78 protein-coding genes and 1 pseudogene are annotated in these 115343 nt (G+C 46.2%); 35 read left to right on the plus strand and 44 right to left on the minus strand.

Annotated elements, in window-relative coordinates; all coding sequences use genetic code 11:
* Both B9A32_RS11035 and dsrP read left to right on the plus strand, forming a co-directional pair.
* On the plus strand, positions 1–560 hold a 560-nt coding region (locus tag B9A32_RS11035; protein WP_232367020.1), incomplete at its 5' end, for a transposase.
* 18 nt (positions 561–578) lie between these two features.
* Positions 579–1658: pseudogene (dsrP, locus tag B9A32_RS11040) on the plus strand (sulfate reduction electron transfer complex DsrMKJOP subunit DsrP); the annotation flags it as partial.
* Positions 1659–1805: 147 nt separating this feature from the next.
* Here the strand turns inward: dsrP and B9A32_RS11045 are convergent.
* The 4 genes from B9A32_RS11045 to B9A32_RS11060 all read right to left on the minus strand — a co-directional run bounded on the left by B9A32_RS11045 (position 1806) and on the right by B9A32_RS11060 (position 6116).
* Entirely contained in the window at positions 1806–3677 is a 1872-nt protein-coding gene (locus B9A32_RS11045) for a RiPP maturation radical SAM C-methyltransferase (protein ID WP_084069399.1), read from the minus strand.
* A gap of 127 nt (positions 3678–3804) precedes the next feature.
* Entirely contained in the window at positions 3805–4158 is a 354-nt protein-coding gene (locus tag B9A32_RS11050; protein WP_084069400.1) for a twin-arginine translocation signal domain-containing protein, read from the minus strand.
* A 73-nt stretch (positions 4159–4231) separates the two neighbouring features.
* A complete protein-coding gene (locus B9A32_RS11055) occupies positions 4232–4633 on the minus strand; it encodes a twin-arginine translocation signal domain-containing protein (protein ID WP_084069402.1) in 402 nt (133 codons plus the stop codon).
* 1 nt (position 4634) lies between these two features.
* Positions 4635–6116: a radical SAM/SPASM domain-containing protein gene (locus B9A32_RS11060; protein WP_084069404.1), complete on the minus strand. Its 1482-nt coding sequence runs from the start codon at positions 6114–6116 to the stop codon at positions 4635–4637.
* A 111-nt stretch (positions 6117–6227) separates the two neighbouring features.
* Between B9A32_RS11060 and B9A32_RS11065 the strand changes: the two genes are divergently transcribed.
* The 4 genes from B9A32_RS11065 (at position 6228) to B9A32_RS11080 (ending at position 16257) form a co-directional block, all read left to right on the plus strand.
* On the plus strand, positions 6228–6545 hold the full coding sequence (locus tag B9A32_RS11065; RefSeq protein ID WP_212637897.1) for a hypothetical protein: 318 nt from the start codon (positions 6228–6230) through the stop codon (positions 6543–6545).
* A 531-nt stretch (positions 6546–7076) separates the two neighbouring features.
* Positions 7077–8930 (plus strand): hypothetical protein, encoded by a 1854-nt coding sequence (locus tag B9A32_RS11070; RefSeq protein ID WP_139795799.1) that lies wholly within the window; start codon positions 7077–7079, stop codon positions 8928–8930.
* An 11-nt stretch (positions 8931–8941) separates the two neighbouring features.
* On the plus strand, positions 8942–10603 hold the full coding sequence (locus tag B9A32_RS11075) for a putative Ig domain-containing protein (RefSeq protein ID WP_084069410.1): 1662 nt from the start codon (positions 8942–8944) through the stop codon (positions 10601–10603).
* A gap of 125 nt (positions 10604–10728) precedes the next feature.
* A complete protein-coding gene (locus B9A32_RS11080) occupies positions 10729–16257 on the plus strand; it encodes a RecQ family ATP-dependent DNA helicase (protein ID WP_084069412.1) in 5529 nt (1842 codons plus the stop codon).
* Here the strand turns inward: B9A32_RS11080 and B9A32_RS11085 are convergent.
* Positions 16235–16798, minus strand: coding sequence for a manganese efflux pump MntP (locus tag B9A32_RS11085; RefSeq protein WP_084069591.1), 564 nt, complete (start codon positions 16796–16798; stop codon positions 16235–16237). The two genes, B9A32_RS11080 and B9A32_RS11085, sit on opposite strands and share 23 nt — an antisense overlap.
* Before the next feature lie 78 nt (positions 16799–16876).
* On the opposite strand from B9A32_RS11085, the gene B9A32_RS11090 reads away from it, so the two are divergent.
* The 4 genes from B9A32_RS11090 to B9A32_RS11105 all read left to right on the plus strand — a co-directional run bounded on the left by B9A32_RS11090 (position 16877) and on the right by B9A32_RS11105 (position 20764).
* Complete coding sequence (locus B9A32_RS11090; RefSeq protein WP_084069414.1) at positions 16877–17560, plus strand: alpha/beta hydrolase family protein; 684 nt, start codon at positions 16877–16879, stop codon at positions 17558–17560.
* A gap of 370 nt (positions 17561–17930) precedes the next feature.
* Positions 17931–19190, plus strand: coding sequence for a peptidoglycan DD-metalloendopeptidase family protein (locus B9A32_RS11095; RefSeq protein WP_212637898.1), 1260 nt, complete (start codon positions 17931–17933; stop codon positions 19188–19190).
* Between the two features lie 164 nt (positions 19191–19354).
* Positions 19355–19831, plus strand: a complete 477-nt coding sequence (locus tag B9A32_RS11100) for a CBS domain-containing protein (RefSeq protein WP_084069417.1) — start codon at positions 19355–19357, stop codon at positions 19829–19831.
* Positions 19832–19996: 165 nt separating this feature from the next.
* Positions 19997–20764: a DnaJ domain-containing protein gene (locus B9A32_RS11105; RefSeq protein WP_084069419.1), complete on the plus strand. Its 768-nt coding sequence runs from the start codon at positions 19997–19999 to the stop codon at positions 20762–20764.
* A 153-nt stretch (positions 20765–20917) separates the two neighbouring features.
* Here B9A32_RS11105 and B9A32_RS11110 read toward each other — a convergent pair whose 3' ends face one another.
* From B9A32_RS11110 to B9A32_RS11120, 3 genes are all read right to left on the minus strand, one after another.
* The gene (locus B9A32_RS11110) at positions 20918–21799 is read right to left on the minus strand and encodes an SdiA-regulated/phytase-like domain-containing protein (protein ID WP_084069421.1); all 882 of its coding nucleotides are present in this window, start codon (positions 21797–21799) and stop codon (positions 20918–20920) included.
* Between the two features lie 117 nt (positions 21800–21916).
* Complete coding sequence (locus tag B9A32_RS11115) at positions 21917–24721, minus strand: DUF1638 domain-containing protein (RefSeq protein ID WP_170923796.1); 2805 nt, start codon at positions 24719–24721, stop codon at positions 21917–21919.
* Positions 24722–24813: 92 nt separating this feature from the next.
* Positions 24814–25320, minus strand: coding sequence for a shikimate kinase (locus tag B9A32_RS11120; RefSeq protein ID WP_084069425.1), 507 nt, complete (start codon positions 25318–25320; stop codon positions 24814–24816).
* A 973-nt stretch (positions 25321–26293) separates the two neighbouring features.
* Here B9A32_RS11120 and pncB point away from each other — a divergent pair.
* A complete protein-coding gene (gene pncB, locus B9A32_RS11125; RefSeq protein WP_084069426.1) occupies positions 26294–27463 on the plus strand; it encodes a nicotinate phosphoribosyltransferase in 1170 nt (389 codons plus the stop codon).
* A gap of 1 nt (position 27464) precedes the next feature.
* On the opposite strand, the gene B9A32_RS11130 is transcribed toward pncB, so the two are convergent.
* The 4 genes from B9A32_RS11130 to B9A32_RS11145 all read right to left on the minus strand — a co-directional run bounded on the left by B9A32_RS11130 (position 27465) and on the right by B9A32_RS11145 (position 31712).
* Complete coding sequence (locus B9A32_RS11130) at positions 27465–28121, minus strand: endonuclease III domain-containing protein (protein ID WP_084069427.1); 657 nt, start codon at positions 28119–28121, stop codon at positions 27465–27467.
* A 329-nt stretch (positions 28122–28450) separates the two neighbouring features.
* Positions 28451–29647 (minus strand): cobalt-precorrin-5B (C(1))-methyltransferase CbiD, encoded by a 1197-nt coding sequence (cbiD, locus tag B9A32_RS11135; RefSeq protein WP_084069430.1) that lies wholly within the window; start codon positions 29645–29647, stop codon positions 28451–28453.
* Positions 29644–31089, minus strand: coding sequence for a cobyrinic acid a,c-diamide synthase CobB (locus B9A32_RS11140; RefSeq protein ID WP_084069432.1), 1446 nt, complete (start codon positions 31087–31089; stop codon positions 29644–29646). The genes cbiD and B9A32_RS11140 overlap by 4 nt, the downstream gene beginning before the upstream one ends.
* A gap of 8 nt (positions 31090–31097) precedes the next feature.
* Positions 31098–31712, minus strand: a complete 615-nt coding sequence (locus tag B9A32_RS11145) for a precorrin-8X methylmutase (protein WP_084069433.1) — start codon at positions 31710–31712, stop codon at positions 31098–31100.
* A 24-nt stretch (positions 31713–31736) separates the two neighbouring features.
* On the opposite strand from B9A32_RS11145, the gene B9A32_RS21700 reads away from it, so the two are divergent.
* The 3 genes from B9A32_RS21700 to B9A32_RS11155 all read left to right on the plus strand — a co-directional run bounded on the left by B9A32_RS21700 (position 31737) and on the right by B9A32_RS11155 (position 34023).
* The gene (locus tag B9A32_RS21700; RefSeq protein ID WP_212637899.1) at positions 31737–31889 is read left to right on the plus strand and encodes a hypothetical protein; all 153 of its coding nucleotides are present in this window, start codon (positions 31737–31739) and stop codon (positions 31887–31889) included.
* Between the two features lie 271 nt (positions 31890–32160).
* Positions 32161–33375 (plus strand): aminotransferase class I/II-fold pyridoxal phosphate-dependent enzyme, encoded by a 1215-nt coding sequence (locus tag B9A32_RS11150; RefSeq protein WP_084069435.1) that lies wholly within the window; start codon positions 32161–32163, stop codon positions 33373–33375.
* 75 nt (positions 33376–33450) lie between these two features.
* Complete coding sequence (locus B9A32_RS11155; RefSeq protein ID WP_084069437.1) at positions 33451–34023, plus strand: 1-acyl-sn-glycerol-3-phosphate acyltransferase; 573 nt, start codon at positions 33451–33453, stop codon at positions 34021–34023.
* A gap of 180 nt (positions 34024–34203) precedes the next feature.
* Here the strand turns inward: B9A32_RS11155 and B9A32_RS21705 are convergent, their stop codons facing one another.
* The 5 genes from B9A32_RS21705 to rdgC all read right to left on the minus strand — a co-directional run bounded on the left by B9A32_RS21705 (position 34204) and on the right by rdgC (position 39830).
* Positions 34204–34380, minus strand: coding sequence for a hypothetical protein (locus B9A32_RS21705; RefSeq protein WP_212637900.1), 177 nt, complete (start codon positions 34378–34380; stop codon positions 34204–34206).
* A gap of 75 nt (positions 34381–34455) precedes the next feature.
* Positions 34456–36879 (minus strand): DNA topoisomerase (ATP-hydrolyzing) subunit B, encoded by a 2424-nt coding sequence (gyrB, locus tag B9A32_RS11160; protein WP_456297763.1) that lies wholly within the window; start codon positions 36877–36879, stop codon positions 34456–34458.
* Between the two features lie 75 nt (positions 36880–36954).
* Complete coding sequence (dnaN, locus tag B9A32_RS11165) at positions 36955–38070, minus strand: DNA polymerase III subunit beta (RefSeq protein ID WP_084069439.1); 1116 nt, start codon at positions 38068–38070, stop codon at positions 36955–36957.
* Between the two features lie 606 nt (positions 38071–38676).
* On the minus strand, positions 38677–39210 hold the full coding sequence (locus B9A32_RS11175; RefSeq protein ID WP_084069442.1) for a hypothetical protein: 534 nt from the start codon (positions 39208–39210) through the stop codon (positions 38677–38679).
* A gap of 5 nt (positions 39211–39215) precedes the next feature.
* On the minus strand, positions 39216–39830 hold the full coding sequence (rdgC, locus tag B9A32_RS11180) for a recombination-associated protein RdgC (protein ID WP_084069444.1): 615 nt from the start codon (positions 39828–39830) through the stop codon (positions 39216–39218).
* 1215 nt (positions 39831–41045) lie between these two features.
* Between rdgC and nifJ the strand changes: the two genes are divergently transcribed.
* Positions 41046–44549, plus strand: coding sequence for a pyruvate:ferredoxin (flavodoxin) oxidoreductase (gene nifJ, locus B9A32_RS11185; protein WP_084069446.1), 3504 nt, complete (start codon positions 41046–41048; stop codon positions 44547–44549).
* Between the two features lie 188 nt (positions 44550–44737).
* Here nifJ and B9A32_RS11190 read toward each other — a convergent pair whose 3' ends face one another.
* The 3 genes from B9A32_RS11190 to B9A32_RS11200 are packed head-to-tail and all read right to left on the minus strand — an operon-like array spanning position 44738 to position 51093.
* Positions 44738–46399, minus strand: a complete 1662-nt coding sequence (locus B9A32_RS11190) for a response regulator (RefSeq protein ID WP_084069448.1) — start codon at positions 46397–46399, stop codon at positions 44738–44740.
* A 42-nt stretch (positions 46400–46441) separates the two neighbouring features.
* The gene (locus tag B9A32_RS11195; RefSeq protein ID WP_084069450.1) at positions 46442–50287 is read right to left on the minus strand and encodes a response regulator; all 3846 of its coding nucleotides are present in this window, start codon (positions 50285–50287) and stop codon (positions 46442–46444) included.
* On the minus strand, positions 50260–51093 hold the full coding sequence (locus B9A32_RS11200) for a CheR family methyltransferase (RefSeq protein ID WP_084069452.1): 834 nt from the start codon (positions 51091–51093) through the stop codon (positions 50260–50262). Before B9A32_RS11200 ends, B9A32_RS11195 begins: the two co-directional genes overlap by 28 nt.
* Before the next feature lie 532 nt (positions 51094–51625).
* Here B9A32_RS11200 and B9A32_RS11205 point away from each other — a divergent pair.
* From B9A32_RS11205 to B9A32_RS11235, 7 genes are all read left to right on the plus strand, one after another.
* Positions 51626–52858, plus strand: a complete 1233-nt coding sequence (locus B9A32_RS11205) for an MFS transporter (RefSeq protein ID WP_170923797.1) — start codon at positions 51626–51628, stop codon at positions 52856–52858.
* 378 nt (positions 52859–53236) lie between these two features.
* Complete coding sequence (locus B9A32_RS11210) at positions 53237–53680, plus strand: Hsp20/alpha crystallin family protein (protein ID WP_084069456.1); 444 nt, start codon at positions 53237–53239, stop codon at positions 53678–53680.
* Positions 53681–53697: 17 nt separating this feature from the next.
* Positions 53698–56055 carry an endopeptidase La gene (gene lon / locus B9A32_RS11215; RefSeq protein ID WP_084069458.1) on the plus strand — a complete coding sequence of 786 codons (2358 nt, stop codon included), beginning with the start codon at positions 53698–53700 and terminating at the stop codon, positions 56053–56055.
* The gene (locus B9A32_RS11220) at positions 56048–56836 is read left to right on the plus strand and encodes a septal ring lytic transglycosylase RlpA family protein (protein ID WP_084069459.1); all 789 of its coding nucleotides are present in this window, start codon (positions 56048–56050) and stop codon (positions 56834–56836) included. The genes lon and B9A32_RS11220 overlap by 8 nt, the downstream gene beginning before the upstream one ends.
* A gap of 297 nt (positions 56837–57133) precedes the next feature.
* Positions 57134–57691 carry a D-glycero-beta-D-manno-heptose 1,7-bisphosphate 7-phosphatase gene (gene gmhB, locus B9A32_RS11225; RefSeq protein WP_084069593.1) on the plus strand — a complete coding sequence of 186 codons (558 nt, stop codon included), beginning with the start codon at positions 57134–57136 and terminating at the stop codon, positions 57689–57691.
* Positions 57692–57703: 12 nt separating this feature from the next.
* Positions 57704–59887 carry an SF1B family DNA helicase RecD2 gene (gene recD2, locus B9A32_RS11230; RefSeq protein ID WP_084069461.1) on the plus strand — a complete coding sequence of 728 codons (2184 nt, stop codon included), beginning with the start codon at positions 57704–57706 and terminating at the stop codon, positions 59885–59887.
* Between the two features lie 95 nt (positions 59888–59982).
* Complete coding sequence (locus B9A32_RS11235; protein ID WP_084069463.1) at positions 59983–60309, plus strand: transcriptional regulator; 327 nt, start codon at positions 59983–59985, stop codon at positions 60307–60309.
* A gap of 374 nt (positions 60310–60683) precedes the next feature.
* Here B9A32_RS11235 and B9A32_RS11240 read toward each other — a convergent pair whose 3' ends face one another.
* On the minus strand, positions 60684–61889 hold the full coding sequence (locus tag B9A32_RS11240) for an NAD(P)/FAD-dependent oxidoreductase (RefSeq protein ID WP_084069465.1): 1206 nt from the start codon (positions 61887–61889) through the stop codon (positions 60684–60686).
* 776 nt (positions 61890–62665) lie between these two features.
* Here B9A32_RS11240 and B9A32_RS11245 point away from each other — a divergent pair.
* The 3 genes from B9A32_RS11245 to ftcD all read left to right on the plus strand — a co-directional run bounded on the left by B9A32_RS11245 (position 62666) and on the right by ftcD (position 66586).
* Entirely contained in the window at positions 62666–64105 is a 1440-nt protein-coding gene (locus B9A32_RS11245; RefSeq protein ID WP_084069466.1) for a trimethylamine methyltransferase family protein, read from the plus strand.
* Between the two features lie 82 nt (positions 64106–64187).
* A complete protein-coding gene (hutC, locus tag B9A32_RS11250) occupies positions 64188–64973 on the plus strand; it encodes a histidine utilization repressor (protein WP_084069468.1) in 786 nt (261 codons plus the stop codon).
* Complete coding sequence (gene ftcD, locus B9A32_RS11255) at positions 64970–66586, plus strand: glutamate formimidoyltransferase (protein WP_084069470.1); 1617 nt, start codon at positions 64970–64972, stop codon at positions 66584–66586. The genes hutC (B9A32_RS11250) and ftcD overlap by 4 nt, the downstream gene beginning before the upstream one ends.
* Before the next feature lie 108 nt (positions 66587–66694).
* Here ftcD and hutC (B9A32_RS11260) read toward each other — a convergent pair whose 3' ends face one another.
* From hutC (B9A32_RS11260) to hutH, 3 genes are all read right to left on the minus strand, one after another.
* Positions 66695–67438, minus strand: coding sequence for a histidine utilization repressor (gene hutC, locus B9A32_RS11260; protein WP_084069472.1), 744 nt, complete (start codon positions 67436–67438; stop codon positions 66695–66697).
* Between the two features lie 103 nt (positions 67439–67541).
* Positions 67542–67718 carry a hypothetical protein gene (locus tag B9A32_RS21710; protein WP_212637901.1) on the minus strand — a complete coding sequence of 59 codons (177 nt, stop codon included), beginning with the start codon at positions 67716–67718 and terminating at the stop codon, positions 67542–67544.
* 9 nt (positions 67719–67727) lie between these two features.
* Positions 67728–69260, minus strand: a complete 1533-nt coding sequence (gene hutH / locus B9A32_RS11265; RefSeq protein ID WP_084069474.1) for a histidine ammonia-lyase — start codon at positions 69258–69260, stop codon at positions 67728–67730.
* Between the two features lie 256 nt (positions 69261–69516).
* Here hutH and B9A32_RS11270 point away from each other — a divergent pair, with 256 nt between their 5' ends.
* Entirely contained in the window at positions 69517–70002 is a 486-nt protein-coding gene (locus tag B9A32_RS11270) for a methylated-DNA--[protein]-cysteine S-methyltransferase (RefSeq protein ID WP_084069476.1), read from the plus strand.
* Between the two features lie 423 nt (positions 70003–70425).
* Entirely contained in the window at positions 70426–72012 is a 1587-nt protein-coding gene (locus B9A32_RS11275) for an HD domain-containing phosphohydrolase (protein WP_084069478.1), read from the plus strand.
* Here the strand turns inward: B9A32_RS11275 and gcvT are convergent.
* On the minus strand, positions 72009–74711 hold the full coding sequence (gene gcvT / locus B9A32_RS11280; protein WP_232367128.1) for a glycine cleavage system aminomethyltransferase GcvT: 2703 nt from the start codon (positions 74709–74711) through the stop codon (positions 72009–72011). The two genes, B9A32_RS11275 and gcvT, sit on opposite strands and share 4 nt — an antisense overlap.
* Positions 74712–75007: 296 nt before the next feature.
* Positions 75008–75400: a universal stress protein gene (locus B9A32_RS11285; RefSeq protein ID WP_139795801.1), complete on the minus strand. Its 393-nt coding sequence runs from the start codon at positions 75398–75400 to the stop codon at positions 75008–75010.
* 120 nt (positions 75401–75520) lie between these two features.
* Between B9A32_RS11285 and B9A32_RS21715 the strand changes: the two genes are divergently transcribed.
* Complete coding sequence (locus B9A32_RS21715; RefSeq protein ID WP_212637902.1) at positions 75521–75730, plus strand: hypothetical protein; 210 nt, start codon at positions 75521–75523, stop codon at positions 75728–75730.
* A 63-nt stretch (positions 75731–75793) separates the two neighbouring features.
* Here B9A32_RS21715 and B9A32_RS11290 read toward each other — a convergent pair whose 3' ends face one another.
* The 9 genes from B9A32_RS11290 to B9A32_RS11330 all read right to left on the minus strand — a co-directional run bounded on the left by B9A32_RS11290 (position 75794) and on the right by B9A32_RS11330 (position 88166).
* A complete protein-coding gene (locus B9A32_RS11290) occupies positions 75794–77800 on the minus strand; it encodes a (Fe-S)-binding protein (RefSeq protein WP_084069484.1) in 2007 nt (668 codons plus the stop codon).
* A gap of 196 nt (positions 77801–77996) precedes the next feature.
* Entirely contained in the window at positions 77997–78947 is a 951-nt protein-coding gene (locus B9A32_RS11295) for an electron transfer flavoprotein subunit alpha/FixB family protein (RefSeq protein WP_084069486.1), read from the minus strand.
* Between the two features lie 168 nt (positions 78948–79115).
* Positions 79116–79886 carry an electron transfer flavoprotein subunit beta/FixA family protein gene (locus B9A32_RS11300; protein WP_084069487.1) on the minus strand — a complete coding sequence of 257 codons (771 nt, stop codon included), beginning with the start codon at positions 79884–79886 and terminating at the stop codon, positions 79116–79118.
* A gap of 292 nt (positions 79887–80178) precedes the next feature.
* A complete protein-coding gene (locus B9A32_RS11305; protein WP_084069489.1) occupies positions 80179–82599 on the minus strand; it encodes a GcvT family protein in 2421 nt (806 codons plus the stop codon).
* Positions 82600–82852: 253 nt separating this feature from the next.
* Complete coding sequence (locus tag B9A32_RS11310; RefSeq protein ID WP_084069490.1) at positions 82853–83875, minus strand: branched-chain amino acid ABC transporter permease; 1023 nt, start codon at positions 83873–83875, stop codon at positions 82853–82855.
* Between the two features lie 9 nt (positions 83876–83884).
* Entirely contained in the window at positions 83885–84910 is a 1026-nt protein-coding gene (locus B9A32_RS11315) for a branched-chain amino acid ABC transporter permease (RefSeq protein WP_084069492.1), read from the minus strand.
* A 26-nt stretch (positions 84911–84936) separates the two neighbouring features.
* Positions 84937–85683, minus strand: coding sequence for an ABC transporter ATP-binding protein (locus B9A32_RS11320; protein ID WP_232367129.1), 747 nt, complete (start codon positions 85681–85683; stop codon positions 84937–84939).
* A gap of 143 nt (positions 85684–85826) precedes the next feature.
* The gene (locus tag B9A32_RS11325) at positions 85827–86549 is read right to left on the minus strand and encodes an ABC transporter ATP-binding protein (RefSeq protein ID WP_084069494.1); all 723 of its coding nucleotides are present in this window, start codon (positions 86547–86549) and stop codon (positions 85827–85829) included.
* 351 nt (positions 86550–86900) lie between these two features.
* The gene (locus B9A32_RS11330) at positions 86901–88166 is read right to left on the minus strand and encodes an ABC transporter substrate-binding protein (RefSeq protein WP_084069496.1); all 1266 of its coding nucleotides are present in this window, start codon (positions 88164–88166) and stop codon (positions 86901–86903) included.
* A gap of 109 nt (positions 88167–88275) precedes the next feature.
* On the opposite strand from B9A32_RS11330, the gene B9A32_RS21720 reads away from it, so the two are divergent.
* Positions 88276–88443, plus strand: coding sequence for a hypothetical protein (locus tag B9A32_RS21720; RefSeq protein WP_212637903.1), 168 nt, complete (start codon positions 88276–88278; stop codon positions 88441–88443).
* A gap of 143 nt (positions 88444–88586) precedes the next feature.
* Here the strand turns inward: B9A32_RS21720 and B9A32_RS11335 are convergent, their stop codons facing one another.
* From B9A32_RS11335 to glnE, 9 genes are all read right to left on the minus strand, one after another.
* Positions 88587–90038 carry a sigma-54 interaction domain-containing protein gene (locus B9A32_RS11335; RefSeq protein WP_232367130.1) on the minus strand — a complete coding sequence of 484 codons (1452 nt, stop codon included), beginning with the start codon at positions 90036–90038 and terminating at the stop codon, positions 88587–88589.
* A 36-nt stretch (positions 90039–90074) separates the two neighbouring features.
* Positions 90075–91034: an electron transfer flavoprotein subunit alpha/FixB family protein gene (locus tag B9A32_RS11340; RefSeq protein ID WP_084069498.1), complete on the minus strand. Its 960-nt coding sequence runs from the start codon at positions 91032–91034 to the stop codon at positions 90075–90077.
* Between the two features lie 22 nt (positions 91035–91056).
* Positions 91057–91833 carry an electron transfer flavoprotein subunit beta/FixA family protein gene (locus B9A32_RS11345; RefSeq protein WP_232367131.1) on the minus strand — a complete coding sequence of 259 codons (777 nt, stop codon included), beginning with the start codon at positions 91831–91833 and terminating at the stop codon, positions 91057–91059.
* Between the two features lie 268 nt (positions 91834–92101).
* Complete coding sequence (locus B9A32_RS11350) at positions 92102–93439, minus strand: NAD(P)/FAD-dependent oxidoreductase (RefSeq protein ID WP_084069500.1); 1338 nt, start codon at positions 93437–93439, stop codon at positions 92102–92104.
* A 784-nt stretch (positions 93440–94223) separates the two neighbouring features.
* Complete coding sequence (locus B9A32_RS11355) at positions 94224–95147, minus strand: glycyl-radical enzyme activating protein (protein ID WP_170923798.1); 924 nt, start codon at positions 95145–95147, stop codon at positions 94224–94226.
* 55 nt (positions 95148–95202) lie between these two features.
* Positions 95203–97605 (minus strand): glycyl radical protein, encoded by a 2403-nt coding sequence (locus B9A32_RS11360; protein WP_084069504.1) that lies wholly within the window; start codon positions 97603–97605, stop codon positions 95203–95205.
* Positions 97606–98228: 623 nt separating this feature from the next.
* Positions 98229–98885 (minus strand): GntR family transcriptional regulator, encoded by a 657-nt coding sequence (locus B9A32_RS11370; RefSeq protein ID WP_084069508.1) that lies wholly within the window; start codon positions 98883–98885, stop codon positions 98229–98231.
* A gap of 147 nt (positions 98886–99032) precedes the next feature.
* Positions 99033–100748, minus strand: coding sequence for a long-chain-fatty-acid--CoA ligase (locus tag B9A32_RS11375; RefSeq protein ID WP_084069509.1), 1716 nt, complete (start codon positions 100746–100748; stop codon positions 99033–99035).
* Positions 100749–100845: 97 nt separating this feature from the next.
* Entirely contained in the window at positions 100846–103704 is a 2859-nt protein-coding gene (glnE, locus tag B9A32_RS11380; RefSeq protein ID WP_139795802.1) for a bifunctional [glutamate--ammonia ligase]-adenylyl-L-tyrosine phosphorylase/[glutamate--ammonia-ligase] adenylyltransferase, read from the minus strand.
* A 132-nt stretch (positions 103705–103836) separates the two neighbouring features.
* On the opposite strand from glnE, the gene B9A32_RS11385 reads away from it, so the two are divergent.
* The 6 genes from B9A32_RS11385 (at position 103837) to purF (ending at position 115292) form a co-directional block, all read left to right on the plus strand.
* Entirely contained in the window at positions 103837–104967 is a 1131-nt protein-coding gene (locus B9A32_RS11385; protein ID WP_084069511.1) for a class II glutamine amidotransferase domain-containing protein, read from the plus strand.
* On the plus strand, positions 104931–106565 hold the full coding sequence (locus B9A32_RS11390) for a glutamate synthase-related protein (protein ID WP_084069512.1): 1635 nt from the start codon (positions 104931–104933) through the stop codon (positions 106563–106565). Before B9A32_RS11385 ends, B9A32_RS11390 begins: the two co-directional genes overlap by 37 nt.
* 11 nt (positions 106566–106576) lie before the next feature.
* The gene (locus tag B9A32_RS11395; RefSeq protein ID WP_084069514.1) at positions 106577–108910 is read left to right on the plus strand and encodes an FAD-dependent oxidoreductase; all 2334 of its coding nucleotides are present in this window, start codon (positions 106577–106579) and stop codon (positions 108908–108910) included.
* A gap of 597 nt (positions 108911–109507) precedes the next feature.
* Positions 109508–110641, plus strand: a complete 1134-nt coding sequence (gene carA, locus B9A32_RS11400; protein ID WP_084069516.1) for a glutamine-hydrolyzing carbamoyl-phosphate synthase small subunit — start codon at positions 109508–109510, stop codon at positions 110639–110641.
* A gap of 2 nt (positions 110642–110643) precedes the next feature.
* The gene (gene carB, locus B9A32_RS11405) at positions 110644–113874 is read left to right on the plus strand and encodes a carbamoyl-phosphate synthase large subunit (protein WP_084069518.1); all 3231 of its coding nucleotides are present in this window, start codon (positions 110644–110646) and stop codon (positions 113872–113874) included.
* Positions 113875–113876: 2 nt separating this feature from the next.
* Positions 113877–115292, plus strand: coding sequence for an amidophosphoribosyltransferase (gene purF, locus B9A32_RS11410; protein WP_084069601.1), 1416 nt, complete (start codon positions 113877–113879; stop codon positions 115290–115292).
* Positions 115293–115343 lie beyond the last annotated feature (51 nt).

Here is a 115343-nt window from a genome sequence, read left to right on the forward strand (position 1 = left end):
AATCCCATAAAGATTTTGATTTGCTACAGGCTGAGGGAAAACATTTTGTATGCCGAATCAAAATCAAAACTACGCGAACTATCATCAAACAGAACTTTGTGCCGGAGGACACTCATATTTTTTATGATGCAGAAGTCCTACTTGGAACTCCAGGGGTAAATCAATCAGAGACACCAGTCCGAGTCGTTGGATATAAAATTGCAGGCTCAACATTTTACGTGGCAACTGATCGACATGATCTGACTGCCGAGCAAGTGGCAAAAATCTACAAGCTCAGGTGGGACATTGAGTCTTTTTTCAAATGGTGGAAAAAACATCTCAAAGTGTATCACTTAATTGCTCGCAGTGAGTATGGAGTCATGGTACAAATCCTTGGTGGGCTTATTTCATATCTACTCATGGCCATATATTGTCATGATAAATTCAATGAAAAAGTTTCCATCAAAAGAATCCGCCAACTGAGAAATGATATACAAAATGAGCTCAGATACCCTTTATCAGGCGATAGGGCTGTCAAAAAAAGGACCAAAAAAAAGAAAAAGAAGTCTGCAAAAACCTAACCGGACATCACTGATTCGGAGCAGCTAAAATACGGATTAATGCTTACAGGACAGAGCAGAGACGTATCCTGGGGATTTTATACGGCACAGATGACTTATCTTGTGGGGGTAGCTGCAGGTGGGGTTATGCTTGTATTACCTTATTATCTGCACAATTATAAAGCATTTGGAAAAATTACAATTTTGGGAGAATTTCTGGCCGTGGCATCCATCGTCATGTGTCTTTTATACCTTCTGGTTCATCTGGGGCAGCCCATGCGGGCTTTAAACGTATTTTTACATCCAACTCCGTGGTCCATGCTTTTTTGGGATGGCAATGTTTTGTTCGGATACCTTGTTTTAAACATTATTATTGGATGGAATGTACTTGACGCAGAACGCAACGATATTTCTCCACCCCCATGGATCAAACCGTTAATTTATCTGTCCATTCCCATGGCGTTTTCCATTCATACCGTTACAGCCTTTATCTATTGCGGGCTTCCGGGTAGAGGATTTTGGCTGACGGCTGTTCTGGCCCCAAGATTTCTGGCATCTGCTTTTGCAGCTGGCCCTGCCATTTTAATTTTGTTATGCATGTTCATTAAGAAAATGACGACATTTGATCCCGGCAAAGAAGCTATCCAAACCCTTGCCGTTATTGTAGGATATAGCCTGTTGGCCAATGTTTTTTTTCTTATGTGTGAGGTGTTTGTGGTCTTTTATTCGGGGATTCCATCTCATATGGATCACCTTAAATACCTTTATACGGGATTGCATGGCCATGGCCCTCTGGTGCCCTGGATGTGGACATCCATTTTGTGTATGCTTATTGCCATCGTTCTTCTGGTTATACCATCCACAAGAAAAAACAGTCGAGTTTTGTTTCTTTCCTGTATTCTTGTTTTTGCGGGAACCTGGATTGATAAAGGCCTTGGTATGATTGTGGGCGGTTTTGTACCCTCCTCACTGCATCATATCACAGCGTATGTCCCCAGCATACATGAATTAATTATCTCAGGAGGTGTGACAGCCATTGGGCTTTTAATTTTAACAATTTTGTTTAAAATTGCCATTAGCATCAAGGTGTACAATAAGCCGTCGAATGTACAAAAATAGGATCAGATTATCTTAATGGGTGTATATACAGATAAAATTTCAATAGCAAATTGTTATATATTCGGAACGCTGAATGGGTGCCAAATATAAATATGTTTATCCACTTATGAGTATAAAACCAATTAAAAATTGGTAGTTTGAAATATATTAAGCCATTATCAAGGTTCTTGTTGGTAGAGAAAGGTATTGATCATTTTCAATTATTATAAGACCATTTTTTTTTAAAGTTTCAAATTCATTATAGATTTGAAGCGTGTTTAGTTCAGGGCATTTGAGTTTGAAAAGATCATAAATTGTTGATATTTTACAAATCGAATCGCCGTAAAGAATAATTTCTTTTTGGATTTGGTTGAGAAAGTATTTCAAATTTTCACCACAGCGATTATCGTGGATCAATAGAAAATCTTTACCAAGTTTCATTTCAAGGACAGGCTTTGTTTCAATGTTATGGTGAAGCTCTGCCCACAAATTTATCGCATCATGTAAATCCTTGGTGTATTCCATGGCATCTTTTGTGCTTGAAGCGTAAAAGTTAAAATAGTAAAACAGGTCGGGTTCCAGCATGTCAAGGGGATAAACATATTGATAATTTTCACGGATATAGGTTTCTGTTATTCCGAATTTATCCGGTTCTGTGAACATGGGACTAAAGCGATGCAGCTCAATGAATTGCATTCTGAGCGGTGGGTCCAGATGGACTATGAATGGTACAAGAGCTGCCATTTTGGAATAATCGAGAGGTGTTTCCCCAGGCATGCCCCACAGAATCATATAACTCACCTTTATTCCCGCTTCACGACACCATTTTAAAAGTTGTATGTTTTTCAGATATTTAACTCCCTTTTGCATCAGTTTCAGTATATTGTCTGAAAAACTCTCTATTCCGGCATGGACGTAGACTACTTTGCCTCTTTTCAGTGCCATGACGTTTTTTTTGCTGATATCAGGTCTAATTTGATACCAAAGAGAATAATCCACATTCGTTTGGGCAATGGTTGGAAATAATATATCAAAATGTGAGTTGTTTATGTTGTTGTCACATGCTGAAAAATCGAGATTAACATAGGCCGTTGACAACGATTCCAATTCCGCAGTAACGCGAAGGGGGGATTTAAGTCTGTATTGCCTGGCCAGACCGTTGAATCCACAAAAAGAACAATTTTTTTTTTCCGCCCACCAACAGCCACGAGAACTCTCATAGGGCAGCGGCCGCATGGTTGGTAAATGGACACCCTCTCCATTCATGGCATTGCGTTGTTCAAAAAAATCACTGAAATCCGGCGTTGGGAGATCGTCTAATCTCTGGGTTACCGGAACGCGGTCCGGGCCTTTAACAAGGCCATTTTTGTATTGAGTCAATCCCGGTATTTTCATATCTGTTTTATTCTGGAGGATTCCATCCACTATATCTGCAATAATTTCATCTGCTTCGCCAATGAATATATGGTCTATGATATCCGGGTATTTTTGATGATGTGCGATGCCCATCTTTCCTGCCAGGCTCGGTCCGCCAAAAATGGTTTTGATTTCAGGTTGTATTTTTTTGATTCCTTTTGCCAGGGCCATACTTGCCAATACTTGATTATAGGTGCATGAAAAACCAATGGCAGGAATCTCTTTTTCCGTTATCAGGAGGGCCAGAGCGTTAATGAATTCAGGTATGTCAACATCTCGAATCCGGGAAAGGAATTCAACATAGTTTTTCCCCAGTTTGTGTTCAATGTGCTGCTGCCCAAGGGCTTGCAGGAAGTGATCAGATTTAATGCGCTCTTTGCCGTGGATATAGCATGAAAACAAGTGGTCAGATAGCTCAAAAAGGGAATGATCGTTTGAGAGGGAGTAGTATAATACAGGATCGACAGCATGATAAAATTGAAAATTCGGATAAATAATTTGTGAGCGATATCCAGAATTTTTCAGGATGCTTTGCAATAAAGAGGGGCCCAGAACGGGCGTATCCGGATATGCCCACGGCATTACTGCAAAAATGAAGTCTCCATTTTTTATTGACAGATTCATTGGATCTCCCTGTTTTTAAAGGTTGGAGCTGGGTCTGATGATATCTGCTGTTTTTGAATCCAAAAATTTGTCCAATGAAATGGTTATTACCGATGAAATTTGTAAAATTGTTTGCAGAAATGATTTTCTACTTTACTCTGGGGGCTGAAATGAGTTCTTTGCCTTGAAATTTAAATCCCCGTTTTATAAGCTTCTGACGCGTATTCAGATCCAACGCGGAGGCATTAGAACCACACCCTCCGCCACAGATGGCCAGCCAGGCATCCGGAGGCGTTTGTGGGTTCAATCCCAATTGTTTCATGAGTTCTGCTCGTGTCCTTAATTTACCATTCGGCATTACAATTGTGGCTTGTCGATTTATTCGCCTGATTTTTGTCTGCGCCAAACTTTCAATTGAAAAGCCAACTCCTCCTGCAACGCCTCCCATTGCAACCACGGCAGTTTTTTTTATAAAATTTCGGCGATCCTTTTTTTGTGACATATTCACCTCCCATAAAAAATGGTGAAAATCTGGTTCGGGGTGTGGAGTCCTCTGCCTCCACACGTTAAAGCCATTATTTCATGGGAACGCCAATAAGCTCGTTACCTTGAAATTTAAACCCCCTTTTCATAAGCCTTTCACGAGCCCTCATATCCAGGCCCGAGGCGTTGGAGCCACATCCGCCACCGCACCCTGCCAACCATGCATCCGGCGGTGTATTGGGATTAAATCCAAGTTGCCTCAGGATTTGTTTTCGAGTTTTTAAAGAACCATCTGGCATAACCATCCTGCGCTCTCCCCCCCTTTTTAGCATTTTGACATTTTTCATATCAACAGATTTAGCGTTTGCATTGATGGTTTTTATTGTTGTTCCTGCCAAAGCTTTGGATGAGATAAGCCCAATTCCTCCAATGACGCCCACAGTTGTAGCTGCGGTGGTTTTAATGAATTCCCGGCGATTTTTCTTTTCTGTCATTTTAATTCCCTCCCTGTTGGATTAATGTGTTGGATTGATAATCAATCCCCGCATTTTGCAGATAATCCCAACGTCTTGCCACTTCATCTGCCAATGCCAGCTCAAAAGTCCTCTGGAAATCATTACAGTAGGGTTTATTGGATGAAGATGTATTGTATTTTGCATATTGAGCACACCCTCCACCACAAATCAAAGCAAATTCGCACTCCAGGCACTCTTCGATATCTGAAACACTCCGGTTGAACCATTTTTTTACCACCGTTTGATTGAAAATTGGACCATCTTTCGACCGATAATGACCGATTTTGGAGTTTTCTTTACCGATGGATTCCCAGCAGACATAAATGTTCTGATCTGGAGCGAAAATATAATGCCCAAAATTAGCACCGCAATACGCTCCTTTCAGTGAAAATCGCTCCCCTTTTTCAAAAACAGCCGCGATGTCCTGGGCGATGTGAACAGCAGGAGCGCTTGTAAATACATTGTTGTAATTGTCGACCATCTGATCCAAATATGTTGAAATATCAGATGTTTGAAGATCTACACAAACCTTTCCACCATCATTTTTTCTGTAAAGCGTGTTGGCGTAAATGATCACTGCCTCATTATTGGTCCACCCCTCTTTTTCGAACAGACCAAGGACCGTTTTAAATTGATTAATATTCTGGGGGGATACATGGACTCTGATATCCACTTTTCCCCCCACTGCCAAGACTTTATGAATATTCTCAAAAATACGATCAAAAGAAGATGTCCCTCCGCGATGAATTCTTGTTTTATCATGAATGTGTCGGGGACCGTCAATGGTTACCTGAACCTTCCTGAGGGTGTTCATTTTTATTACCGGTAAAAAAGAATCCAAATGATGTCCGTTGGTTATGGCAACAAACCAATATCCCTTATCTGCTCCTAACTTAAAAATAGTATCTAAAAGTCTTTTGTTTTTAAAATCAAGAGGTTCTCCACCGTAAAGATTAATCATACCTCCTTGACTGGCTCCTGCATTTTTTTGTATGTTTTCAATGCATGAAAAAATGCGCGGAACCATTTCTGACGTCATTACCACGTTATTTTTATAATAATTAATGTTGCTTGATTTGTTATTGAGGTTTTTTTGAAGATGACGCTCAAAGCAATAGGTGCACCGGTAGTTGCAATCCATATTGGGGACAATCATGAAGTATGGGCGTTTTTTTTCCATTTCATGAAGTCCATGTCCAATTTCACTCACAAGCATTTTTTCTTCGTCATGAGTGCTTGTGGTGAGATGGCCTCTTTCAAGTAAAATTGAAAAGGTTTCATGGGGGAGTATCTTTTTTTCAAAAAAAGCCTGGCCACGAGGTGAGTTTTTAATCATTTCTTTAAAAAAAACAGCCAGTTCTGGTTGAATAATATCCAATGCCCCTGAGTAGCCATTCATAAGAACGATGTTTTGATCTGGCAGCGGATGAGAAAGAATGGTGAAGCTACTAAGTCGAATCATTTGTTAAATACCTCCTTCTCATTATTAGAGGGCTTTTTTAAAAAGCGTTCCTCGTATTTTTTATAAAAGAGATAAATGAAGCAATCATCCATTGAAATTGCAAATAATTTCATGAGTGTTGGCAAACGTGATCTAAAGGTGATGGCGGTGGAAAACAAAAAACTGCTGTCGAAGAAAAAAGAAGGTTTGATCCGCAGGGATATTCAAAATAGAATGAAAGAATCATATCGTTATTCTTCATGGGAGTCAATAAAAAATTACCTCCAGACCGATACCGTGTTGGACAGTAGCTGGCTTGGTGTATGGCGTTATTCCGCGGTTTTCCCAGCTTGCATGGATTTGGTTAATAACGTCTGTAAGGCAATTCTTACCTCGTTTTTCCCTGCATCATGGGCAGGCATCGTTATGCTCAACTTTTATATCGTTTGATTGTTTGAATTATTTTTATTTTTTTGTTAATATATTAAATTAATATTGATTCTTAGCCCTCTACTCTACATCGCTAATACCAGCAGATATACATCCATGTCTGACCATCAGACTCTTCATTGAAAAAAATTGAATCATTGAATCATGAATGTTTTTCATTTTGTATGTATAAGATTACATACAATTAAATTGTAAAATGGAAATGCGCATAACATTACCCATTGTTCCATCAAGGATATTTGCTTCCATCAAGGCTTGCCCGCTAATGATCAATGATTCTCTGATACCCTTTAATTAATCCCTGTCAGGGGAGGAAGTCCTTGCAAATGGCATCGTTACAACCGCAGACGGGAATTTCTGGGTTGTAAGTTATTATTCTCATTTTTTACATCATAAATCAGGGGGGCGAAATTCATGGAATTGAACCTCAGAATCAAATTTAAAAAAGCTGGGATTTTTACTGGGATTGCGGTTTTACTTTTAATCCTCATTGTTTTCCTTCCAAGGGATGTCAGGAGTGAAAACAACCAGATGATAAAGATGATAAAAATGATTATCCCGGAACCAGGCACAGAGGTCATTGCCAAAAAGCCAATAATAAAATGCCGTGTCGCACAAGCCGTTGATCGTGATACCCTGGTTGTGATACTTGATAACATGGACGTTACTGCAATAGTGATATTTACAGAGAAGGGGTTCCATGTAAAACCTGTTGCCATCCTTCCTTCCGGAGCCCACACCCTTATGATCAGTGGCGTTTCCACGGCTGGTGAGCGCTTTGAAGTATCTTTTGATTTTTCAAGTCGCCATTCAACTCTTTTTGATGAAGCATATTCAAACAACGAAGTGACGGCCTTATACGATAGGGTAATGGCTAAAAGCGACAACTTGGAGGGAGAACCTGATGGCAAAGTGGAAGCCAATCTTACAACGGACAATATATTGCAGACCAGCAAGTGGAGATTCCTATTGAATTCCAATATTCGATATTTTGACCAGAGCACCTCTGCCTTTCCTCCTCCATCCAAAGGTGTGGAGATTATCAATTACCTTCTCACCGCAAAATACCGGGGTAACGAACTTGATTTTACAGCAGCAACCGGCGATCTGCAGTTAAATGAAAGTGAAAACACCGTGGCTTATCTTTCACGAAGGGGAGGGCAACTTCTGCTGAAACACAAGAATTTTAATCTGAACAGCTTTGTTGTAAAGAGCGACCAGATATTTGGGTTTGACGGTGATTTAGGCCTTGAAGGAGACCTTGACGATCACATCATAGGGGTGTCAGGAGCGGTTAATCTTTTTTCCGACAAACTGCAACTTAAAACCGTATATGCAACGGGCAGCGAGCCGGGTGATGATTTTGGTTCCTGGTCAACAAGCGGTGATAAAAAAGGTAACGTCATCGGATTTATTATGGGATCTCATCTGCTGGATGACAGGGTGATACTTGATGCCGAACTTGATTTTTCCAGATATGATGCAGATACCCTGGATGAATTTGGTTCAGAATCGGATAAGGCTTACAGAATAGGGGGCGAGGCAAATATCGGAAATTATAGTTTGCGGGCCATATACAAATATACCGGCCCGGAATATCAGGTTGTGGGGAATCCGTCCATTCAAAAGGATTTACAGGGGATTTCAATCCAGGGAGGTACAACCCGTGAAAACCACGCCGTTACCTTCTCGTTTTCCCAATATCATGACAATGTCAAAAGCAATCCCCTCTATTCCAGAATCAAAACAATGGCGTTTGGAGGTGATTATAATTTCACGGGGTTCCAGGCATTTCCCATGGGAATCTCCTTTGAAAGAACAAGCTTAACAAGCTCCAGGGAACCTGAATTTACAGATCCCATTAGAACGTATACTGACACCCTTACAGGTCATATCGCCTATATTAGAGACAGGTTGAGCCTGGGGTTCCAGGCAGGATATGGATTCCAGGAAGACCGGATTTCAGACTTTAACGATACAACCAATATCAACCTGTCCCTTTCACCCTCCTACTCGTGGGATAGGCTTTCCATCTATCCAAGTTTCAGTTTTAACAGGTCCAGGGCTCATTTTACCCATGTGAATACAGACACCTATACGACGAATCTGTCCTTTAACGGCAACCTTATCCCGGAAAAAATGGCATGTGAATTCTCAGGTACCTACAATAAAACCACAGCGGATGACAACTCAACAGATATGGACACCATTAATGCAAGCACGAGAATAACCTATTTCTTTACCAACAAGTTCTGGATCATGACAAATCCTGCGGTTGCTCTGATGGCCCAATACAACCAAAGCAGGGATCGACTCTTTGACCAGGAAGAGGAAGAGTTCAGAATCCTTTTGTCATTCACAAACAACATCTCATTTTCATTTTAAGGGGGAGTGACATGAATATCAGACCACATCTGTATGTTTACGTTTCTGTCATTGCGCTGCTGCTTTTTATCTGTGCAAACCCGCTTTATGCCATTACCATCTCTTCAAGTCCTGTAAGACCAACCGTAAATCAACCGGTGACACTGACAATAACATCCACCTATACGGCAACCCCAAGCTGTGACATTCTTGTTGATTTTGGTGACGATTCAGGCCAGGTATCAGCCGGGACATGCTTTGTTACGCCATGCGTTCAGGTTTTGACCCACACCTATACAGTGCCTGGCCAGTACACCATTATTGCCGGAGAAAATGCAAATTTTTGCAGAGTCTCACCAGGAGGACCGAACCCGGCAACACTCCAGATAAATGTCCAGGCAGTCTGTGCCCCCATGTCAATAACAACGTCTTCCCCCCTTCCCCCGGGATCCGCGGGCCAGCCCTACACCGCCCAGATTAACATCTCGGGTGGATATCCCCCGGTATCCCTTTTCCAAATCTCCGGGGATCTCCCGCCGGGATTAAGCATGAATACCTCCGGCCGGATATCGGGTACCCCTTTAAGCGGCGGTACTTTTTCATTCACAATCATGGCCGAGGATGCCTGTCCCAACGGAAAGCAGTCTGCGCAGAGGACATTCAGTCTCTATATTGACCAGGCCGTCACCATGGGTGTTACCGTACTCCCGTCCTCATTCACCATTGGCCGGGGCGCACCAACCACAAAGTCCATCACCTTTACGATCTCTTCCTCTTCCCTTGGAAACGTGGAGTTAACCTCTTCCATAGGACTCTTTATGGCCGGTGAAAACGTGGTTGGAGAAATCCATTCACCACTTAATATTTCAATAACCAACGGGTCTGGAAGGATTACAGAAAGCATTTATATTCCCATTGCCGTGATAAAACGAACCGAAAATCTGGGGGTGGCAAAAATCGCTTATCAAAGAATATTTTCCGGCCAATCTCTTTCAGCAACCGCACGCAGTAACATCACCATCACAACGGATGCCGGTGCAGAATTCAGAATCTCGAGCACAAGACTCTTTTTTGAAAATAACCGTCCGGAAATAACCATTTCAAGTAACCAGCCTCTCCCGGAGTTGTACGCTGAGATCAGGCATACCGGTACAGGCCTGCTCAAAGGGTACTGGGAGGTGGACGGAAAAATATTTTCCAATGTATTCAAACATATTCCCAACGTTGACCGCACAATAATCACATCTCCATCCATGCCGTCTTTTCCAACCTTTGATCCTGGAACCCATGTGGTAAGATTCATCATAACCTCACCCCGGGAAAATATTGATTTTCCCAAAGTCATATACTTCGTAAAACCGGTGGCCCATACAAAACGGCTCCCCATCAAACTGGTCCTGCCGCAGGATAACTCAAGCCTTAAATTCACATCTGGTGAGTTTAAATGGGAGGAGACTAATGCTATTAAATCAACCACATACTTGATTGAATTCAGAAATATGATAAAGGAAAAAGCCATATTTTCTGCATACACTACAAAAAAGAGTTACCGGGTGTCAGATGATTTGTTAGAGAAATATTTCAAACCAAATCAAAACTATCTATGGAGTGTCATTGGTTTTGATTCTGACGATGAAATCCATGGCGTAAGCAACCCATTCAAGTTCTTTTTTATGCCTCGTAACAGCAAATAAGCCAGCATGTAAAATATTTTTGATTATAACATTATATTTCCCTATCAATAAAATTAATCAGTAATATTTATGAATACTAAGTAAATACTTGATCAAACAGAGGCCTTACTGGTAAATCATTATCCATGAATTACGATGCCCATGGTGACAAAAAGGAAAATGTCTCTGTCAGTATACAAAACACGCTATTTCTTGATCTGGAAATTATCCCCCAGGGGGACATTATCCAAATGGGGGCCATACGAGGGGATCATGTTTTTGAAAAAATAGGACGGTTTAATACACTCAATGCCCTTAAAGAATTGGATGCCTTTGCCCATGGGACATCCTATATTGCTGGCCATAATATTCTTTTTCATGATTTGCCTCTCATGGCTCAAAAGAATGCAAATTTGAACCTTTTTACAAAACTTGTCATGGATACCTTGTGGCTTTCTCCCCTTGCTTTTCCCCGGAATCCCTACCATGGACTGATAAAAGACTATAAACTGGTAAAGGAAAGTATTAATAATCCTGTTTCCGATGCCCGGCTTGCCGCCACCCTGCTCCGGGACCAGATGGATGCCTTTGCCGCCATGGACAGGGAGGTGTTATTGTTTTACCGGGTCTGTTTTCAGCATATGATTTTACCCGAATCCACCGGTTTTTTTCCAGCATTTACAACCCATTTGTTTTCCCGGCCGGGCAGGGGGCTTGGTGCATGTTTTGAACGATGCGGGGCAAAGGCCCTGATCACCCGGGATCGGGCCATGGATATTTTTCAGGATAAGACCCGGAATAAAGTGTGCCAAAGTACCTGGAAACATGTTTTTAAAGCCTTTTGGAAAAAATCGGATCAACGCTTCATTCTTGCCTACGCCTTGGCCTGGCTCCAGGTGGCCGGGGGAAATTCTGTGCTGCCTCCCTGGGTGAGAAAACAGTTTCCCTCCATTGTTTCTTTGCTGTCAAAACTTCGGGATGAGCCTTGTACAGACAAAAATTGTACCCATTGCCGGAACACTCATGATCCGGTGAAACACCTTACCCGATTTTTCGGATATCCAGGCTATCGAAAACTCCCCGACGGCACCCCCCTCCAGGAACAGATTGTGACCCATGGTCTGGCCGCAAAACCCTTGCTTGCCATTCTTCCCACCGGGGGCGGAAAATCCATCTGCTTTCAGATCCCGGCCCTGGCAGGTTATTTTAACACCGGCAGTCTCACCGTTGTGATCTCCCCTCTCCAGGCGCTCATGAAAGACCAGGTGGACAATTTAAATAAAAGCACCGGCGGCACGGCCGGGGCCACCATCAGCGGTTTGTTAACACCGCCGGAACGGGGCATGGTCATGGATCAGGTGGCCCTGGGGAACATTGGTATTCTTTATATATCTCCTGAACAGCTGCGTAACGGGTCGGTGAGAAAAATTTTAACCACCCGTCAGATTCGCTGCTGGGTGTTTGACGAAGCCCATTGTCTATCAAAATGGGGCCATGATTTCAGGCCTGATTATCTCTATGCTTCCCGGTTCATTCGGGAGTTTTCAATAAAGGAAAAATTGACCCCCACAGTGGCCTGTTTCACGGCCACGGCCCGGCAGGATGTGGTGGAAGAGATCATCAGCCACTTTAAGGATGAGCTCAACCTTGATTTGACGCTTTTCCAGGGTGGGGTGGAGCGTTCCAATCTTGATTTTGAAATCCACGCGGTGTCCTCCCACGAAAAACTTGACAGTGTTCACAATATATTAATAGAACGCCTGTCCCATGAAAGTGACGGCGCTGCCATTGTCTATTGTGCCACCCGGAAAAATACCCAGGCTGTTTCAGAATATCTTAACCAAAAAGGGTGGCACTCCGGATTTTTCCACGGGGCCATGACTCCGCCGGAAAAAAGAGAAATCCAGGAGGGCTTTATTTCCGGGGAATTGCCGGTGATTGCGGCCACCAACGCCTTTGGCATGGGCATTGATAAGGACAATGTTCGTCTGGTGATCCACTATGACATTCCCGGGTCCATGGAAAATTACATCCAGGAGGCAGGACGGGCCGGACGGGACAATAAAGATGCCCGATGTGTTCTTTTATATGATGAAAACGACATTGAAGCCCAGTTTCGTCTCAGCAGTGCCACCCGTCTCACCACAAGGGATATTGCCCAGATTTTAAAGGGAATTCAAAGGGCCCGGCGTAACCGGGAGGGCAATATTGTGGTCACGGCCGGGGAAATTTTGCGGGATAACCGTGTGGACACGGGATTTGATCTGTCAGACCACGACTATGAAACCCGGGTAAAAACAGCCGTGTCATGGCTGGAGCGGGGGGGATTTTTATCCCGGGAGGAAAATCGCACCTCGGTATTCCAGGGTAAGCCTAAATTTCATGACATGGATGAGGCGCTACAGCGCATCAATGCCTTGAATCTCTCTTCTTTGAATAGAAATATCTGGTCCTGCATTCTTTCTGCCCTGGTCAATGCACCTAATGATATGGGACTTAATGCCGATGAGATCTGTGAATCCCTGGGGCAAATTCCCCATTTGCCGGAAGAATTTAAAAATACCCGTAAAATTATTGCTGTGATGAACGACATGGCAGAGGCAGGGCTTATTGAGCGCAGCCTGATGCTGTCGGCCTGGGTGAAACAGACGGGTAAAGGCAATGCCACGGCTGTGCTTGGCCGGGTGTGTGCCGTGGAAAAGGCCATGCTGGAAGTGATGGCACAATCCCATCCCCATGCTGAAGTGAATGAAACCGTACACCTCACCTTCCGGGGCATGAATCAGCAAATCCTGGACATGGGGGTGGACGGTACCAGTGTGGAGCTCATTAAACAGCTCTTAAAAACCATGGCCAACGACGGTAAAGGATTTGGCCATTCCATTTCCAGTCTGGAACTTTCCTATGAAAATCGGGAAATGTGTCGTCTTCGGCTGCGCCGGGAATGGAACACCATGGCAAAGATCACCCAAAGACGTCATGATCTTGCCTGCCTCATCCTCCAGGCCATCAGGGATGCAGCCCCGGGTGGCGAAAAAAAACAAAAGGAGATATTGGTGCGATTTTCCTACGATTATATATCCCAGTATCTTTCCGGCAGTATTGCCACCATTGATATAAAACCCGGTAAAATGATGGCGGCCCTGGAGGCAGGGCTTTTGTTTCTCCATGATAACAAGGTGATCAGCCTGCAGCACGGCATGGCTGTGTTCCGCCAGGCCATGACCTTGAAAATGGGGAAAAATGATAAGGCCAAGCGTTATACCCGGTCCGATTTTGAACCGTTATCCCTGCATTATACCCAGCGCATCTTTCAGATTCATATCATGAATGCCTTTGCCCGCATGGGTACGGAAAAGCTCACCCAGGCATTGAATATGATTCTGGGTTATTTTTCCATGAACACCGAGGCCTTTATTAAAAAATTTTTTCCCGGTAAAAAAGGGATGCTCAAGATGGCCACCGGTGAAGCGTCTTTTAAAAACATCGTCTCCAGTTTAAAACATCCGGATCAGGAACGCATTGTCACAGCCGGTGCCCGGCGAAACCTTTTGGTGCTGGCAGGACCCGGTTCTGGAAAGACCCGCACCGTGGTTCACCGCTGTGCCTGGCTTTTACGGGTTAAACGGGTGAATCCCGGATCTGTACTGGTATTGTGCTATAATCACAGCGCTGCTGTCTTGGTGAAAAAAAGATTACTGGCCCTCATAGATCAGGATGCCCGGGGGGTATCGGTGATGACTTTTCATTCCCTTGCCATGCAGATCACCGGTAAAACACCGGGAATTACCATGGAGGGAGGCACTCGTATTTTCCCCGGGGGAAATTATGCCGGGGTCACGCAGCCGGAACAGTCCCTTGCCCGGTGGTTTGATACGGTTATCACCGAGGCAACGGATATACTGGCCGGGAAAAAAGAATTACCCGGCCTCGGTATGGATGAAATAAGGGAACGTATTCTGGCAGGATACGAATATATTCTGGTGGATGAGTACCAGGACATTGATCAGACCCAGTATGATCTTATTTCTGCTGTGGCAGGCAGAGGACTTGTAACGGATAAAAAACAAGGGGGGCTGGGTAAGCTTAACATCATGGCTGTGGGGGATGATGATCAGTCCATTTATGGATTTAGAAATGCCAGTGTTAAATTTATCCGCAAGTTTAAAGAAGATTATGCAGCTGAGGTATTCCATCTTACGGAAAATTTTCGTTCTGCTCCCTGCATCATGGCATTGGGTAACACCCTTATTGCCCATAACAGAGACCGCATGAAAACCGATCATCCCATGAAAATAAGTCCCCATCACCTGGCCCGGCGATCCAGGGGAAACGTGGTCTTTTTTGGGGTTTCCGATGTGATGGACCAGGCCCGGCAGCTGACAACGGCTTTAAAGATAATCATGGAAAGCAACCCCGGTCTGCCCCTGGAACAGATGGCTGTTTTGTCCAGAAACGGCATGAATCACTCCATGCTTCTATCGGTTCGCCGGGTGCTGGAAGAAGAAAATATTCCCATGAGTATTCCCCTTACCGGGGCCAGTCGGTTTTCTTTGTTCCGGGTCCGGGAGATCGAAAATTTCATGGCAGATCTTAATCAACATCCTGATATTTTTGCCCGCTCCTCTCAATTGCTGGGATGTTATTATGCCCGCTTGAGTATTAAACAGGTTTTCAAGCCTGAAAGGTCAAGTTCCATATCAACGGAAAAAGACTTTCTTTCATCCATGGCTGATAAATTTACCTGTGAAAATAAAAACCCCTGGCATCAGTTTATCGTGGATGGATTAACAGCCCTGGCCGCGGAAACCGGAGATGCTGAAATCAGCCTGTTCCAGGTTCACCATTTTTTTTCCCGGCTGATTCTGGAGCAGAAGCGGGAGCAGCGACTGGGGCGGGGCATTTTTCTTGGTACGGTTCACAGTGCCAAGGGCATGGAATTCTCCCATGTTTTTATTCTGGACGGAGGATGGGGCACCCCAAAAATCATGGCTGAAATGGAGGAAGAGCGACGGCTCTATTATGTGGCCATGACCCGGGCAAAGGAATGGCTGGGTCTTTTTTCCCTGAAGGGCAGCGGTAATCCCCATATAAATATCTTAAAGCGTGAAAATTGTTTTGATAATTGCCAGTTTGAGGCGATCCCCTCGCATCAAGGGATTGCCTCTGGTGTTTCCCACCACCCCGGTGCAGATCCTTTATATGAAATATCCCGCAAATCCGGGGCGTATTTCAAGTTTTGTGGTGGGCAGACCGGGGCCGGAATAAGGTCCGCCCGTGGCGGTGATAAAAAAATAATGCCGGAAAATATTCGGTATGACATTTTATCGCTGGGGGATATCTATCTGGACTATGCGGGAAGAAAATCATTGAATCATCCCATCCACAGGGCATTACAAGAACTCGTCCCCGGTGATGAACTTAAATTGCGGCACACCCCTGCCATGACTTTTTTGTGCACATTAAAAGGCGTGCCTGTGGCTGCCATGTCCCGGGAGGCCCGGCATCAATGGGCTCAAAAGCAGGATGAGGTCAAAGAAATAAAAATTATAGCCATGGTTCAACGGAAAAAAAACGATTGCCAGCCTGATTTTATTTCTAAGATTGCATGTGAAAAATGGGAAATTCCCATTGTGGAAATTCGTCTGAGCATTAAAATATTTCCAGGTGGGTAAATAGAATACGCCCGCCGATGAGAATCAGGAGTACGCCTCCGGCAACGGTCATGTGTTTACCAAACAATTTACCCAGACGGATCCCGAGTTTGGTGGACAGGAACGACATTGCCACTGTGACAACTCCAATCATAGCAGCGGGATACCAGATATTGATGTCAAGCATGGAAAGGCTTAGTCCCACTGCAAGGGCATCAATGCTGGTGGCCACACTGAGCATGACCATGGTCATACCCCGGGAGGGATCACCGACAGGATCATCTGTGCTATGGTCACTTCCTTCCTGAATCATTCTAATACCCACAATGCCAAGAAGGGCCATTGCAATCCAATGATCCACCGCCTTGAAGTGCGATGCAAAACCAATGCCCATGAACCAGCCCATGACAGGCATTAAAAATTGAAACAGTCCAAAATGAAATGACAATCTGAAAACTGCCCGTGCATCATTGGCAAACCCGGCTGCTGCCGCTGCAAGGGAAACCGCCGCTGCATCCATGGCAAGACCCACGGAAATGAGGATAATTTCAAAAAAAGTCATGGTCAATTCATTTTCCTTTATTTTGACAAAATTCAGGCAATGACATAACATAATAACCAAAAAACAACAGGGAAAAATATGAAAAACGAAATCATTACCATCACTGTTCCCGACCAGGGAAGTATATCCGGTATCCTTTCCGGGCCAGCTCATCTTAATGAAAACAGTTCCACAGGTATTGTTTTTGCCCATGGCATGTCCAATGACATGCATCATCCCTCACTCCAGGGGGTGGCCCAAGGCTTGTCAGGTCTGGGCTATATCACACTTCGGTTTAATTTCCTTTATAAAGAAAGGGGGCGAAAATCCGCTGATCCGGATCACCGCCTCATTGTCTGCTGGCAGGCTGCCCTGGATTATCTTGTCCACCACAGCGGGCATGATGTTGACAAGGTTGTGGCTGCAGGAAAATCCCTTGGGGCCCGCATTGCCTCGGTGGCAGCATCCACCGGGAAGATAACCCCCCATGGCATCATATATCTGGGATATCCCCTCCACGCACCCGGTCGTAAAGATAAACTCAGAGACGCGCATCTTTCTGACATCACAGCTCCCATGCTTTTTTTTGAAGGCACCAGAGACCCTTTTTGCGATCTTGATCTTTTATCCGGTGTCATTGACCGGTTGACCATGCCTGTGGCGCTGGAGATCATCCAGGGAGGTGATCATGGCTTTGAGCTGCCTGCATCCGATCCCCGTGATCCCAGCGAGGTTTACAACCAGATTGTGGAAAAATGCCACCAATGGCTGAACCGGGAATAAGGCCTTGGGACATCAATTTTTTGGGGGCGTATTTCAAGCTTCGTTGTGGGCAAAATCGGATGAGAATACAGTTCGCCCGTGGCAGTTACACAGTGAAACATCATTGCTGGTTCTGTTTTTATCTCTCTTTTTCCTTAATGTAAGGTAGATATGAAAGATAATCATTGAAGCAAACGTCTTTTAATTGTATGTTCCCTGAATTTGTGGTGATTTGCAATTATCCATTGTGGATCATGTCATTATTACAATACACTGATAAAATCTTTTATAAAAAGAGGTTTCTTTGAATTTATTCCACCGGCTTTTTTTCTTATTCCTATCAGCACTTATTTTTGTTTCACTGACCGGTATGGCCCCTCAAAAGACAGAGTTGTCTGTTGAAAAACAGACCTCGCTTCAATCAACGGATGTGCCGGATAATGGCTCACAACCATTAACGAGCCTTGCATCCACGCCGCCCCGGAAGAAACAATATTGCGGCATTTCCATGGAGGGCTTAAGTTTTAAAACCGGGGTGGTTCAGTCCGGTCAAACCCTTGCCCATTTGCTAAACCCCCATGGCATTTCCAACGCCGCCATTTTCCAGGCCGCCAAAACATCAAAGCCTGTTTTTGACGTTCGACGCATTAAAGCCGGTAACACCTATAGCTTGATTTCTTCCCCGGAAGAAGAGGGACGGGTGAAATATTTCATATATAATCAAAGTGCCATAAACTATGTGGTCTTTGATTTTGGTAATCCCATTCAGGTATATAAAGGAAAAAAACAGGTAGAGATAAAAACCAGAACCCTTTCTGGGACCATTACAAGTAGTTTGTGGAATGCAGCAAGGGATTCCGGAATGAGTCAAGAATTACTTTATGCCCTGGGGGATATTTTCGCCAGCACCATGGATTTTCGTCATCTGCACAAGGGCGATGAATTTATGATCACCTTTGAAGAAAAATTTGTTTCCAATAAATGTGTGGCCACCGGAAGGATAAAAGCGGCCCGCCTTACCTGTTGCAATAAAATTTTCCAGGCCTTTGGTTACGAAGTCAACGACAGAATCAATTATTATGATGAACAGGGAAACAGCCTGGAAAAATCATTTTTAAAATCCCCCTTAAAATACAGCCGGATCAGTTCAAAATTCAGTAAAAGACGACTTCATCCCATTAAACAAAAGTACATGCCCCACCCCGGCATTGATTATGCTGCTCCCCGGGGCACACCTGTGAGAAGTGTGGGGGACGGCATCGTTATTTTTAAGGGATACAGTAAAGGTGCCGGTAATTATATTAAAATTAATCATGCCGGTGTGGGGGTGAGTGAATACATGCATTTATCAAAATTCCATGTCCGTATTAGAAAAAATCAAAAGGTTGAAAAAGGCCAGATCATCGGATATGTGGGTAGCACCGGTTATGCCACCGGTCCCCATCTGGATCTGCGGTTTAAAAAGAACGGAAAGTATGTGGATTATACAAAAATGAACCTGCCCAGCGGTAAATCCCTGGCAAATCCCCATAAAGAAATTTTTCTGAAGCAGGTGGCAGGTATAAAGCAGCAATGGGAGGATACTCCGCGTCTTTCCCTGAATCATGGAACAAAAACACTGGATGTCACATCAAAGGGCGAAAAGAGGTAAAAAATCAATGAATCTTCCTTGATTTTAATATGTTTTTTATTTACCATGCCCCAGTCACTACGTGAAAATAAAGCAATATATGAATAAAAAAAATCGTGGGTTGAATTCACGGTATTTTTTTGTATTGCTTTTTCATCTCCACCATTCAAGAAAAGGAGTTCATTATGACACTTAAGGCAAAGGATATCATGGTAAAGTCGTTTGATATGATTCATAAAGATGCCTCCATTGCGCAGGCCATTGAAAAAATCACCCATGGGCGGGTGAGGGACACCGGACATAAAACCACAAGCCTCATGGTCATTGATGAATACAACCACCTGGCCGGTATCATCACCATGTTTGATATCCTTTATCATCTAAGGCCGTCTTTTCTTAATTATTATGGTATCAATGGTGATGAACTGGTGTGGAACGATCCCCAGATATCAAAATTAATTAATGACCTTAAGGCTAAAAAAGTGGGGCAAATCATGAGTGATAACGTCACGGGTGCCTCCCCGGACGATGATGTCATCGTGATACTGGATCGCATGATTAAAAATAACTATCATCGCCTGCCGGTGCTGGAAAAAAATCTTCCCATTGGCGTGGTGTATGTGGCAGATATCTATTGCAGCCTGTTCGCCCAGGGCACGTGATAAAATCAGAGAGCTGGATTTTATTTACTGTTTATCAACCCCGGCAGCCTTTTTTTGCCTGTTTATTTGTTGAAAACAGTGGACTGAAAAAATCTGGTTTTTCAATGCCTGCCATGATCCGTTTAATGATATGGGCCAGAGCACCAGAGAAAAGAATAAAATATTATGACAACACTCGATTATTACAAAACATTAAATATTTCCAGGCAGGCAGATTCCACACAGATAAAGCAGGCTTATAAAAAATTGGCCATTCGATTTCATCCGGATAGAAACCCGGACGATGAAAGTGCCGCAGATAAAATGGCCCGGTTAAATGAAGCCTATGCCGTGCTCTCAAATCCCGAAAAAAGAGCGCATTATGATCAACTCTGCAAACAATTCGGGGATGGAGCCACTGGTCAGTTTCGGCAAAATAATAATTACAATGATATTTTGCAGGAATCTGATATTGAGAAGATATTTCAGGAAATTGCAGATAATTTTGGTATTCGGGGATTTAACGAAATATTTAAATCCGGTTCAACCCACGGCGGGGGATTTTTCATGTTTGGTACTTTTGGCCATAACCGTGGGAATCATCCACGCGGTTCCGGCAGAAATATCCTCCAGGGTGTTGGTAAAACGCTTTTAAAAAATGTGTTCTCCCAGGCCTTAAAAGCACCTGATCTGGATAAAAGTCTTAATTGTTATGACACCATTGCCCTGTCTCAATCCCATGCAGAAAAAGGGGGACCCTATGCCTATTATCATAAGGCGCAGGACAGAAAGCTCATTGTAAAAGTTCCTGAAAATATCCAGGAAGGCCGTAAAATAAGGTTAAAGGGCCTGGGTAAGGAAGACCCTGTTTCCGGAGAAAAGGGAGATCTTTATCTCACCGTTTCCATCAACAACAATTTAATCTCAAAGGTAAAAAAGTTTTTGTTCAGATAATCTTCTTTGGAGGTTGACCATAAGTTGGGCCGCGATACGTGAAATTAAATTTTATTAATCGCAACATGTTGTAATTACAGACATTGGTTTTTATCGCTAAGGTTTTATGACAAAACGGTCCACGTTATGATCAAGCCCCCTTTTTTGAATCTATCATCCAGAAGGGGAGGATGGTTCTAACATCATTTCCAGGCGATATAACGGTGCCGGAAGCTTTTCCGAGGTAATATAGAGCCATCGTTCATCCAGACTCAGGCACATGGCTTCCCGTTGAAGAAGTAAACCAAAACCCACCGGGGGAAGGTGGATTATATCAGGATTATCCGCCAGACACGACATCCATGTCCGGTGGTTTTTTTTTGAATAGAGATAGGCGTGTTTATAAGTTAAAATTATGAGATATTCACCATCCTGTGTTATTTCCAGTGCTGTGGGCTGGGACCTATTTTGGCCATAGGGCTGGATCATATCATCTGCATCCGGCTGGGGGATGGTGGATACCCGGGCTATTTTCTTTGCCGTTACAATGCCTTGCCCCGGTGGAGGAAACAGCGGTAGTGTATAAAGTTGCGGTGGATTATCCCGTTTGCTCAAAACAAGGCATTGTTCTGATGATATATCCACGGTAACAGCTTCACAATCCCGGGGGCCGTCTTCATACTGAAATTTAATTTGCCACCGTACCCGGGCTGTTTTTGGGAAAATACCATTGGGCGTGACCACGGGCTCTTCAATGATATAAAGTGTTCTGTTTTTTCGTTTGCCTTTGTTATCTCCGGTGTCTGCTATTAATAAATACGGTGTGTTTTTCCATTTAAAGGAGGCCATATCTTCCCAGTCAATGTTTTTGACACCGGTCAGGGCGACCTTTCCCCTTTCTTCTCCTTTGTTTGACAAGGCATAAATAACGGCATCATTGCCACTGTCATTGAGCACCCATAACAGATTGTTTCGGCGGTGGGATATTGCCATGCCCGATGCTTCATCAATATTCTTATTGGCAATATTTCCCACAAACTCTGCTTCACCAAACACGGCTTTGGGGGAAGACAGATGATTTTTCCCGGCACCTGCCGGGGAAATTATGCAAATAAGAAAGAGAATCCAATAAAAGGATTTCAGGAAGATGACGTGCCTCCTAAATCGTGAAAATTAATCATTAACGGCCCGAAGCACCATATCCGGACTGCCCGAAAGGGTGGCCACAATGGTTCTGCCCAGAAAAAGGGGAATACCGCCCCCACTGTTGACCACTTTGTCTTCAATGTCCATGGCAACGGTTTTACGACTGGTACCGGCACAGCGTGCAAGCTCCCGGACATGATCTTTAAGATATTCAACAGCCCAGGCTTCAGCCTGACCAATGCTTTTAAACTGTTGATTTCCCGGTACCCCTTCCACAACAAACCGACCAAAACTATTTGTTTTTATAGATATTTTTCTTTTTATCATAATGTGACTGGTGATGGCGCCCACAGCGTTGGCAACATCTGCATCCTCCGGGATAATCACCCGGGCATTGAGACGTTTTCCAGCCTGGGGTAGAAAATAGTGCACCGGTGCACCAATGCCGATGACCGGATGATTAAATTGGGCAGTGATGGCATAGCGACTGTTTTCCGGGTTTACAATTTGTTTCATTAATTGTTGAAATACCGGCGTATTTTCCATTTCATCCATGGCAAAATCCCGGGCCATCTGTTTTTTCAACAACTCAAGGGCAAGATCTATTTCCATCTGATTTAATAGGGTAGCTATCAAATCTTTTTTAGATTGCTTTGAAAAAATAGACATGATGCCCACCATGAAATGGGCTGGATCGGCATCCCATTTGGTAAATTCGCCTGTGACATGCAAAAGATCTGTGGGGGTCAGTCCGCATCGCTGTACCAAACCGCTTTCTTCAAGACGTTCCAGGGGAAGAAATTGCACTGCCAGCATATTAAGATGGGGCAAAAGTTCTTCCGGGGTATGGGGACGTTTCCTGAGCAGATCATAAACTTTTTGTTCATTGGGTGTGGGATTAAAGGAAAACTCACCTTCCATGGCCACAAGAAGGGTCTGGGAAATCATGGAAAGTTGATGGCTTTCCATGTACTGCAAGGCACGTTTAACCCCCTGGGGATGCGCCGCATTTGCCCACACAATGGGACCCACCCGGCGGGGACCAATGGCAAATTCATCCCGATTCCATCGAATGAGGCTGTCCCCCCCCAGTCCCACTGTGCGCATATCCAGAGCTTTTACATGGGTGACAAAGCCTCCCACATTGGCACCGCTTTCGCACACATCCACAAGCCCTTCACAGATATCTGCCGTATCTGTGGTGGTGCCGCCCATATCCACCACCATGGCTTCTTCCAGGCCGGTGAGAAGTTTGGCACCGGCCACACTGGCCGCAGGCCCTGACAACACAGTTTCCACAGGGCGTTCTTCGGCCATGGCCGCAGACATCAAAGTCCCGTCGCCCTTCACCACCATCACCGGAGCATGGATGCCTCGTTTTTTTAATACATCCCCCAATTCCCGGAAAAATTTAATCATCCGGGGAATAATGCGGGCATTGAGCACTGCTGTCTGGGCCCGGACCACAAAATTAAGCAGGTCAGAAAGCTCATGACCACAACAGGCCACCATGCCTGTTTCTTCATGAATAATGCGTTTCACCACAAGCTCATGGGCAGGATTCACAGCACCGGCAAACCCTGACACAGCAAAGGCGGTGACCCCGTCTTTTTCCACCATATGACGAACGGCATCCCGGATTTCATTTTCATCCACAGGCTCAACTTCACCACCGCTGATGTTGATCTGTCCTTTTACGTTACATCTTGGGGTATGGGAAATGAGTTCATCTGCCACATGGCCGCCATTGACCATGAGAATCAGCCCTGTTTTTTGCCCTTCCCCTTCCACAATGGCATTGGTGGCAAGGGTGGTGGACACCGACACCAGCTCCACCCTGGAAAGCACATGGGCATCAATACCGGCCAGCACCTCATCAATACCGATGGAAAAATCCCATTTTGTGGTCAATGCCTTGTTTTTATCAATTATTTTTTTATCATCAAAGTTGTATACAGAGGCATCGGTGTAGGTTCCTCCGGCATCTATACCCAGGCCGTAATGAATGGAAAGTCCGGCATTGTCTTCATCATCATACACCAGGTGACGCGGCTCTCCACGTCCGGGAACGGCACTGTCACTGTCCGGTGCAGAATCAAGACCATTGGCCAGGGCGGAATAAATGGTGACATGTCCCGGAGGAATGATGACAATTTCAGTGTCAGACGTTTCCTGGGTGAGCAACCGGGTCATTAATGATATATCCCCGGAAATCCGTTCATACTTCCAATTATATTTTTTTGCCATTTTTCGGGCATGTTCTGCACTTTTTTCCTTTGTGCCGATACCGGTGTCAATAAATGCCGCCCGCTGGTAATTGTGATGCCAGGAGCTGAAAAAATCAATGATTTTGCCCCCGCCCTTTTCACCGTATTGGTCTTTTAGATCTTGACATCCCATGGATTGGGTGCCCACCCATATTTTTTCAGGCTCTTTTTCTTTGGGGATTTCCTTTTCCTGATACCATCCGGCAGAAATATAGAAAGTCCCCGGGTATTTTTCAAATTCACGCCTGTATGCTTCGTCACTGCCCATGAAAAGAGCAATGCAGTCATGTACCCTGGCAAAGACCAGGGGAACCCGGGGGGCACGGATGCCGATGGTGCCTTTGCCACAAAGTCCATATCCCACAACGATGCGACTGCACAGGGGATCTGCAGCAGATTTTTCAATGGCCTCCTGCAGTCGTTGGCGAAGCTCATCGGGCGAACTGTGTAATCCGCCGGGGAGAAAATTCATTTTTACGTTAAGGCCTTGTTCCTGAACAATGTGCCTTATGTCCGGCGCCAATACGCCGCACCCAATGAAGTGAATTATTTTTTTATCTTGCATATGACTCTCCTTGACAGATATTTCATGGCCACCCATGAATAAAAACGTTTAACGAAGTTGTATAACGACGCTTCTTTTACCCGTCAAGTTTTTTATTGATTTAAATTTAATTTTTTCTGAATGCTTTCAGCTATTTCATCCTGGTTCAAGGCATCACATTCAATGGTGATTTCAGCATATTTTTCATAGAGTTTCTGGCGCTCTTCAAAAAGTTCCATAAAAGTCTGGCCGGGCGCTTTTGCAATACCCCGGGTTTCATAATTATGTATTCTCCGCTTGAGTTCCTCAATGCTGACCTTTAAAAATACTATTTGTGAAATGTCATGGAGCAGGGCCATTGCCTTTTGACTATACGGAACGCTGCCGCCTGTGGCAATGACTTGCTTTTGAATATTTAATTTTAAAATTTCTTTTTCTTCAATATGTCTTAAATTCCAGTGATCACTTTCATCAATGATCTGCTGCAGGGATTTTTGCTGGTTAATCTGGATCAATATATCTGTGTCAATGTAGCCAAAGGTCATATTTTTGGCCAGAATAATACCCACGGTACTTTTCCCGGCCCCGGGCATACCGATCAGTGTGATATTGGATTTCATTTTTATTCCTTGATTTTTATATGAAATACTCAGTAAATCAGGGGTGTATTTCAAGTTTTTGTTGTGGGCGGAGCGAGGTCAGAATGCGGTCCGCCCGTGGCGGTTATAATGATGTAAATAAGGTCTTTGTTGAAAATTTATAAAGATTAAAACAATATAGTATTTTAATGTATTTTGCTAATTATTAATAAAAAAATTAAGTTTTAATATTTTTTTCTTTTAAAAAATTACAATTTGTTCGATTTTAGTGTTGGTGTGGAGGCGGATATTGATAACTCAACTTTCGGTGTTCGCATTTCGTGGTGGGGTCAGGCTTTCGTTATTGACATTATCGAGGTTTTTTTCGTTGACAAAGGCCTTGGTCGATAACATCAATAACAAAAGCCTGACCCCGTCGGCACACTGAGCCCATCGGTACATTTAACAATGCCGGCTTTGAAATGAAGCCCGAAAGTTGAGTTGATAAATAAGCGCCTTCTCCTGGCCAGAAAAAACATGGTTGTGATGAAAGGGTAAATATTGGGATGGGATGCAAAAATAAAAAAAATAATCCGGTGCCCCTGAAGTCGTCCGGGAAGAGCGAGCCATTGACTTAAAAATTGAAAAAAAGGTGTAATTGTTATATAGATTATCCCATACTTAGAGCCTGTTATCGGTTGCAATCCCATGGGAAGGGGCCCAATTTCCCAAAATTTCGATCAATAGTCCGCCTATTAACAGAAAATTTGAAAAAATTGGTTCTCTCTCACATGAGATGACACTTCGATTCCCTGATTTTTAAACAGGCTTCTACGGAAAACCATTGTGATAATAAAGGGTAAATATTCGGCCGGCACCCCAGTTTGATTATTGGGGCCTGCTCACATAGCAATAGTATGCTACCCTACGAAGTCCCAATTAAGTGAATATGGGACATTGGCCAAATATTTACATTACCAACCCGAATGTGTACGAATAAGGGAATGTAAAATAAATGATTCAGAGTATTCTTGACAACGATCTGTACAAATTCACCATGCAACAGGCCGTGCATATGCTATATCCCCGGGTGGATGTGGAATATATTTTTATCAATCGTTCAGACACCCCTTTTCCCGATGGATTTGCTGAAAAATTACAATGTGAAGTAGATCGTATGGCAACGTTCAAACTGAGTCTGGAAGAGAAAAATTTTCTTATTGACACATGCTACTTCATGACCCCGGTGTACCTTGATTTTCTGGAACATTATACCTTTGACCCCAAAGAGGTCACCCTGCAGCAAAACGGGGGAAAGCTCAATCTCACCATAAAAGGTCCATGGTATCGAACCATTTTATGGGAAGTACCATTGATGGCCATCATCAGTGAACTGTACTTTGTTATGACAAATGCCGAACCCCTTTCCCATGAAAAACAGACTGCAATTAATCTTAATAAAGCCCGGGTATTAAGTGATAACGGCATTAAATTTGCTGATTTCGGTACCCGGCGGCGTTTTTCCTCCCTGGCCCATAAGGGGCTGATTAAAGATATTCTGGGGGTTAAAGGAAATACCCTTATTGGAACCAGTAATGTGTTTTTGGCCCGGCATTTCAACATTAAACCCATTGGCACCCTGGCCCATGAATGGTTTATGTTCCATGCTGTTTTAAACGGTTATCGAATGGCCAATCCCACCGGGGTGGATGCCTGGACGGCGGCGTTCCATGGTGATCTTGGCATTGCACTCACAGATACCTTTACCACGGATGTCTTTTTATCCACCTTTGATACCATGCATGCCAAACTTTTTGACGGTGTCCGGCATGATTCAGGGGACCCCTTTGAATACATTGAAAAGGTGATCCGTCATTATGAAAAACTTCACATAGATCCCAGCACCAAAACAATTGTATTTTCAGATGGACTGGATATCACAAAGGCTGTTCATATACATGAAAAATGCAGGGGCAGAATCAACGATTCCTACGGTATCGGCACCAATCTTACCAATGATGTGGGGGTAACGCCTTTAAATATTGTCATTAAACTGGCCAAATGCAGAACCGCACCGGACAAGGCATGGCACAAAGCCATTAAATTATCCGATAATATTGCAAAACACACCGGAGACCGGGAAGAGCTGGATCATTGCATCAATGTGCTGCAAAGGGGGATTTAAATTATTTTTGTTTTCTTGGTTTTACCCCTTTTTGGGGGCATTGTGTCTGGAGGACACATTGATCACAGTGGGGGGAGACAGGCCTGCAGGTTCCCTGGCCAAAGGCAACAAGAACGGAATTGACCTCTTTCCAATGACGTCTGGGTAATTTTTTTCGAAGGGCCATTTCTGTTTCCAGGGGGGTTTTTGTTTTAACATAGCCCCAGATATTCATCATGCGGTGCACATGGGTATCCACACAAATGGCATCTTTATCAAAGGCTGCACTCATAACCAGGTTGGCTGTTTTCCGTCCCACCCCGGGCAGGGTGATCAGCTCATCAATGGTTTCAGGTATTTTTCCACCAAATTTTTCCAGAGAACCGGGAAGTTTTTCCAGATAAACTGCTTTGGATTTATAAAACCCCACGGGGTAAATTCGTTTTTGAATTTCATCCCTGGACAATGCTGCAAGGTGTTTTTTGTCAGGAGCTGCTTCAAATAATCTTTGGGCAGCTTTGGCCGTTGTTTCATCCTTGGTGCGGGCCGATAGAATGGTGGCCACCAGTATTTTAAAAGGATCTTTGGTCTGAACGGCAATGAGATCCACCACCGGTACGGTATAGTGGCGGACCTCTTTTTTGAGTGTCTCAATGAAACTGGAAATGTTTATTGCCATTTTATGACTCCATCATGCCGTTTTCGGTTTTTTTTATATGAAAAGATAGTGTTCAACTACCCTCAGCAGAGCCGCGCCCCCGATGGGCAATAGGAACCGGACAATTGAGCTGTCTACAGTTCCGGTCCGGGCCCATTGCCCATCGGGGGGGCGGCGGCATAATACCATTTGGCTCCGCGTCTACGACCCTATATTCGTTGTGGCTGAAGATTACAGCCATGTGGGTTATATGAAAAGGTAGCCTCCAAGTTTAACACCGCAGAGCCCCCCGGGGGGGGCAATGGGATCCGGCCAGTTGAGCGGCCTACGGTTCCGGGCCGCATCTTTTGCTATGACATTGAATCAAAAACCCGATTTCCCTCAAAATCAAAAATCACCGCATCTATTGTCAGTTTCTTTTGAGAAAATTTTTCAGCAGATTTAATGATCATTTTTCCCACATGGGATATTAATTCCGGAAAATCGGGATGGATATAGGTAAAGGCATGGCGGGCAGTGTTGGCATGGGCAATTTTCCGGGACAGATCATCATTGCCGGTGATCTCCTTTGCCCATAGGGCCAGTTTTTTCATGGTCAGTTCCGATTTTGCCGCATGGGTGTGGGGAAATCCCATGGCCATTTTCACGGCCTTGCCAAAAAAAACAGTGATAATCACCCGTCGTATGTTTAATGATCCCGAGGCTGCATCCAGCGAGGCCTTAAAAAAATCACCCGTCTGGATAAATGCCTCATCCCGCAGATGGGGAAATAGATCCATGGCAAAGCGTTCACTGCGTCTGCCCGTGGTAAAAACAAGGGTGTCGTCGCCCATGGCTTCTGCCACGGAAATACCCGAATTTATGGTGGCAATATAGGCATCATGGGACATGGGCTTTACAATCCCTGTGGTGCCCAGAATGGAAATACCACCCATGATTCCCAATCTGGAATTGAGGGTTTTTTCTGCCAGTTTTTCTCCCTCTGGAACAAACACCTCCACAATAATTTTTTCCGGCAATGGGGTTTCATGTCCAAAGGCTTCTTTTTTTCCGGCCTCATCTGCTGCGCCATTGCCATGGGTACAACATCTTTCTTCAAAAAGTGTCATCACCCGGTTCACTGCCTGGTGGATCATTTTAACCGGACCGGAATTAATGGCAGGGTTGCCCGGTAACACCTCAAGCCCCGGCTTGGTCACCGTCCCCACCCCTTTTCCACCACGAATTTCAATGGAAATATCCTTATACGACATGGGGGCCGTTGTTTCCCGGGTATTGGTGCACCACTGTACCCGGGCACCAATATGAGCTTTATGGGTTACATCGGGATCATCTCCGGCATCTTTGATCACCACACAGGAGACCTCATTGTTCCCCAGCACCTCCATACCATGAACAGCCACGGAAATGGGATCATGGGTAAGACTTTGAATGTTGACAGGGTTCAAAGTTTCTTTGAACAACAGATGGTGCAGGGCCGCTTTGGTGGCTGCTGCGGCACAGGCCCCCGTGGTAACCCCCTTTTTTAATTTTTTCTTTTGTGTCATTGTGCTGTGTCTTTCCCTGTTTTGCGAAAATTGTGACATGATATCACAAAGGTCCGGGCCGCCCCCGGGTGGCTGCCAAAATGGATATGCATGTAACTTCCCAGGGTGTTGCTCCTGCAATAACCCTCCAGGGAGACGTTTCTTCCTGCCCGGGCAGATGCCTTGTAAATGCGTTGCATGCCGTCGTATCCAAGGGTATCATCTTCCAGAGATGAATAATGGAACTCATGCCCCCTTAATATATCCCCTTTCTTTCCCACAAGACAATCCTGTTCAAGTAAAATTTCTCTATAGCCGAGGGAGCGCATTTTTTTTGACATGACCGCAGTAAAGGGAAAGCATCCCGTCATGGGATATTGGGTTGCCCCGTCCATGCCGATGATGTGGGAACAAAGATACATGAACCCGCCACATTCCCCATAAACGGGCATGCCTTGATCGCTTTTTTCTTTTATCTGCTGTTTCATGGCAATATTTTTTGACAAGGTCTCGGCAAACAGTTCCGGATATCCTCCTCCCAGATAAATACCATGGATATTTCCGGGTAAATATTTATCTTTCATGGGGGAAAAAAACACCGGCTCAGCACCGGCTGATTCCAGAAATTCCAGATTTTCCGGATAATAAAAACAAAACGCCTTATCCCTGGCAACAGCAATTCTTATTTTATTTTCTTTTTTTTCACACAGGGCAGGGGAGAACGCCGGGGTCGTATTGCCTTTATCAAAATCGGGCAACTTGGTTTCTATTTCTGTTTTTATTTCCGGAAGCGTGGTGACCATTTTTTTTAGATCTGTATGGTCGTTGATCATGGAAACCAGGGTATTTACCATGGTGGATGAAACAAGATGTTCATCAGAGGTCACCAACCCCAGGTGGCGTTCGGGCATCACCAGATTTTCATTGCGGGGCAAATGGCCCAGACATTTCATCCGGCATTTATCTTCCACTGCTTCTTTAAGATATTCATAGTGACGGTCACTGCCGGTTTTACTGAAGATAACCCCGGCAAACTTAATATCCGGGTCAAATTCTTCAAATCCCTTGACAATGGCCGCAGCACTTCGGGCCATGCTTCTGGCATCCACCAGCAGCAGCACGGGAAGGCCCAGCCATTTGGCCATCTGGGCCGTGGAACCGGCTTCGGAAACACCGCTGTAGCCGTCAAAAAGTCCCATGACGCCTTCCACCACTGCCACATCTTTATCTTTGCAGCCCCGGGCAAAAATATTTTGATTCACCTCTTGGGTGAGCATCCAGGAATCAAGGTTTCTGCTCGGGGTACCGGTCAAGGCGGTGTGATGCCCGGGATCAATGAAATCCGGCCCCACTTTAAAGGGGGCCACCCGGTATCCCATTTTTGCCAGCCAGGCCATGATGCCAAGGGACGCTGTTGTTTTTCCACTGCCGCTGCCGGTTCCTGCAATGACAAATCCTTTCATGGTTGATCCTATTGTTTTGCAGCCATGATGGCCATGGCATTTATAATACTGGCGGCCACATTGGACCCGCCTTTTCGTCCTTTATTGGAAATATAAGGAAAATCCAGGGTCATCAGTTCGTCTTTGGATTCTGCCGCATTGACAAACCCCACAGGAAATCCCACAATCAGGGCCGGTTTGATTTTATTTTCCCGGATCAATTCAATGAGACGCAAAAGGGCGGTGGGGGCATTGCCCACCACATAAATGCCGCCGTCCATTTCCCCGGATGCCTTGTCCACCGCAGCCAGGGCACGGGTCACTCCTGTGGTTCTGGCTTTTTCTGCCACATCTTTATCGGTGATCATGCATTTAACTTCACCGCCAAAGCTTGAAATTTCTCCTTTTCTGATACCCACCCGGGCCATGTTGGTATCTGTAAAAATAGAGCAGCCCCGCTGAATGGCCTTAACACCTGAGGAGAGGGCATTTTCATAAAATCTGACACTTTTGATGTATTCAAAATCAGCAGAGGTGTGTATCATTCTTCTGACCACCTGCCAGTGTGCATCATCAAATCCGTGATCACCGGCTTCCTTGTCAATTATTTTAAAACTTAGATCTTCTATTTCCTGGGGTTTCACTATTATCTCCTGTAAATTTTTTATATGAAATACTCCGCAAACCGGGGGTGTATTTCAAACTTTGTTGTGACCGGGTCAAGGTCAGAGTGGAACCAGCCGGCGGCGGTTATATATTGTTCATGGTATATTTCCGTCGTCAAAACCGCAAAAGATTATCATTTTTTCATGAACCGATAAAGAATAAAGTCATCCTTGAAAAACAATGTCATCCGTGACAGAATTATTTGTTCTGCCGGATTCTTATCCGGCAATAACCTCTGAGCTGAATTTCTGACTGACAGGTTTATATGAAATACTCCGCAATCCCGGGGAGTGTTTCGTGGGCGGAACCGAATCAGAATACGGTCCGCCCGTGGCGGTTATAAACTAATACATTGAAAAGTGAATAAGGGTGTGCTAATGAATTTGCTTCAATATTTTATTTATCTGAATTTACAGGAGAATTCCCATGGGAAAAGATAAGATTATACGATTTGCCAGTCGAATGGAGCAGTTGCCCCCCTATCTCTTTGGTATGATCAACAGCATGAAAATGGAAAAAAGGCGCCAGGGAGACGACGTCATTGATCTTGGCATGGGAAATCCTGTGGACCCCACACCGGACAATGTCATTGAAAAACTCATAGAAGTGGCCCAGGACCCCAAAACCCATAGATATCCCACGGCCTCTTCCGGTATGAAAAATCTGAAACGGGAAATATCACTTTATTATAAACGCCACTATGATATTGATCTTTCTGCTGACACGGAAACCCTTACCACCATTGGTTCCAAAGAAGGACTTTCCCATCTTTGTTTGACGCTTTTGGGACCGGGGGATTCCGTGGTGGTACCGGCCCCTGCATTTCCCGTTCATATCTATGCTGCAGTAATTGCCGGGGCCAATGTGGTCCGGGTGCCCCTTTCCCCTGCCGACTCCTTTATTAAACGCATTGTCAATATTTGTGAATCCTTTTATCCCGGCCCCAAAGTGGTGATGCTCAACTATCCCCACAATCCCACGGCCACTTTGGGGGATCTGGATCTGTTTAAAGAAATCGTGGCCCTGGCCAAGCGGTTTAAATTCATGGTTGTTCATGATTTTGCCTATTCCCAGATAACCTTTGACGGATACAAAGCCCCAAGTTTTCTGGAAGTTCCGGGTGCAAAGGATGTGGGGGTGGAGTTCGGCTCTTTTTCCAAATCCTATAATATGGCTGGATGGCGCCTGGGGTATTGTGTGGGAAATGCCGAAATTATCAAAGGATTAAGCAATATTAAAGGCTATTTTGATTACGGCATTTTTTCCGCCATCCAGATTGCCGGTATTATAGCCCTGCGGGACTGCGATGACACCATTCCTGAACAGGTGGCCCTGTATCAGGGTAGAAGGGATACCCTTTGCAATGGTTTGGAGCGTATGGGGTGGGATATAAAGAAACCGGGTGCCGGTATGTTTGCCTGGGTGAAAATCCCCGAACCCTACATAAAAATGGGTTCCATGCAGTTTGCCGTGGAAATGATGAACCGTGCCAATGTGGCTGTGGCCCCCGGCATCGGATTCAGTGAAGAGGGCGAAGGATATCTTCGACTGGCCCTGGTGGAAAATGAAGAAAGACTGCGCCAGGCCATCCGCCAGATGAGAAAAGCCATGCAGGAAATTGACATGAATCAATACGAATAAGATAACAATACAACCACCACGGGCAGAGCGTATTTTGATCCGGTTCTGCCGCAACAAAAAAAGGATGATAATATTATGGGTTCATTTTTGAGTTTTTGTGGTAAATCCCTTTATCGTTTCATGGGATGGACCTATGATGATCTCCCTGATTACTGGGTGAAAAAATCCGTGGTCATCGGTTTTCCCCACACATCCAATATGGATACGGTAAGGGCGCTGACCTATATGCAGATTGGACAGATCAATGCAAAGCTGTTGGTGAAATCCGATTGGTTTTTCTGGCCCATGTCTGTATTGCTCAGGCGTTTAGGGGCCATACCCGTCAATCGGGATAAACCCCGGGGATTTGTGGGGCAGATTGCCAAAGAATTTAACACCCGGGATGAATTTATCCTTGCTCTGGTACCTGAAGGTACCCGGAAAAATACCTGTCGCATTCGCACGGGTTTCTGGAGTATTGCAAAGACAGCCAATGTCCCCATCATTTGCTGGCTCCTTGATAATTCATGTAAAAGAACCCGCTGGTTGGGGAAAATCATGCCCGGGGAAAATTTGGAAACAGATCTTTTAAAAATAAAAGAGATTTATCAGTCCCGCGGTTATGCCATTCCCCTGGGAAACATGGATCAATATTCAAAAGTAAAATAACCCACATGTCCTGTGGAACACAACAAATATAGGGTCGTAGACGCGGAGTCAAATAGTATTATGCCGCCGCCCCCCCCCCGATGGGGGCCCGGACCGGAACTGTAGACAGCTAAATTGTCCGGTTCCTATTACCCACCGGGGGGGGGCGGCTCTGCTGAGGTTGGCTTGGAGGCTGTCTTTTCATATAACCGCCACGGGCGGACCGTATTCTGACCTCGTTCCGCCCACAACAAAGGTAGAAATATTCCCCGGGTTTACGGGGTGTTTCATATAAACTGCCACGGGCAGACCGTATTCCGGCCTCGGCCTGCCCACAACAAAGCTTGAAATACACCCCTGATTTGCGGAGTATTTCATATAAAAAAAGGGATTCCAGAATTAATATTCCAGAATCCCCTTGGCATTCAATTAAATTGTGAAATTGTGCAGGTGCTAATAGTCCAGTGAAGAAACCTCCAGGGCATTGGTCTGGATAAAATTACGGCGGGGTTCCACCTCTTCTCCCATGAGCAAAGAAAAAATTTCATCTGCCTTTTCAGCATCATCCACAGAGACCTGGAGCATTACCCGCTGTTCCGGGTCCATGGTGGTTTCCCATAACTGATCAGGATTCATTTCCCCAAGACCTTTGTATCTTTGTATATTGATTCCCTTTTTGGCCTCGGACATCATGTGAATGAAAAATTGAAGTTTGTCGGAAAATTCTTTTCCATTTTCTGTGGAGCCCTTGGTGAAAACTTTAAAGGGAGGTGCATCAAACTCAGTTATGCTTGCCTGCTGTTTTAACATTATTTTATAATCAATGGTGGAAATTAAATTTTTACCCACCCTGATGGGGGTAAATTTTGAAATATTCTGGGTGTAATCTTCTTCTCCATTGCTTTTTTTACCGGTGATATCCATTTCATAGATATTAAAGGCTTCACTGAATTCAATTTCTCCGGTATTGTATTCAAAGCTTTCCAATATTTCTTTTAAACGATTCATTTTTTCTCTGTTTTCCAGGAAAAATTTATCACTGACCCCTTCTTTTATGAGAATCTTTAAAAGATCAATATCAAATTCTCTTCTTTCCAGACGTTCCACAGCGCTGTGATATTCAGCCAGCTTTCTTAAAAAATCATAGAGAATATCCTCGGCCAGGGGAAAGTCCTGCCCATTGATGTAAGCATCTTTGTTGCCACAAATTCGTTTTACAAGATAATCTCTGTACTCCGGTTCATCTTTGAGATATATACCGCTTTTACCCTTGCCCACCCGGAACAGGGGTGGTTGAGCAATATAAAGATAACCGTTGGTGACAAGTTCAGGCATTTGTCGGTAGAAAAAAGTGAGTAAAAGGGTTCTGATGTGGGAGCCGTCAACGTCGGCATCGGTCATGATAACCACTTTATGGTACCGGAGCTTTTCAATGTCATATTCTTCCTTTCCCGCACCTGTACCAAGAACCGTGAAGACATTTTTAATTTCTTCACTCCTCAAAATTTTATCAAAGCGTGCTTTTTCTACATTTAAAATTTTACCCTTTAAAGGTAAAATTGCCTGGAATCGACGATCCCGGCCCTGTTTGGCGCTGCCGCCGGCAGAGTCACCCTCCACCAGAAAAAGCTCCCGTTCTTTGGGATCGGCAAACTGGCATTCAGCCAATTTGCCCGGCAGGGTGGAGTCCAGAAGCGTTCCCTTTTTTCTGGCAAGCTCCCGGGCCCTTTTGGCCGCATCCCTTGCCCTGGAGGCATCCACCGCCTTCATGAGAATCTTTTTGGCGACCCCTGGATTTTCTTCAAGGAAAATGGCCAGTTTTTCATTGACCAGGGATTCCACAATGCCTTTAACATCACTGTTACCAAGCTTTGTTTTTGTCTGCCCTTCAAATTGAGGGTCCATTATTTTCACGCTGATAACTGAGGTTAATCCCTCCCGTACATCATCTCCGCCGATTTTGATATTTTTCATGTTTTTTGGCAGATTTGCAGATGTGGCATAGTTGTTCATGGTCCGGGTCAGGGCACCTTTGAATCCGGAAAGATGGAATCCTCCTTCAATGGTATTGATATTATTGGCAAAGGAGTAAATCTTTTCTTTAAAGGTCTCATTGTATTGGATGGATACATCCACCTGGACATCATTTTTTTCCCCTTCAATGTGGATGGGGGGGTGTAAGGGGGTATTGTTTCTGTTTAAATACTCAACAAAGGAGACAAGCCCGCCCTCATAGCAGAAATCATCTTTATCTGCTGAGCGTTCATCTTCAATGATAATGCGAATGCCTTTATTTAAAAAAGCAAGTTCCCGGAGTCTGCGCGAGAGTTTTTCATATTGGAATTCATTTTCGTTCATCACGGAAAAATCAGGAAAAAAGGTGATTTTGGTTCCCCTTTTATCTGTTTTTCCAATAACGGAAAGTTCGCATTGTTTGATTCCCCTTGAGTACTCTTGAAAATAGACATCTCCGTCTTTGTATACTTCCATTTCAAGTTTTTCTGACAATGCATTGACAACGGAAATACCCACTCCGTGGAGCCCACCGGAAACTTTATATGAGTCTTTATCAAATTTTCCTCCGGCATGGAGTTTTGTCATAACCACTTCTGCTGCCGGAATATGCTCCTGTTCATGCATGCCAACGGGAATGCCGCGACCATTGTCCTCCACACTGACCCGCATGTCCGGATGAATACGCACGGTAACGGTGTCACAATGGCCTGCCATGGCCTCATCAATACTGTTGTCCACCACCTCATACACCAGGTGATGTAATCCTTCCTTTCCCACATTGCCAATGTACATGGAGGGTCTTTTGCGAACCGCTTCAAGCCCTTCAAGAATCTTTATATTATCGGCACCATAATCTTGCATTATTTCATTATTTTCCATGATCATCCCATTTATCGGAGTTGGTTTTTACGTTGGTTGGTTTGGGGAAGGGGGGCATCAAACAGACATCGCCATAATGGCACAGATCAGTTGGGTGTTATCGCTTCCCTGGACAACACAGGGATTTCTACTGTCTTTGACATGAAGGGTTATTGTGTCATTTTTTATGACGTTGATGGCATCCATGAAAAATTTAGGATTGAACGCACTTTCAAAGGGTTCCCCGGTGTATGAGATGGAAAATTCTTCTTTGGATTCCCCGATTTCCGGGTTGGTGATGGTCACCACCAGTTCATTTTTCTTAAAATTAAAAATAACGCTTTTGTAGTCTTCAGATACCAGGATGGACATACGTTTCATCATTAGAAAAAACATGGTCCTGTTTATTTCAATGGGGGTAAAGGATTCTGTATTTAAGACACGTCGATAATCAGGATAATCTCCGGAAAGCAGTTTTATCATCACCATTTCATTTTCTTTTTTGGCAATAAAATGGTTCTCTTTTACCCCGATCTGCATGGTTCCCTGGCTGTCAATGAACTTTGATAACTCAGAAAGACCTTTTTTGGGAATAATAATGGTTTCTTCGGGGGGATCAAAATCACCGGAATAGGGGATATCAATGCAGTTTAATCGTCTTGAATCCGTGGAAACCATTCTGAGGAGATCTCCATTTTCTTCGGTCACTTTTTCAAGGAGTGCACCCAGGACATAGATTCTTTTTTCATCTGGAGAAAATCCAATAACAGATGCCACATCAACCATTTTTTTAAATTGAATGGAATCCACCTCAATAAAGGTAATGTTCTCAATGATCGGAGTTTCTGGGAAATTTTCACAATCAGAAGAAACAATATGGTATTGAATATTACCTTCTCCGATTTCCACCCATCTGTTTTCAATTTCATTGACTGGAAGCTGCGTGTCAGGATATTCTTTTATAATTTCAAAAATCTTTTTTGAATTAATTGAAATCATGCCGTCTGATTCCACATCCGCATCATAGGTTCCGCAAAAAACCGTTTCAAGATCATTGGCTGTGATGACCAGTTCTGATCCTGTTGCCTTAATCAGAACATCGGACGTGATACTGAGATTGGTTTTACGACTTGTAATTCCCTGGACCTGATTAAGTGCCCCACTCAGTTTTTTTCTATCTGCTGAAAATTTCATTTTTATACCCGAAGTAAAAGTTTCAAACAAAATTCAATGTATTTATTCAAATGGAATATCATATCATCTTGTTGAAATTTTTCAATATATTTTTTGTTAAAGGAATTGAACTCGTGGGAAGATAGTGTGCGGATTATTTGTTTGAAATGTTGTTTTTATTTTTCATGGTGCCTGGAAATTTTTTTATAAAGAAAAGCAGGTACTGGGTACAGGGTGCTGGATACTTTTTTATTACTCAACGTTCAGGCTTCATTTCAAAGCCGGCATTTTTAAATGTACCATGGGGTCAGTGTGCCGACGGGGTCAGGCTTTTGTTATTGATGTTATCGACCAAGGCCTTTGTCAACGAAAAAAGCCTCGATAATGTCAATAACGAAAGCCTGACCCCACCACGAAATGCGAACACCGAAAGTTGAGTTTATTAGAAAATAAAACTTCCGGGCAAGCTAAGGCAGAGCCGCCCCCCCCCCGATGGGCAATAGGAACCGGACAATTGAGCTGTCTACAGTTCCGGTCCGGCACATTGCCCATCGGGGGGGGGGGTATAATACCATTTGGCTCCGCGTCTACGACCCTATATTCGATGTGTTTGCCGGGACATGTGGTTTATAAAGAAATCCATTCCCGCATGGCCGGTATCTCAATATCTCTCCACCGGTCTGACACTCTTTTTTTAATAAAATATTCAAAAAGGGTGTCAATGGCCTGCAGGGGGATGGTGTACAGTTCTATCTTTTCCAGAACAGCTCCTTCAATATCATCTTGACTTTCAATGTTTCCAGTGGCCGGGGTTTTCAGGCCGGTGATGTTCATGCTTTCTCCTTTTATGGAGAATCGCCATTCATTTTCATCAACGGTGAAGATCAGGTTCATTTCTGTGACAACAGCCCCTTTTCTTAAAGCGGTTGTCCCTTCTTCCAGGCCGGCATCATCTCCTTTAATGGTTATTTTTTCACTGGACTCGTCCCCAAGGGAGTTTTCCAATACAATGGTGTTGCCCAGTTTTAGAGAAACTGTGTTGCACTCCATGGCAAGCATGGGTTTGATGTTGATTTCATTTTCCACGACATACCAGACCCAGGTGAGAAATTCGTCGCCTAAAAATTTATATTTATTATATGATACCGCGATATCAAGCATCTTTTTTACCTCAATAATTTAGTGGAAGCCAGGTTTGCAGCCAGATCTTTTTCTTCATCTTTTAATGTTAATGAGTTCTCGATCATCGTAAAGGGAAAAAGCCGGATAAGTTTCAGTTGAAATGATTTTTTAAACAGGGTTTCAAGCTCTTCATTGGCTGCTTTCTGGGTGGAAAAAAATAGAACTGTGGCGTTTTCGTAATCCCACATCACATCGTATGTATTGGGTGTAGATGGCATCTGGCGCATTAATTTTTCTGTGATCAAGTCTTTTATATCTTTTTTCTCATTTTTAGAAAGAAAGTCCCGATGGGTTTCTTTTAGTTTTTTGATCACTTCCAGTGCCACATGTTTTTTAATAATTTTAGACGGTACACTTTTTTTATCAATTCTGAGGGAAAAAACAAAATAAGTGCCAAAGGAAAAGGAAAATTTTTCAAAGTCAGGATCAAATTCACTTTCCAGAGGGGTCCAGCCCACGGATATTTCAGCATATTCGTCCTCAATTTGACTGATAATGTTTTTTGTCAGTCCATTTCTGACAGATTCAAGTATGGATGATTCAAATTTTCCCTCAACTCTATACCTGGCTATTGATACGCTTGATGATAATAAGCCCATATATACTCCATATAACTGCCACGGACAGATCTTGATCTCGATTCATCCACAACAAAGCTTTAAAAAATCAGTGGTTTGAATAATTTTTTATATAACTGCCACGGGCAGAACTTATTCTGACCTCGATCTGCCCACAACAACGCTTGAAATACGCCTCAGCTTTGCGGAGTATTTCATATAAAACCCACATGGGAGGACCGTATTCTGACCCGGCTCTGCCTTGGGTAAACTTGAAGATTACCTTTTCATATCAAAAAATGCAACGGGATAAGATCTATTTCATTTCCCATTGCTTGTCAAATAAGAGTCGCAGTGATTGAGAATTCACAACAGCGCTTGACGATCTATATGACTCTGGGGATATTCGTCGGCGGAAAACAACCGTTATATGGCGGAAAACGGCCTTTGAGATTGTAAAAACAATGATTAATGCTGATGGTCTGCCTTGGAAATGTGTGCGGCATTATTATGAGCACCATATATAGTGGTAGAACAAAAGAACATGACAGATCATCTTGGGCGTTTGGTATATAGTTTGCTTGTTTAAGAGAAAAGGGGATAAATTTTGCTGATGGAAAAGTTAATAGAGGAGAAATTCATCAAGAATACATCTAAAGGTAATACCAATTTTTGAATATGCGAAAAAAATAAGGCAGTTGTTCTTTTTAATGGGTATTATGTTGTTATGCTTGTGTTTTGTTTAAATATTGAATGTCAAAGATATGGTTTTTTATTTGTATTTTTAAGTTCAATTCCCCTTTTTTGGTTTTATAATAAATAATTGGTATTTTTAAGCAACCATTATTCTTGTTTACTTTTGCATTGATTCATTGTAAATAGAACCGGGTTATAAATAACATTTTAATAGGGATGGCATGAATGCCGTGGGATATGGCGCTGTTTTTTGCTATTTACATGGTTGTTGAATCTGCTGATAATTCATGGACACATTTTTGATGTTACAAATTAAATGCAATTGGCTTTTTCCCTGCTAAGGCAATTTCCAATGCAAACCCCACTAAAACAGATCGGATGTTCTGAGCTGTGAAAGATTGATTATGACACAATTTCCTGGAAGGATGTGATTCTGGCTGATAAAATAGAACAGATAGCATCATAATTCTTCTGGATATCAGACAAATGATATTATAATTCAATTTAAGAAGTTTGATGGCTGGGCAATAGATTCTAAATTTTTCAAAAGAAGGTGGTTACATGAAAAACAAGATGCAGACGATTGATGGTAATACCGCAGCAACCCATGTGGCATATGCAATGAGCGATGTTGCAGCTATTTACCCGATTACTCCCTCCAGTCCCCTGGGCGAAATAGCAGACAGCTGGGCTTCGGCCGGTAGAAAAAATATTTTTGGTCAGGTACTCAGCATAAAACAAATGCAGTCTGAAGCCGGGGCTGCCGGAACCGTTCACGGATCCTTGTCCGCCGGTGCATTGACCACATCTTTCACCGCTTCCCAGGGTCTTTTACTGAAAATACCCAATATGTACAAAATTGCCGGTGAGTTGCTCCCCTGTGTGTTTCATGTTACTGCCAGAGCTCTTTCAGCCCACGCCCTTTCCATTTTTGGTGATCATTCAGATGTGATGTCCGCACGTCAGGCAGGATTTGCCATGCTGGCATCCAGCTCTGTGCAGGAAGCCATGGACCTTGCACTGGTGGCCCATCTTTCAACGGTGGAGGGAAGTGTTCCCTTTATGCATTTTTATGACGGTTTCAGAACCTCCCATGAGATTCAGAAAATTGAAGTCATTGATTATGAAGACATGGCATCCCTTTTTAACTGGGATGCCTACAAAGCTTTTAAAGCCCGGGCCATGAATCCGGAAAAACCGGATACACGCGGAACAGCCCAGAATCCTGATATCTATTTCCAGGGCAGGGAAGCTGCCAATAGTTTCTATGATAAGATTCCCCATGTGGTTCAATCTTATATGGACAAGGTCGGACAGCTCACCGGTCGCAACTATAAATTGTTTGATTATGCGGGTGATCCTGAAGCAGACAGGGTGATCGTTGCCATGGGTTCCGGGTGCGAAGCCATTGAGGAGGCTGTTGACAAGCTGAATCAAAGTGGAGAACGGGTGGGTGTGGTTAAAGTTCGTCTCTATCGCCCCTTTAATGTGGAAGCCTTTATGGCAGCTGTACCTGCCACAGCCGAAACCGTCACTGTTCTTGACAGAACCAAAGAACCCGGTGCCCTTGGTGATCCTTTATATGTGGATGTCTGCACCGCATTCATGGAAAAAGGCGAAGGTCCGCGTGTTGTGGGTGGACGATATGGATTGGGCTCCAAAGAATTTAACCCGGCCATGATCAAAGCTGTTTTTGATAATATGAAAGCCGTTGGCCCCAAAAATCATTTCACAGTGGGTATTAAGGATGATGTCACCCATTCTTCCCTGGAACCGGTGGCTGATTTTGATCCTGCACCCAAAGGAACTGTGAGTGCAAAATTCTGGGGCCTTGGATCTGACGGTACCGTGGGAGCAAACCAGAGTGCCATTAAAATCATCGGAGATAACACAGATAAATATGCCCAGGGCTATTTTGCCTATGATTCAAAAAAATCCGGTGGTATTACCATTTCCCATTTGAGATTCGGTGATGTGCCCATTAAATCCACCTACCTTATTACTGATCCTGATTTTGTTGCCGTTCATAAGTCCAATTATGTGGAAATTTATGATGTGCTCCAGGGCATCAAAGAGGGCGGCACCTTTCTGCTGAACTCTCCATGGTCCGTGGAAGAGATGGAAGCGCATATTCCCGGTGATGTCAAAAAAACCATTGCAGATAAAAAGATTAAATTTTTCAATGTGGATGCCGTTAAAATCGGTGAAGCCGTTGGTCTGGGTACCCGCATTAACATGATCATGCAGACCTGCTTTTTTAAGCTGGCCAATGTACTTCCCTTTGAAAAAGCCATTGAGCTGTTAAAGGCCGACATTAAAAAGACCTACGGCAAAAAAGGTGATCATATTGTAAATATGAACATTGAAGCCGTGGATCAAACCCTGGACAACCTTGTTGAAATTGAGGTGCCTGAATCGTGGAAAACCGCTGACGGCTGGCCGGAATCCCACACCCGGGGTACAGAGTATGTTGAAAATGTTATGAAACCCATCCTGGCACAGAAGGGCGATGAACTTCCGGTGAGTGCCTTTACCCCTGACGGCTTTTTCCCCAACAGCACCAGCATGTATGAGAAACGCGGTGTTGCCATCAATATTCCGGAATGGCTTCCTGAGAATTGCATTCAGTGTAATCAATGCGCCTTTGTCTGTCCCCATGCCGCCATTATTCCGGTTGTGGCCACAGATCAAGAGCTTGCCGGTGCCCCTGAAACCTTTACCACCGTTGAGGGTAAAGGAAAGGGGTTAAAAGAATTTAAATTCAGAATGCAGGTAAATCCTCTGGATTGTCAGGGGTGTGGTAATTGTGTTGACATCTGTCCTGCCAAGGAAACAGCCCTGGTAATGAAACCCCTTGCCACCCAGACGGATGTGGAAATTCCCAATTATGACTTTTCCCTCACCGTTCCTTTTAAAGAAGGGCTGGCAAAAAGAGAATCTGTTAAAGGAAGCCAGTTTGTCAAACCGTTGTTTGAGTTCTCCGGTGCCTGTGCAGGATGTGGTGAAACCCCCTATGTGAAAGTATTGACCCAGCTTTTTGGTGAAAGAATGACCATTGCCAATGCCACGGGATGTTCTTCCATCTGGGGTGGTTCTGCTCCTTCTGCGCCCTATTGTGTTAATGAAGACGGCCATGGTCCTGCCTGGGCAAGCTCTTTGTTTGAAGATGCTGCAGAATATGGATACGGCATGATGCTGGCCACCAATAACAGACGGGCCACCCTGGCTGATAAAATGAAAAAAGCCCTTGATCTGGATATCTCTTCTGATATTAAAGATGCCATGTCAGGATGGATTGCCGGTATGAATGATGCGGCAACTTCCATGGAATATGGTAATCAGCTGAAAGGCTTGCTCACGGGGAACAGCGGCATTGATATTCTGGATGACATTGCTGACGACAAAAATCTGTTCACCAAAAAATCCCACTGGATATTTGGTGGCGACGGATGGGCCTATGACATTGGATTTGGCGGTGTGGACCATGTGCTGGCATCTGGAGATGATATCAATATTCTGGTAATGGATACAGAAGTTTACTCCAATACCGGGGGGCAATCCTCCAAGGCAACTCCCACCGGAGCCATTGCCAAGTATGCAGCATCCGGTAAAAAAATCGGTAAAAAAGATATGGGAGCCATGGCCATGAGTTATGGCTATGTCTATGTGGCATCCATTGCCATGGGAGCTTCTAAACAGCAGGTGATGAAGGCGTTTATTGAGGCGGAAAGCTACAATGGCCCGTCACTGATTATCTGTTACGCACCTTGTATCAACCAGGGTATTCGAAAGGGCATGGGTAAAACCCAGCTGGAAACCAAATTGGCTGTGGAATCAGGTTTCTGGCCCATGTACCGATACAATCCGCTTCTCAAACTGGAAGGAAAAAATCCCTTTACTCTCGATTCCAAAGAACCCGATGGAACCATCCAGGAATTCCTGGCCGGTGAAAACCGTTTTGCCGCTTTGGAACGATCTTTTCCCGAAGAGTCCAAACGTTTGAGGGCCAAAATTGAAGAGGAAGTCAATGAAAGATATGCTCAGCTGAAAAAGCTGGCAGAATAATTTCATAAGGGAGTCAGCAGTTTTCAATTTACCGTTTATCCAATGTGCCACCCATAAAATATGGCGGTCTGAGTTTTGAAAATGGTAAATCAATAGGATCTGACTCCATAATGTGATTGCAATTAAGCAATTATCAGATTCCAGAGCTTAATAAAAAATCTCCACGGTTTCACACCGTGGAGATTTTTTTATTTGTTATCCAGCACGCTTCGGAGGCTGCTTGCCAGTGTTTCCATACTCACAGGTTTCATCAACAGTGCTTTTATGCCAAGTTTTTTTGCTTTTTCCCGGGTCATGGATTCACTGAAGCCTGTGTTGAGAATCACACGGATATCTTTCTGGATCTTCATCAACTCCACGGCCAGTTTGTCACCGGTCATGTCAGGCATGGTGAGGTCTGTGATCACCAGATCAAATGCCTCAGGGTGCTCTGAGAAGTGCTTTAAAGCCTCACCAGGATCTGTGTATGCACTTATGGCATATCCCAGATGCTCAAGCATCTGTTTTTCCACATTGATGGTGCTCTCTTGATCATCCACAAGCAGAATCTGTTCATTGCCCCTTTGTAACTTAAGCTTTTTCTTTTCACAATTGCCGGCCGGATCCTTTATGGTGGGGAGATAAATTTTAAATTCTGCCCCCTGACCGGGCCGGCTGAACAACTCTATATACCCTCCGTGGCTTTGCACAATTCCATTAACAATGGAGAGCCCCAGCCCTGTGCCCCTTCCCTTTTTTTTAGTGGTGAAATAGGGATCAAAGATGCGTTCCTGCATGCTTTTATCCATACCGGGACCTGAATCCTTCACCGTCAGGCAAATATATTCCCCCGGTGCCATGGAGGGAATGTTTAATTCATTATCTGTCAGTTTAATGGGCTTTAAGGTAACAAAAAGTTCCCCACCGGTTTCTCCCATGGCCTGGAAAGCATTGGTAATAAGGTTCATGGTAATCTGATGCACCTGGGTGGGATCTGCCATGATCATACCGCAGCTTGTATTAATATCCTGGCATATCTTAATGGTGGATGGCAAAGAAGCGTGCATCAGGTTCAACACTTCCTTGATGACCAGGTGGGGTTTCAGGGGGCGGGTGGTCTGTTCCTGCTGGCGGCTGACAGTGAGGATTTGTTGAACCAGGTCCCTTGCGCGCTCGGCCCCTGCCATGATCTGGTTCAGTCCATGGCGTAAATCTCCCTGAAGGGGCGCATCTTCCAGCAGCATCTGGGTGTATCCAAAAATAGGAAAAAGAATATTATTAAAATCATGGGCGATGCCCCCGGCCAGGGTGCCGATGGCTTCCATTTTCTGGGATTGGCGAAGTTGTGATTCCAGGGCCTTGTTTTTTTCCTTTTCGCGCTGATGTTCACTGATTTCTTTACGCAGCTGCCGGTTGCTCTGCAGAAGTTCGGCAGTTCGTTCCTGAACAATTTTTTCCAGGTCTTGCTTCTGGCTGCGCAAAATGTCTTCAGCGGCTTTTACCCTGAGAGCCGTTTTTACCTGGGCTGTGAGTACATATTCATCAATGGGTTTAGCCAGATAGGCATCTGCGCCGGTTTCAAGTCCTTTGGCCAGATCTTTGGAATCCGTTCGGATGGCAGAAATCATGATGATGGGGATATGTTTTGTCCGGTCATTTTTTTTCAATTGTCTGCATACTTCATACCCATCCATATCCGGCATTTTGATATCAAGTAAAATGGTGTCCGGCAATAGTGTTTCAGCCTTGAAAATACCTTCCGGACCCGAAGTGGCCGTTATAACCTCACAATTGGAAAGCATTATTTTTAAAAGCGCTGAAATGCTGATGAGATTATCCGGTTTATCATCAATGGCCAATATCTTAGACATACTTAGTTCCTTTATTCAAATTTGACCCCCCTTACAAGGGTACTATTTTTGCAGCCAGTTACGGATTGCTATTTTAATTTGTTCTGGATTAATGGGTTTGGAGAGGTAATCGTCACACCCGGCATCAATGATTTTTATTTTGTCACCCTTCATGGCATGGGCGGTGAGGGCAATGACAGGGATATGTGCCGTTTCTTTATTTTGTTTAACCCTTTTAACCACAGAAAAACCGTCCATTTCCGGAAGGGAGATATCAAGAAGGATGAGGTCCGGCTGCCTTGTCAATGCCATATGCAATCCTTTTTTACCGTCTGTGGCCTCCAGTATGGTGTATTTATTTTGTAAAATCGCTTTTATGGTGATCATATTGTCAGGATTGTCTTCCACAACAAGGAGGGTTGATTTGTGCAGGCTTTTTTTTGGGGGGGCGAAAATTTCAATGTTTGGGTTTTTGGTTTGAGTTTCCGTGATTTCAGTTGTTAGTTCCCCGGGAACGGGGAGAGTCTGTTTTTCTTTTTGGTCATGAATTTTATTGTCCGGGGTTTCCATTTTCATGGATTCCCCAAGCATTGATTGAACTTTGGTCAATAGACCATGGGGATCAATATCACCTTTTTGAATAAGCTGCTGGACATTATTGGCACTTAAATGGCTTAAATCCTCTGGGGTTAAATCCCTTGCTGTGAGTATTAAAACAGGGATTTCAGAGGTGTTTTTGGTGCTTCTCATTTTTTCAAGAACCTGAAACCCATCAATTTTCGGCATCATTAAGTCTAAAATAATACCGTCGGGAATTGTTTGTGCCATGTATTCCAATGCTTCTTGTCCCCCCCGGGCAATATCCACAATATACCCTTCGGTTTCGAGAAACATTTTTACCTGGAGGATGGCAGCTTCATTATCTTCCACCATTAAAATTTTTCCATGTCCATTAATGTCTTTTAATTCAATTTCATTGTCGTCGGCAATTAAAATTGAATGGGCCCATGGCCCACAAAGTCTGTTTATCTCTGAAATAAGCAGATCCTTATTGACAGGTTTGCTTATGTATCCCACAGCCCCCAGGGCCATGCCTGTTTCTTTATCATCGGATATGGAAACCATGATCACCGGGATATCTCTGGTTTCAGGGGATTGTTTGAGATTTTGAAGGACTTCAAATCCATCCATCTCCGGCATGATGACATCCAGGGTTATGGCAAAGGGATGATGGCTTTTGGCAAGTTGGATGGCCTCGTACCCTGATGTGGAAGTGATGACGTTGTACCCTTCCTTGGAAAGATAGTTGGAAATCATGGCAAGGGAATCCGGTTCATCGTCAACCACCAGAATGGTTTTTCCCGTTGGCCCGGGTTCCGGTGCTGCTTGCCGTTGAATTGGTTGGGGAAGGGGAGGGCACATTGATTCTTGATACTGTAAAGGCAGTGTTAAAGTGAAGGTGCTGCCTTGGTCCGGGGCGCTTTGAACGGTGATGTCACCGCCTAACATTCTGGCGGCTTTAAATGCAATGGCAAGCCCGAGCCCCGTTCCTTCATAGGATCTTGACGATGTGCCGTCAACCTGGCGGAATTCTTTAAAGATGTGGGGCAGATCTTTTTTATCTATGCCAATCCCTGTGTCAGACACTGCGACATGGATTTTTTCTCCATTTTGTTCTATTGAAACAGATACATACCCCTGCTTGGTAAATTTCACAGCATTGCTGATAAGATTTTGGAGAATTTGATGTATTCGGTTTTCATCGCTGTTAATTCGGGGTATTTTGGGGGGAACTTTTACACGCAGCTCAATGTTTTTTTCCCGGGCAATGGGGGTCAGTCTTTCCACAATGGTGTCAATGGTTGAGGTGATCTGGAATGATTGTGATGTAATATCCATTCTGCCTGCTTCAATTTTGGACAGATCAAGGATATCGTTGATCAAAGCAAGAAGGTTTTTACCGTTCCGTTCAATTATTTCAAGGTAACTTATCTCTTCCCGGGAAAGTTTTTCTCCGGCCTGCATGGCAAGGACCCGGGAAAGTGCCATCACCGAGTTTAATGGGGTTCTCAGTTCATGGCTCATGTTGGACAAGAATTCACTTTTCAGGCGATTTGCTTCCTCCACCTGGCGTCTCTGGGTTTCCAGCTCAATATTTTGTTCCTGGAGCTCTTCAGCGGTGTTTTTCAGTTCCTGGGATTGTACCTGTAACTCTTCTTTCTGGGCTTCCAGTGTTTTATTGGAGGTTTTTAAGTCCTTTGCCAATGTTTTTGTCTTGATGCCCGCAGATAGATGGGCATGGGAGGCATTGATCAAGTTCCAGGACTGGTTCACCACTTCAAGACTTTCCCTGGTATATGTGTTTAGATTCACAAGGGATATAATGGCCGTAACCTCTTGTTCCATGGTAATGGGAATGGTGAGAATTTCCCTGGGAACGGCATCTCCGGCCACGGTTTTGAATTTAAAAACAGTATCCCCCGGGATATTTTTGATGTGATGAATTTGTCCTGTTACAGCGGCACGTCCCAACTCTCCGGGTGGGTTTTTGCCATCAAAGGATTTTAATATGTTTTCATTGAATCCCATGGAGGCTGTATGTTCAAATGCCTCTTTTTTTTTATTGAATGTGTAGAATACCCCCATGTTGGAATGGGTGTTTTCCATTAATGCGCTGAGTAATTTTGAGGCAAATATTTCCATGGAGGAGAGAGCTGTCATGGTTTCTGAAATATTTAAAACATTTTGTTGCACCGCCATTCGAAATGCAATGCTGTCTGCCATTTCGTTGATAAATCGGGCCAGAGAGCCCAGCTCGTCCCGGGAATGAATTTGATTCCTCACTGAATAATCACCCTCAATGATTTTCCGGGTGCTCATGCCCATTTCAACAATGGGCCTTGAGATGAGTTTGCTCAGCCAGAGTGCAATCATTAAAATCGCCAGGGTGGAAAAAACACAAAGTGCCATATAATAGCCAAGCAATTTGCGGATGGGTGCCTTTAATTCATGTACATCCTGTTTGCAGATAAACCCCCAGTTTGTCTGGGGGATGTGGGTATAGGCGGCCAGAACATTTTCACCACGATAATCCATGCTTTCGATCATGCCTGTTTTTCCCCGGGCCGCATTAATGGCAGGTGCTGCCTTAATTTGAAGATTGAGCGGGGCATTGGGGTACCAGCGAAGTTCATTTAACGCTTTGACCTCTTTATTTACAATGAGGGTTTCTCCGGTGTTTCCAAGTCCGGTTTTGTCCTGCAGCAGGGTATAAAGAGAATTTTTCAAATCCATGCGTGCCACCATGATGCCGATAGTGTGCTTTCTGTTGTGGGTTGAGCAGAATATGGGAATGGAAAAGGTCATGATCATTTTTCCAAAAAATTTTGAATAATAAATATCTTTGATAAATATTTTTTTACTCTTCATGGGCCGGGTGAAATAGGGATCATTGGATTTATCCATGCCCTGGGCACTTTGATTTGTTGATACTTCCACAATGCCCGTCCGGGGATTAAGGATGAACAATTCCTCATAGGCATCATAATTATCAAGATAACGGGTCATCAGTCGGCGAATACTTTTATAAATATTCATATCCCGGGGGCTCTTTTGCTTCCTTGGCATTATCTGTTCAAGTTCCAGCAATTCATTAGCTGTTGAGACAGTTTTTAAATCAGCCATTCTTTCATAAAGCCATTTTTCAAGGCGTTGAGCCTTGAGATCCCGGATGGCCACAAGTTTTTGGAACGTCTCTTTTTCCATGGACGCAACCTGTAACCGGTATGTGGTGATAATGCCGATGAGCAGGGGGGTCAGCCCCAGTATGAAAAACCAGAAAACAAGTCTGTTTTGTATGCGTTTGAATGTAAAAGGCTTCATCATCGCTTTTGATATATGTGACACCATTCATTCACCTTTTTGAAATGATTTTGATGGGTTGTCGGAGGCGTTTCCGCTTCTCCCAATATCAGATAACCGTTTGTGTTCAATGATCGGTATAGTTTATTGAATATTTTGTCTTGACATTCTGTATTAAAATAGATGAGTACATTGCGGCACAACACCATGTCAAAGCTGCCAAAAATGCTTTCCGGCGGCGCATAGCTCTTTTGGTCAAGGATGTCATAAACAGAAAATGACACCCGTTGTTTTAAGAACGGAAGCAATTGAAATGCATCACCCCGGCAAAGAAAATATTTTTCCACCAAACCGTATTTAATATTTTTGATGCTCTCTTTTAAATACATTGCTTTTTTTGCTTTTTTTATGGCATTGGCATCAAGATCCGTGGCAAATATATCGATGTTTATATCGGGTAGCTGTTTTTCTTTTTCCATACATTCATTGATGAGCATGGCCATGGAATAGGCTTCTTCCCCCATGGCACAACCACAGGACCAGATTCTTAAAGACGGGTGTGGCTGGAATTTTTTTTGCTGTAACAGGGTGGGCAGAAGCAACTTCTGGAGATACTCAAAAACAAATGTGTTCCGGAAAAAATGGCTGACGTTTATGGTCAGTGTGTCTATGAGAGTGTCAATTTCATGGGGCGTTTTTTTTAAATAGGACAAATATTCGTTTGTATCGCTGCAATGGGTGAAATGCACTCTTTGGTCAATACGGCTCTGGATCATGGCTGTGCGATAACCGGAGAAATCAATGCCCCGGTTTTTATTTAAAAAGGACAAAATATGTTGTAAATAGATGTTCAAGATTAAAAGGTATTCCTTTCAAGGTGTAAGTGATTTAAAAAAAACAATATCCCGCTGGAGGTCTAAAATCAAACGATATTTATAAGTAATGATTATTTTATGAACAGTTGTTTTTTAAATTTTATATGAAATATTCCTCAAATCAGGAGCGTATTTCAAGCTTTGTTGTGGGCGGAACGGGATCAGAATACGGTCCGCCCGTGGTGGTTATATAAAATGTAGAATAGTTCACGCTTCGTTGGGCAGGGAGCAGATGCCCGTGGCAGCTATTAAGTACTCAACTTTCGGTGTTCGCATTTCGTGGTGGGGTCAGGCTTTCGTTATTGACATTATCGAGGCTTTTTTCGTTGGCAAAGGCCTTGGTCGATAACATCAATAACAAAAGCCTGCCCCCGTCGGCACACTGAGTCCATCGGTACATTTAAAAATGCCGGCTTTGAAATGAAGCCCGAAAGTTGAGTAAATAAACAGGTCTCTTTGATGCATATGGAGATAGGCATCATTATAAATGTGAATTGAAAAGAGAAAATCCGTGACAACAGATAAACATAAAAATGGGATATTGGGAACTTTGCTTGCAGCTTTTGCGACAAGGTCTATCATCAACACCACCAACCGATTTATTTATCCCTTTGCACCTGTTATCAGCCGGGGGCTTGGTGTGCCGCTGACAGCGGTAACCTCGGTGATTGCCCTGAATCAGGCCACTGCCCTGATCGGTATTTTTACCTCCAGTATCGGTGATCACACCGGGTATAAGCGCATGATGCTGGCAGGCCTTGTTATTCTTATTTTTGGAATGGTGCTGGTGGGCTTTCTGCCCCTGTATTTAAGCTTTGTGGTTGCCATGTTTCTTTGCGGGCTTGGTAAGAATTTTTTTGATCCCGCCATCCAGGCCTATGTGGGAACCCGGGTGAGTTATAAAAGACGGGGGCTTGTGGTGGGGATTCTTGAAATCAGCTGGGCCGCTGCCACCCTGGCCGGTATTCCCCTGGCCGGATGGATCATATCTAAGATGGGTTGGCAGGCCCCTTTTCTGGTTCTGGCAGCCTCCGGTCTTATTTGTCTCTGGCTGGTTGCAGTCTATATAGAGGATGATTCCCGGATGGAAGCGGTGTCCGGGGGCATGAAATTTTCAATCAAACTCAACAGATTGATGACATCCATGGCCCCCCTTTTTAAAAATCCCCGGGCCCTGGGAGCCATGGGTTTTGCTTTTTTTGTCAGTTTTGCCAATGATAATCTCTTTGTCATCTATGGGGCCTGGCTGGAAAATTTGTTTGACTTTTCTGTGGTGGATCTTGGGCTTGGTACGGCCGTTATCGGTGTGGGGGAGCTTTGTGGCTCCATGGGCACAGCCCTGCTGGCGGATCGGTTCGGTTTGAAGCGTTCGGTGTGTTGCGGGCTTTTATTGAGCGGCTTGTCTTATCTGTTCATACCGGTGTCCGAGTTTTCCATGTGGGCCGCATTGGGCGCACTCTTTTTAATATTTTTTTCCTTTGAATTCACCATTGTTTCTTTTATTTCCATGTGTACCGAGTTGATTCCCGGTGCCCGTGCCACCATGATGTCTCTTTTTTTTGGTGCAGCAGGTCTTGGAAGGGTTGCCGGTGCCTTTTTCGGGGGGATTGTCTGGCACGCAATGGGTATCAATGTGGTGTGTTACAGTTCTTTTATTTTCAGCCTTGCAGGCCTTGCCTGCCTCTTCTGGGGAACAAAAAAATGGCATCCCCAACAGCAATCGCTTGACCATGGGAAAAAATAATTATAAAGCTTTTTATGTGAAATACTTCGCAAAGCAGGGGCGTATTTCACGCTTTGTTGAGGGCAGACCGAGGTCAAAAGGTGCTCCACCTGTGGCGGTTATGAAAACATGGCTTTGAAAAATTGGCATCCATCATATGAGCCAAAAGTAGTTTACACTTTTTTGAAAATTTGTCCTCAAAATGGGGACATTGTTCTTAAAAGTATAAACCATAAATGAAGCATGCCGAAAAATTCAGGTGTAAATATTCGGTTTGAGTTCCATGTTTTATTCCTTCTTTACAAGCTTAAAACCCAATGGTATTCTTAACAGTATTAACTGCCTGTTTGTATATTGCAGTGTTCATTTAAATCAACACAGCTTCAGGAGTTTTCTGCAATGGAATATTTAGAAGTTATTTTTGGTGAAGATTTTGAGCGATCTTCAAGGGGAGAGAGAGAGGGACAGGATATGTTTCAATCCATTAATCCCATGTTTTGCCTTTCAAAGCGAATCTGGAAACCCCAGATGGATATTTTAGAATCCAGGCATCATATTACCATTCAAGCTGAAATATCCGGGGTTGAAAAGGATGATATCACCATCCAGGTGAGCAACAAAGCCGTTAAAATATCGGGAAGCCGATGCCGGAAACCCCCGGAACACCCGGCCACATTCAGACTTGCTGAAATTCAGTTCGGTCGGTTTGAAAGGGTGCTTTATCTGCCATCCTTAATTGATGTGGATAAGGTTTCCGCTGCATATTCCAATGGATTCCTTGAAATAAGCCTTGCAAAACTTCCCGTGGAAAGAACCGAAACCGTTGAAATATCTTACAGATAAACACATAGGAATTTCCCATGAGTGAACTTCAGACTTCCGTAAATGTCAGCCCAGATCACATCCCGGAGACCCTTCCTGTTTTACCCATCGTGGATACAAATTTGTTCCCTAAAATGGTCCTGCCCCTTGTGATCATGCAGGACGAGGCCATCAAACTCATTGATGAGACCATGGCCGGTGACAGAATGCTGGGTGTGTTGTTATCAAAGCGTTCTGATACGACATCCCGCCACTCTTCAAAGGATCTCCATGACATCGGCACCGTGGCCATTATTTTAAAAATGGCCAAAATAGAGGATAACAAGGCCCAGTTATTAATCCAGGGCTTGAGTAGATTCAAGGTAAAAGAGTTTATAGAGGGTAAACCTTACATCCAGGCCCGCATTGAAACCATTGAGGGGGAAAATTTAAAGGACGATAAAGAGACCCGGGCACTCATGTCCAATGTGGTGGATCAGTACGAAAAAATTGTTTCCCTTTCACCGGGGCTGCCAGCGGAAATCGGCGGCATGGTAAAATCCATTAAAGAGCCGGATGTGATGGCAGATATGGTGGCTTCCACCATTAATGCACCCATCCTTGAAAAACAGAAAGTTCTGGAAATTCTGGATGTTAAAAAACGATTGACCAAGGTGACCCGCCTGGTGGCGGATCAGCTGGAAATCCTTGAAATGGGATCCAAAATTCAAACCCAGGTCAAGGAAGACATGGATAAACGCCAGCGGGAGTATTATCTTCGCCAGCAGCTCAAGGCCATCAAAGAGGAATTGGGCGAGACCGATGATGAGAGCGTGGAGATCGACGAATATCGTAAAAAAATCGCTGCAAAAAAAATGCCGGAGGACGCTGCCAAAGAAGCAGAACGGGAATTGACTCGTTTGTCCCGCATGCATCCCTCTTCTTCGGAGTATGTGGTGGCATCCACCTATCTTGATTGGTTGACCTCCCTTCCATGGTCTGAAAAGTCCAAAGATAAACTTGATATCAAGGCGGCTCGTAAAATTCTGGATCAGGATCATTATGGTCTGGAAAAACCGAAAAAAAGAATCATTGAATATCTGGCCGTGCGAAAATTAAAAAAGGATTCCAAAGGTCCCATTCTCTGTTTTTCCGGCCCTCCGGGTACCGGTAAGACCTCCCTTGGTAAATCCATTGCAAGGGCATTGGGGAGAAAATTTGTTCGCATTGCGCTGGGCGGGGTCCGGGATGAGGCGGAAATCCGCGGTCATCGCAGGACCTACGTGGGGGCCATGCCCGGCAGAATCATCCAGGAGATCCGCAGGGCCGGAAAAAGTAATCCGGTTTTCATGCTGGATGAAATTGACAAGGTGAGTTCTTCCTACCAGGGCGATCCTTCCAGCGCCCTTCTCGAGGTGCTTGATCCAGAACAGAATTACTCCTTCACCGATCATTATCTCGATGTGCCCTTTGATCTCACCGATGTGATTTTTCTCACCACAGCCAATGTGCTTCACACCATTCCCGCCCCCCTGCGGGATCGCATGGAAGTACTGGAACTAAATGGCTACACCGAAGATGAGAAATTGAAGATTGCCACCAAATATCTATTGCCAAGACAGCGCCTTGCCAATGGATTGAAAACCTCCCAGATCACTGTTACCAAGGGTGCCCTTAAGGATATTATTTCCGGGTACACCCGGGAATCCGGCCTGCGAAACCTTGAACGGGAGATCGGTTCGGTGTGCCGGGGCGTTGCCAGTAAAATTGCCCAGGGTGAGGTTGAAAAAGTGTCCGTGGGTAAAAAAGATATTCATGAGTATCTTGGCTCGGTGCGAAATATGGTGGAAAACGGCACCAATATCACTGTGCCCGGTGTGGTTGTGGGCCTTGCATGGACCCCTGTGGGCGGAGATATTCTCTTTGTTGAGGCATCGGCCATGAAGGGCAATAAAAATTTGATTCTTACTGGTCAGCTGGGGGATGTGATGAAGGAGTCTGCCCGCACAGCCATGAGCTATATTCGATCCCATGCGGAAAAATTAAAGATTGAAGATAATTTTTTTGACACCCATGATATTCACATCCATGTGCCCGCCGGTGCCATTCCCAAAGACGGCCCCTCTGCCGGTGTCACCATGCTAACGGCCTTAACTTCCCTTGTTACCGGTAAAAAAGTTAAAAATAAATTGGCCATGACCGGTGAAATCACCTTAAGAGGTGAGGTGCTGCCGGTGGGTGGCATAAAAGAAAAAGTGATTGCCGCCAACAGGGCCGGTATAAAAAGTTTAATCCTGCCCCTGTGGAATGAAAAAGATATTGAAGATATTCCGGAAAATATCAGAAAAACCATGGATTTCCACTTTACGGATAAGATGAACGATGTTCTTCATCGTGCCCTGGAGCTGGATGTCTGATCATCTGCGCATTGACTCTGTTCTGATTATCCTGGTGTGTGTGATTCTGTGTGTGGGGGGCTGTTCATCCTCGCCCCCCGCTTCCCCCCCGGATGAATTCAAAGGGTTCGACAGTGCCTCCCCCCAGAAGGTGCCCGGCAAAAAAACAGGTACCTTCAAGCCCTATAAAATTGCAGGCAAAACCTATTATCCCCTGTCCCATGCCCAAGGATTTTCCCAAAAAGGTTTGGCATCCTGGTACGGTAAGAAATTCCATGGCAGAAAAACAGCCAATGGAGAAACCTATAACATGTATGCCATGACCGCAGCCCATAAAACCCTTCCCATGAATACCTGGGTCCAGGTGACCAATCTTGATAATAAAAAAAAAGTGGTGCTTCGCATCAATGACAGGGGGCCTTTTGTTGCCGACAGAATCATTGATTTGTCTTATACCGGGGCAAAAAAATTGGGGGTGGTGGGACCGGGAACGGCAAAGGTAAAGGTGGTGGCCCTGGGAAAAAGTTCTGGAAAAAATAATAAAAAATATATTCCTGTGGATTGCTGGAATGGAGACTTCACCGTCCAGGTGGGGGCCTTCAGCGTTCTTTCCAATGCCCGGGCATACAAGAAAAAATTATTGTCCAGATATAAAAATGTTCACATAACAACCCATACGGATTATCGGGGAACCTTTTATCGGGTGCGTGTGGGAAAATTTTCCCGGTTGAAGTCCGCAGACGCTTTTAAATTAAAGCTCAGTAAATCGGGTATAAAGGGTGCTTTTACCGTGGCCCGGTGAAACAATATGGAGAACCCAGGGCGCTATTTTCGGGGTAAATCTGATAGAATTTATGGGTTTGGTTTTAACTTGGCCCACTTTGGGTAACACGCATCAGAAAATAACCGTTAACCCTTTCTAATTTATCCTAAATTGTACTCATCGACTGCTTAGAGTATAGGCACTGGGCGACGTTAGAACCAAGCCCGAATTTATTTTTGGGGTGGCATATATGGAAGGGGTTTGATACTTAGCAGTATCAGTGGTTCCATGATTAACCCAAGGTTGAATAATATAAAAATAATAAAATATGAGCCCATGCTAAATACAATTTTCCTTGACCGGGACGGTGTCATAAATGTGGATTCCCCGGATTACATTAAAACCCCGGACGAGTTTCATTTTATTCCCGGCAGTACAAAGGCCATGGCCCTTTTAACGGCCCATGGTTTTGATATTATTCTCATCACCAACCAATCGGTCATTAACCGAAAAATGGTGACCCCTGCCACCCTTGATGCTATTTTTGATAAATTAAAAAGTGGTGTTGCAGCTGAAGGTGGAACCATTAAGGATATTTTTTTCTGTCCCCACACCCCCCGGGAAAACTGCTCCTGTAGAAAACCTTTACCCGGTCTTATTTTACAGGCCCAAAAAAAATATTCCCTTGATCTGAAAGAGACCTGCATGGTGGGGGACAGTGCCAAGGATATGTTATGTGCCCGTAATGCTGGATGCGGTAAATCCGTGCTGGTGAAAACCGGCAACGGTGAAAACGCTTTAAAGACTCTTCAATCCCCGAAGTACGCCCCTGACCATGTTGTTGAAGACCTCTTGGCAGCGGCCCGACTTATTATCCAGACCTCTCCACGGTGATCAAGGCCCTCCATGATTACCATTAAAGGCATTTTGTCCCGGATCACCTTCCGTAATGAAGAAAATCACTACACCATTGCAAGAATAAAAGTTCATGGCACCAGGGAACCGGTGGTGATTGTGGGGCACATGGCAGGGGTAGCCCAGGGGGAAACCCTTTCACTAAAGGGAAGCTGGGTGACCCATGTGAAATACGGCGAGCAGTTCAAAGTGGAATCCTTTGAAGTGATTTTACCTGCCACAGTGGGGGGCATTAAAAAATATCTGGGGTCTGGTATCATAAAGGGTATCGGTAAGACCATGGCCGATAAAATCGTGGCTCGATTCCAGGAGAATGCCCTTGATATCATTGAAAATCAACCCCATCGCCTCAGGGAAATCCAGGGCATCGGAAAAGCAAAATGTGATCGTATCATAAAAGCCTGGGACAGTCATCATGCCGTTCGCCGGGTGATGCAGTTTTTGCAAGAGCATGGCATCGGGGTGACCCATGCCGCAGCCATTCTTAATTTTTATGGTTCCAAGGCCCTTGAGATATTAAAAAAAAATCCATACTGGATCAGCAGGGATATCCCGGAAGCCGGGTTTGAGGTGGCAGACACCATTGCCATGAAAGCCGGTGTAAAGCGAGATGACCCGGACCGGCTCAAAGCTTGTGTTGTACATTATTTGTTGAAATGGGAGGCTGACGGGCATGTTTTTACCCATAGATCCCAGTTGTTTCAGCAATGCGTTCAAATCACCGCTGCCCCGGAAGAGAGCATGAACACGGCCCTGGCATTCCTTGAACAGGCAGGTGAAATTATCATTGAAAAAATGGATGAACAGGAATCAGATTCAGATGGTGATATAAAAACAGATGATAAAATTTATTTAAAGCGTCTCCATCGGGCAGAACAAGGCATTGCCCAGAGAATTGAGGCCATGCTCTCCATTGGGCCGCCACCCTTTGAGCTGGATGAACAGATCATTGAACAAGAGGTTCTCAAACGCCTGGCCCTGAAATTGTCCGGCGAGCAGATGGCAGTGGTGAAAGAGATTCTCACCCACCGGGTGGTGGTGATCACCGGTGGTCCCGGCACCGGAAAGACCACACTGGTGCGGTCTGTGTGTTCAATTTTTGCAAAGTTAAAACAGAGTGTAATGCTTACGGCCCCCACAGGTCGGGCCGCAAGGCGTCTTGCTGAAGTGACGGGCCGTAAAGCGTTTACACTTCATAAAACCCTGCTCTATGATCCTGATGATGCCACCTTTGGCAGGGATATCACCAATCCCCTGGATATCGATGTGATGATTGTGGATGAATCCTCCATGGTGGATACCATGCTCATGTATCATCTTCTCCAGGCGGTTCCCATAACATCTGTGTTGATTCTGGTGGGGGATATTTTTCAGCTGCCGTCGGTGGGACCGGGGAATGTCTTATCTGATATTATAAAATCCGGTGCGGTTAAAACATTTTCCTTAACCCGAATTTTTCGACAGGCTGAAAAAAGCCCCATTGTGATGAATGCCCACTGCATCAGAAACGGGCAGATGCCCTGTCTGGAACGGGATAAAAACAATAAAGGGTTGTCTGAGTTTTATTTCATTGAAAACAATGATCCCCGGCGGGTGGTGAGCACCATACTGGAGCTGTGCAACGGCAGAATTCAAAATGCTTTTTCCCATGTCAATGACATCCAGGTTCTCACCCCCATGCACAAGGGGGAGACCGGCACCATTAATCTCAATCAGCAGCTTCAGTCGGTGCTGAACCGCACCCCGGGGGGGATTAATGCAGGCGGCATGGTGTTTAAGACCGGTGACAAAGTGATGCACCTTAAAAATAATTACCAGAAAGATGTTTTTAACGGTGACATTGGTGTGGTGGATGAGGTGGTGGCATCTGAAAACCGGCTGGTGGTGGATTATGACGGCAGGCTGGTGGATTACGATATCATGGAGCTTGACGAACTCACCCTGGCCTATGCCGTGTCTGTGCATAAATCCCAGGGGTCTGAATATTCTGCGGTTGTTATTGCCATCACCACCATGCACTATCCCTTGCTCCAGCGAAATTTGTTGTACACGGCCATGACCCGGGGCAAGCACCTTGTTATTCTGGTGGGGTCCAGGCGGGCTGTGGAGATTGCCCTTAATAATAACCGTACTGATTTTCGTCTTTCCGGGTTGAGCCAGAAGATTCGGGCTTAATTGCGGTGAAATTTTGCCTTGGCGTTTTTTTGTCTGCACGCCGGTGCCATACATAAAAGACCTGTCGGGCACAAATAAAGAGCTGAGTATTTACCATGAGCAATGAAAGAAATCAAACCGTCAGACAGGAGATTATTACGTATCTGGAGGAGGAACTTCGGTCGGTACGGGATTTATCCCAATCCATTGGTATTATGGAAAAGGATGTTTATCACCATCTGGCCTTCATCGAAAAAACAGTGAGGCAGCAGAAGAAAAGGATTCAAGTGGAACCGTGCCATTGCCTGGATTGCGGGTTTCAATTTAAAAAACGTAAAACATTTAAAAAGCCGGGTAAGTGCCCCATGTGCAGGGACGGGAGGATCGCGTCTGCTTTGTTTCAGATTGTAGCAGAGGGTAAAGGTAATGATGGAAAAGGATAAATCAATTTACATGTCCTGACGGGCACAACGAATATTGGAAATTGTATGATGCCGACCCCGAGGTGCAATTTTCGTTGGCAAAGGCCTTGGTCGATAACATCAATAACAAAAGCCTGACCTTGTCGGCACACTGAGCCCATCGGTACATTTAAAAATGCCAGCTTTGAAATGAAGCCCGAAAGTTGAGTAACTACCATGGGCAGATCATATTGGAATTTGACCTACCCACAGCAAAGCTTGAAATACGCCCCGGTTTACGGAGTATTTCATATAAAAAATTGCCACGGGCAGACCGCATTCTAACCCCGGTCTACCCATAACAAAGCTTGAAATATCTCCCTGATTTGAGGCGTATCTTTGTATGAAAAAACAGTTTATTTGAGGAAGGTGGCACCCTTTTCCACAACTCCTTCTTCAAATCGGGAGTATCGTAAGGGGTTATCCTTGTTTTCCATTTTACCTGTGGCCAGATCGGCAATGCGTTTTCCCGCAGCCGGGGCCATCATTACACCACACCAGTATCCACAGTTGAGATAAAGCCCTTTTACATCATCACAGGGGCCGATGACAGGTTTGTCATCGGGTGTATAAACATACTGGCCCGCAGACACATCAATGTCTGAAGCCACAATGTTTTCAGCAATGTTTTCAAAAAAGGGATTGAGCCGGGACACACGATGGATGGATTCTGCAGCAAAATCCCAGTCCGTGGGAAGGTCTTCACTGGGGGGTGTTTCCGGTTCATCAGGGTCCACCCAGGCGCACAACACCCCACCGGCTTCGGGACGCCAGTAGCTGTGATTGATGAGATCCACCATAAAAGGGGCTTTTTCCGGTAACATGTCAGCAGATGTTTTAATATAAGCCTTTTGACGTCGTACGGTTTTAAAGGGAAGCTCCACTCCTGCCATTTTTCCGATTTCAGCAGCAAAGGGACCGGCACAGTTAACCACCATGCGGGTTTCAATGTTGCCATGGCTGGTTTCAACACCGCAGATGCCGTCATCATCGGTTTGAATGCCGGTGACCTTGGTTTTCATATAAAAATCGGCATCATCGCTGCCCTTGGCAAAGGCATAGGTGCCTTCATGGGTGGAAAACCAGCCTTCTTCTTCATTAAATGTGGCAGCTTTTGCTTCGGGGGCAAGGAAAGAAAATTTTTCGTGCAGGGCCTTCCCTTTTAAAAATTCAGCAGATGTGACCCCAAGTTCGTGGTATCTATCCACAGCTTTTTCCAGTTCCGGAACCATGTCTTCATCATCGGTGACAAAGAGATATCCCCGCTGGGTCAGACCGATTTCAACATCGGGAATTCCCACGATTTCGTTGAAGTTCTCAAACATTTTAAGGCTTTCCATGGCCAGATCTGCCATGGATTTTTCCGTAAACTGGGTGCGGAAACATTCAGCACTGGCAGCCGTTGTCAAGGAGGAAAGGCCATCCCGCATTTCTAAAAGAACAACTTTCTTTCCGGCTTTAGAAAGCCAGAATGCCGTTGCTGTACCTACAATACCGCCTCCGATGACCACAGCATCTGCTGTGATGTTGCCAAACTCTTTACCCACATAAATATTACCCATTACCTCTCTCCTTGCCTTGGTAAAAAATAGTTAAAATTTTTCAAAATTTATGCGCTTATTATATTAAATATTTTTTGATTTATAAATTGTTAGTCAAAGCATTTATTTATGAAGCACAATGTGAATTTGTATATCATTTGGCCCTGACTGAAAAACTAATAAAAGCAAATATCATACCACTATTTAAAATATATGAATATACAATGGGCGAGATTTATTCTATGAGATGGATGATCATAGGACTATTGCAAATAAAGGATAGAATAGCAAAATGAAAATGATTTAATCGGTTTTTTGATTATAACGGACTTGAAGTATAAATTATAATTTTTTGAAATTATTTAACTTAATCATTTGCGGAGCAAAGAAATTTTAGATTTTGGGATGGGTTGATTTTTAACTTTAAATCCAAAGAGATGATATAGTCTTATTGAAAACATAGCCCCCCTAAATCCGTTATAATTAAAGTATTTTAAACGTATTCCTATTTGGAAAAATTTTAAATTGCGTTGTATTTTACAAATTGCGTGAATTATAATTGATCAAAAAAATTTTATAAATATAAAAATACCTTACAAAATTCAAATTTCACGATATGTGAATCATATCATCATCACGATCCAGGGAAAAAAATTCGATTGACTTCCTGTATAACTATTTATATCTTGTATGTACAAGTTATTTCAACCTAAGTTGATTTATTATGCTAACAAGGCAACCTGTTGTGAAAATTTATTCTTTTTGTGGAACAACAAATAGTTATTGGAGATTGTGTGATGTCGGATTTTGAAATCGGGTTTGAGCCCAGGCTTACCTTTTTAAGTCAGGAAGATAAAAAAAAATTATATGCATCTGCTTTGCAGGTTATGGAAGAAACCGGTATGCTGGTTCAGCATGAAGGGGCATTAAAACTGTTATCCCATGCCGGGTGCAAGGTGGGAACAGACGGCATGGTTCGAGTGCCCGCGGCCCTGGTGGAAAAAGCCAGAAGCACGGTGCCCAATAATATTGCCATGTATGACCGTGAGGGAAATCATGCCATGGATCTTGGCGGCAGACGGGCTTATTTTGGTACTGGTTCTGATTTGATGTGGTCTGTGGAGTCTAAAAACATGCAGCGCCATCGTACCTCTCTGGAAGACATTAAAACTGCAGCAAGGGTATGTGATGCTCTTCCCAATATCGATTTTATCATGTCCTTTGCCCACCCCCATGAAATGAATCCTGCTCTTTCGTATCTGGCAAGCTTTAAAGCCATGGTTGAAAATTGTACAAAACCCATTGTTAATACTTCGGAAAATCGAAATGATCTTGAGGCCATGTGGGAAATTTCCAAAATTTTGCGGGGGAGTGAAAAAGAGTTGCGGGAAAAACCATATTGGATACAGTATGCCGAACCCATAAGTCCCCTGAAACATCCCTTTACCAGCCTGGACAAACTGATTTTCTGTGCAGAAACCGGCTCCCCTGTGATTTACTCTCCTGCCCCCATTGCAGGCTCCACCGCACCCATGAGTGTTGCCGGTCACATTGTCCAGGGGCTTGCCGAATCTTTTTTCGGCATGGTGGTTCACCAGCTCGCAGCCCCCGGAGGTCCTTTTTTGATGGGCATTGGTGCAGCGGTTCTGGATATGAAAAGCGGGCAGTGTTCCTACAATGCACCGGAGTATCTTCTCACTTACATGGCCATGATCGAGATGAGTAATCATCTGGATATTCCCAACTGGGGATATGGCGGTACCAGTGATGCCCAGATTCCGGATATGCAGGCATCCTACGAGGCAGGTCTTGAAGCTTTTATGTCTGTTTTTGCAGGCTCCAACCTTAACCATGATGTGGGATATCTTGATTTTGGGCTCACCGGCAGTCTGGATATGATTGTCATTGTCAATGAAATGGTGGATCAGATTCAGCGAATGTACAAAGGCATTCCCATAAATGACGATACCCTTGCCATGGATGCCATTTCCCAGGGATTTGCCCAGGGGCAGTTTCTCACCACCCCCCATACCATTAAACATTTGAGGAATGTGCAGTGGGAACCGGAATTGTTTTTTCGCCAAGGGCATGATAAGTGGGTTGAGCAGGGAAGGACTTCCCTGTTGGACCGGGCACGCACCAAGCTGAATTATATTCTTGACACCCATGAACCCCTGGCCGTCCCCCATGAAAAGCAGGCTGCCATTTCAAAGATAGTTGACAACTTTTTAAAATAACTGCCATGGGCAGTTATTTTAAAATTGGAGCGATTGCCCAAGGAGGGGAAAAAGAAATTTTGGCAAAGATGGGGAAAGCATAATGACGACACTATCACACAGTGGGCCCAAGCCCCTTTATGAACAGGTTAAAGAGTTTATTCTTCAACAGATTAAAACTGAAGTGTGGCTTCCTGATGCCCGTATTCCTTCGGAAAATGAGCTTGTGAAACTGCTGAAGGTTTCCCGCATCACCGTTAACCGTGCACTGCGGGAATTAACAGACAGCGGAGATCTGGTGCGGGTTCAGGGCGTGGGAACCTATGTGGCGCATCCCAAACCGTTGACCTCATTGTTTGAGATCTCCTCCATTGATGAAGAAATTATCCAAAGGGGAGGCATTTACTCCTGTAAGATTCATATGAATACCATGGAAAAAGCGTATCCTGAATTGGCGGCAGCCATGGAAATTGAAATTGATACGCCAGTATTTCACTCCATCATTGTTCACAAGAGCAATGACAAACCGGTGATGCTGGAGGATCAATTTATTCATCCGTTATCTGCACCTGAATTTTTGAAGCAAGATTTTTCAAAAATATCTCCGGTGGCATATTTGTTGAAAACCATTCAGATCAAAGATGTTGAACATATTATTGAGGCACTGAATCCTGATGAGATGGCCCAGGAGCTGCTCAATCTTTCCCCCCATGACCCTTGTCTTATTTTGCATCGTCAAACCTGGGACAGCCATCGGGTGGCCACCCACAGCCGAATGACCTACCCGGGAACCGCCCACCGCATGGGAGCTCGCTTAAAACCGCTGTTTAAAAATTACGTGGAACAATATGGGAAAAACAAATCAAATAAAAAAAGGAATAAAAAATGAAAAAAATCGTTGAATGTGTGCCAAATTTTTCCGAAGGTCGGGATGAAGCTGTTATCAATGCCATTGCCCATGCCATTCGTGAAACAAAGGGATGTACCCTGTTGGATGTGGATCCGGGAAAATCCACACACAGAACAGTGTACACCTTTGTGGGAGATCCTGACAGCGTCATTGAAGGCGCCGTGGCTGCTGCCCGGGTGGCCAAAGAAAAGATAGACATGCGTGTGCACAAGGGAGAGCATCCCCGGTTTGGTGCCATGGATGTGTGTCCGTTTATTCCTGTGGCCAACATTACCATGGAAGAGTGTGCAGACATTGCAAAACAGTTTGCAAAAAAAGCGTCTGAAGAGTTGAATATCCCCTTTTTCCTTTATGAGGAAGCTGCAGAACACGATTACCGGCGTAAACTTCCCGATGTCAGAAAAGGTGAATATGAGGCCCTGGAGGAGCGTCTTAAAGATCCCCGCTGGAAACCTGATTTTGGCCCTTCTGAGTTTGTTCCCACCTGGGGAATCACAGCCACAGGTGCCCGCATGTTCCTCATTGCCTATAATGTGAATATTCTGGGAACCTCCAACCAGGCCCACCGCATTGCCTTGAACCTGAGGGAGGCTGGCAGGGGGGATGATGATCCTGGGCGTTTAAAAGAGGTGAAAGGCATGGGCTGGTTTGTGGATGAGTACAATATGGCCCAGGTCACTGTGAATCTTAACAATTATAACACAACCCCCATCCATGTCCTTTTTGAAGCAGTGAAAGAGGAAGCAAAGGCCTTGAATATTGCTGTGGCCGGTTCTGAAATTGTGGGTATTGTCCCCCTGGAATCGCTTATCATGGCAGCGGACTATTACATTGAAAAGGAAAATCTCTTTATCTATGAAGAGGATCAAAAAGTTCGCCTGGCCATTGAACGTCTGGGACTCAATTCTGTGGCAGTATTTAATCCCCAGGATAAAATCATTGAATACATTGTGGCAGAACCGCCGGAAGAGCCCCTGGCCAACTTGACAGTAAGGGGATTCATTGAAGAAATTGCGGCCCGCACGTCGGCCCCGGGGGGAGGCTCTGCATCGGCTGCCATGGCAGCCGTGGGAACAGGCCTTGGTTCCATGGTGGCCAAACTCACCCAGGGGGTAAGAAAATTTGAGGCCGTGGATTCCCACATGCGCAAAAATATTCCCACACTCCATGAATTGACCAAACAGTTGATTCCCATGATTGATGCAGATACTTCTGCCTTTAATGAATACATGGAAGGACTTCGCATGCCCAGGGCAACAGAGGCAGAAAAAACAGCCAGAACTGCAAAGATGCAGGCAGGACTTAAAACGGCCATCAATATTCCCCTGGGAACCATGCGGTTGGGAGATAAAGCCTGGGATGCCCTTTGTGAAGTTGCCCGGTACGGAAATCCTGCATCAAAATCCGATACCCAGGTGGGGGCACGGGCACTGGAAACAGGTATCTGGGGTGCGTATCAGAATGTGTTGATTAATATAAAGGATATCCATGATGAGGATTATAAAATAAAAATCCTTGAGGAAGCCAATGCCATGGAAAAACGATCCAGAGAAAAATGCGCTGAAGTGCTGGCCATCCTGGATCAAATATGATTTTACTTTAAAGGATGCGTTGTTCAGACAAGAAAAATAATCAACGTATTCCCTCTCCGTGACATGTTCCACGTGAAACTTCCCCTGGTCTGTTTCACGTGGAACACCTTATGTTGCACATGAAGGGTAAAAACGACTTCCAATTTTATGGCGTGATCCTGGATAAATGAAACGATTCTGGGTGGCCACTGTGCTGTTTATCCAGGTTCGGCGGTGAAGAATCAAGCAAGGTTCTGCACGGGAAATTTCCAATAGCTCTCTGCTCCACTTATCCGGCATCATGGCTTCAATAACATGCTCCACCTCCATGGCAGGACATATTGCCTGCAGATAGTCACTGGGGGTAATGCGGGTAAAATCCTGTTTTAAAAAATCCGGGGCCACAACCGGATTGATATATCGATCTTCCAGTTGGATGGGAACACCATTGTCCCTGTGCACCAGGATGGCATGGTAAACCGGCATATTTAATCTAAGTTTCATGTCTGAGGCTACCTTTGGGCTGATTTTTTCCTGCTGCAACAAATGGATATCACAGGAGTGCTCCCCTCCCCTTTCTATTATTTCCCTGGCAATGGAACGAATCCTTAACAATTCAGTCTGGGGTTTGTGGCGGGCCACAAAGGTTCCCACGCCCTGGAGGCGAACCAGCTTGCCCTCTGCCGTGAGTTCACGAAGAGCCCGATTCACGGTCATGCGTGAAACCCCCATGGTTTTTACCAGGCTGTTTTCAGAATCAATCTTCATATCTGGTTTCCACTTTCCCGATTTAATTTTTTCCAGAATATGATCCTTTACCTGTTGATATAAAGGGCTGGGGGCGATAGTTGATTCTATAGGATTTAAAGGCATATTTATTAATCGTTCCAAGGTTAATTGGTGTGGAGTTTTAAAAAAGTTTTACAATTTAAAATGAATCTTGATGTTTGTTATATGTTGTTGTTATGTTTATAAATTATATATAACCGCCACGGGCGGAACCTATTTTGATTCCGCCTTGCCCATAAAAAGCTTGAAATACGCCCCGGATTTGCGGAGTATTCCATATAACCGCCACGGGCGGACCGCATTCTGACCTCGCTCCGCCCACAACAAAGTTAGAAATTCTCCATAAATTTACGGAGTGTTTCATATAAAAAATTTACTTAAAACTTGGTAACAGGTCCTGGGTCACCAAGGGGTTAAATGCTCCTGATTTTACCAAATTGGCAGCTTTTTTGATATCTGGTGCAAAATAGCGGTCCTGATCGTAAAAGGGTACCTTCTTTCGCAACATTCCCCTGGCCTGCTCCAGGAGGATAGAGGTTTTTAAGGGGCTTCTGAAGTCAATCCCCTGGCATGCAGCAAGGAGTTCAATGGCCACCACCCCCACGCTGTTTTCAACCATCTCACCCAGCCGCCGTGCAGCAAAGGCAGCCATGGAAACGTGATCTTCCTGGTTGGCAGAGGTGGGAAGACTGTCCACAGATGCCGGGTGGGCATGGGATTTATTTTCACTGGCCAGGGCAGCTGCAGTGACCTGGGCAATCATAAAGCCGGAATTAAGCCCCCCCTTTTCCACCAGAAATGGTGGTAATTTACTCATGTGGGTATCAATGAGCAAGGCCAGGCGCCTTTCAGAAAGGGCGCCAATTTCTGAGATGGCCAGGGCCAGGTTATCCGCTGCCATGGCCACGGGTTCGGCATGGAAATTACCACCGGATATGATATCGCAGGAATCGCTGAATACCAGGGGGTTATCTGACACGGCATTGGCTTCAATGGCAAGGGTGTCGGCGGCATGGCGAATCTGATCCAGACAGGCTCCCATGACCTGGGGTTGACACCGAAGGGAATAGGGATCTTGCACACTTTCACAATTGGCATGGGATGTGCCGATGTCACTTTGATCCAGCAGACGTCGATAGTTGGCGGCGGTATCTATTTGACCGGCATGGCCGCGAACTTCATGGATCATTGCCTCAAATGGACGACGACTGGCAAGGGCCGCCTCCACACTGAGCCCGCCTGTTACAAGGGCCGCAGCAAATAGATTTTCCGTGGCAAACAACCCATCAAGGGCAAAGGCCGTGGATGCCTGGGTACCATTTAGCAATGCCAGCCCCTCTTTGGGGCCCAGGGCAATGGGATCAAGGCCTGCAATTTCAAGGCCCTTTTTACCTGGAATCTGTTGTCCCTGATAAAAGGCCTCGCCTTCGCCGATGAGTACAGCACTCATGTGTGCCAGAGGGGCCAGATCCCCGGATGCGCCCACGGAGCCTTTCTGGGGTACACAGGGATAAACCCCATGGTTGATCAACTCAATGAGGGCATTGATCACTTCCAGGCGGGTACCTGAATATCCCCTGGCAAGACTGTTGATTTTTAATATCATCATCAGCCGCACTGTGGCATTGTCCATGTAATCGCCAATTCCTGCAGCGTGGGAAAGAACGATGGATCGCTGGAGGTGTTCCAGTTCGTCATGGGGAATCAATGTGTTTGCCAGCAGTCCAAATCCCGTGTTAATACCGTAAATCACCCGACCCTGCTCCACCACATCACTGACGGTTTTCACCGACTGTTCAATGTTTGGGATACACTGGGGTGCCAGACTTACCTGAACGGGCTGGGCCATAACCCGTCGTAACTGATTAAGGGTAAGTTTTCCAGGCTCTATTGTCAGTTGAAACATGTTATTTGCCTCCGTTGGGGACCAAGGATTCTTGACTGATAATGTTCTTACATATATATACAACCCATGTCAATTGAAAGCCGTCGATGAAAAAACGTTATTTATTTTAATATCTTTACCAAATTTTATGTTGGCTGGAATTTTAAGATATATATTGTGGTTCAGATACGACTATGAATACAATATATGGTGTTGATAATGCCAAATTTTAAATCGATTTTGAGTCTGGTGGAGGTATTAATTGAGGAAAAAATATATGAACTATGATATTCAAAACAGTATTATCGGCCCCATTCTGGCTGGAGCCGACCACAAAGGATTACGACATATTGGTTTCCAAAAGGGCGCTCGTCCCATGGAAGTTCCAGGGACATGGAAGTTGGATAAACAGTTCTTAAAGCCGATTTTTGATCAAGTCCATGCTTATTTAAACGGGGAGCTGAAGAATTTTGATCTTATCCTGGCACCCGCGGGTAGCCCTTTTCAAAAAATGGTTTGGTCTGCATTGCTAAATATCCCCTATGGTAAAACCGTCTCCTATGGAGATATTGCCACGGCCATTGGAAGCCCCAAATCATGTCGTGCGGTGGGGGGGGCCAACAGCAAAAATCCCATTCCCTTGATCATTCCCTGCCACAGGGTTATCGGTGCTGATGGCAGGCTTGTGGGGTATGGCAGCGGGCTTTTTATTAAACAAAAATTACTGTCCCTGGAATTAGAATATCATCATACCAATTTTTAAATTTTTAAAGACCGATTCTGATAAAATTTTAACATTTCATAATTGTACGGGTGGACCTTGTTCTGAGGTTATTCTGCCATAACAAAGATGGAAAATTTTTTCAGATTTACGGGATTTTTCATATAACTGCCACGGGCAGACCGTATTCTGATCCGGCTCTGCCCACAACGAAGTTTGAAATACGCCCCCGATTTGCGGAGTATTTCATATAAAAAGAAATTGCGAAGGTGTTTATCTTAAGTTTACATGGTAATCATTCTATTTGAAATATTTCAAAGATTATTTTATATATTCAGTAGATTCAAAAACTTCAAGAATCACATATCCTTTGGAAGCAATGTTTCTTGAATGTATAGAGGAGAAAAGCACAAAATCAGTATTTGTTGTTTTAGAAAATTTTGAACTTATTATCTGGAGATTTTCATGCTGGTAAGAGTGAAACAGTATTTTATAAATAACTTTGAACAACTTTTTGTGCTGACTATCCTTCTCAGTGTCACAATTATCAATTACTATGTACCCTATAAATTGGCTTTTTTAAATTTTTATTTTATTCCCGTCCTGGTTGCATCCTATTTTCTTGGAAAAAATAATACCATGTTCGGTGCTCTTTTGTGTATTTTCTGGGTGATTCTCATTGTTTTTTTATCGCCCACCTCTTTTTTATTTGAACAAACCCAATTCAGCCTTTTTTTTAATATTGTTGCCTGGGCTTCTTTTCTTTTGCTGGCAGGTGGAATCATTGGGAAACTTCAAGAGCAAAATAAGCACCTTATTCAACGTCATAAAGAACAGAGTGACGCTCTATTCTCTCGCTTATCCACCCATCTGTCCGTGTCCGCAGATTTAAGTTCAGAGTTGGATTTTGATTCCTTGTTTAATTTAATTGTCCATAAATTGAGCGAAGCCATGAAGGCCGAGCGAACCAGCCTTTATCTAATTGATGAAAAAAATCAGGAGGTGTGGACCAGGGCCGCAGAGCAAATAGAAGATATTCGCCTGCCGTTGGGTAACGGTATTTGCGGAAAAGTTGCAGAGACTGGAAAAATCATCAATGTTAAGGATGCTTGGACGTTACCGTATTTCAACCGTGAGTTTGATCTTAAACACAACTTCAGAACCAAAGCCATGATTTGCATGCCCATAAATAATCGGGCGGGAAAAAGAATGGGGATCATTCAGGTTATCAATAAGGTTGATGGCGGTTTTTTCTGCAAAGAAGATGAAAAATTTTTAAAAGGACTGCTTTCGCAAGTGGCCATTGCCCTGGAAAATTCTTTTCTCATGGATGAGCTGGAACTTTCCTTTGAAAGCTCCATTAGGACTCTGTCGGCCACCGTGGATGCAAGACACCCCTTGACTGCCGGCCATTCGTTACGCGTCACGGAATACTCTCTTCTGGTGGCCGAGGAAATGAAATTAGGAAAAAAGGATCAGGAAGTCATAAAATATGCAGCCATTCTGCATGATATCGGTAAAATTGCTGTAAAAGACTCAGTTTTGTTGAAAAATGGGCAATTCTCTGATGAAGAGCGTGCCGAAATGAATATTCATCCTGCAAAAACAATGGCAATACTGGAAAAATTTTATTTCCCAGAAAATCTTCAAGAAGTTCCCTTTGTTGCGGCGTGCCATCATGAAAAAATCAATGGTGAAGGATATCCCCAAGGCTTAAAAGGAGATCAATTTCCCCTGGGGTCAAAAATTTTGGCAGTTGCCGATGTATTTGATGCCCTGACTTCCCCCAGAGATTATCCCAAATACGATGGAAACGAAATATTAAACTTTACGGCCATGCCCCTGGCCAGGGCCATGGGTATTTTGGAAAATGAGCGGGGAAGCCATTTTGATTCCAATGTCGTGGATGCATTTCTGCGGATATTACCCCAGGCACTTGAACGCCACCGTGGAACTCATTTTTCTGATGAATATATAGATGATTACTATGAAAGTATCGCTGACATGACAACCATTGAGGCACAACCCACAAAAGCAAGATCAAACAGTTAAAAAGATCCCAGAAAATTTTCTTTTAAATCCAGGATTTCATTGTCGTTAAAGCAATACGCCATGTCAAGGAACCGGCTGCGAAATTGTTCCACATCACCGGAGGCATCCACGCCCTTTTGAATCACATCTGCCATGATGCAGGCCAGGGCTTCAAAGTCTGTTTCCTTCATGCCGAAACGGGTCATTTCGCTGACCCCGAGACGGATACCCGAGCTGACCGTAAAGCCTTCATCACTGGGAATGGCCTGGTAATTACAGATAATATGATTTTTCTCCAGGGCCTTGGCCGCCTCAATACCTTTGCCATACCCCACCCCCACAATGACCTGGTGGGTCTGGGTAAAATCCATGGCAGCGTCCCCCTGGACATCCAGGCCCGTTTTTTTCAATGCCCGGGCAAAGGCCTTGGCATTGGCAATGACCTGGCGCTGGTATTCATCTTTAAAGGTGTTCATTTCCATGGCTGCAACCAGAAGCCCAAGAAGGCTTCCCAGGTGATGATTGGAGACCATGCCGGGGAAGGCTCTTTTACGGATGGTCTGCCACAGCTCATGTTCCGGTGTGTTTTCCCCATCAAAAGCACATCCCACAACCCCCCTCTGGGACCCGAAAAATGTTTTGTGGGTGGAGCCGGTGACCAGGTCTGCCCCCTCTTTAAAGGGTTCCTGGAAATGGGGACCAATGAGCCCCAGAACATGGGCCATGTCATACATCAAAATGGGACGTTTGTTCATGGATTCCAAAAGGGACTTGACCTGGGCCACAGGTTCCGTGTGAAGCACCATGGACTTGCCAAACACCATCAGTTCAGGATCTATATCGGCAAGCAATGCCTCCAGGGCATTGAGATCCATCTGGTAGGGGTTGTCTTGAAGTACGGGAAAATTAAACACATTAAATTTTTCCGTAACAGGATTTTTGGCAATGTAGTCCCGCAATGCGCCCATGGGCTGGGCCGAAAGATGCCCTCCCCTGCCGATGTGGTTGGTAACGGCACAGGCAATGCGGCCGGGTTCCCTTTTTAAATTTCCCCGGTTCCGCCATTGGACCATGGCACTGAAGGCGGTCATGTTGGCCATCTGCCCACTCACCGATCGACACTCCACCAGGGGGCATCCCATGAACCGGGACATTTCATGGGCCAGGGCCTCTTCCACCCAGGCGATGAAATCGCATCCCTGGTAATAGAACACCTCTTGCTCATAGGCCGCAGCCAGTTCCTTGTGTTCGGCATATCGTCCCACGGGATCACTGACCTGGACAAGGCGGGTCCATGGGGACGGGGTCATTTCAGAAGGAATGAGATTGATGCATTTTGTCTGTCGCCACTGATGATTTTCCCAGCTTTTTGCAAGCACCCTTTTAAAGCGTGAAATCCCCTGGGTCATGGAATTATTATCATGGGATGCCGGAATTTCGTAACCTTCCAAAATGGGATGAAAGTAAGGCGGTGCATCGGAACGCCCATGTGCTTTAACCACCATGGCGTTGAGGGTGCGTTTTCTCACCTTGATCTGCACCGTCTGTCCGACTTGTATATGGGCATCCAGGAGCCCAAGCACAATGGATCGCTTCCCGGTTTTATCCGTGGGGGTCATCTCAACCCCATGGCCCTTAAATTGCCAAAAAGGAACGGATGTGCCGCTGGTGATATCCCCCACTTTTTGCTCATCCATGAATACTTCCGCCCCTTGTCTGGCAACGCCTTTGTCCATCAATGCCAGGCACTTGATGCGCCTTGGCAGGGGTGTCTCTTTTTCAAAAATTCCCTGACGCTGATTTTCATGGGCCGTCCATTGCCGGGTCAGGGCCTCTTTTCCCACAAAATTTTTCTTTAACGGACTTAAACTCACGGCCACCGTGGCAAGGGGAATGGCAAATATGGGAATTTTTTTTTCATCCGGTCCCAGGCCCAGTTCATGGCCATACAGTGGCATGCCTGCCTCCAGGCGCAGGGTGTCCCGGGCCCCCAGACCCACCTGGACAATGTTTAACGCCTGCCCTTGGCTGAAAATGGATTCCCATAAAAATACAAATTGATCTGCCGGAGCAAAAATTTCAAAGCTGTTGGGTTCCCCGGTGTAACCGGTTCTGGAGACCAGGCAGGAAACGCCGCAAAGATCCATTTGGGAGAGGCTGTTCTGGTTGGGTTCGGGAAGAGGAGATTTCCGTGCCACCCGGGTGATGAGTTCCTTGGCCATGGGGCCCTGAATAGCCATCAATGAAAGGGACTCCGTGTGATTTTCCAGAGTGACATCATCAAATTTGTCGGCGATTTTAATGAGATGCTTCCAGTCTTTTTCACTGTTGGATGCATTTACCACCAACAGGTAATCCTCCTTGTCAAACCGATATAAAAAAGCATCATCCAGGGCATATCCATTCTCATCGGAAATTATGGTATAATGGGCTTCCCTCGGCTGCAGGGCCTGGGCATTACCGGTGAGTGCCCTTTGCAGGAAGGCGATTTTGTCTTTGCCTTTAATGCGAAAGCGCCCCATGTGACTTACGTCAAACATGCCGCCATATTTTCGGGTGGCAAGGTGTTCCTTAATCACACCGGAATCATATTGCACCGGCATGTCCCAGCCGGCAAAATCAACCATCTGACCACCATTGTCTTTGTGCCATTGGTAAAGGGGTGTTTTTCTGCATTTATTGTCAGGGCTCATGGGTTCCACCTTTGCAAGGTTAAGCATTTTATTTTTGGAGTCTCACTGTTCATATAACTGTTTTATTGTGATATTTTAAAAAAAACAAGAAAAAGTTGTAGAAAACCGCAAGAATAAACACTTTGCCTTTTCCATGAATCTATCTGGGTTTTAAAGCCCTGAGAGGCTGTTTAAAAACAGATGAAACGGCTGCAATCCCATGGAATTTCAATTTTTCCCCTGAATTTTTAAATAACATCTAAACAAAAAGGCGAATCAGTCAACAACCGATTCGCCTTTTCAATTTTACGTAAAACCATGGAGTGATGGAAAAATTTAAATAATCATGTAACCTTTATGGTGGTCACCGGGCAATGGGCCTCCAGGATGATGAACTGAACGGTGGAGCCAAAGACCAGCTTGCCCACTCTGGATTCTTTTTTCATGCCAAAAATAATTTCATCCACTGCTTTATCTCTGGCAAAACGCACAATGTCATCACCGGGGGCCAGTCCGCGGATGAGAACATGGACTTCGCTTTTAACGCCCTGTTTATCCAGATATTCTTTGATGAAATCCAGCTTTTTTTCAATCTCAGAAATTCTCTCCGGCGTTGCATCGGAGGCACAGGTTTTAACCAGATAAACAAGTGCACCTGATTCTTTGGCCCTGCGGGCTGTAAGCTCCATGACAGCAGTGGTTCTCAAATTTTTGTCATAACTCACTAAGAGTTTCATATTGTCTCTCCTGTTGGGTAATATTTTGAAAAACAGTATCATGTTCACGGCGATTTAAAAAGAAAAACCTTAGGCAAAATCACCGGTTACAGCCATTGTAGTTCCTCTATAATTTTTTATATGAAATACTCCGCAAACCGGGGATGTATTTCAATCTTCGTTGTGGTCAGATCCGGAGCAGAATACGGTCCGCCCGTGGCGGTTTATATACAAGGTAAACCCCAAAGCTTACCTCAGCAAAGCCCGCCCCGAGGGGCAATAGGAACCGGCCAATTGAGCTGTCTACAGTTCCGGCCGGGACCATTGCCCCTCGGGGGGGGGGCGGCATAATGCCATTTGACTCCGGGTCTACGACCCTATATTCGTTGTGTCCGATAGGGCATGTGGGTTATATCAACTGGTTGCTTCATCCATGATTTCAGCAATATCTTTTACCGGAATAACTGTGTCGGTTTCAAGAATACCGTCATTGAGCATGGTGGCACAAAAGGGACATGCGGCACACACGGTTTTTGCACCGGTGGCAACGGCCTCGGCGGCCCGGACGTTATTGATGCGCTCTCCAATGGTTTCCTCCATGAACATCCTGGCACCTCCTGCACCGCAACACATGCCTTTGGAAAAATTTTTATCCATTTCCACAAGATTTCCACCGCTGTTTACCCGGGTGATGAGTTCCCGTGGGGCCTGATAAATATTATTCCACCGACCAAGATAACAAGAATCATGGAAGGTGATATCCCCCATCTCTTTACGATTGATGGTCAAACGTCCCTGGTTTGCCAGATCCAGCATGTATTCTGTGTGATGTACCACAGGATAGGACGCATCAAATTGAGGGTATTCATTTTTAATGACATTGTAACAGTGTGGGCAGCCGGTGAGAATCATTTTGGGTTTATACTGATTAAACACTTCGGCATTTTGCTGGATGAGCATTTGGGCCAGATATTCGTTGCCGGCCCGGCGTGCCATGTCTCCGTTGCAGCTCTCTTCTGGTCCCAGGATGGCAAAATTAACCCCGGCTTTTTGAAGCACCCGGGCCGTTGCCTGGGCAATCTTTTTTCCCCGGTCATCAAAGGAACCTGCACATCCCACAAAGTAGAGCACATCGGCATCTGGTTTATCACTGATCAGAGGCACATCCATGCCCTTGCACCAGTCTGCCCTTGTGTCTGCACTGAAACCCCAAGGGTTGCCCTGGTTTTCAATGTTGGTAAAGGTTTCCTGCATTTCTGCGGGGAAATTGGCCTCCATGAGCACCTGGTGTTTACGCATCTCAATGACAAAATCCAGATGCTGGTTGTTCACCGGGCAAATATCCTCACAGGAGCGGCATGTTGTGCAGGACCAAAGCACATCATCGGTGACAGGAGATCCTTCCCGCATGAGGGGTTCAATCTCGTCTTTTTCATCCCCCAGAAGTTTGTCTGCCTGGTCAAACAGATCGACCTTAAAATCATGGAGAATTTTTTTGGGTGACAATGGCTTACCTGTTCCCGATGCAGGACACAGCTCTTCGCATCGTCCACACTCGGTGCAGGCATATAAATTAAGCACATTCTTCCAGTTGAATTCACTGCATTTGCCAAGCCCGAAGGTTTCGGCCTCTTCATCTTCAATATCTGTCTTTAATATTGCTTTCTCCATTTCCAGAGGTTTAACAAATACGTTGGGAGCTGCCGCCAGAAGATGGAGATGCTTGGAGCCGGGGATATAAATAAGAAAGCCTAATATGGTGCCTATGTGGATGAAATAACTCAGTTCATATCCAAATATAACTTGCCCCTGGGAAAGACCGGAAAGCCCAAAAATAGAAACCAGAAGCCCGGATATGGGAAAAATACCGCTGTGGGAAGCAGCCCCTGCTTCCAAGGGCATGAGGGTCTGGAAGGCATTGATGAAGTGAAAGGAAATTATAATAACACAGGTAAACAAAATAATCAGATTGGCATCCCGCCCCATGGTGAGATACTCCGGCTTAATAACTGTTCGGCGGTACAGGGCATAGGCAAAGCCCACCAAGACAAAAAAAGCCAGAATATCTGCAATAAAAAGGTATCCGGTATAAATGGAAGGAATAATATGCAGCAGGTCAAATGAGGGAAAGACTCCCCGGATCATCAATTCCAGAGAGTGAACCTGTATGGCCAGGAATCCAAAGAAAATAAGGGTGTGGGAAATACCAGGCATGAGTTTTCTGCGGACATTGGTTTGCCCGAGCACATCTGTGAATAATACCTTGATTCGATCTGATATTCTGTCCACGGGTTTTTCCACCACCCCATCCACAGCCATCATGATCTGGTAAAGTCGTTTCACTTTAAGGAAAAAATATCCAAAGGCGGCCACCAGTGCCACAAACATAACAATTGATTTTACGATTAAATAGTTTTCCATGATTGAGTTATTTCCTTGGGGTTTGTCTGGGCTTGATTTTAACTGGGGGCCCCCCTGGTGTTTTGGCGGCCACCGATGAAAAGAGTTTTCCAAAATCCGGTGGAGTAAAAAAACTTACCCCACCGGATGTCAATTTCTTTCTTTAACTATTCTCACGTCCGACACCAGATAGGGTTGGCCGGGTCAAGAAATAATTTTATTTTAAGGCCTCTGTCAACGCCGGAATGACCTCAAAGATATCTCCGATGATGCCGTAATCAGACTTTGCAAATATGGGAGCATCCTTGTCAGTGTTAATTCCCACAATGACTTTTGAGGTTTTCATTCCGGCAAAATGCTGTACGGCCCCGGAGACTCCACAGGCCAGATAGAGCTTTGGCCCCACAGTTTTTCCGGTTTGTCCCACCTGCATGGCGTGGGGGGCATAGCCTGCATCCACGGCGGCCCGGGACGCGCCCACGGCAGCCCCGAGAAGGGCGGCACACTCTTCGAGCATGGTGAAATTTTCAGCAGATTTAATGGCCCGGCCACCGGTGAGGATTACAGGGGCCTCTGTGAGGTCAATTTTACCGCCGTCCCCCTTTTTCCTTTCAATGATTTTAACCCCGGCACCATCGGCAACCGTTGCAGAAAAAGAGAGCACTTCGCCATCCACCGGGGCCTCCACAGCCTCAATGGCATTGGGTCTTACGGTGCACAGCATAAGATCGGCATCCACCTTTACAGTGGCAAAGGTTTTACCCGAAAAATGGGATTTTACGCCGGATTTTTCATCAATATCCACTGAGATACAGTCAGATATCAGGGGAAGATCAAGGCTTGCTGCCATACGGGCGAAAAGATCTCGTCCAATGGTGCTGGCAAGGCCCATGACAGCTTTAAGATCATACTCTTTTGCCGCAGCGGCAATGGCTCCGGCCTGGGCTTCCGGACTTGCGGCAAGATCACCTGATGCAAGGGAAACGGCAATAACTTTCTGAACACCAAACTTACAAAGTTCAGCTTTTAACGCCTCTGCATCACCGTCAATGAGAAGGGCATACACCTCATTGTCTCCGCCCTTTCCCCGGGCAGCCGTCAGAACACCAAAATTGGTTTCCTTGATTTTTCCTTCACCCGTTTCTATTAAAACACCTGTCCTGGTCATATTTTTGTTCTCCCTATGAACAATTTAAACTTTATCTTGTGACAACAATTTAACATGGCACATTGCAATTGCTAAAAATCAAAATCTGTCATGATGATGCAATGCCAACCACACCCGTTTGCAATGAACATTCCCTGACATTGTGTCATGGTAATGCAATGGGTTTGTCTATATGATTTTTTCGTCTTCCCTGAGGACTTTTATCAATTGGGCCACCTGCTCCTGCACAGAGCCTTCCAGCATTTTTGCTCCGGACCTCTCAGGAACAGCTTCCAGTTTCACAAGTTGGGATGCGCCTGCGTTTTCATCAATGCCCAGATCACCAATGGCCATTTCCTGAATTTTTTTCTTTTTGGCCTTCATAATATCCGGAAATTTAGGATACCGGGGTTCATTGAGCCCCTTGGTGGCACCGATGATACCCGGCAGGGGCATTTCCAGAACTTCCCGCTCTCCTCCGCCGATCTCTTTTTCCATGGTGGCTTTCTGACCGTCAATGGTCAGCCGGGACACTTCATTGACCACGGGAAGCCCCATGGCGGCAGCCAGTCGATACTGGGTCTGGGCACCTTCTGTATCCACAGAGCCTTTTCCTGTAAAAATAAGATCAGCAGCACCATCCTGATCCATGGCAGCCTTGAGCGCTTTGGCTGTGAGTGTGCTGTCCAGAAACTGCCCCTGGGTCTGAACATGGATGGCCCTTGCAGCCCCCATGGCCATGGCACTTCTGAGGGTGGCGGTGGCAGCACCTTTACCAACGGTGACAACGACCACTTCTCCACCCTCTTTTTCCACCAGACTCACTGCCTCTTCCAGGCCGTATTCGTCGTAGGGATTTACAATGAATTTGCATTCTGAATCTTCAAATCCGTTATCCCCAACCAGCTTTATATTGGCTGCAGTATCGGGAACATGCTTGATGCATACAAAGATTTTCATAATCTCATATCCTCTGAATCTTAACGTTTTTTGTTAGAAAATCCGGGCAAGGGGATTTTCAAGTTTTGTTGTGGCGAATACAAAAGCAAATATCGGTCCGCCTGTGGTGGTTTACATAAAAACAAATGATGATGTCGCAGTAAAACGTCTGGTTCATCATCATTTGTCAAATCCTTTGGTATTCTTTATCTTGCTTTGCAAACGGGATTATAGTCTTTAAAAATTTTTCTCAAAAAAAAGTTTCCACGGAAAGCATACTTTAAGAAACCAAGGATAACTGTTCTTTATAATTTCAGGCTTTCATTTTTTCATTTTTGGGATCATACAGCGGCATGGAAACCACTTCTGCTGATCTCATTCTGCCCAGAATCTCAACTTCCAGTTTTGTGCCGGGAACTGCCAGTTCCGGGGCGATGTACCCCAAAGCAATACTTTTGTCAACACGGTGTCCGTAACCGCCGGCAGAAGTGATGCCCACTCTTTCACCGTCTTTGTAGATACCATTGTATCCATAGGGATCGGAATCAGTGGCTTCCACAACCATGCAGGCCAGTTTCTGGGTGATATCAGCTTCTTTTTTCTTGAGAAGCGCCTCTTTTCCAATAAAATCCTTATCCCATTTAACAGTCCAGGCCACATTGGTTTCCAGGGGGTGATGATGACGATTCATCTCACATTTCCAGGCAAGATAGCCTTTTTCCAACCGCATGGAATCCATAGCATACATGCCGAACATTTTCAGATCAAACTCTGCGCCTGCTTCCATGAGATGGTTGTACAGGGAAATCTGCTGCTCCATGGGATGGAAAATTTCATACCCAAGCTCTCCCACATAGTTCATGCGGTTTACCCGGCATTTCACCCGGCCCACGTAGATTTCTTTGGTGGTGCTGAATTTGAAATTTTCATTGGAAACATCATCATAACTGGCCTTGGCAAGGACCTCCCGGCTTTTGGGTCCGGCAAGAACCAGACATCCCATTTTGTAAGTAAGGTCTTCCATTACAACGGAACCGTCTTCCGGGAGATTCTGGAGCATCCAGTGCTGATCATGTTTTTTACCCACACTGGCGGTGACACAGAAATAGTCATTTTCTGCGGTGCGGGACACGGTCATATCCGTTTTAAACATTCCTTCATGGTCAAGGCAGGGAGTTAAGGAAAGGGCACCGTCCTTTGTGGGCACTTTCTGGCAGGTGAGATTGTTCAGCCATGCCTCGGCACCGGGTCCGGAAATGCGGGTTTTTGCAAACCGTGTAAGATCCAGAAGTCCCACTTTTTCCATAACATGCTTGCATTCGGCCTTTACATTCTCAAAGGAGTTGTTGCGTCGCCAGGAGGGGGTTTCGTGATTGTCTTCCCCTTGAGGTGCAAAGTAATTGGGGCATTCCCATCCAAAATAATCCCCAAAAGAGGCATTGGCAGCCTTCTGGTATTCAAATATGGGGCTGGTACGATTGGGTCTGGCTGCATCCCGCCACTCATTGGGATAGATGATGGAATAGAGTCTGGGATAGGTATCTGCAATTTTCTCATGATTATAGGCCCAGTTGGCAAAACTACCGTATCTACGGCTGTCCATGTCCCACAGATCGATTTCAGGTTCTCCGTTCATGATCCATCCGGCAAGGAAATGGCCGATGCCGCCGGCCTGGGTAATGCCGAAACTGTAGCCACAGGCATGGTAGAAATTTTTCAGGGGAGCGGCCGGACCCACCAGGGGATCTCCGTTGGGGGTGTAGGTGATGGGGCCGGCAGTGACATGCTTAAAGCCTGTATCGCCCAGTACGGGGAAGCGGTACATGCCGTGCTCAATGTTTTCGGAAATGTTATCAATGTCCGGGTTGATTTCCGTCTGGGCATAATCCCAGGGTACCCCTTTGGCCTTCCACTGCTGGCCGTATTTTTCGTACATGCCAAGAATCAGACTGTCCATTTCCTGGCGAAGATAGATGGAACGATCAGGATCACGTACCAGCGGGAGCATGGTTTCACGTTCGTCAACGGCATTGATTTTTTCATAGAGGATATGGGTGTGGGCAATGGCGATGGAGGGGATTTCAAGACCCACCATTTTGGCAACTTCCGGGGCCCACAGACCTGCGGCATTGATTACATGTTCACAGGTGATGTCTCCCTTGTCTGTTTTTACCAGCCAGTCGCCGGAGGCAAGTTTTTCAATGCCGGTGACCATGGTGTGAAGATTCAGCTCTGCACCGTATTTTCTGGCACCCATGGCCAGGGCCTGGGTCAGACTGTTGGGGTCCACATCCCCGTCATCTGGCCAGTAAAGGCCTCCAAGCAACCCTTCTGTGTGCATTAACGGATGCAGCTCCTTCATTTTTTCCGGAGTAACCCAATCCACATCCAGGCCCAGACATTTACTCATGGAATAGAAATATCCCAGTTCGTCCATTCGATTTTTATTATCTGCCGTACGGATGGAACCTGTGGTGTGCCAGCCGGTATTCTGGCCGGTTTCTTTTTCAAGGTTCTTGAAGATTTCAATACTCTTCATGTTTACCTGGGTGCCGTAATAACTTGAATGAAAAAAGGAAACATTGCCTGCGGCCATCCAGGTTGATCCAGAGGTGAGTTCATGTTTTTCCACAAGAACCACATCATTCCCCCAGCCATATTTCGCCAGATGATAAGCAACACTTACACCAATAGCTCCACCGCCGATAACCACTGCCCTTGCATTTGTTTTCATGTAAAAGCTCTCCTTTTTTTGATTCAAGTAAGTACCCTTTTATCTCACCAGTGCAGAGATGAATACACCTTTGCAGATGAGGTGCTTTCCATCAAAGGGTTATTTCTAAAAGCGACTTGATTGCTTTAAAAATGCATATGCAAATTACAATCCATTATTTAGTATTTTTTAAAAAGCAATTGTATAAAATTACAAATTTATCATATTTCCCAGATCAGATCAGATCAGATCAGATCAGATCAGATCTGATTAATTATGCGTTCCCCGTCAAAATCCTCAAAATTTTATTTTTTGACTGTCTGATATGCACGTCAAAGAAATGGGAAAAACCACCTGGATAATAAATCATCACCAGAATGAGCATCAAGGCGTAAATCACAAGATTCAGCCCTGGTAAATGGGACAGGGTGGAGCGAATAATCTCCATGAGAAAAATAAAGGGAAACGCAACAACCGCCCCCCCCCAAAGACTTCCCCGTCCCCCGATGTAGGCCACGGCCAGTACCTCAACGGTTTTGGTGGTGTGCATCACCTCAGGAGTGAGAATCCCGTAATAATGACCGTAAAAGCCCCCCAAAATTCCGGCAAGGGCACAGGAAAGTGTAAAATTAAAAACCCGGTAAAACACCGGGTTGATGCCGGATGTTCTTGCAGCATCCATGTTTTGTCCAATGGCTTTAAAGGCCAGGCCCATTTTGGAGTTCACCACCATTTTACAAATGACATAGGTGAGGATTAACAGCACAATAATTAGATAATAAAAGGGAATATTGGATTCAGTTTCAAACATTCGGGGGGTTCGAAGTCCCAGGGGGCCCCTTGTGAGCCATACAAGTTTGGTGGCAAGGCCCATGAGGGCCAGACCAAAAAACCAGGAAAGACATGCGGCAAAAATCCCCCGAAGCCGCAGGGATATCATACCGATGATCAGTCCCAGTACAGCGGCATTGGCCCCGCCAATGAAAATCCCGATCCAGGGGGAAATGTTCAGATTAACCGCCAGCAGGGCTGAAGTATATCCTCCGTAACCGGCCACGGCAGCATAGCCGAAGTTAACAATATTGATATATCCAGAGGTAAAGTCAAATCCCACGGACAAGGTGGCAATAAAGGCGGCATATATAAGCCACCGCAAAAGATATTCCTGGTTAAAAGGCGGTATAAAAGGCAGTGCCATCAACAGGAAAACACAGAGAATGCCTGCCGGGTTGAATCCGATTTTTCCCAGGAGCGTTCCCCATGCAGGACTTGATTGAACGGTGTTTGTTGTTTCCATCACTATCTCCTATGTATCCAGAACGCCACGGACTTCAGAGCCGAATATTCCGCTGGGTTTAAAAATGAGAATGAGCATGATCAAAATGGAGGGCACCACAAAATCCCATCCGGCCCCCACATATTCCACGGTGACCACTTTTAAAAGTGCCACCATAAAGGCACCGGCCACGGCCCCCAGAATATTGCCAAGGCCCGATAAAATCACCACAAACCACGCCATGTAAAGGGGTTCAAGGCCCATGGTGGGATAGGAAGGGTACATGAACAAAAGGCTGCCGCCAGCAACACCTGCCAGGGCACAACTCAAAGAGATGGTCATCAACACAATGGTTTCAATGTTAATGCCCACGATCTGTGCCCCTGTGGCATCCTGGGATACGGCCCGGATGGCCCTGCCCGTGCGGGTGTAGGTCATGAAGGCCCAGAACAGAAACACAATAAAGGCAGACAGGCAAAAGGAGATGACACGGTCCCGGGAGATAAAGACATCGGCAAAGGAAAACGGCATCCCCCCCCAGTATCGGACGATCCCTTTAAAATCGGCACCAAAGATGAGTTGATGAAGATTCACCAGCAGAACGCTTAAGCCCACGGTGAGCAAAAAAGAGTTCATGACCCAGTTTTCTGCGGCCCGTTTTCTCAACGGGCGAAACACCAGGAATTCGGCGATGATACCGGCAATGGCACCCACCACCATGGAGGTGAAAATGGCCACCATGGGTCCCCAGGTTACCAGAAAGGAGTCTGGATGCATGGCGGTGTAATTGCTGATGGGGGTAAATACGTAATAAGCAGATAAAGAGCCTATCATGAAAAATTCACCATGGGCAAACATAGCAATGTTCAACACCCCCAGCATCAGGGTGAGGCCCGTTGACACAAGGGCCAGCATGCCCCCTGTAATAATGGTATTAACAAGGACATAGGGGCCGCTGTTAATGGTGGCAAAAAGGGCCAGGAAAATGGAGCCCAGGATGGTGATACCTTTGGCAGATTTCATCCAGGCAATCTTATCCTTAAGGTTGTCAGACATACAATTTCTCCAGACTTGGTTTGATGTTAAACGCCCAGGAACACCTTTTTGACATAGGCATCATTTAAAAGATCCGAACTTTTGCCCTCCAGTCCCACTTTGCCGTTTTCCAGAACATAGCCCCGGTCGGTGATGGACAAAGTGGTGGTGACGTTCTGTTCCACCAGCATGATGGTGACCCCGGTTTTTCGAAGGACCTCCAGAGATTCAAACACGCTGGCCGTCAACTGGGGGGCCAGTCCAAAGGAGGGTTCATCCACCAGCATCAAGGTGGGATCGGACATCATGCCACGGCCGATGGCCAGCATTTTACGCTCACCACCGCTCATGGTACCGGCCAATTGGGTTTTTCGCTCGGCCAGGCGGGGAAAGAGGTCAAATACAAATTCCAGGCGCTCCTTTTGAACGTTTTTATCCCGGATGATATAGGCCCCCATGAGAAGATTTTCCTGCACAGACATGTTGACAAAAAGGTTCATCTCTTCTGATACAAAGGCAATGCCCTTCTGGGTAATCTGGTAGGCGGGAAGTCCTGTGATCTCTTCTCCGTTAAATGTGATGCTACCTGCCATGGGGCTGATTAAACCTGCAATGGTTTTCATGGTGGTACTTTTGCCGGCACCGTTGGGTCCCACAATGCAGACATACTCTCCTTTGTCCACATTGAGACTGACCTTTCTCAGGATTTGCAGATATCCGTATCCGGCATCCAGTTCTTTTATTTCTAACAGCATGGCATCTCCATTGATTTGGGATTCTTCTGCGGATTTCATGGAAAAAAGTGTTTAGCAGCTGACAGGTTCATGGGGAATCATGCACCCACACTATTTTAAAACAGTTTTTTCATTCTTTATTCTGGGTAAACCCGGCAAAGAAAGCGGGCCTGCCCATGGCAGTCATTGACATATGCCTGCCGTCAGTCGGCACTGCCCAGATAGGCCTTGGTAACCCTGGGATCATTGGCCACCTCCTGGGTGGGCCCCTCTGCGATTTTGGTGCCGAACTGGATGCACAAAAGGCGATTACACACGGCCATGATCAGCTGCATGATATGTTCGATCATGAGTATGGAGATGCCTTTCCGGCTTATTTTGTCAAGGATACGCATGATATCGGACAACTCCCCTTCACTGAGTCCCGATGCCATTTCATCCATGAATAACAATTTCGGGTGGCTGGCCAGGGCCCGGGCCAGGTCAAGGCGTTTGAGCTGCACAGTGTTGAGCTGTTCCGACAGTACATCCTCGGCCATGGGAAATTCCACAAAATCCAGCATTTCCCGGCTGTGCTGCACAGGATCTTTTACCACACCGGGTGCATTACCGAAAATACTGGCTGTCATGACACTTTCAATGGCGGTCATTTTGGGAAAAGGACTGGGGATTTGAAAGGTGCGGGACAGTCCTTTTTTACACATTTGTTCCGGGGTGAGCCCGGTGGTGTCTTCTCCAAAAAAGGTCACTTTGCCCGATGTGGGGGGATTGAGCCCTGATATGGCATTGACAAAGGTGGTCTTACCGGCACCGTTGGGACCGATAAGCCCCACAATATCACCTTGGTTTATTGTCATGGAGACGGCATTGACGGCGGTGAGACCTCCAAATTGTTTGGTTAGATTCTGGGTTTCCAGTACGATCATAATAAATACATTTTCCTTAAATGGTTACCGGTGCAACTGCCACGGGCAGATCTTATATTTACCGAACTCTGCCCTCAAAATAGTTTTCAAAACTTTTGGTGTTAGCAGCAGCTTTTTTCATACAAGTATAAAAGCGATCTTTTTAAGGGTTCCGGCCCGGCCGGAACCCTTTTAGCTTTGCATGTCCAAGGCCCAGGTTCTGGGGTAAATTTTTATATGAAACACTCTGCAAATCAGGGACGTATTTCAAGCTTTGTTATGGGCAGCACCGGGTGGAATAAGGTCTGCCCATGGCAGTTATAAAAAAACAAAATTAATCTTGAACCGCAGTTTTCAGATTGCCTGCCGGTACTATTTTTTGGGTTCAAACTCTTTTACTTTCCATACATCCGGAAAAATAATGCTGCCTTTACCCGCCTTGTACTGGAGAATGGGGAAAAAATAGGCATCACTTGACACCACCATGTCAGGCATGGTTTCCGGGGTATATTTGTATTCATTCATGATAATGGCACCGTCTTTTTTGCCATAGGTAAGCTGGCCGGTGTTAACTTCTTCCACCATGACTTTGTGGATGGATTCTTTGTCCAGCACACTATATTTTTCGTAGGTTCTGTTAAGGATTTTAATGAACATGCGAATGCCGTCATAGGAGAGACCGCCTGCAGAAGGGCTGGGATTGAACCCCACTTTTGCCTTAACATCTTTGGCCCATTGCTGGGCTTCGGGGGTGGTGAGCTGGGGAATGGAATCCAGAACATAATCAGAGGCAGGACCCGTCATTTTGTACCAGTCTCCGATCCATCCAAGACCCGAGGCCACTAAAACACTCTTCAGTCCCACCTCTGAAAATTGTTTCACAAAAGAGGTCAGAGCAGCAGGGGAAGTGGAGGTTCCCATTACCGCAGAAACACCTGCTTTTTTAAATTTACTCAGCAGGGGATAAAAATCGGTCTGGGTGGCAGGAAAATACTCTTCTGCAAAAATTTCCCAACCACTGGCTTCCAGGGCTTTCTTATATGAGCCACCGGCACTTCTGCCCCAATCTGTGTCTTCGCCGTAGATGGCGGCGATTTTCTTTTTGGGTGTCCAGATACCGGCTTTGACGGCATTGTTCAGTGCTTCCACATAATTTTTCTCAAGCTTGGCAGGAACGGGCCAGCCTTTGCCCCCCCAATAGCTGTATTTTTCAGGATCTGCCTGCCATTTCTGGTTCACCACTTCACTGGCACCAAAACCAAACATGTGGGGCACCTTGTACTGGGCTGCCACATCCATCACAGAAATGGCCACAGAGGAGTGCCAGTTGAGAACACCTGCCTGAATGCCCTTGCCCTCAACAGCTTCGGCATAGGCCCCGGCAGCCTTGGCAGGGTCTGACTGGGAATCCACCCATACAACATCAATTTTATAGTCGCCCACGGTGTAATCAATGGCTTCCATGGCCATTTGAACGGATGCTTTAAATTCCTCCCCTGTCTGTGCTGAAGGTCCGGTAAAGGGACCCAGAACGCCCACAGCAATACTTTTACCGGCAGCAAAGACATTGGCTGCACTGAACAACATAAAAAAGGCAAGGGTCAAGATGGGCAGTAATACTTTTTTCCTGTTTCTCATACTCGTTTCTCCAAAACTTAAAATGTTCTTAGATTGACTGCCGCTCAATTTTGATGAACAAAAATTCAGACGCTCTTCCGGATATTCTGTGATATCGCGGCGACATGGAATGGTGTTAAATCAAATTAAAGCAGCATACGAATGGGACAGGTCTTACAGGGCGGCCCCGGTTGGCCACAGGTCAGTAAAAAAGCAAATAATATACCAAGTAAAGATAAAAGATGAGGTAAAAAAACAATTCCTGGGAAATATGGAGATTAATTTTAAAAATGAATAAAATTTATTTTTTACACAAACAGTTCCGAACACACAACCTGTAAAAAACTTTTTTTGCAGTAAGGTTTTTTTACACTTACAGTAAAATATTTTTACACTTATCTCCAGTAACGGGCATGCCCTGACGGACACAACATAACAGCATCACTGGAGGTAATCTTCCCTGAGCATTTTATATTTTTTCATTTTGTAATAGAGAAGTTGGCGGGAAATTCCCAGGCTGGCTGCAGCCCGTGCAATGTTGCCGGCATGCAGGGTCAGGGCATCATGGACAGTATCCTTTTCATGGGCTGCTTTTTTTTCAATGAGACTGGGGGGGCGGGGGCGCCCAGAGGCCAATGGGGAGGACGGTGCAGGGGGGGGCATGGCATCTTCAACAGGTGCCGGCGGGGCGGGAGCCGGTATGACGGAAAAGTGGGACTGGAGGTGACGAAGCTGGATGGTATCACTTGCCCCCACAATGTTCATGGCCCCTTCAATGGCATGCTCCAGTTCTCTTACGTTTCCCGGCCAGTGATATGACCGAAATCGAACCATGACGTTGTCAGAGACCCCTTTGACTGCTTTTCCCATGAGTTTATTGTGTTTATTAATAAAATGGCTCACCAGCAAATCCAGATCTCCCATGCGCCCGGCCAGGGGAACAATATGAATAAACACCACCCCCAGACGATAGAAAAGGTCCGAACGCAGGGTGCCGTTGGCCATGGCCACATGGGGATCTTCATTCACGGAACTGATGATCTTAACATCAATGGTGGTTTCCTTTAATGCCCCCACTCTTCTTACCTTTCGTTCCTGAAGTACCCGCAAAATTTTACTCTGGAGCCCCACCGGCATGGAGTTGAGTTCATCCAGAAAAATGGTACCACCATGGGTTTTTTCAAACAGACCCGCCTTGTTCACCGACCCTGTGAACGCTCCCTTGGAAGTGCCAAATAAAATACCCTCCAGCAGATTTTCCGGTATGGCCGCACAGTTTACCGGGGTGTATTTCTGGCGACTTCTGGCACTGTGGTTATGGATGGCCCTGGCAAAAAGCTCTTTGCCCGTGCCGGTCTGTCCATAGAGCATCACAGGGGATGGGGTGTTTGCCGCCATTTTTGCCGAGGAAACCGCCTTAATGAGTTCCGGGTCTTCACCAATGATGGAATCAAAAAAAATGTCTGTGTCAAAGGCTGTCTGAACAACGGGCATATCTGCAATGGTTTCTGCAAGAACATTGTAATCCCTCACAAAGCAGATGATGCCGATGATTTTACTGTTCCTTGTCAGGGGGAATGCGCTGTGAACGGTGTTTGCCACTTTTCCCATGCGGGTGCGATAATAAATGGGCCGGTCAATGATGGGTTCGCCCTTGAAAAGGCACTGCATGATGATGCTGTCATCGTTGGTGAGGTGGTAGACATCTGTGATTTTTTTATGCAGTGCCTCCCGGGGGTCCAGCTCATCAATGCGGGACATGGCCCGGTTGTAATAGATAATCACTCCGTTAAGGTCTGTGACCAGAACGCCTTCACTGAATTTATCAAAAACAGAGATAAAATCGGCATCTGTGACAGCGTGTTTGCAATATTTTGTCTCTTTTTTTGTCAATTCATTCCTTTTGCGTTGTTATTACATCATGCATCACTATTTGGCTTTCTGGGTTAAACGCTGCGTTAACAGGGGGACAATTTCAAATAGATCTCCCTCTATGAAATAGTCGCAATTGGATACCATGGCAGCCTCAGCATTGGTATTTATGGCAATGATCATACCAGACATTTTCATTCCGGCAAAGTGTTGTATGGAACCGGAAATTCCACAGGCAATATACACCCGGGGGCTGACCTTTTCACCGGTTTGTCCCACCTGCATGGTATAGGGAACCCACCCCATATCCACAGCCACGCGGCTTGCCCCCACAGCGGCTCCCATGGTGTGGGCGCATTGGAACAGCAGATCAAAATTTTCTTTGCTCTGCATGGCGCGACCGCCGGAGATGATAATATCCGCCTCGGTGATATCTGTTTGGGATGATTGTCCGGGGAGTATTTCAACAGTTTTAAATTTGCCTGACACCGGTGTGTCAATGGGCATGGAAATCATTTTTGCCTTTGTTTTCACCGGAACCGGGGCAATGACATTGGGGCGGATGCCAAAGAGCTCATGGGAGCCTGTGACCTGTATGGTGCCGATGGTCTTACCGGAATAGAGTGTGGTGCGGGCAAGGCCTTTTTCCAGATCCACGTCAATGCAGTCCATCACCAGCGGCGCATCCAATGCCGCTGCAATGCGGGGAAGCAATTCGCGTCCCATGGGGGTGGTCAATGCCAGCAAGGCTTTAATATGGAGGGCCTCCATGGCAGTTATGATAGCCCGGGTGTGCTGTTCCGGATTCCAAGGGGTGTGGTCTGCACCGCCGGTGGTGATTTCAACCATGGCATGGACACCATGGGCTTCCAGTATTTCCCTGAAATTTTCTGCAGTATCGTTAAGTATAAGGGCATATACCTCACGATTTGCGGCTCTGGCACAGGCAATCATGCCCAGATTGGCATCTTTTATCCGGCCCTTTTTTATTTCAATTACAACTCCTGTTTTTTCCATGATTCTTCCTTATTGCCACCTGTTAATTAAGAACCTTTGCTTCATTCCGAAGGATGTTCACAAGGGTCTGGACCTGCTCTGCGGGGGTGCCTGTGATTTCCCGGGCCCGTCGCTCCTGGGCAAAGGGTTCAAGGGAAATAACCGACATGGACGATGGCGACGGGGTGATGTTTAAATCCTTTACATCAATGGTTTTAACCTCTTTTTTCCGGGCCTTGACCACATCGGGAAAGGTGGGGTAAGAAGGCGTGTTGATGCCTCTTCCCACACCCAGAACACAGGGCATGGAAAGATGATAAATATTTTTTCCGCCCCCTTCAGTCTGGGATTCCACTGTGGCGCTGTTTTTTTCCGGTGTAAATTTTATCACATTGGAGGCCACGGGGAAACCAAATGCAGCCCCCAGACGGAACATGGTCTGCATCCCTTCCATGTCAATGGATTCTCTGCCGGTGAAAATAATGGCCGGACTTCCGTCCTGATCAATGGCGGCTTTCAGCGCCCGGGCTGTGAAAATGCTGTCCCTTTGCCTGTCTGTTTTCACCAGTATGGAACGATCTGCTCCCATGGCCATGGCCGATCGAAGGGTTTTTTCCACATCTTCGGTGCCCAGGGAAATGGCAATGACCTCCCCCCGGCCCAGATGTTTTTTAAGGGCTGCCGCCTCTGTGACAGCATGCTCATCATAGGGATTCAAAAGAAATGAGATCTTGTCGTCAATGGTGTTGCCGTCCTTTACCGCAATGTTTGCGGCAGAGTCTGGAACATGCTTTACGCAAACATAAATTTTCATATCCATAAATCATCACCTTTGGATCAAAATACCATTTTCAATATTTGTTGCTGATATTGTCGGCATTTACGAAAAATAAATATTCGGGTTGGTAATGCAAATGTTTGGGCCGTGATCTGTTTGGGGTATTGCTAAGGGGGGGTGAGCAGGCCAAAACAGATGAAGATGGGATACTCACCGAATATTTACTACGAAAAAGGGACTTGTTTAAAAAAACAAGCCCCTTAACGACGTTTTAATTCATCCAACCCATGTCAGAATATGCCTGCATGGATTATCCATTTACGGAAAAACTGGAGTTGTAATTGATCTCTCTCTTGCGTGAGAAAAATCCCACATCCATTGTTCTGCCTGTGTATTTATAGGTGAACTGGAAGGGCTCGTTGTCATGGTCCAGACCCTTTTCGCAGGCATCAATGAGTTCTGCCATCATTCGACCCACCACCGGGGCGTTTTTGTATTGATTTCCACTGGTTCCAACGGCAAGATAAAAGCCGCCAAGGTCTGTTTTGTCATAGACTGGAATCCAGTCATCGGAGCAGTCGTAAAGATCACACACCCCTTTGGACTGGTTGGGAACTTTGAGCTCTGGAATACGCTTTCCAAGACGATAGCACTGGGCTTTCCACTGCTCATCGGTGAGCTGGTTGTCTTTGCCGTGTCCGCCTTTACCTGCGTAAAACTCATCGGGATCAACCCATTCCTGGGGATCACAGTCAGGATCTTCGCTGCCGATGAGGAACATGTTGCCAACCTCAGGTCTTACATAGCAGCCAATGTCACCGTCGGACATGTGGTAACCGTCATTGAGATAATCATATCCGTCTGGAGAGGGACAATGCATGACTTCGTGGCGCAGGGCTTTGGTTTTAATGTTGCATCCTTCCCATACACCCTCGGCCATCTTGGTGATTTTAAAGGAGTGGGGGCCACCGGCATTGACCACCACAGGCGCATCAATCTGTGTGCCGTCTTTCAGGGTAATACCAAGCACCTTGCCGTTTTCGCTGCGAATTTCCACAACCTCGGCATTGAACATGAATGTGCCACCCTTGGCTTCGGCTGCTCTCATGATATTATGGGCAGACAGAGCAGGATCATTGACATATCCACCCTCGGCGCAGAAAATGCCGCCTTCCAGCATCTCTGTGGGCTCATCATAAAAAGCAGGATCTTCGGGACGTCTCACCGGCCAGAACTTGTGAAGATCAATGGGGGGTACTTTTGCCTTGATGGTTTCATTGTCCCACTCTTCATATTTTACGCCCACTTCATCGTAATTTGCCTGGACTTTTTTCCAGTCATGACCTTCGGATTTAAGGAGAAGAGATCCGGTGTTCATGTATTTGGCAAGCCCTTTTTCATCCTCTGCATGATCCAGGTAATTTTCCCAGTCCAGCCAGTATTTAAAGCCCTCATAGGCCATGGCCACGCCATCTGCCGTTGAGTAATGGGCCCTTACGATGGCGCAGGAACCTGCAGTGGAACCTTCTCCGGCATCGGGAAGCTTGTCAACGTTAAGGGTTTTGTAACCCATTTTGCAAAGTTCATAAGCAATGGGGGATCCTATAACGCCGGCTCCGATAATGATGGCATCATACTTTTTGGTCATTTTCTTTTGCTCTCCTTACACGTCATACCGTAAATGGTATAGTTAATAATTGACAATGATCCACTGTGATGGGTTATGGCCGGTTTTTCCGTCCAAGGGGGGTGCCATTGAGGCCACTGTCAAGTGATACAGCCTTATTTTGACTCCGGTCTGCCCACAACAAAGCTTACAAACCAGTGGTCTACACGGGTGTTTCATATAAACTGCCACGGGCAGAAGGCTCTATTTTGACTCGGTCCTGCCCACAACAAAGCTTAAAATACATCCCTGATCTACGGGGAATTTCATATAACCGCCACGGGCGGATCGTATTCTGATCCGGTTACGCCCACAACAAAGCTTGAAATACGCCCCGGTTTACGGAGTATTTCATATAAAAAAACGATTAGGGGATACTCACCGTTACGATTTTATGATTTTATTGCCATAAAATCTGAATAAAATTAAAGCAATTTCGATGCCACAATGAAATTTAAATATATGAGTTGCTGTTACGGCGAAAAACAATCAAAAGGTATTCTGTATCTCTGATACTTAATGTTTTAAATAATGTCAAGCTAAAAATTGTTTAAAAATATAAAAAATGGTCTAAAAAATTACGGTATTGCAAAAACAATATATTGTTTTTTGTTGTTTTATAAGAAAGCATAGATTAGTCGTGCACGCTTTCATGCTTTGTTGTGGACAGAGTCGGATCAGAATGTGGCATATTACCATTTTTTATATTCGTTATGGGTGGCGTTTGCTGGCGAATCTGCGGATAGTCCGCCGAATCAAAGAGACTTCACACGGTTCCCGATACCACCCGACAAAAAAGTCCAGCTTGTTTTATCTCTTTTTCCATGATTGCCGCCAGTTTAAGCATATGCTGATTGTCAGGGGGGGCCAGCCTATTTAATTCATATTGTTTCTCCAGCAGGTTGTATTTGTGCGCCCCCAGATTGTGGTAGGGCAACAGCTCCACATGCTCTATGCCCCGGGCAAGCGTACGGCAAAATTGAGCCAAACGTCCAATGTGGGTTTCTGAATCATTAAAACCCGGGATGACAGGAATTCTGAGTATGATCTGTTTATCAGCCAGACACAATTTTTTAAGATTCTTTAAGATTTTGTTACTCTTTTGTCCGGTGCCACGAACATGCTTCTTGTCATCAAGGTGTTTCACATCATAAAGAAATAGATCTGTATGGGGGATTACTTTTTCAAAATTGTCCCAGGGCAGGCACCCTGCCGTTTCCACGGCTGTATGAATCCCCAGATCCCTGCATCGTTTCAATATCTCTTTTGTAAAACCAGGCTGCATCAGGGGCTCCCCACCGGAAAGAGTCACGCCACCGCCGGAATTGCGGTAAAAGACAATGTCTTGTTCCACCGTTTCCATCACCTGGTCGGGGGTCATGACTGCCCCGGCCATCTCCATGGCCCCGGATGGACACTGTTTTGTGCATTCACCGCATCCGATGCATAAAGATCTGTCAATTTGCGGCACCTCACCGTTAAACGCAATGGCTGAACAGACCCGGCTGCATTGGCCGCATGAGCGGCAGCGATCATAAAAAAACAACGGTTCCGGCATGGGGTTCTGGGAGACGGGGTTGGCACACCATTGGCAAGCCAGCGTACATCCCTTCAAGAAGACCACCGTGCGAATACCCGGGCCGTCATGGATGCAGAATTTTTGAATGTTGAGAACAGTGTTTGGGGTCATGCTCACCTTTTTTGCCCCATCTCGCATGAATTCAGTGACAGGGCCATGGAAAAATTCACTGAACAGTGTGATATTGAGTACGGTTAATGATATCGTCCTGGATATCTTTGCTTAACTCCACAAAATAAGCGCTGTAGCCTGCCACCCGTACCAACAGAGAATTATATTCATCGGGACTGGCCTGGGCAAGTCTCAGGGTTTTTGCATCCACCACATTGAACTGCACATGGTATAAATCCAGATCCTGAAAACTTCTGATCAGGGATACCAGACGGGTAATTCCCCCCTGGTCTTTAAAAACCACGGGATCAAATTTCATATTCAGCAGCAATCCGCCGTCGGCGTCCTCACAATTGAGCTTGGACATGGATTTAAGCACTGCCGTGGGCCCCAGTTTATCTGTGCCCTGGCAGGGGGAGCATCCATCGGCCAAAGGTTTGTATGCATTTCTTCCTGAAGGCAGGGCGCAGACGGTGTGACCGTGGGGCACATTGGATGACACCGGATAATAAGACGGCATGAGTTCTGATCCCAGGACACCGTGCAGGCCGTGATGAAACGCATTGATCGTATCCATAACCCTGACCAGGATGTCATCCACCCGGTCATCATCATTTCCCCATTTAGGGGCTTTGCTCACCAGATGGTGCTGTAATTGTTCATGGCCCTTAAAATTATCTTTAATGGCGTTGACCAATTCATCCATCTTAATGGTTTTATCAACAAACACCAATTGTTTCACCGCTGCAAGGGAATTAACCAGGTCTGCGGCCCCAATGCCGTTGGTGCCGGGTCCAATGGTGTATTTTGCACCGTTTCGCATCAGATCCTTTCCCTTTTCAATGCAGTCCACCATCAGGGTGGAGGCAAGGGGCATGGGCAAAAGTTCCTGGTGAAGGGTCTCGATGATATGGCTGGAGATGGTAAAGTGCCGGATCTGATCTTTTATCTGCTCCATAACCGCATTTTCAAATGCTTCATAGTCTTTAAATTCAACTGGATTTCCGGTTTTAAGTCCCAGGGATTTACCGGATTTAAGATGCACACCGTTGGTCAGGGCAAATTCCACGGCAGTGGCAAGATTATAGTGACCGCTTGAACTCCACTGGGACAATTTGCCGGGCAGATTGGGCTCCACACAGCCCACAATACACCAGTTTCTGGCTTCGGGTGCTGTAACTCCTTTTTTCATGAGCATCTTTATTCCCACATCATCGTTATGAACGGCAGGGAATCCAGTACCAAGTCGGATCACCTCGGCAATTTTACGATAAAATTTTTCAGGATTTTTCCGGTTAATGCGCACCGAAAGAGACGGTTGACACAATTGAACCCTGGCTGTGGCATCCAGAATCATATAGGATAATTCGTTCACAGCATCCCGGCCATTGGGGGTCACCCCCCCCACGCATAAATTTTGAAAAGCGGTATAACCTGCAAAGTATTTGGCGGAATTCTCAGTCTGATACCACACCTGCTCAGCCAGCTTTACCCAGAGGCACTCCAGAAGTTCCTGGCCCTTTTCTTTATCCAGACGCGCTTGTTCACAATCGTTTTTGTAGTAGGGGTACATGTATTGATCCATGCGTCCCGGAGAATAGGAAGGCGCATTGGCCTCCATGTAAAGGGCAATCTGACTGAACCATATCAGCTGCAATGCCTCGTGAAAGGTGCGCGGGGGATTTGTGGCCACCCAGTCACACACCTCGGCAATATTTTCAAGCTCCCGACAACGGATGGGATCTGTTTCTTTTAAAGCCATTTCCCTGGCTTTTTCAGCATGACGCCGGGCCAGGACCTCCATGGCATCACACACGATGATGACCGATTGCCAGAACCATGCTTTTTCATGATTTTCAGGCACTGTAAGATCAGCTGAACCAAGGGCTGTTTCTGCTTCTTTTCTAAGTCCACCGTAGCCTTTGGGTAATAGCAGTTCCTCATAAGCCGGTGCTATTTCACCCGGTCCGCCTTCAAGTTTCAGATCCGCATCAATAATTCCGGTTTTGTAGGCAATGGCCCGGGTATTTTCAGGGATTCTGGCATGCCAGTGTTCGCTGAGGGTTTTTCCCTGCCAATAGGGTTCGATCTCTTTTTTAAAAAGTTTTTTTTGATCTTCAGTGATCAGATAGGGGTCCTGGGGCCGGGTTGAAACCGTGTCCAGTTCATTTCCCAGCCAGTGATTGGACAGTTCCGGACAGATACAGGCTGTCCTGGGACCAAATCCGGCGTTGCCGACAATCAATTCATGGTCCTGAATATTGATGGTTTTGGTACGGCAATGGCGCCTGATGGCCTTGGCCCTGCGAATGATAATGGGCTCACCTTCAGTTTCCTTAAAAACATCTGTGCGGCTCTTGGCACACTCAAGGCAGATGGCCGGTTTGTGGGTAAAATATTGTTTTTTAAGCAGCTCTGTGCGGGAAAAAATGGTTATAATATTCGATTTTTCTTTCATCCGATTCTCCTTTATTGCTTTTTTATGAGACAGGCATCAAAATCCAATCCATTATTATCCATTATGCTGCGCAATGCGTTTTGTTTTTCCCGGCTCAATTCAGGCTGTTTATTAAGATACCAACAGCCTGTTTTTTTCAATTTCTGTGGAATTGACCAATTCAGCCTGATGATCCCTTTTGGTGAGTTGCCCACGCTTGGATATTCGAGGAGAATACAATTCCTGCCTGCATTTTTGAAAGGGGTGGGGCTGGGTGAGAAATTCTCCCCCTATACCGGCTGCGTCAATCACATGTTTTGCCAGCTCGTCATCTGATACCTTTTTAAAAAAAATGAGGTCAGGGATAAATGTGATTATATGTGTCAGTTTGTTTTTGGTCTTTATTAATATATTTATTTTAAATTGTCAACACCATCGCCACATTGGGTGGAGCGACAATTAATATCGCATATTTTTGATTTTACTTAAAATAAAATAAAAACGAGCAGAGAATTGACCCTGCATGAATTTAAACAAATCTACACAAAAATATATTTATTGTTTAATGGTTTTCATGGGATGGTGTAAAAGAGAAAGGGGGGTAAGCGATGTGGCAGTGGTAGTTCCCGGGGGGTAGGTAACGCTCAAGTATTAATTCTTTTGCCCACTTCGATTATAAAGCCGTTTAAGTGACGTTTTATGATTTTTTTCATGAGGGGAATATCCTTTTCAAAAAGGGTATCCATCAGTGCATGAAGGTCATTGATTCCAAAAAAAACATCATCACCGGGGGTGGTGAGGCAATACCAGACCCTTGCGCATTTGTCGTGGAGCAGCCCAAGCAGCGTTGCCAGTTCCGGATTTTGTGTGGCTTGATATATGGCAGTATGAAATTGAATTTCCAGCCGGGCAAACCGATACCCGGCGCTGGCTGTATAGGCTAACTTTTCCAGATTTTTCAGTTGTGTTTTCAACCCATTTAATTGATCGGTGGTGATTCTTTTACAGGCCAGTTCGCCTGCAAACAATTCCAGGGGCATCCTGGTTTCCATGGTGTACATAAAGCTGTTTATATCCAGAGGGGCGATGACAGTGCCCCCCCGGGGTCTTCTTATGATAAGACCGTCCTGCTGAATTCTTAAAAAAATTTCACGCAACGGGGTGCGCCCAATGGAGAATTTTTCCATGAATTCCATTTCGGTTAATGTTGTTCCCGGTTTTAATCGACCCGTGACAATTTCGGCCTTCAAGGCTTGGTAACAAGCCTCTTTTTTCTGTTTTTTATTAGATGGTGTATTCATTACTGGAGATTAAGCTTATTATCCATTGCATTGCAAGTTAATTTCTGATCTGGATTACCTGAAAATCAAAAGGCATCATGTGCCGATTTCAGGAGCGAACGTCTCGCCCCCGGTATCGGTGATGCCGGTCTTTCAGACCCATGGAAATTATTTTAAAGCCCTTCTCAATACCTTTCCCACATTGGATGTTGGAATATCATCTGTGAACTCAATAAATCGAGGCCTTTTATACCCGGTTAATTTCTCCTTGCAAAATGCCATCAACTCCGCTTCTGAGGCGGTGAGACCCGGTTTCAGGGCAACAAAAGCCTTAACTGCCTCTCCCTGTTTTTCGTCAGGTACCCCCACCACAGCGGCCAGTGCCACACTGGGATGGGCATAAAGCGCATCTTCAATTTCCCTTGGGTATACATTGAACCCGCTGACAATGATCATGTCTTTTTTACGGTCAGTGATGGAAATGTACCCGTCCTCATCAATCCTGGCAATGTCTCCGGTGAGAAAATAACGTTTATCCTCAAGGGTTGTAAAGGTTTCGGCATTGGCATCGGGTCTTTTCCAATACCCCTTCATCACCTGGGGGCCATGAACGGCCAGCTCCCCCTCTTCACCAATGGGAAGGATGGTTGTACCGGTGTCAATGTCAACGATTTTCACATCTGTGCCCGGTATGGGAAATCCAATGGAGCCTATTTTTCGGTGCTCCTTTGTGGGGGGATTTGATGTAACAGCAGGGGCGGTTTCAGTGAGCCCATAGACCTCAAAAAGAATGGCTCCGGTTTTTTCTTCAAACTGTCGACACACTTCCGGGGGCATTGGGGCTCCGGCGCAGATGCACGCCTTAATGGCTGAAAGATCATATTTTTTAAGGTGGGGATGGTTGGTGATGGCCACAAACAATGTGGGGACCCCCGGGACAAAGGTGGGTCTGTATTTAACCACGGCTTTTAACATATCAGTAAAAGCGGGTTTTCCGGCCCTGGGATCTGGAATGCAAATAAGTCTGTTTCCTGAAAAAACAGAAAAAAGCATGGCCCCGGTGAGCCCGAAACTGTGGTACCAGGGCAGTACCCCGAGAATGGTGTGCGCCCCCCCCGGACGAAAGGATTCCGGAGCTTCCCCCGGAGCGTGACTGATCTGAAAAAATTCATGGGCTGCTTTTAAATCATAGGTGAAATTGGTGTGGGTAAGTTCCGCCCCCTTGGGTACCCCTGTTGTCCCACCGGTGTAGAGCATCACAGCGGCGTCTTTTTCCGGATCTATCTCCACAACAGGGGGGCTTGGGGCGGCATCTGCCACAATATCATCAAAGTTGAGGTGTTCCTCAAGGTGTCTGGCTGCCTTGGGAATCTTACCCAGCAGACTTCCCATGAGGGCCTTGGCAGCGGGAAGGTAGGACTTGATGTTGCAGATCACAACGGTTTCAACATCTGTGTGCTCAATGGCGGTGACAACCGTGTCATACAAGGTGGGATGGTCCATGCAAAAGATCATCCTGGCCCCGGAATCACTTAATTGATGATTGAGCTCCGATGCCGTGTACATGGGGTTGCAGTTAACGCACACGGCCCCGGCTTTTAAAATGCCAAAGAAAATTTCAGGAAACTGAGGGATATTGGGCAGAAAAATAGCCACCCGGTCTCCCTTTTTGATGCCGTATTGTGCCAGAAAGTTGGCCACCCTGTTGGCGGTATCCCAGGTCTGGGCATAGGTTCTGGCCTTTCCGTTAAACAAAGTAAATGTCTGTTCCGGGTATTTTTGAGCGGTATCATCCAGAATCCGGCTTAAGGGATAGTGGTAGTCTGAAATGGTGCGGGCCACCCCTTTGGGCCAAAAGGGGGTTTCCCAATATACTGTTGTCATTTTAATGCTCCTATTTTTTTCATGAAATACTCCGCAGATCAAAAGCGTATGTAAGCTTTGTTGTGCACAAAAGATTTTGATCATAAACCGTTATGACCTAATCATAAAGCATCCGTTGAAACAGCTGTGAGACCATCCGTGTCTTCTTCGTAAGATCTGTCCCTGGACGGTACTCTGTTTTTTCCTTGAGATCAAGGCGATGAAGGGCTTTTCGAAGGACAATATAGGTTTCCCGAAGATTAAGGGCCTGGGTTTCGGATAAGATCCTTTCTTTTTCCAGGGTTTCAATGAGGCGGATATTATCGGTCCACCGGATCAGGGCCGGATGATTCCGGGCATGGTTCAAGGTTAAAAATTGAACCAGAAATTCAATATCCACAATCCCCCCCCTTCCCTGCTTTATATCAAATCCGTGGGACAGGGCATCAAATCGCTGCTTTTTCATTCGTTCCCGCATTTCCCGGATTTCCTGCCTCAGGGTGGGGGTGTGACGTTTAATTTCCATCACCTGTTGTCGAATGGCATTAAACTTTTTCCATAACAGAGGATCTCCAGCCACCGGACGGGCCCGGATGATGGCCTGGTGTTCCCAGGTCCAGGCCTGGGTTTCCATATACTCATAAAAGGCGTCTATGTGACTGACAATCATGCCAGCCTGGCCACTGGGACGAAGTCGCATGTCCGGTTTGTAAAGGGTGCCTGCCGGGGTGTGCATGGTGAGCATGGTAATAATTCGCTGGCCAAGCAATGTATAGAATCTCATATTTTCAATGGATCGTGGCCCGCCTGAGGTGACTCCCCGGCTTTCTGAATGAACAAACACCAGGTCAAGATCAGATTTATATCCCAGTTCAATACCCCCAAGTTTCCCATAGGCAACGGCGGCAAACCCCGGTGTGGCTCCCGGGGCCGGTTCAATTCCCGATGGAACACCGTATCTTCTCCGGGTTTGCTGCCAGGCAATGCACAGCACCTGCTGAAGAACGGTTTCGGCAATGTCGGTGAGGGCATCGCTCACCTTCATTAAAGGATAATCACCGCTGATATCTGCGGCTGCCACCCGCAGAGTGCCGGTGAGTTTAAACAGACACAACTCTTCCAGCTGGAACTCAAAATCTTCAGGCGGGATGGCAGCCATGCGATGGGCCAGATCCCGCTCCAGGGAAGGACGATCAGGTGGTTTATAAAGGGTGGCCGGATCAAGAAGCTCATCCAGAAGGGCCGGGTGCCGGGAAAGAAAGGAGATGATCCAGGGACTTTGGGTGGCAAGGGTGGCAAGGGTGATTATGGCTGTGGGATTTTCCAGAAGAAGAGACAGATAACAGGTGCGTTGCTCTATGGCAATGATAAGTGAAATGAGACGTTCCAGGGTTATTTCCGGCTGGGGTTGCTCCCCTGCAATCTCTGCCACAAGGGGGATCAGGTCATTGAGTCTGCGTCTTCCGGTGCGGGTCAATTTTCGGGTGTGGGGGTGTTCAGCCAGGGTTTCCAGGCTTTGGAGTACTTTTTCCGGTGCAGTGTAGCCGGAAACCAACGACGCTTTTACATCGGCCTGGGGATCATTAATGGTTTCCCACAGGTATCTGAAGGGGCTTTCTGCCTTACCGTTTTTTTTCTTGCTTTCTTTGGATACCAGTAATTTATTAAAGTGCTGGTGAACCATATCCATATGACGGTGTAACGCTTTTTCCAATCCATCCCAGCTGTCAAACCCCATGGATAATGCCAGGCAATGCCTTTTGCTTTTTCCCCCGGGGATATCATGGGTTTGGCGGTCATCGTACTCCTGCAGCCGATGTTCCACGGTGCGCAGAAAAACATAGGCACTTTTAAGATCCCGGGCTGTGGCGGCGTTGATAAAGCCTTCCCTGGCCAGAAGCGCCAGCACCTTGAGGATCTTTTTTTCCTGGAGCCGGGGGGTCACCCCCCCCCGGATGAGCTGGAACAATTGACCAAAAAATTCAATTTCCCGTATGCCCCCTGCCCCCAGTTTAATATTGTTTTTCCACCGTTTGTCCCGGATTTGCATGGTGATTCTGGCCTTCATGTCCCGGAAGGCATCAAAGGTGCCATAGTCCAGATAACGTCTGAACACAAAGGGTTTCAATGTTGCCAGAAGGGCATGCCCTGCCGCAAGATCACCGGCCATGGGGCGGGCTTTTATCAAGGCATAACGTTCCCACTCCCGCCCCTGGGTCTGGTAGTAGATCTCCATGGCTTCACAGCTCATCACAAGGGGGCCGCTCTCCCCAAAGGGCCTCAGCCGGGTGTCCACCCGAAAAATGGGAAGCCCCGTGGATCTGCTGTTAAAAATGTTTAAAAATTCCCGGCATAATTTGGTGAAAAAAGCTTCACAACCGGGCATTCTAACTGCATTTTCAATGGTGCCTTCCCGGGGAAAAGCAAAAATCAAATCAATGTCCGAAGAGAAATTAAGTTCGCCGGCCCCAAGTTTTCCCATGCCAAGGACAATGATTTTAAGGGGATCGCCGTGGGGGTCCATGGGGACACCGTGGGTGGTGCATAATTTTTCATGGAGCACCGTCATGGCCGTTTCCACACATGCGTCGGCCAGGGCCGACAAATCTGCCATGGTTTCTTCCAGGGCTGCATGGCCGTTGAGGTCCCGCCAGGCAATTCGCACCATCTCCCTTAATCTCAAAGTACCAAGAAAACGTTGAAGGACGTGGGCCTTTTCCGGGAGATTAAGGATGGGTTCTGTTTTTTTGATGTATTCTCCGGGGGAATAGGTGCGATACAGATCTTTTGAATCCAGGAGATCCATGAGAATTTCCGGGGTTTTGATGAGGCTTGTGGCAATGAATTTACTGAACATCAATGCCGTATTGAGTTCCTTTAAAAAAAACGCATCCCCGGGAATTGAAAGGCCCCGGCTTGCCAGGGAGGCATCCAGCGCTTCCTTAAAAAGAATGGCCTGTTCACTGCAAAAATTCACGTCCACCCCCACGGAAATCCATCAACCCACGGCGTTGAGGAAGAAATTCATTGAAAAAAATTCAAATTTTGCTTATATTTAACAGCTTATATATTGCTCAAACATGTGAAAATAACAAGGAGAAAAAAGAGAATGTGCCGTTTGTTTGCACTTACAAGCAAAGAGCCTGTATCTCCCATGCTTGCCATCAAAGCCCTTGATGTAATGAAGGAGGGGCATGACGGTTCCGGTGTGGGAATTCTGCTTCGAGATCTTGGGGGCCCCTTTGAGGAGATGAAGGATGTGCCCATCCTGTCTGGTATTTTCAGTGAAGAGGGTATACGAAAGCTGGATTTGTTCATGATGGATCGCGGGTTCATGACAAAGTACAAAATGAATATCAAGCTGCCCAAGGAGGGACTGGAGGGAACCCCCAGAAGGGGAATGTACCTCATCCGGGCCTATGAGTATCCCGAATCCTGGGAAACACTTGATAAGGACGAAATTGCCCATGGTCTTATGAGCATACGGCTAAAAATTCGTGACATGGGGGAAGAAAAGAAGGATATGATCGTCTACTCCTTCTGGCCTGATACCATCATGGTGAAAGAACTGGGAGATCCCATGGCCATCGGTGAATATCTCGGCCTGGATCGTAAGGATCTCAAGGCCCGGACCATCATGGCCCAGGGACGACAAAACACAAATTATGCCATCAATCTTTATGCCTGCCATCCGTTTTTTGTTGAGGGCTTCTCCACCATGACCAATGGTGAGAATACGGCGTTTATTCCCATAAAGGATTTTTTATCAAGCCGGAAATTCCCCGGTTACAGCGGTTATCAGTCTGATTCCGAAGTGTTTGCCCATATCCTTCACTACACCATGAAGGAGCTGGGCCTGGGTCTGGATGCTTATAAGCATATCATCACTCCATTGCAGGACAGAGACATTGATGCCCATGCAGATAAGGACTTTTTAAGACACCTTAAAAAGACCTGTCGTCAATTGATCATTGACGGCCCCAACTGCGTCATTGGAACCCTCCTGGATAACACCCTTTTCATGGCCCAGGACAGAAAAAAACTCAGGCCCGGGGTTGTGGGTGGAAGACCGGGATTCTTTGCCTTTTCTTCGGAAATATGTGGTCTGGATGCTGTGATACCGGACCGGGACAAAAGCAAAGATATTCAACCCATGCACCTTGATACCGCCATTGTCGGCCCCGATCGTCAGGAGATAAAAATATGTCGTCAAACAGAACCATTACGCCTTCCACTTTAAGCCTGAGTGACCTGCCCTGGCAGATTAACTGGAATAAGGATCGGTGTACCCTTTGTGGTCAATGCACCGCTGTCTGCCCTGTGCAGGCCATAAAATTATCGGTTTTCAGAAAACGAAACCTGGATACCTCCCTGGACCCTGCCAAACGAAGGATGTCCGGCTTTGAAACCTTTTATGGCATTAAACAAAATACCACCATTGAAGAGGCGTGCATCGGTTGTGCCATGTGCTCCATGGTGTGTCCCAACGATGCCATTGCCCCGGAAAGAAATCCCGGCACAGAACGATTTAAATTCCATAGAGATCAGGAAGGGGTACCGCGAACCCGGGGGGGCAGGAGAAACAGCACCGATTCACTCCTGGACCAAATCAAATTCATTCGAATTTCCATGCTCACCGATCCGGCCCTGGATGCTGGGCGTCATGAGTTTGAACTTAAAACCCTGCTGGGACGCATTCTGCCCCCCAAGGAGAATCTGCACCGTCTCAAAACCAAGGGCTGGATTCCCCCGGTGAGAGAGATCTATCCGTTGATCATCGGCGGGATGTCCTTTGGTGCCCTTTCCCCCACCATGTGGGAGGGATTGCAGATGGGAGTGGCATATCTCAATGAAGAGCTGGGTATGCCTGTTCGCATCTCCACCGGCGAAGGGGGATGCCCCCCCCGATTGCTCAAAAGCCGGTTTTTAAAATATGTAATTTTACAGATTGCTTCGGGGTATTTTGGCTGGGATGAAATCATCCATGCCATTCCCCACATGAAAGAAGACCCCTGCGCCATTGAGATTAAATACGGCCAGGGAGCCAAACCGGGAGACGGCGGGCTTTTGATGTGGCACAAGGTAAACAAACTCATTGCCGCCATCCGGGGGGTTCCCCAGGGTGTCAGCCTGCCAAGTCCCCCCACCCACCAGACCCAGTACTCCATTGAGGAGTCTGTGGCCAAAATGATCATGTCCATGTCCATGGCATGGGGATTCAGGGTGCCGGTGTATCCAAAAATTTCAGCTTCTTCCACCTCCCTTGCCGTGTTAAATAATCTTACCCGTAACGATTATGCATCGGCGTTGGCCATTGACGGTGAAGATGGGGGCACAGGGGCGGCCTATTCCGTTTCCATGGATCACATGGGGCACCCCATTGCCTCTTGTTTAAGGGACAATTACCTTAATCTGGTTAAAATCGGAAAACAAAATGAAATTCCGCTGTTTGCCGGCGGCGGCATTGGCAAAAACGGTAATATTGCGGCCAACGCCGCCTCTTTGATCATGCTGGGTGCCAGTGGTGTTCAAATCGGTAAATATGTGATGCAGGCTGCAGCCGGTTGTGTGGGTACGGAACGGGATCGATGCAATGTGTGCAACCTTGGTATCTGTCCCAAGGGAATCACCTCCCAGGACCCCAGGCTTTATAGACGTCTTGATCCCGAGCATGTGGCCCAGCGCATCGTGGATCTCTTTGTCTCCTTTGATATGGAATTAAAAAAGATTGTTGCGCCCCTGGGACGCTCCACGTCCCTTCCCATTGGTATGTCCGATGCCCTTGGCATCAACGATTATGAAGCGGCCCAACGTCTGAATATCAAGTATGTGGTTTAGGAGGTGAAGATATGGAAGAAATAAAATATAAAATCGTTTCCGGAAAGGACGACGAAAAACGGATTCCCTCCCGCATCCTTGAGGAGATGGTACAAAAGGAAGTAAAGCACGGCCACCGGGCCATTGAGGTGGACGCCTTTGGCCAGCACGGCATTGGTGGACGACTGTGGCAGGAGGGTGATGACACCATAAACATTCGTATCCGGGGTCAGGCAGGCCAGCGGGCCGGTTCCCTGGGGTCGCCCCACACCCGGATTGAAATCCTGGGACCGGTGTCCGATGATGTGGGCTGGCTCAATGCCGGGGCTGAAATCACGGTCCACGGTAATGCCTCCAACGGTGTCATGAACGGCGGCGCCCAGGGCAAGGTCTACATCGGGGGCAACATTGGTGCCCGGGGAATGACCATGACCAAACACAACCCACGGTTTGAACCGCCTGAACTTTGGGTTCTGGGCTCCTGCGGGGACTATTTCGGAGAATTCATGGCCGGCGGCATCGCCGTTGTGTGCGGGTTTGATAAGAGTTCCCATGAAAACACATTGGGATATCGTCCCCTGGTGGGCATGGTGGGGGGAAAGGTGTTTTTCCGGGGGGATGCCTCGGATTACAGCAAAAAAGATGCCCGACCGGCCCCCGTTTCCGATGAAGAATGGGACTGGCTGTGCACCAATCTTTTAGTCTTTCTGGACAAGGTGGAAAAACCGGAACTGTTTGACCGCCTTTCCATGCGCTCTGAATGGCAGCTGTTAAAGGCCAGGGGGCCCATGGATAAGATGACGGAATCCGGTGCCCTTTCCATGGCTGCATTCCGCCAGGATGTATGGGACAGGGAGTTGGGCCGGGGAGGCCTTATTGGAGATCTGCAACAGCTGGATCGGGGTACCATTCCTTTAATCACCAAGGGAGAGTTGCGGCGAAGAGTGCCGGTGTGGGAACATGCGGTGTACAAAGCCCCTTGCCAGGCCAATTGCCCCACAGGCATTCCCGTGCAGGAACGGTGGCATCTGGTTCGCAACGGCCTCATTGACGAAGCAACCGCCATGGGATTACAATATACGCCATTTCCCGCCACGGTGTGCGGCTATCTTTGCCCCAGCCCCTGCATGGCATCCTGTACCAAAAATCTTCAATACATGACCCCTGTGGATGTACGGATACTGGGCAAGGCCGGTGAAGGCACAGAGTTACCCGAAGTGCTGCCCCCTTCCGGTAAAAAAGTGGCTGTCATCGGTGCCGGTCCCGGGGGAATTTCCGCAGCCTGGCATTTAACACTCAAGGGGCATGAAACCGTATTACTGGATGAATCCACTGCCATCGGGGGTAAAATTGCCTCTGTGATCCCCGACTCCAGGATTCCCAGGGAAACCCTGGAAAATGAGCTGGACCGTGTGAAACGCCTTATCCCGGACATTCGCTTGGAACAGAAAATCACGGCCAAAGCATTTAAAAAAATCAAACAGGAATTTGATTATGTGGTGGTGGCTGCCGGTGCCAGAAAACCAAGGATGCTGCCGGTGCCAGGTATTGAACTTGCCGTTTCTGCCAATGATTTTCTGGCAGAGGCAAAAAAGGACACGGCAACACCCGGCAAAAGAGTGGTGATCATCGGAGCCGGTAATGTGGGATGTGATGTGGCCACCGAGGCCCATCGGTTGGGTGCAGAAATCATCAGCCTCATTGATGTGCAGAAACCGGCGGCCTTTGGCAAGGAAAAAGAAGATGCCCAGGCTGTGGGTGCCACCTTTCAATGGCCCTGCTTTACCAAAGAAATCACCGCACAGGGGGTTGTCCTGGACGATGGAGAGCTTCTTGAGGCCGATACAGTGGTGGTATCCATTGGAGATGCTCCGGACACGGCCTTTCTTGGCAAGGGCATTGCCACAAGAAACGGATTTTTATCGGTGAACAGCTTTAATCAAACTTCGGATAAAACGATTTTTGCCCTGGGAGACATTGTGGGGCCGGGACTGATCACCAATGCCATTGGTGATGGAAAAAGGGTGGCTGAAGCCATTGACAGTATCATTTCCGGCAAAGCCCCTCTGCCCATGGACACCCGTTCGGAGATTGATAAAAACCGGGTCAGCCTGGAATATTTCAACCCCATGGTAAAATCCTTTGATTCCCTTCACCAATGTGGGGATGAATGCGCCTCCTGTGGACGCTGCCGGGATTGCAGCATCTGTGTCAATGTCTGCCCCGAGGCTGCCATTGAGCGTGTGGAAGATGAAGAGGGTAATTTTGAATATAAGGTGGACCCGGATCAATGTATTGGCTGTGGATTCTGTGTGGGGGCCTGCCCCTGCGGTATTTGGAATCTGGTGCCCAATGATCCCATGTGATGTGCATTCTGCGGTCCCGGTGGCTGCTCGGCTTTGCTGAGGGTACTTGAATACTGCCGTTTCATATAAACGAGCGTGTTCTATGGGACACAACGAATATTGGGTCGTAGACGCGGAGCCAAATGGTATTACACCGCCGCCCCCCGACGGGCAATGGGCCCGGACCGGAACTGTAGACAGCTCAATTGTCCGGTTCCTATTGCCCGTCGGGGGGCAGCTCTGCCTTAGGTTGCCTTGGAGGCTGCATTGTATATAACCGCCACGGGCGGACCGTATTCTGATCCGGTTCCACCCACAACAAAGCTTGAAATACACCCCTGATTCACGGAGTATTTCATATAAAAAACATACATGGCTGCAAACACCGGCCACAACGAAAAACGAAACGCCCGTGATTCCAGATTGCCGGAGGGCCTTTCACAAAAAAATAAAAACGTAACTATTCGGCCGGCACCCCCATCTTTACTCGTTTGGGCCTGCTCACACCTTAGCAGTAGTATGCTACGCAGTCCCAGCTAAGGCGAATATGGGGCACCGGCCAAACATTTGCAGAACCAACCCGAATATTTACATAAAAACAAGTGGAAATTAAGGAATATGAAAGCGTTATTGGCTCTTGAGGATGGCAGGACATTTCCCTGTCGAAGTTTTACAGGTGCAGGAGAAGCCCGGGGTGAAGTGGTGTTTAACACCAGCATGACCGGTTACCAGGAGATTCTCACCGACCCCTCCTACCATGGACAAATGGTGACCATGACCTGCCCCATGATGGGTAATTACGGGGTATGCCCCGAAGATGTGGAGTCCGACAGAATCCAGGCATCAGCATTGATTGTCCGGGAATATGTGGATCTCCCCAGTAACTGGCGATCCACAGGCACCCTGGCAGATTATCTTAAAAAAGAGGGCGTGCTGGGCATTGAAGACCTTGATACAAGGGCACTGACGCGCCATATCCGAAATGCCGGAGCCATGCGTGCGGTGATATCCACCACTGATCTTGATCCGGCCTCCCTTGTGGAAAAGGCCAGACAGGTTCCCCCCATGGAAGGGTGTAATCTGGTGGACCTGGTGAGCACAAAAACGCCCTACTTCTGGCGGGAAAATCTACCGGACTACATGAACGACTGCACCCTTTTGGATGCCTCCATGTGGCGTCACAAGAAAGAGCGCCATTCTGTGGTGGCCCTTGATTTCGGCATCAAATACAATATTATCCGATGCCTTGAAGAGGCGGGATGCGAAGTGCTTGTGGTCCCTGCCACCACCTCTGCCGATGCCATTCGCGCCCTGGAACCGGATGGAATATTTCTATCCAACGGTCCGGGAGATCCCGAACCTGTCAGTTATGCCGTTGATACCATCCGGGATCTTCTGGGATATCGTCCCATGTTTGGTATATGCCTTGGCATGCAGCTTCTGGGACTTGCCATGGGGGCCAAAACCCATAAGATAAAATTTGGTCATCGCGGCGGAAACCAGCCGGTGAAAAACTTTGCCACGGGCAAAGTGGAAATCACCTCCCAGAATCATGGATTTGCCGTGGATCTGAACACATTGGGGGATAGGGATGTCACCATGACCCACATCAACCTCAATGAAGACTCCCTGGAAGGCATTAAAAATGATGCTGTAAAGGCCTTTGCGGTGCAATATCACCCCGAAGCTTCACCCGGACCCCATGATGCTGCCTACCTTTTTAACCAGTTTGCCGAGATGATGGATAAGTAAAAATGCCAAAACGTACAGATATTAAAAAAATTCTCATTATTGGAGCAGGCCCCATCATCATCAGCCAGGCCTGCGAATTTGATTATTCCGGCACCCAGGCGTGCAAGGCCCTTAAGGAAGAAGGGTATGAGGTGGTGTTGATCAACTCCAATCCGGCCACCATCATGACCGATCCGGATACGGCAGACAGGGTGTACATTGAACCGGTCACCCCGGAGACCGTGGCCAAGGTCATTGAAAAGGAGCGCCCCGATGCCCTGTTACCCACCCTTGGGGGGCAGACCGGCCTGAACACGGCTGTGGAAGCCGCCAAAATGGGGGTTCTGGAAAAATACAATGTGGAGATGATCGGCGCCTCTGTGGAGGCCATTAACAAGGCCGAAGACCGGGAGCTGTTCCGGGACGCCATGAATAAAATCAATCTCAGAATCCCCAGAAGCGGATTTGCCACCACCATGCACGAAGTGGAAGAGGTGGCAGCAGAAATAGGATTTCCCATTATTGTCAGGCCAAGCTTCACCCTGGGGGGCACCGGCGGCGGTGTGGCTTACAACCCCGAGGAACTTGCAGTCATGGCCAAAAGCGGTCTGGATGCAAGTTTCATCACCCAGGTGATGCTGGAAGAGTCTGTTCTTGGCTGGAAAGAGTATGAGCTTGAGGTAATGCGGGACAATGCCGGCAATGTGGTGATTATCTGCTCCATTGAAAACATTGATGCCATGGGGGTCCACACCGGTGACTCCATCACCGTGGCACCGGCCCAGACCCTTTCTGACAAAGAGTACCAGCAGCTTCGGGATGCCTCCATTGCCATCATGCAGGAGATCGGAGTGGACACCGGGGGCAGTAATGTTCAATTTGCCATCAACCCCGCAGACGGGGAGTTGATCATCGTGGAAATGAATCCCAGGGTGTCCAGAAGTTCAGCCCTGGCCTCCAAGGCCACAGGGTTTCCCATTGCCAAGATTGCGGCAAAACTTGCCGTGGGATTTACACTGGATGAGATCGAAAACGACATCACCGGTGAAACACTGGCATGCTTTGAGCCCTCCATTGATTATGTGGTGATAAAAATTCCCCGGTGGACCTTTGAAAAATTCCCTGAAACCGATGATATCCTCACCACGGCCATGAAATCCGTGGGGGAAACCATGGCCATCGGCAGAACCTTTAAAGAGGCCTTTCAAAAGGGATTTCGTTCCCTGGAAATCAATCGATTCGGATTTGGCGGTGACGGCAAGGACCCCCTGCCGGGCACTGTGTCTAAAACCGAGCTGGAGTACAAGCTTGCCACCCCCAATTCCCAGCGTATGTTTTTTATTAAACATGCCATGGAAAACGGCATGGCCCAGGAAACCATCCACTCCCTCACCGGCATTGATCCCTGGTTTCTCTACCAGATGAAGCAGATTGTGGAATTTGAAAAACGCATCCGCCTTGCCGGTAAAGATATTGCCCAGGAAACCCTGGAAAAAGCCAAACGCATGGGTTTTTCCGACCGCCAACTTTCCCATCTCACAGGGCTTTCCGAAGATAAGCTGGAATCTTTACGCAAAAAACTGGGTATTGTTCCGGTGTATAAGCTTGTGGATACCTGTGCTGCTGAATTCCGAGCCTCCACACCCTATTACTACTCCACCTATGAAAAGGAGTGTGAAGCCAGGGTGTCGGATCGCAAAAAGGTGATGATTCTCGGCGGCGGTCCCAACCGCATCGGCCAGGGTATTGAGTTTGACTACTGCTGTGTCCAGGCCTCCTTTGCCCTTCGGGAAGAAGGGGTGGAGAGCATCATGGTCAACAGTAACCCCGAAACCGTGAGCACCGATTATGACACCTCGGACAAACTCTATTTTGAGCCCCTGACCCACGAAGATGTGCTGCACATTGTGGAAAAGGAAAAACCCGACGGTGTCATTGTGCAGTTTGGCGGGCAGACCCCCCTTAATCTTGCCACGGCCCTTAAAGATGCCGGGGTTCCCATCATTGGGACCACCCCTGAAAGCATTGACATGGCCGAAGACAGGGACCTGTTCCAGGCCATGCTCAAAAAACTGGACATTGCTCAGCCTGCCAACGGCATTGCCGTTAACATTGAAGAGGCAAGGGAAATTGCCCAGACCATTGGGTATCCTGTCATGGTAAGACCCTCCTTTGTTCTGGGGGGCCGGGCCATGAAGATTGTGTTTGATCCCGATGAGCTGGAAGGTTATTTCAACCTTGCCGTATCCGCCTCCCCTGACCACCCTGTTCTCATTGACCAGTTTCTGGAAGATGCCTTTGAGCTGGATGTGGATGCCATTTCCGATGGTGAAACCACCGTCATCGGCGGCATGATGGAGCACATTGAAGAGGCCGGTATCCATTCCGGGGATTCTGCCTGTGTGCTGCCCCCTTACAGCATTGCCCAGGAACACATTGATGAAATGACAAGGGCCACCGCAGCCCTGGCAAAGGAATTGAACGTGGTGGGGCTGATGAACATTCAGTTTGGCATCATGGACGGCAAGGTGTATGTCATTGAGGTTAATCCCCGGGCATCCCGCACCGTTCCCTTTGTGAGTAAAGCCACCGGGGTTTCCCTGGCAAAACTTGCCACCAAGGTGATGCTGGGTAAAACCCTTAAAGAGCTGGGATTCACCCAACAGGTGATTCCGGCCCATTATTCTGTTAAAGAGGCAGTGCTTCCCTTTGACCGTTTTGCCAAGGTGGACCCGGTTCTGGGACCGGAGATGAAATCCACCGGTGAGGTCATGGGCATTGATAAAGACCTGGGAGCCGCCGTGGCCAAGGCCCAGCTGGGGGCCGGACAGAATCTTCCCATTGAAGGCAATGTGTTCATCAGCGTCCAGGACAGCGATAAGATGGCAGCACTGTCCGTGGCCAAAGATTTTTATGACATGGGCTTCAAGCTTCTGGCCACCCGGGGAACGGCCATGTTTCTGGAGGATAATTCCATCCCTGCCAAGGTGGTGGAAAAGGTTTCCACCGGTCGTCCCCATGTGGTGGACGCCGTTAAAAACAGCGAAATCCAGTTAATTCTCAACACCGGCTCCAACAGCCAGACCAAACGGGACGGTTATGAAATCCGGCGGGCAGCCATTCGGTTTAAAATCCCCTATGCCACCACCACTGACGGGGCAAAAACCATCTGCAAGGCAATCAAGGCCCTTAAAAAAGAGAGTCTTACTGTCATCGCCATCCAGGATTACCATATGCAAGGCGGTAAGGTATGATAATGGAAAGTGAAAGGCCCAAAGATGAGTGTGGTGTGTTTGGTCTGTACAGGCATCCGGAAGCTGCCCAGCTGACCTATTTTGGTCTCTATGCCCTGCAGCACAGGGGCCAGGAGAGTGCAGGCATTTCTGTGGCCCGGGACAAGGATAAAATCTACTCCCACAAGGGAATGGGCCTGGTCCATGATATTTTTAACACAGAGGATTTAAAAAAAATTGAAGGGGCCGGCGGCAGTGCCATTGGTCATGTGCGCTACTCCACCACCGGAGATTCCAATCTCACCAATGCCCAGCCCTTTGTGGTGCAGCACCGGGGAAGGGCCTATGCCGTGGCCCACAACGGTAACCTTGTGAACGCCCACACCCTGAAGCAGGAGCTGGAGGAGAGCGGCTCCATTTTCCAGACCACCATGGACAGTGAGGTGTTTCTTCATCTGTTCATCAAAAATCTGAAACAGGGGGATGTGGTAACAGCCATCCAAAAGGCTGTGGCCAAAATCCAAGGGGCCTACTCCTTTGTGCTGCTCACCTGCAAGGGGGAAGTGATCGGGGTTAAAGATCCCAACAGTTTTCGCCCCCTGGCCCTGGGTAAACTCAACGGACACTATGTGCTGGCTTCTGAAACCTGTGCATTTGATCTTGTGCAGGCAGAATTTGTAAGGGAGCTTGAGCCCGGTGAGATTGTCATCATCAATGAAGACGGGGTGACCAGCATCATGCCCCGGGAACCTGTTGAAAAAAAATCGTTGTGTATTTTTGAATACATCTACTTTGCACGGCCGGACAGCACCATTTACGGCAAAAACGTCTATCAGATGAGAAAGGCCCATGGAAAACGCCTGGCAAGGGAAGCACCTGTGGATGCCGACATGGTCATGCCCTTTCCCGATTCCGGGAACTACTCTGCAATCGGTTATGCCGAAGAGTCGGGTATTCCCTTTGAAATGGCCATGATACGCAACCATTATGTGGGACGAAGTTTTATCCAGCCCACCCAGGGCATGCGGGATTTTGCCGTAAGGGTGAAGCTCAATCCAGTGCGGGAACTGATCCGGAACAAGGAGATCATCATCATTGAAGACTCCATTATCCGGGGCACCACAGCCAAGACACGGGTCCAGGCCCTGCGGGATCTGGGGGCAAAAAAGGTGCACATGCGCATCTCCTGTCCCCCCCATAAATTCCCCTGTTATTATGGTATCGATTTTTCCACCAAGGGGGAACTTGTGGCTGCCACCAAGTCAGAGGAAGAATTGACCCAATTTCTGGGCTTAGATTCCCTGCATTACCTCAGCATTGAAGGCATGCTGGAGGCCGGCGGGGTTGAAAATCCGGAAAATAATTTCTGCAAGGCCTGCTTTGACGGCTCTTATCCTGTGGCCTTTGATCCCAACCTGTCCAAGCAATGCATGGGATAATCCCCTTGTGCTTGTGAAATTTGTTTGATATGCAAAACCCCTTGGATGTTC

This window comes from Desulfocicer vacuolatum DSM 3385 (assembly GCF_900176365.1).
Taxonomy (GTDB): Bacteria; Desulfobacterota; Desulfobacteria; order Desulfobacterales; family Desulfobacteraceae; genus Desulfocicer; species Desulfocicer vacuolatum.

Excerpts from the sequence above, each read along its gene's own strand:
- B9A32_RS11175 (WP_084069442.1), bottom strand. The coding sequence starts at position 39,210 with ATGCTTGATATCGCGGTATCATATAATAAATATAAATTTTTAGGCGAC.
- B9A32_RS11090 (WP_084069414.1), top strand. The coding sequence starts at position 16,877 with ATGAAAAACGAAATCATTACCATCACTGTTCCCGACCAGGGAAGTATA.
- cbiD (WP_084069430.1), bottom strand. The coding sequence starts at position 29,647 with ATGACACAAAAGAAAAAATTAAAAAAGGGGGTTACCACGGGGGCCTGT.
- B9A32_RS11235 (WP_084069463.1), top strand. The coding sequence starts at position 59,983 with ATGAGCAATGAAAGAAATCAAACCGTCAGACAGGAGATTATTACGTAT.
- hutC (WP_084069468.1), top strand. The coding sequence starts at position 64,188 with ATGACGACACTATCACACAGTGGGCCCAAGCCCCTTTATGAACAGGTT.
- B9A32_RS11075 (WP_084069410.1), top strand. The coding sequence starts at position 8,942 with ATGAATATCAGACCACATCTGTATGTTTACGTTTCTGTCATTGCGCTG.
- B9A32_RS11120 (WP_084069425.1), bottom strand. The coding sequence starts at position 25,320 with ATGAAATCCAATATCACACTGATCGGTATGCCCGGGGCCGGGAAAAGT.
- B9A32_RS21720 (WP_212637903.1), top strand. The coding sequence starts at position 88,276 with ATGGTGTTAAATCAAATTAAAGCAGCATACGAATGGGACAGGTCTTAC.
- B9A32_RS11290 (WP_084069484.1), bottom strand. The coding sequence starts at position 77,800 with ATGGAAAACTATTTAATCGTAAAATCAATTGTTATGTTTGTGGCACTG.
- gcvT (WP_232367128.1), bottom strand. The coding sequence starts at position 74,711 with ATGCTTAACCTTGCAAAGGTGGAACCCATGAGCCCTGACAATAAATGC.
- B9A32_RS11115 (WP_170923796.1), bottom strand. The coding sequence starts at position 24,721 with ATGCAAGATAAAAAAATAATTCACTTCATTGGGTGCGGCGTATTGGCG.
- B9A32_RS11320 (WP_232367129.1), bottom strand. The coding sequence starts at position 85,683 with ATGAAATCCGCAGAAGAATCCCAAATCAATGGAGATGCCATGCTGTTA.
- B9A32_RS11330 (WP_084069496.1), bottom strand. The coding sequence starts at position 88,166 with ATGAGAAACAGGAAAAAAGTATTACTGCCCATCTTGACCCTTGCCTTT.
- B9A32_RS11350 (WP_084069500.1), bottom strand. The coding sequence starts at position 93,439 with ATGACCAAAAAGTATGATGCCATCATTATCGGAGCCGGCGTTATAGGA.
- B9A32_RS11155 (WP_084069437.1), top strand. The coding sequence starts at position 33,451 with ATGGGTTCATTTTTGAGTTTTTGTGGTAAATCCCTTTATCGTTTCATG.
- B9A32_RS11105 (WP_084069419.1), top strand. The coding sequence starts at position 19,997 with ATGACAACACTCGATTATTACAAAACATTAAATATTTCCAGGCAGGCA.
- B9A32_RS11375 (WP_084069509.1), bottom strand. The coding sequence starts at position 100,748 with ATGACAACAGTATATTGGGAAACCCCCTTTTGGCCCAAAGGGGTGGCC.
- B9A32_RS11355 (WP_170923798.1), bottom strand. The coding sequence starts at position 95,147 with ATGACCCCAAACACTGTTCTCAACATTCAAAAATTCTGCATCCATGAC.
- B9A32_RS11190 (WP_084069448.1), bottom strand. The coding sequence starts at position 46,399 with ATGTCTAAGATATTGGCCATTGATGATAAACCGGATAATCTCATCAGC.
- B9A32_RS11065 (WP_212637897.1), top strand. The coding sequence starts at position 6,228 with ATGAGTGTTGGCAAACGTGATCTAAAGGTGATGGCGGTGGAAAACAAA.
- B9A32_RS11210 (WP_084069456.1), top strand. The coding sequence starts at position 53,237 with ATGGAATATTTAGAAGTTATTTTTGGTGAAGATTTTGAGCGATCTTCA.
- B9A32_RS11240 (WP_084069465.1), bottom strand. The coding sequence starts at position 61,889 with ATGGGTAATATTTATGTGGGTAAAGAGTTTGGCAACATCACAGCAGAT.
- B9A32_RS11325 (WP_084069494.1), bottom strand. The coding sequence starts at position 86,549 with ATGATCGTACTGGAAACCCAGAATCTAACCAAACAATTTGGAGGTCTC.
- B9A32_RS11050 (WP_084069400.1), bottom strand. The coding sequence starts at position 4,158 with ATGTCACAAAAAAAGGATCGCCGAAATTTTATAAAAAAAACTGCCGTG.
- B9A32_RS11060 (WP_084069404.1), bottom strand. The coding sequence starts at position 6,116 with ATGATTCGACTTAGTAGCTTCACCATTCTTTCTCATCCGCTGCCAGAT.
- B9A32_RS11360 (WP_084069504.1), bottom strand. The coding sequence starts at position 97,605 with ATGAAAGAAAAATCGAATATTATAACCATTTTTTCCCGCACAGAGCTG.
- dnaN (WP_084069439.1), bottom strand. The coding sequence starts at position 38,070 with ATGAAATTTTCAGCAGATAGAAAAAAACTGAGTGGGGCACTTAATCAG.
- B9A32_RS11130 (WP_084069427.1), bottom strand. The coding sequence starts at position 28,121 with ATGGCAATAAACATTTCCAGTTTCATTGAGACACTCAAAAAAGAGGTC.
- B9A32_RS11300 (WP_084069487.1), bottom strand. The coding sequence starts at position 79,886 with ATGAAAATCTTTGTATGCATCAAGCATGTTCCCGATACTGCAGCCAAT.
- purF (WP_084069601.1), top strand. The coding sequence starts at position 113,877 with ATGGAAAGTGAAAGGCCCAAAGATGAGTGTGGTGTGTTTGGTCTGTAC.
- B9A32_RS11245 (WP_084069466.1), top strand. The coding sequence starts at position 62,666 with ATGTCGGATTTTGAAATCGGGTTTGAGCCCAGGCTTACCTTTTTAAGT.
- rdgC (WP_084069444.1), bottom strand. The coding sequence starts at position 39,830 with ATGGGCTTATTATCATCAAGCGTATCAATAGCCAGGTATAGAGTTGAG.
- B9A32_RS11390 (WP_084069512.1), top strand. The coding sequence starts at position 104,931 with ATGTCGTCAAACAGAACCATTACGCCTTCCACTTTAAGCCTGAGTGAC.
- B9A32_RS11270 (WP_084069476.1), top strand. The coding sequence starts at position 69,517 with ATGAACTATGATATTCAAAACAGTATTATCGGCCCCATTCTGGCTGGA.
- carB (WP_084069518.1), top strand. The coding sequence starts at position 110,644 with ATGCCAAAACGTACAGATATTAAAAAAATTCTCATTATTGGAGCAGGC.
- B9A32_RS11285 (WP_139795801.1), bottom strand. The coding sequence starts at position 75,400 with ATGAAACTCTTAGTGAGTTATGACAAAAATTTGAGAACCACTGCTGTC.
- hutC (WP_084069472.1), bottom strand. The coding sequence starts at position 67,438 with ATGCCTTTAAATCCTATAGAATCAACTATCGCCCCCAGCCCTTTATAT.
- nifJ (WP_084069446.1), top strand. The coding sequence starts at position 41,046 with ATGAAAAACAAGATGCAGACGATTGATGGTAATACCGCAGCAACCCAT.
- B9A32_RS11385 (WP_084069511.1), top strand. The coding sequence starts at position 103,837 with ATGTGCCGTTTGTTTGCACTTACAAGCAAAGAGCCTGTATCTCCCATG.
- B9A32_RS11315 (WP_084069492.1), bottom strand. The coding sequence starts at position 84,910 with ATGTCTGACAACCTTAAGGATAAGATTGCCTGGATGAAATCTGCCAAA.
- B9A32_RS11055 (WP_084069402.1), bottom strand. The coding sequence starts at position 4,633 with ATGACAGAAAAGAAAAATCGCCGGGAATTCATTAAAACCACCGCAGCT.
- B9A32_RS11195 (WP_084069450.1), bottom strand. The coding sequence starts at position 50,287 with ATGGTGTCACATATATCAAAAGCGATGATGAAGCCTTTTACATTCAAA.
- B9A32_RS11140 (WP_084069432.1), bottom strand. The coding sequence starts at position 31,089 with ATGAAAGGATTTGTCATTGCAGGAACCGGCAGCGGCAGTGGAAAAACA.
- B9A32_RS21715 (WP_212637902.1), top strand. The coding sequence starts at position 75,521 with ATGAAATACTCCGCAAACCGGGGATGTATTTCAATCTTCGTTGTGGTC.
- B9A32_RS11395 (WP_084069514.1), top strand. The coding sequence starts at position 106,577 with ATGGAAGAAATAAAATATAAAATCGTTTCCGGAAAGGACGACGAAAAA.
- B9A32_RS11340 (WP_084069498.1), bottom strand. The coding sequence starts at position 91,034 with ATGGAAAAAACAGGAGTTGTAATTGAAATAAAAAAGGGCCGGATAAAA.
- B9A32_RS11070 (WP_139795799.1), top strand. The coding sequence starts at position 7,077 with ATGATAAAGATGATAAAAATGATTATCCCGGAACCAGGCACAGAGGTC.
- pncB (WP_084069426.1), top strand. The coding sequence starts at position 26,294 with ATGATTCAGAGTATTCTTGACAACGATCTGTACAAATTCACCATGCAA.
- ftcD (WP_084069470.1), top strand. The coding sequence starts at position 64,970 with ATGAAAAAAATCGTTGAATGTGTGCCAAATTTTTCCGAAGGTCGGGAT.
- B9A32_RS11045 (WP_084069399.1), bottom strand. The coding sequence starts at position 3,677 with ATGAATCTGTCAATAAAAAATGGAGACTTCATTTTTGCAGTAATGCCG.
- B9A32_RS11310 (WP_084069490.1), bottom strand. The coding sequence starts at position 83,875 with ATGGAAACAACAAACACCGTTCAATCAAGTCCTGCATGGGGAACGCTC.
- B9A32_RS11085 (WP_084069591.1), bottom strand. The coding sequence starts at position 16,798 with ATGACTTTTTTTGAAATTATCCTCATTTCCGTGGGTCTTGCCATGGAT.
- gyrB (WP_456297763.1), bottom strand. The coding sequence starts at position 36,879 with ATGCAAGATTATGGTGCCGATAATATAAAGATTCTTGAAGGGCTTGAA.
- carA (WP_084069516.1), top strand. The coding sequence starts at position 109,508 with ATGAAAGCGTTATTGGCTCTTGAGGATGGCAGGACATTTCCCTGTCGA.
- B9A32_RS21705 (WP_212637900.1), bottom strand. The coding sequence starts at position 34,380 with ATGAAATACTCCGCAAATCAGGGGTGTATTTCAAGCTTTGTTGTGGGC.
- B9A32_RS21700 (WP_212637899.1), top strand. The coding sequence starts at position 31,737 with ATGAAATACTCCGCAAACCGGGGGTGTATTTCAAACTTTGTTGTGACC.
- B9A32_RS11275 (WP_084069478.1), top strand. The coding sequence starts at position 70,426 with ATGCTGGTAAGAGTGAAACAGTATTTTATAAATAACTTTGAACAACTT.
- B9A32_RS11100 (WP_084069417.1), top strand. The coding sequence starts at position 19,355 with ATGACACTTAAGGCAAAGGATATCATGGTAAAGTCGTTTGATATGATT.
- B9A32_RS21710 (WP_212637901.1), bottom strand. The coding sequence starts at position 67,718 with ATGAAACACTCCGTAAATTTATGGAGAATTTCTAACTTTGTTGTGGGC.
- B9A32_RS11370 (WP_084069508.1), bottom strand. The coding sequence starts at position 98,885 with ATGAATACACCATCTAATAAAAAACAGAAAAAAGAGGCTTGTTACCAA.
- B9A32_RS11305 (WP_084069489.1), bottom strand. The coding sequence starts at position 82,599 with ATGAAAACAAATGCAAGGGCAGTGGTTATCGGCGGTGGAGCTATTGGT.
- B9A32_RS11345 (WP_232367131.1), bottom strand. The coding sequence starts at position 91,833 with ATGGATATGAAAATTTATGTTTGCGTAAAGCATGTTCCAGACTCTGCC.
- B9A32_RS11220 (WP_084069459.1), top strand. The coding sequence starts at position 56,048 with ATGTCTGATCATCTGCGCATTGACTCTGTTCTGATTATCCTGGTGTGT.
- B9A32_RS11150 (WP_084069435.1), top strand. The coding sequence starts at position 32,161 with ATGGGAAAAGATAAGATTATACGATTTGCCAGTCGAATGGAGCAGTTG.
- recD2 (WP_084069461.1), top strand. The coding sequence starts at position 57,704 with ATGATTACCATTAAAGGCATTTTGTCCCGGATCACCTTCCGTAATGAA.
- B9A32_RS11295 (WP_084069486.1), bottom strand. The coding sequence starts at position 78,947 with ATGACCAGGACAGGTGTTTTAATAGAAACGGGTGAAGGAAAAATCAAG.
- hutH (WP_084069474.1), bottom strand. The coding sequence starts at position 69,260 with ATGTTTCAACTGACAATAGAGCCTGGAAAACTTACCCTTAATCAGTTA.
- B9A32_RS11080 (WP_084069412.1), top strand. The coding sequence starts at position 10,729 with ATGAATTACGATGCCCATGGTGACAAAAAGGAAAATGTCTCTGTCAGT.
- lon (WP_084069458.1), top strand. The coding sequence starts at position 53,698 with ATGAGTGAACTTCAGACTTCCGTAAATGTCAGCCCAGATCACATCCCG.
- gmhB (WP_084069593.1), top strand. The coding sequence starts at position 57,134 with ATGCTAAATACAATTTTCCTTGACCGGGACGGTGTCATAAATGTGGAT.